Source organism: Arthrobacter sp. Soil764 (assembly GCF_001428075.1).
Taxonomy (GTDB): domain Bacteria; phylum Actinomycetota; class Actinomycetes; order Actinomycetales; family Micrococcaceae; genus Arthrobacter.
Genome location: NZ_LMSI01000003.1, coordinates 1 through 114,405 on the forward strand (window position 1 = coordinate 1; position 114,405 = coordinate 114,405).

A 114,405-nucleotide genomic window follows, 5' to 3' on the forward strand; every position below is an offset into this window, starting at 1 on the left:
GCCGATACTCCGGAGTGAATTTACGTCGTGTCGTGCTCACAAGAACACCTTCCCGCAGAATCCAAGGATCCCGCTACTTCAGGTGTCCACCAACAGAGGTTAACCCCACTATGGTCCCACAACAGGGGGGCTCGTTTGGGCGCAAGACAACAACACGGTCACCTGCGTTTAGGAAGACCCAGTCGTCCGTGCTCAGGCTGAGGCCAAGGTTTGGCATAACTCCTCCATCAGATTGGGTTGGTTATCGGCTGGATGGCAAGCCTTGGCCAAGGGGCGCCTTGGTCTTAGCTGAACAGCGGACGTCTAAGAGGGGCGACCGACGCTGGATACGAGCCGAGTTCCGAGTTAAAGGGCGTGTTCGTACTGGTTGACGATGCCTGAGCCGACCCCCGGATGGCTCAAGAAACCCGGCCAGAGGCTTGCTGACGACGTCTGCATTGGCTAGGGCGGTAAAAAATTGTCCGGGCCTTGCCTGCCGGCACGTTGCAGCGACAACAACAGAAGATCGCGGGCAAGAATCCTCTGGGCAGCCACACGATCTGCATATCCACTAGCCTTGAATTTTTCTCGTGATGCCGGACCTGAAGCCCCACTATCGATCCTGTAAGACAGAGGGTCGTAAAAAATCACGTCTTCGCGTTGTCTGTCGGCATCGAAGCAGGAAGAGGGAAGCGCAGGATCAAGCCCGGCGTCGTTTTCGCTGGGTTGAGGAAGGATACTGGGATACATCACGCCCAGGATCACCACAACACTTTCCGGCTGTGGGTACGTTATCGGGCCTGGAGAAAGGAAAGGTATGGATCCGCTACCCCAGGAGTGCTGCAGCCTTTCAGTAGCTGGCATATAGGTTTTGCTCCTCAACGAGGTTGTCTTCTGCTTTGGCCGTGGCGGTCACCGCTTTCTTCGGCCACACGTGCCCCGGTCGCTGGACGTCGGCTCAAAATCACAGCGGCGGTCTACAGGCTCAGGGTGATTGGTCCGGAGCGGGTTTGCAGGTGATCTTCGCTAACAGCCTTATAAGCGGATTCCTAACCCCGTGTAGGAGCTCGTAGGCAATCGCAGCAGAGGGTGCGGGAAGGGAACTAGACATTCATAGTTTCTAAAGCTGCTACATCAAGCGATTGATACAGGGGGTGGTGCGTTGTGAGTTCAGCCAATTTAGCAGCGCCGTCCAATGCGCTCCCAGATGGAGATACAAGGAGTGCGTTAGGCCAGGCCCTGCCCATCTGGTAGCGAAAAGGCATGCCTATAAGGGGATTAGAGAGAATACTCCCTGCCCAGCTGACATATGGCTGCGACCCAGGAAGCCAGCCTGTACGTCGAAGACTTACTCCAACAGAGTGCACCAATTCACCCGCAGCTTGATCGACAATGCGCGCGGCTACCGCATCCCGTTCAGAAAGTTCAATTATCTGCCTGGCGTAGGAAGCGACTAATGACACTCTTTCAATGTCAGACTGAATATCTATGTACGTTGTTTCTATGGTTGAGAAGTCCCGCTTGATCAGGTCGAGAATGGCTGTCTCCTCTCCTCTCCCATCGTAGGCTCTCATGGCGGCGTCGAGGCCTGCCCGGCCTATCCAGTAGCCACTCCCGGCATCCCCCATGATGTGCCCCCAACCATCCACCCTTGCACACGTGTTTGCGCCAGTGGCCAGAGTTACTACTCCAGTTCCAGCAGCAATTGCAGAGCCTTGCCGAGAGCCGAGGCAACCGAGGTAACCGGACACTGAATCATGCGCCAAATGAACTGAAACTACGCCAACGGCCTGGCAGCTGCGGAGGACAGCTTGCGCGTCCGAATTGCTCGCTGTTAGCCCCGACATCGCTGCGGAGATTCGAACATTCCGCAGATTCAGACCTGACAGCGTCTCGCAGACTGCCCGTTCCAGTTGCGGCATGAGCGGCATGTCGGTGAGAACTGGAGGGAGATGTCGCTCTAACTGCGTTCTACCATTGCATATCAGCCTGGCGCGAATCGATGATTGGCCTGCGTCGATGGCAATCGTTGGGTTTGAACTACCCATATGAGCTCCGTGTTTCAAATAAATATTTCTGAATGTGATCCAGCCGCCCTGCAGAGTCGGCTACGGTATTTTCGAGCTTTAAATTGATCTTTTTTGCAACCGCGGAGGAGCGGTCAAGCGTGATAGTAGAAATGAGTTATTGCGGCTTAAAAGACCTCCTCCTTAGCTTTTCGGGACCGCGGGCAGGCCGCGGCGGCGTGATTCCTCACCATTCTTTGAAGCGATGAAAAATAGGGTCTAGCGATATGCATAAATTTCCACGGATGAAAGTAGGGAGTTCGGGGTCAACCGGCGATCAGGGGAGGGGAATCACTGTGCGTTCCTGCGGAATGCCCGGGGGAGGCATGGACCGTCGTTCGAAGCGTCCGAGTGTGATGGGCTGCCGCCGAACCTGTGACTGCTTTTGGGAGTGTTTTCGCTGACGTCGGGGTTGAATGACCTCGGTGATGGTTCGCGGTTTGCTGAGCGGATGTATGCACACGGCAGGCAGTGGATAGGGTTTGAAGCCGGGAGTTAGGTGAGCTCGGTCGTGCCCACCAGACCGCCGGGAGGCACGGCCGAGGAACGTCCAATGCTGTGATCCCGTCGGTCCGTGCGGTTGCCGTCTGCTGCCGGGGCAGCGGGCGGGGCTGTGAGCGGGCTGCCGGTCAGCTCATGCCATCGTTCGCAGGTGAGGCCGTAGGGTACCTGGGCGCTTAGAGCTACGACGTATTGTCCTGGTGCGACACGGGTGACAGCTACGCCCACCTTCTTTTGTCTTGCGGCAGGTTGCAAGGTTCTGACCGCGGCGTTCAACGCGGAGTCAAGCTCGCTTCTTGTCCTGACGGTAACTTCTAACGATTCCGGCAGCACCTTGTTTCGTTCTTTCGGCATTGCTGGTCTTCTTTCTCTGGAAGCGTCCTGTTTGCACACCGGGTTTCAGTTCGCTGCCGTTTTCCCGCACAACGGCATCCGGCATGGGCGGGAAGGGGTAGATGCATGCTGGAGCAACAGGGTCAAGGTGGGAGAACTTTGTAAAATCTCCCTGATGCATGACTGTCACGGGGTAGTTGTGCGTGTTGTGGCGACGTGAACGGTGACGTGGTCCAGGGCGTTTTTCAGGTCGACCATGCCTCCACCTTCGTGCCCGTTGAAGGGCCAGAGCTGAAGTCGTTTATCGGTGGAGGCGTAGTTGTTGAAAGCGGCGTGGACGGTCGATGGTGGGCATGTGGTGTCCATGAGTGCGGCGGAGACGTAGAGCGGCGCCGCAGCGCGGCGCGCGAAAAATACGCAGTCAAAATTTGCCAGTGTTTCCATGGCATCTGTTACCTCGTCGCGCCGAACACGCAGATAGCTGCCGATCTCGCCATACGGTGGGCGATCAGTTATATTGACCGCCCGCGGAAAGTCGCACAGGAATGGCACCAAGGCAGCTGCGGCGGCGAGATCGGGAACCAGGCCGGCGGCAGCCAGGGCTAATCCGCCACCCTGGCTGATGCCGACGACGCTGATTCTCGTCGAATCCACCTGCGGCAATGTTCGTGCCGCATCGATGGCACGAACCGCATCGGTGATCAGCCGGCGGTAATAGTAATGCTCCCTATCGAGGATTCCCCTGGTCATGAATCCTGGATGGGAAGGGCCACTGGGCCCTTCGTCTCCCGTGTTACCCACAGACCATCCCGCGCCTTGTCCCCGGGTGTCCATTTGAAAGTGGACGAACCCGCTGGATGCCCAAAAAAGGGACTCTTCCGGGTAACCCCGCCCCCCTCCATATCCGACGTATTCCACGACGGTGGGGAGGGGGCCGTGGGCACCGCGTGGAACCCGAAGCCAGGCAGATATCCTCTGGCCCCCGAATCCGGGAAACCGTACGTCGTAGATGTCCATTGTCGTCAGCGGCGTCTCCACGGGCGTTGCTTCCGGCCGGGAATCAAACGCTCGGGCAGCGGCGAGGGTCCGCTGCCAGAATGCATCGAAATCAGCCGGTTCGTTCCCCGATCCTGTGTAGTCACGCATCAGGTCCGGGGACAGGTCAAATAGCGCCATGGCGTGCTCCTGGTCGACGATGAGAGTTGAGAGAGATCTCTTGCTGCTGACGGCTCCAGGTGGGAGCTGGTTTTGTCATCACAGGCTTCTAAGCTGTGCCTCAACTTTTCTGAGGTCTTTGACCGTGATGCGGTCACCACTTCGGTCTGAGATGTCGAGTGTCACTGCTCCTGTAGGACCGGTGACATCCGCTGTTTATCCCTTTAGGCCGGACTGGGCGAGCCCTTCTACGAACTGGCGTTGGGCGATGACAAAAACTATCAGCACAGGCACGGCCGTCATGCTGGCAGCGGCCAGTTGCACGTTCCACATAGGCCCGCTGTAGGCATCAGTGAATCGGGTCAGCGCCTGTGGCAGCGTGAAGAGATCGGGGGAGGAGAGATAAACCGTTGGTTCCAGATACAGGTTCCATACGTTCAAGAACGTGAAAATTGCAACAGCTGCCAAAGCAGGCCGTGCCAGTGGCATCGCGATCCGCCACCAGATTCCTGGCCGGCCGAGTCCGTCCAGCCGTGCTGCCTCCTCAAGTTCCGTCGGCAGGGCGATGAAAAATTGGCGCATGATGAATGTGGCAAGGACGCTTGGCGCGCCAAAGGATGTCACCAGTATGAGCGGCCAGTGTGTGTTGACCAGTCCAGCGGCATTGAACATCTGAAACAGCGGGACGATGGTAACTTCACTGGGCACAAGCAGACCCGCAAGCACGAGGAGAAACAGGATATTCTGCCCCCGGAAACGGATCCTTGCGAAGGCGTAGCCGGCCATAGAGGAAACGAGCATGGTCAGGACCGTGACTACTGCCGCGATGTACAGGCTATTGAAGTATTGTCTGGCGAACGGTTGGAAGGTGAAAGCCTGCAGGTACCCCCGGAGGGAAGGTTCCACCGGTAAGGGTGTGGGCGGAAAGGCAAGGATCTCATTGATTGATTTGAAGGATGAGGTGATCATCCACCAGGTCGGGAAGACGAAGGGAACGGCCATAACAGCCAATAGCAGGTATAGCGCTGCCCTGGTCCAGCGCTTTCCGAACCTCAGCCCGGTCCCGATGGAGGGTCCGGTTAACTCACTAGTTCTCATGGAACACCCACCTTTTGCGCATTTGCCATTGCAGGACAGTGAGCGCCAAGACCACGAGGAAGAGAACGATGGCCAGGGTCGATCCGTATCCAAAGTGGTGGAAATCGAAGGCTTGCTGGAAAAGGTAGTACACGAGGACCGTGGTCGAGAGGCCTGGGCCTCCCTGGGTGAGCACTGCGATCTGCGCGAATACCTGAAGGGATCCGACGATGGTGATAATGATCGTCAATAGAAGCGTGGGCGAAATCAGCGGGAGGGTTATCCGGCGAAATACGGTGCGGCTTGTTGCCCCATCAACCCGTGCTGCTTCATAGAGTTCCGTGGGTACACCCTGTAGGGCGGACAGGAACAGGACCATGTTCAACCCCACATTTTTGAATATCTGCACGACGATCACGGCGGCCATGGCGGTAGGCCCGCTCTGCAGCCAGTTAGGTCCTTGTATGCCTACAGCGTGCAGAATCCCGTTGATTCCCCCGTTGTCCTGGAGCAGGAACCCCCACACGAGGGTCCACGCGACCAGGGAGACGACGACGGGGGAAAAAAAGAGTGTTCGGAACACCGCTATTCCTCGGCCCTGGCGGTTGAGCATAACCGCCAGGAGCAGGGCCAGGGGGATGTTGATTGCTACGAGACCCACGGAGAATATGACAGTAGCGAGAATTACTTCACCAAATTGCGGGTCCGAGACGAGCTGCCGGTAGTTCGCTGCTCCGACGAATTTGAAGGTTCCTGCCAGCACGTTCCATTCGTTGAAGCTGTAGTAAAAAACGAGAGACAGCGGGACGATCACGAAGGTGAGGATCCCCAAAACCTGTGGTGCCACGAAAAGATAGCCGGTGACAGCGTCGCGGCGGCGGTTCAGCCGGGAGGGCCGGCGGGATTGACGGGTGGTGGACCGGCCCGGGGGAGCCCCCCGGACCGGCGTTACCTTGCTTAGAACAGACACGCGCGTTCCTAACCGGCCAGGAGGGGTTTGATCGCACTGCAGACATTGTTCAGCACGCTCGACACGTCAGCTGTGGGCTGCCACATCGGGTCCAGGGCGGCCTTCACTTTTTGGGAGATTTCAGCCGAGTTGGTGTGGCTGGCTTTGGTTTGACCTTCTGCGATGCCCTTGATGACTGCGTTCTGGATTTGCTCTTTGGAGAGGAGCTTATTCGTGGCGGCCAGGGTGTCGGCCGTCAGAAGCGAGGTCCGGGGCGGCGGGAAGAACTGAGCGAGCTGTTTGGCATTGGAGGGGTTGGTGAGGTAGGCGATAAAGTCCTCGGACTCCTGGACGTGGGAGCCCTTCGCCAGCGCTCCGACGCCGGCTTGGCCGACCACAGAGTAGGAGCCTTTGGTAGCGGTGGGCAGCGGCAGGACATTCCAGCCGAACTTGGCGTCTTTCAGGAGTGAAGCGCGCGAAATTTGGGTGACGGTAAATGCGGAATCGCCTGCGAAGAAGTCCGGGCTGGTACCAGGCCCGGGAAATGCGTGCTGTTTGAAGATGCCGTCGTGGATGTAGGTGAAGGCCGTATTCATTTCGGGGGAGTTGAAGGTGCAGGATTTCCCGTCACTGCTCCAGGGAGCGGCTCCCCAGGCGTTCCACACGGAGGCCAGGTTGGACCAGTCAGAGTAGTTGAAGTCACGGATGATGATGCCGTCCTTATCCGTTTTGGCCTTAACCATCGAGCCGAGGGCTGCCAGGTCCTGCCAGTTCCATTTCCCTTGTGACTGCAGCTCTGCCGATGTTGGAAGGCCGGCCTGTTTGAGCAGACTGTCATTTGCGAACATCACCAAGGGGGAGGTCGAAAAGGGATATGCGTAGAGCTGGTTGTCCTGGGTCCAGAGCTTGGTTGTTTCGCTGTTCAGGTCTGCGTAGTTGTAATCAGGGGCTGCTTTGAGGGTGTCGGTGAGAGGTGCGAGAGCTCCGGATTTGACGAAATCTGGCGCGTCTTTTTCGAGGACCCACGCCATGTCGGGGGCGTTGCCACCGGCGATCTGGGTGGTCAGCGTTGACGTGTAGTCCGCCACCGGCAGTGAATCAAACGTGATCTCTTTGATTTCAGGGTGCGATTTTTTGTAGCTGTCCGCAACGGATTTGAACAAGGCGAGTTGTGTCGCGTCCGATGTCCAGGTGGTCATGCGCAGGGTGACGCTTCCAGGGGCGGCGGAAGTATGAGTGCTGCTTGCTTCGGTCGCTCCTCCGCAGCCGGCAAGAGTCAGTGCCGTTGCTGCCAGCAGCGCCACTCCTGTCAGCTTCTTTGCTGGTTTCATTTAGTGCTCCTTGATTAGTAGCCGGTGATGTCGGGCCAGTGCAGTTCGACACCGGCCCCGGCGAGTAAGGTCTGAAATTCCTTCAGGATGGAAGGAGTGTTGCGTACGGCTCGGGGCTCAATCGCCCGCTCCAGGCAAAAGGCTGCTAGCCAACCTGCTGCCTCGCCGATATTCCACTCCACGGGGTGGAGCCGGAAGGCTCCATTGGTGAGGTGTGTTGTACCAACGTTTTTTCCCGCCGGGAGCAGGTTTTCCAGACGGACCGGAATCAGTGCTCCGAGGGGAATTTCAAAGGGCACCGATGGGACGTCAATATAGTTGTCGCCACAGGTGGAGGGGTGCAGGTCGATTCGGTACATGCCAACTCCGACGCTGTCGAAAAAAGTGGAGGGCTTGCCACTGCCTCGTACGGCGACGGACAAGTCGTTTTCCACCACTGTGTATTCCGCCTTGATGCGGCGGGACTCACGTATATAGGGTGCCTGGGCAAGACCGTCGGTGGTTCCCGTGACGTCCCCGCGAAGGCGAAGTCCGGGCCAACCCTTTCCGCCGTCGGGCCGCGGCGCTTCAGTTTGCAACCAGTAGAACATTGACAACGACAACTGCCGGGCACCTTCCAAGTGCTTTTCCGGGGCCGGGCTGTCAATGATAGAACCTTCAAGGTAGTCAATCATCGGCCAGTTGACCAGGACTATGTCACTGTCGAAGTGCCCGTCAGTGAAAAGCTTCCGCGCCAGGATCCGGCGGAAGGTCCATAGCTCCCGGTCCCCGGCGGCCTGGCTCTGGTCCGCGGTGAGGGCGAGCGGATCATCGTCGATTGTAGGCGTGAATTCACGTGTGACGATCTCGAGGGTGCGCGGATCAGGCCCCGTCAGCGAGAGCATCGGCGCTCCCCAGAACTCCGGTTCGTAGTTGCGCCAGTAGTCGTAATCCCGCGGTTTCTCAATGGTGTTATCTCCCGGGACGTGATCGATCGCGAAGCACCACGAAAAGGCCTGCATATTATCCGGGCTGGCAGTTTCGGGAGCGCTTGGCTCACCTGTTTGCTCCCGCGACTCACTGCCGGTGACATATTCCGCTCCGACGAGGGGGAGTAGTTCACCTGTTTCAGTCGCATCCAGGACAAACCCTGCGGTGATTTGGGTGAGTTCTGACGTGCGGGCATCCCTGACAGTGACACTCGTAATTCGGGTGCCCGACACTTCCGCTTCAACTGGAATCGCAGGCTGAAGAACTGTCAGGCGGCCCGTACCCAGATATGGTGCCAGCAGAGCGTCAATAACTGCAACAGCGACCTTGGGCTCCGCGCAAAGGCGGCTGACCAAGCCCGCACCGGGATTGAGATCGCTTTTTGCCCGAGCCTCCTCCGTCAGCGGATACCATGCACGGTAGTAGTCCCGGATGCCCTCCCGCAGCTTCCTGTACGAGGCCGTCACGCCGAACTGTTCCACCCATGCGTGTTCATCCATTGGAACTGCCTGGCTCGTGAGCTGCCCACCCAGCCATTGATATTGCTCTGTCAAGACGACGCGGCGGCCGGCCTTGAGTGCGGCCAGTGCAGCCGCGACGCCACCAAGGCCACCTCCGACGATAAGAATGTCGGTGTTGAGATAGTTCATTGGGCGGCTCTTTCGTTTTTGGGCGCAGCAAGAGTGGAGCCTGGCACGAAGCGGCAGTTCAGCAGAACGCGCAGCTCGGAATCAGGAATCCGCTCTTTGCTCGCAATGATTTTTGTCAGAAGCTTCACAGCTCCCGCCCCCAGGTCCTCCCTGGGAGCGCTGAGGCGTGTGAAATCGATATCGGTGGTACCTGACCGCGGGGGATCCCCGAGAACAATGATCGAGAGATCCCCGGGTACCGAATACCCTGCTTCGGCGGCCAGTTTCAGCAGCGCCGCGGAATGGTCCTCGGACTCGAGGAACAGGACCGTTGGGCCGAAGGCTATGATCGCTTTCCATGCCTCGCTCAGGCCCTTCCCCGAGACGGTGTAGAACGTGTGTTGTGCATTTCTAAAGCCTGCAACGCCCTCCCGGAAGCCGGCCCGGCGATCCAGCACGGACTCTCCCCGGCTGTCCCTCTCTAAATAGAAAAACCGCCGATGACCCAACTGCAGGGCTCGCCTAACGAGCTCCTTCGTGGAGGAAACATAATCAACGCCAACGTACGGTACCCCTGGGGTACTCCTTCGACCTATGGCGACAAAGGAGTAGCCACCCACGACTAGTCTCCGCAGATCCTCGGTGTCCATTTCCAGACCCAGGAGAATGCATCCGTCAGCAAACGCCAAGCGGTTGTTCTGATGAAAAATTTGTCGGCGCCCGTTGACGACAGGGGCGCTGGTGAACATCAGCAAGTCACAACCCATCGTCTCTGCCGCGGACTCAATCCCTGTCAAAAGCGGAGTGTAGAAGTCCACGGTTTCATGAGGGAAAGCAGCCTCGTAGGTGAACACACCTAGAATCTGGTTCTCGCCGCCGGCGAGACGGCGTGCAGCAGGATCGGCAACATAGGTTGTTGCCCGGATCACCTCCATCACACGATCCCGTGTTTCTTTCGCGATTCGCCCCGTCGCATTCACCCGGTTGTTCAGCACCAATGACACGGTGGTTTGGCTTACACCGGCGAGCTCAGCGATGCGGCGCTGCGTCATCCTTTCCGCACCTCTTTGCACGTTCATAGGACCCCTCGCTTACCGTCGCTAATGCGTATTATCGGATGGTGTACATCACGATAATGCGTATGATCCGATATTTCAATAGGGTGTCCCATGTTCCGTTCACGATGGGGGCGGTCGGAGCTACAGCTTGGTGGTGGATATGCAAACAGGCCTGTGGACACAGGCTCTAACCAGCTCAAAACGACTGCGAGTCATCGGACGACCGGCACTGAACGGCCAAGCCTCTCAGGCGGGCGTGATCGCCTTTTTAACCCTACGGAGCGGGAGAGTAAGTGAGATTACTCCCAGGCGAAGTGGATGAAATCCGCTACCTTAATCACGGGATGGAAGAGGGTGCATCCAGTTTCATCAGCTATCGCTGCACTATGTCGGTATGGGAGGAAACGGGATAGTGTGCTCGAGTCCCACCTTCAGGCTCACGCCTCCCTTCCCCAGCTGCAGCGGCAACTTTTCCGATAGCGTTAGAGGAGATCCGGAGCGTCGCGCGGAATGCGCCAAGCTTGATGCTTCGCTCCTGGCGGCCGCCAAGGTTGCGAATTCGTCCAGCTGCGTCCCGCCGGAGAGGATAAGGGCGCTGCTGACAACCGGCGTCAATCACCCATGCGGCGGGAGTCCACGAAAATCTCCTGGCCAGCAACATCGAATATCTGGCCCACCTCCCGTGGGGGCGGTGAGGCAGAGCCGGGCGGGATCATCTCAGCGCCGGCTCTTATCTGCATTCACCGGTAACTCCTCACCGATGGCACGCCGAGGGTTCTTCCCGGAAGCACAGTGCACTCCAGCAGCTGCCTGGTAGACAACGTCGGCCCCTGCACCCCTTTGAGTATTTGATCGAGAAGGGCTACAGCGCGCGCCCCAAGCTCGGTGCGCGGAGCGCTGAAACAGGTAAAATCAACCCCACACCCGCCTTTACGATCCCGCTCACCGAGGACCACAAATGACAGGTCATCAGGAACGGCGACGCCGTCGGCGGCAGCGAGGGCGTAGAGCTCTTCTGCGTCCTTGGGATCCTCAACAAAGAGGATGGTAGCCCCTCCTGCTCGCACGCGCCGCCACACCTCAGCCAAACCGACTGCCGTAGTCTCTGCCTGTGTCAGGGCAATGCCCGCAGCTGCCAGTTCGTCCGTCAGAGCGTCGTGCCTGTCACGGGAGGATTCGCCAGCGAGAGACAGCCTGGCGTAGAAAGCAGCCGAATGGCCGGCCTCAATGGCTTGACGAGCCAGTTCGCGAGTGGGCGTGCCATAGTCAACACCAACATAGGCTATGCCTTCAACATCGCGGCGGCCGATAGCAACGAACTTGTACCCGCTGTCCCGGAGCTTGGCAAGCTCGCCGTTGTCCATCTTCCGACCCAGCAGTATGCACCCGTCAGCCAGGCGGAGCCGGCTATTTTCATGGAATATCCGGCGGCGCCCATCAACCAGCGGAGCACTGGTGAACATCAACAAGTCCAGGCCCAAAGCCTCGGCTGCACTCTCTACGCCGGTCAGCAAGGGTGTATAGAAGTCTGAAGTTTCGTTGGGAAAGGCATGCTCGTAGGTGAACACACCGACAAGATTGTTCATCCCGCCCACCAAGCTGCGGGCAACAGGATCGGCAACATAAGTCGTCGCTTTAATGACGTCAAGGACACGTTTGCGCGTCTCTTCCGGTATGCGCACACCATTGTCGGTACGGCCGTTCAGCACAAGCGAAACAGTCGCCTGACTCACCCCTGCGAGTTCCGCAATCTTGCGCTGCGTAACTCTCCCCCCTTGGCTCGACGTCATCGACGTTCCTTTCCAAGCACCTGATAATACAAATCATCATAGAGGAGCCGCAGTCCTTCCCCCGTGATAATAGGTATTATCCTCTTGACGGTTCAAGCCGGGCACTGGAGCATCTAAGGATCGGGGGATAGGGAGCCGGTCACGTACTTGGGCGGATTGGCCATCACCTCATCACGTAAGGGGCCGCTATGTCGCCTACAGATTCCATGCCGTTCTCAGATGCCTTTTCGAGGGGCGCGTCTCTTAGTCCAGGGGTTTCCCGGCGTTCGCTGATACTTGCGGGTGCAGCCGCGGTCCCCATGCTGGCAGTCGGCGCGCTGTTTACGGCGCCAGCCCGGGCTGCGACGGCCACGGATTTTGACCAGGTCCGCACGCAGTGGCGCGCAACCCTGGTTTCGAACTACGACCTCTCCGACTCTACGGTCCAGCAATATGTCACGGCATCAGCAGCGGAAGCACAATCCTTATGGGACAGCTTATCGACTGCCTCCAACCGCACCTACCTGTGGGCCGACCTCAACAGCAGTAGCGTTTCAGCGATTCAACGGAACAACATGGGCCGGCTTCGGACGCTGGCTCTCGCGTTGAAGTCTCCTGGATCCTCCCTCTACGAAAACACGCAACTGAAGGCCGACATCGTCTCTGCCCTCGATTGGTTCCTGAACAACAAATACGGTGTCACCAATCAGTATGACAACTGGTGGGACTTCCAAATCGGCATTCCCCTGGCGCTCAACGACTTCTGCGTCTTGCTGTACGAGGACCTTTCAGCCACCCTGGTCGCTACAGCGATGGCTGCCATCAAACGGTATGCACCGACACCCACTATCACCGCAGGCAGCACCTCCACCGGAGCAAACCGCAACTGGGCCTGCTCGATAGCTATAGTCCGCGGTGCCCTCAGTCAGGACAGTGCCACGATTTCTGGTGCAATGACGGCTTACGCGGCAATCTTCCCTTACGTCTCGACCGGTGACGGCTTCTATACAGACGGCGGCTTCATTCAACACCAGTATTTCTCCTACAACGGGGGATACGCCGTCTCACTCCTGCAGTACCTCACATACTCCATGGTCGCCACCTTGGGCACTCCATGGGCTTTCAATGCTGCACAGATCGCTGAAGTCTACGACTGGGTGCAGCAGAATTATGTCCCCTGGATTTTCGGGGGTGCCTTTATGGACATGACTCGGGGCAGAGGAATATCGCGGTTCTACGAGACCGACCACCGGGTAGGGAGGCTAGCAATCGCCACGCTGCTACAGCTCGCGTCCGTATTTCCCGCCGCTCAAGCCCTTGTCGTTCGGGGGCAGTGCAAGGGTTGGATCAACGCCGACCAGTTCCTTCCGTTCTTTGTCTACGACAGTGTCCCGATCGAACAGGTACGGCTGCCCTCCATTGTGAATGGACGAGCTGTCGTGGCCGATACGAACATTCCGTCAGCGGCCGAATCAACACAGAGCGTCGTGGCAACATCCATGGCCAGAGCAGTCCACCGCCGGCCGACATTCGCCTACGCTGTGGCAATGGACAGCACGGTGATCAAGCCCTACGAGAGCGGCAGCGAGAATCGTCTCGGTTGGTACACCGGAGAGGGAGCGGTCTACCTGAACCTTTCCAGTCAGAACGCACACTGGGCCAACCAATATTGGTCCACGGCCAACAAGTACCGCATTCCCGGCACCACCGTCGGGACAACACCCTTGTCTCCAGCAGCAACACGCACGTCGCTCAATACGTGGGCGGGCGGCGCCTTACTCGATGGGAATATTGCACTTGGCATGGGACTTAAACCAGCCTCCCAGACACTGAGCGGGCGCAAATCCTGGTTCTGCATGGACGACGCGATCGTGTGCCTCGGCGGTGCCATCAGCAGCACAGATGGCGACACCGTAGAGACCATAATTGAGAACCGTAACATTGGCCCCAATGGCGCAATCGTTCCTATCCTCAATGGAACATCCGTGCTGACTACGCCAAGCCCAACCCCGAGCTCCTTCACTGCCAACTGGGTTTGGATTCCCAATGTTGGCGGCTACGTGTTCACCCCAGGAACATCGATTAAGGCGTTGCGGGAAGATCGCACAGGCAAGTGGACCGACATGGACAACCGCGGCGTCTACGATGACACGACCACTTACAGCCGACGATTCATCACGCTATGGATAGATCACGGAGTGAATCCAAGCAACAGCACCTACTCCTACATTCAGTTGCCCGCGGCAACCCAAGCGCAAACCTCGAGCATGGCATCCTCTAACGACATCACCGTGGTTGCCAACAACAACGATGTCCAAGCCGCCACCCGTACGAGCACCGGCGCCACCATGATTAATTTCTGGTCACCTACACCCCCGAAGACTGCGGGCATTCAGTCCAACAACAGGGCATCCATCGTCACCACACGCAAAAACGGGCAGCTCTCGATCGCCGTCACCGATCCCACACAAAAGGTCACCGGTCCCGTAACGGTAACCATCGACGGGCCGGCCACCAGCATCCTGCAAACCGACCCTGGAATCACTGTCCTGGCGCTAAGTCCCAATGTCCAGATCTCGTTTAACGCATCCGGACTAGCAGGTAAGTCCCTGGTCGCACGATTTGCTGTCTAACAGGACGAATCGTCAGAAGATGTCCGTGACAGAGAGCCTTCGATTGTGCGGCGCGGCTGAAAAAACGGCCAGCGGGGTGCTCTTCTGAGCCAGCATGCCGGCCGGCTCGCCTCCTCTGGTCCTCATAGCCATGACGATCAGAGGAGGCCGAGACGGTGAGGGCCTTTCGGCCTGAAATTCACTGGCTTGTCGCCCGGAGTGAAGTTATCGACCATTTTTCCCAGCCCGGTTTCCAGCCTGATCCGTTTGCACGCCGCGTTCACTTACCGCTTGCAAGCCAGCATCCCATTGCCGCTGCCGCTGAGTTCCCTTGTCATAGGACACAGCCACGGACTTAGAGGCAGAATCTGGGCGGCTTAGGTCATTCTTGCGGCAAGTAGGCCCTTCTACTTCCACCCCCACTGGTTCACCAGCACGGCGCGTCTTGCTCGTGCACGTTTGTGCAAGTCGCTTGACCCGATTTTCCGCCACTTCGAACAATGGTGGGGAACCCGCCGGCTGCCTTGCTGGCATCCCCAAAGCCAAGGAAGTCTTTTGAGTCCCGATAATTCATCTTTCAAATCGCGCCCGGTTGCACGAGTTGGTGCGGAACGAAATTCCATTCAAAGCCTGCGCCGCCGCCCCCACGCGAAGGTACTGGTGGTGGGTGGTGGCATCAACGGCGTGGGCACCTTCCGCGACCTGGCGCTGCAGGGCGTTGATGTGGCCCTGGTGGAGCGCGGCGACTACTGCCAGGGAGCCAGTGGCGCGTCCTCGCACATGATCCACGGCGGCATCCGCTACCTGGAGAACGGCGAGTTCCGCCTGGTCCGGGAGTCAGTGGTGGAACGCAACCGCCTGCTGAAGATTGCCCCGCACTACGTCAAGCCCTTGCAGACAACCATTCCGATCTTCAGCACGTTCTCCGGGATCCTGTCTGCACCGCTGCGCTTCCTGACCCACAAGCAGCAGGGCAAGCCGAAGGAGCGCGGTGCTTTCCTGATCAAGGTCGGCCTTAGCCTTTACGATTCGTTCTCCAGGGACGGCGGCACGGTGCCCCGGCACCAGTTCCGCGCGCACAAGGCAGCCCTCGAGGAGCTGCCGGCCCTGCGGCCCGACGTCAAATACACCGCCACGTATTTTGACGCCTCGGTCCATAACCCGGAGCGGCTGACCCTTGATGTCCTGCAGGACGGCGAGAAGGCCGGCCGGGCGAACAAGGCCCAGGCCACCGGGGCACAGGGTGACACAGCCCGCGCCAGCAACTACCTCTCGCTGCAGTCCGTGTCTCCGGCGCCCAACCCCGGACCGGGCCGTGGCAGCACTGTCCGGCTGCGCGACGAACTCACCGGGAAAGAGTTCGACTTCACGGCTGACATCATCGTCAACACCACCGGGGCGTGGGTGGACCTCACCAACGAGTCCATGGGCGCGGCATCGTCCTTCATGGGCGGTACCAAGGGCTCGCACATCGTGCTGGACCACCCCGGCCTCCTTGCCGCCTGCCGCGGACGCGAGATCTTCTTCGAGCACACCGATGGCCGGATCGTCCTCATCTACCCGATGGGCGACCGGGTGCTGGTGGGCACCACCGACGTCGATGCGGACATGTCGGAGGATGCCGTCTGCACGGACGAGGAGATCCAGTATTTCTTCGACCTGATCGGCCACGTCTTTCCCTCGATCGACGTGACGCCGGACGATATTGTCTACACGTTCTCCGGTGTGCGCCCTCTGCCAAGCCATGACGCCACCCAGCCCGGCTTCGTCTCCCGGGACTACCGCATCGAACGGCGCGCCTCGGGGCAGGACGGAAACGGCGCCCTCGTTTTGAGCCTGGTGGGTGGCAAGTGGACAACGTTCCGCGCCCTCGCCGAGCACCTGACCAATGAGGTCCTCTCCGAACTCGGTGTCCAGCGCAAGGTCTCGACGGCGCAGCTCCCCATCGGCGGCGGCGCCGGCTTCCCCGCAGATGAAGCGGGCGTGCAGAAGTGGATCAAGGCGCACATGGCGGAGGGCCGGGACGCAGACCGCACCGCCGGACTGCTCACCCGCTACGGCACCCGCGCCGAAGACGTGATCGCCTACCTCGACGCCGAGCCCGACCACGTCCTGCGGTCCACCCGGGAACTCAGTGTCCGTGAACTGGAGTTCATGGCGGCCAACGAGCAGGTCGGACACCTGGTGGATGTATTCATCCGGCGTACCTCCCTGGCCTTCCGCGGCCTGGTCACCGATGAGCTCCTCAACGAAGTGGCCGAGGTGCTCTCAACCCCCCTTGGTTGGCGTGCGGGAGACCGGAACGCAGAAATGCTGCATGCGAAGTACGTGCTGCAGCGTTTTCATCGCGTGGAAACGGATAACCAGAAGGTTGAACAGGCCTACCGGCGGGATCACAACGCCTCGCTACCCCAAGCTATCTCACTGAAAAAGGACCAATAACAAAGAAGGAGTCAAAGATGTCTCTAGGAATAGTCTTCCTCTCCGAAGTCTTTGGCACGGGCATGCTGACCCTGTTGGGTTGCGGCGTCGTTGCCAACGTGGCTTAAAGGCAACAACGGCGGTTTCCTCATGGTCACCTGGGGGTGGGGAATCGCCGTCTTCGCGGGTGTCTTCGTCGCCGCCAAGTCGGGCGCGCACCTGAACCCCGCCGTAACGCTCGGGTTGCTGCTCAACGGCAAGGCCGAGTACGCGCCGGGGGTCGCCATCGATTTCGCTTCCACCCTGACCTACTTCGCCGGTGAGATGGTGGGTGCATTCCTCGGTGCGGTGGTCTGCTGGCTCGCATACAAGCAGCATTTTGATGACGAGCCGGAACCCGCGGGCAAGCTCGGCGTCTTCTCCACCGGACCGGCCATCCGGTCCACGCCCTGGAATGTCATCACCGAAGTCATCGGCACTTTTGTGCTGGTCTTCGTCATTCTTACCCTCGGGGGCACCCCCTCCGGCCTCGGTCCGCTCGCAGTTGCGCTGCTCGTGGTCGGTATCGGTGTTTCCCTCGGTGGTCCTACCGGCTACGCCATCAACCCCGCCCGTGACCTCGGGCCCCGGATTGCCCACTTCGTGCTTCCCATCAAGGGCAAGGGCTCCAGCGACTGGGCCTACTCGTGGGTGCCGGTCGTAGGGCCACTGGTTGGCGGTGCGCTCGGCGGCTTGATGGCACGACTTGTTCCCATCATCGTCACGGCCGCATCCTGACCCGCACCACTCCAGCCATTAACAAGACAAGGACGTCATCATGAACCAGTACGTAATCGCCATCGACCAGGGCACCACCAGCACCCGCGCCATCATCTTTGACCACAGCGGGGCGATTGTCTCCTCCGGACAACTGGAGCACGAGCAGATCTTTCCGCAGGCTGGGTGGGTGGAGCACGATGCGACGGAGATCTGGACCAACACCCGTGAGGTCATTGGCTCAGCCCTCTCCAAGGCGAACCTGACACGGCACGATATTGCCGCCGTCGGGATCACCAACCAGCGCGAGACCGCGGTGGTGTGGGACAAGACCACGGGCAAGCCGGTGTACAACGCCATCGTCTGGCAGGACACCCGCACCCAGGACATCGTGGACGAACTGGGCAAGGACGGCGGCGCCGACCGCTTCAAGCAAAAGGTCGGCCTGCCACTGGCCACCTACTTCTCCGGTACCAAGATCAAATGGATCCTGGACAACGTTGACGGTGCCCGCGAAAAGGCAGAGGCCGGTGACCTGGTCTTTGGCAACACGGACGCCTGGGTCCTGTGGAACCTGACCGGCGGTGTGGACGGCGGTGTCCACGTCACGGACGTGACCAACGCTTCCCGGACCCTGTTCATGGACCTCGAAACACTGCAGTGGGACGACGAAATCCTCGGGATTTTCGGCGTGCCGCGCAGCATGATGCCGGAGATCAAGTCCTCCTCTGAGGTTTACGGTGAAGTCCACGGCTCGCAGCTGCTGCGCGAGACGCCGGTGTCGGGCATCCTGGGCGACCAGCAGGCTGCCACCTTTGGACAGGCTGCATTCGAAGCCGGTGAGGCCAAGAACACCTACGGCACGGGCTGCTTCCTGATCTTCAACACGGGGGAGGAAATCGTCCACTCCAAGAACGGGCTCCTCACCACGGTGGGCTACAAGCTGGGCGACGCCAAGCCGCACTATGCCCTCGAGGGCTCCATCGCCGTCACCGGTTCCCTTATCCAGTGGCTCCGCGACAACCTGGGCATGATCAGCAGCGCCCCTGAGGTGGAAACCCTTGCGGCCGCCGTGAAAGACAACGGCGGCGTTTACATTGTTCCTGCCTTCTCCGGCCTGTTTGCCCCGTACTGGCGCTCGGACGCCCGCGGTGCGATCGTGGGGCTGACACGGTTCGTCAACAAGAACCACATCGCCCGGGCGGCCCTGGAAGCCACCGCGTTCCAGACCCGCGAGGTGCTGGACGCGGTCAACGCGGACTCCGGCGTGCCGCTGAGCGAGCTGAAGGTCGACGGCGGCATGGTGGCCAACGACGCACTCATGCAGTTCCAGGCGGACATCCTGGGCGTCCCGGTCATCCGGCCAAAGGTCATCGAAACCACCGCGCTGGGAGCGGCCTACGCGGCAGGGCTGGCCGTTGGGTTCTGGAAGGACCTGGGCGAGTGCTCGGCCAACTGGGCCGAGGACAAGCGCTGGGAGCCCCAGATGGACCAGGCTGAACAGGACCGCCAGATGCGGCTCTGGAAGAAGGCCGTCACCAAGTCCATGGATTGGGTGGACGGGGACGTCCGGTAGCGCCGATCAACTCCACGAGCCGCCCTGCCGATTCAGGCAGGGCGGCCCACCATCTCCTAGCGCTCAAGAAGGAAACTTTTGCCCAACGCTTCCAAACCATCCCGCTATCTAACCCTCTCACCGTCCCTTGCTGTGGGCCACGACGAGCCGGACCGCAACCTTGCCCTGGAACTCGTCCGCGTCACCGAGGCAGCCGCCATCGCCGGCGGCCACTGGGTGGGTTTTGGCGACAAGAACACCGCCGACGGCGCAGCCGTCGACGCCATGCGCTCCTTCCTGCAGACTGTCCACTTCAACGGCGTCGTGGTCATCGGCGAAGGCGAAAAAGACGAAGCCCCCATGCTGTTCAACGGCGAACGCGTAGGAGACGGCACGGGGCCGGAATGCGACGTCGCCGTTGACCCCATCGACGGCACCCGGCTGACCGCCCTGGGCATCAACAACGCCCTGGCCGTCCTGGCCGTTGCCGAGCGCGGCTCCATGTTCGATCCCTCCGCCGTGTTCTACATGGAAAAGCTCGTTACCGGCCCCGAGGCCGCGGACATGGTGGACCTGCGCCTGCCGGTCAAGCAGAACCTGCACCTGATCGCCAAGGCCAAGGGCGTGAAGGTCAACCAGCTCAACGTAATGATCCTTGACCGCGACCGCCACAAGCCGCTGGTGGAGGAAATCCGCGAAGCCGGTGCCCGCACCAAGTTCATCATGGACGGTGACGTAGCCGGCGCCATCGCAACCGCCCGGTCCGGCACGGGCGTGGACGCCCTCATGGGCATCGGCGGAACGCCCGAAGGCATCGTGGCCGCCTGCGCCATCAAGTCCCTGGGCGGCGTCATCCAGGGCCGTCTCTGGCCCACCAGCGACGAGGAGAAGCAGAAGGCGATCGACGCCGGCCACGACCTCGACCGAGTGCTGTCCACCAACGACCTGGTCTCCAGCGACAACTGCTACTTCGCCGCCACCGGCATCACCGATGGCGACCTGCTCAAGGGCGTCCGCTACTCCAAGGACAAGGTCCTCACGCAGTCCATCGTCATGCGCTCCAAGTCCGGCACCATCCGCTTTGTGGACGGCGAGCACCAGGCCAGCAAGTGGGAGAACTACGCCCGCAGACGCCCAGGCAATCAACCCTCGCTGCCGTGGAATGGCAGGCTGAAATCGTCGTGATCTTCTCTGCTCGCAGAGGTCCGGCAGTGGATCTGAATCGTTTCCATTTTGAGTGGACATGACGTGCTAGCGGGGAACGGTGATCGTAGTGGCGCTCATGCTCTCCTTCGCCGCGGTGGTGGCGCCCTTCCTCATCCACTTACTGGAGCACGGTTCGTTGTGGGAGCCCTACGTCCCCGAAGTTGCAATGGGAGACGGAGAAAGACCCTCACGTCCGTTGACTCGATCCATGAGGGTCTTCCATTTAGCTGCTCCGCACGTGGGGAAACTTTCGTTATCGCTTCGGCAAAAGTAGTACCAAGGATGCCACTTTTCAAAGTCTGAACGTCTAGGGTACCCGCCGAATGAACAAAATAAGGCGGTAGGGCCGCATGCCGCCCCCTACCGGCGGGAAGCGCACCCGCAAATGCGGGTGCCAGCACCAATGCTAGCGACGACGTAACCGGCGGGATATAGCAGAAGACCCCGAGGCATGGGGGACGTCTCGGGGTCTTGTAGCTGGCGCCTCCAGACACGTGCAGTAGTCGCCTCAACAAAGTTACTGTCTAGTACGAGCGTAGACAACTTGCATTTTTGCAGGACGGGCCTGCATGCCTACAGATTCACACCCGGGAACTCCGATCAAGAGCGGTAGGCCCGGAGCCGCGCCCAAAAGGTAAACCCCGCTGTTGTAGTTCGCAGGGAGTGCTCATTCCAGCAGGCCAGAGGCCGAAAGCCGATAATAAAGATTTTGTAAAGCTAGTGACTTGTCTTACCAGTAGGGCAGCAAGTGGAAAGGATTCTCTCCAGCTTGGCGTGGCCCAGATATTGCCAGGCCGTCCCCTGCTGATCCCGTATTCGCGCGCAACGAGGACTTTCGGAACCCTGCTGCTGGCGACTTCGACCAGTCGGCCGACTGTGTTCGAGTTTTGTGAAGACGCCCATGACCCGAGCGCACCAGGTTCTCCAGGGGAGTCCTCCCGACCAGGACCAGGCACTCCTTGACAAAGTCCACCCACACACCTTTGCGGGTGAGGCATTGGACGAGAGCACGGATGCGTCGTAGCCACTGCGCAAGGGAGTCGATCGGAAACCGTGCCGTCCCGCGTCGTTCATGCAGGTCCAATTGAGTGCCGGCACGTGGGACAGGGGGTCGTACGGGCAACCCATGACAAGATGTGCTGAGCGCATCTGCGACATGGAAGTCTGCGCTTGGGGAAAGGGGGCTGCATGCGCGAAGCATGGAGATTACTTAGGGCGAACCATCAGCAGCTAGTTGAGGACATTGCCAACGGCAAGAGATTCGTTTGGCTCGGGTCTGGGATATCGCGGGACCAGGTACCAGACCTTGTAAAGCTGATTGCGCGTGTGCTGCTTTTCTTGCGAGACCGAGCGGCATCCGGAGAGCTGGACGCTGGCAGTCATCGCGAGGCTTTGTTGGAAATCCTCGATGAACATCTGTCGGGAGAGCGTGCGCGATATGAAGCCGACCCCGAACATTGGGAACCAACAGACCTGGAGGGGCTCCGCGACCAATATAGTCGTGTGCTTGGTGTTGGTGTCGCCGGAAAACCGAGCGATTATCTGCTCATAGACGGTGCGGGCCTGGCGAAGCTGTATGGAGACCCATGCCTCGAGCCTGGACCGACCCACAAGATACTCGCCATGCTAATTTCCGAGGGCGTCGTGACCTCTCTCGCTTCTGGAAACTGGGACGGACTAGTGGAGAGAGCCCTCGCAGATATCTCTGCGGCCGACACGCTCCTCGATGTCTATGTAGATGTCAATGACCCCAGAGATGCTCACGGTCACGCCGAGATTGCAAAGTTTCACGGATGTGCGGTTCGCACGCTGAAGAATTCAGAGCGATACCGCGACAAGATCATCGCCACCGCGGCTCAGATCACAAAGTTGCACGGCGACCCCTCCTATGCCCACATGAGAGATCACCTGCGCGATCGGACTACACGAAAACGCTCGCTCGTGCTTGGACTTTCGGTACAGGACAGCGATCTGCTCACCGTATTCCAAGCTGCTGCAAACCGGAGCCCTTGGCCGTGGGAGGCCACTCATCCGGCCTACCTGTTCGCTGAACCGGCTGTGTTGTCCAGCCAGAGAGACGTACTTGAGGTGGCATACGGCGAGGATTTCGGGCGTGAACGCCAGGCCATCCTCCGTCAGTCAGCTCTCGGAGCGTATGCCGGACCAGTTGCGGCAGCCATCCTCATCGAGGTACTCGCATCGAAGCTTGCGGCAGCCCTGCACCGGCATCAGGACCTACCGGTCGATGTCTTGCCAAATCTCGAAAAGGGGATTCGTCGCTTGGTGTTGCGAATCATATTGGCGTTTGGGCGGAACGAAGAGTCACTGGCAGCGTTCCTTCTGGAGGGATATTCGGACTTCTTAAAGACCTATCTGGGGCCGACTAATGTTGGTGCGGCGAGGTACGTTCCCTTTGCGAGAGGTACCAAAAGCGATCTTTCAACGGATATCGGGATCCTGGCCATGGGCATAGACCGCCTCGCAGTGGCAGTCGGAATGATTGGACTGGGCGAGAAGACCGGTCGTTGGCGGGTCTCACTTCATAGTGAGGACAAGGGAAGCCGGATATTCGTTTCGCCCAAGCACGCAGCGAACGGGGCAACTCTAATAGTTGTACGAGGAGCCAGCGAGGCAATTGCAGCCATGGCTAGCGATGACTGGATTAGTGGCTCTGATGACATGGTTCTGCTGCAAATGGAAGTTGGCTTTGGGGCCTCGGTGCGTTCTCCAGGAGGACGAATCGGGCGTGGCCGAAGGGTGCAAACGCGTCGTGAGGTGGCGTGGAGTGAAATCTCCGATTCGGTTCCAGATATGGAGGACCTCATGGTTCGATTCGAGACTGGGGCTGGGCTTTGACCAGACCAATTCCCGGTGAAGGGCTGCGAGCTGAAGTACTTCGCTTGCTTGTCGATAACGGATACGTTGAAATGCGTTCTGAGGTCAAGATCGGCGATAATCAACTGGATGTCGCTAATCTATGGGAGAGTCCGGCAGAAAACATGGATCTGTCCCTGGTTGTTGATAGACCCGATTCACGAGAGTCTAGTCTCCGGCTTTATTGGCTTGTGCAGCGCCTCACGAGGGCCCTCGACTCAGCGAGCTCCCGCCGCACCGTGACTGTCATTCTAATAAGCGAGCCATCGCCCTATACGGGTCTAAGTGAGCTACTCGAGTTCGCTAGGGTGCTAGTCGTAGATGGCTCCTTGCCAACCGAACGCATGATCGGGCCTCTCCTGAGGCTCCGCTTACCTGCCACCGCTACTTCTCAGCTCGATGGCATCGCGGAAGTGGCCGCCGCGATTGGCAACAATCAGTCTGCACCCGAACTATTGAGACTCATCCGCGCCGCAGGCTCGGGTGCAAATATGGTAAGCGACCGCTACCGGGCCTGGATTGACGAGTCGTTTCTAAGCAGGGGAAAATTCGATGTCTGAACTACGGATGGCAGAGCTCGTCGTCGAGAACTTTCGGAGCATTTCTGGTCGGTGCGTTATACCGCTAGACGGTTCGATCACACTCGTTCATGGTGCAAACGGTGCAGGAAAGACCAGCCTTCTGAGTGCCATCGAACTGGCCGCTACTGGGCGAGTTGGTTTTCTAGAAGACCAGGGCGGAGACGCGCGTGCACTTCTTCGCAATAACGATTTTCAGCTAGGAAGCGTCCGACTCTCTCTCTCCGACCATAGCAATGCCCCCCGTGTCGGTTCCTTCGAGCTGAACGGTGACCATGTTGTTGGGAATGCGGCGCTGACGCTGGCAGAGCAGACCTATTTCCTAGAGCGGAGTTTTCTTCCCCAAACCGCTTTAGGACGGTTGCTTGAGACGTACACGGAGACCGGGAAGCAAGTAGACACTGCATTGGTCCGTTTCGTGAAGTCCCTCGTAGGCCTCGATGAGCTCGACGCCCTGATTGACGGGTTGCATGCCTCGGGGGACAAGAGGCGAAGCAAGAGGATAATTCACGCTTGGAGCCGCGGAGCCGATGAACTCGAAGCTTCTCGGCGGCGCCATGCCGAGGCAGCCGGGCAGTTAAAAGCTGCAACGGAACAATTCAACGATCACGTCAACCTGCTTCGGGAACTCGTCGGCGACCCAGCCTCGACCAACGTTGGTGACCTATTGCGAAAGTCGAACGAGCGTAGTAGAGGATCTGAGACCAGCCGTTCTGAGCTGGCCCGGTTAGAGGAATTGCAGGCCAATGTAGACGCTGTTGCCAGAATGAGGCAGCAAGTCGATTCTCCGCTTTCGGGCGGAAGCGATCTTCTCGAATCTGCTCGAGCAGAGGAGGCTCAGTTCGCATTTGAGGCCTGGAAATCAGAAATCGGGGACGCAACTCTTGCCAAGCTCAACCGGATTCGTGAAACTTCACTAGGTCTGCCAGCAGCGACAATCGGGAACTTGACGGAGGCCTACCAAGAAGCCTTGGAACGTGCTGCATTCGCCGATCACCAGTACGCAGGCGCAGTGGCGGCGGACTTGGAACGTGCCGCGAAAATAGATGCATTGGATAGGCGTATTCAAGAACTCGACCGAGAGATCTCTGCCGTGGAGTCACGGGCTCAAGCATTCGACGTATCCGCGGATGCGCGCGTGCTGATTGAGATTCTCCAAATGACCATTCCAATTGTGGACTCGGAACATTGTCCCGTCTGCGATCAGCAATTTTCTGGATCCGGTTCGCTCGCTGAGCACTACACTGACAAACTCGACCGGCTGAGTGCGAATTCGAGCCAACTCGTGGAGGCAGAACGGGAGCTGACAAAGCTGCGCGAGGAACGGCTGTCAAAGGTGCGCCAGGCCGTTCTTCAAAAGAGTCTTCCACAGCTTGCCGCAGGCGAGCCCATGGACGAAACGATCCGGAGCCTCAACCGATTGAGTGACTCCGTCGACGAGGGCAGCCGGCTGCGGCGCGACATCCAGACAACACAGGCCAAAATCGCCGAGATGAGCGCTTACGCGGCCCGGCGCGCCATCATGACAGATCGAGTGGCCGAGGTTGCCCAATCCCTTGGCCTCTCAACCAGAGGCCTCCCTGTCCCGGAACTGGAAGTGCACCTTGGGCGAGAAATCGCAACGCGTATACAACTAATTCGTTCCGGCGAGATTCAGCGAAATCGCGAACGCGATGCCCGCGAAAACATCGAGGATGCGCAACGCGAAGTAGCGCGGTGGGAACGCGTGTCGAGAGAAGCCGAGCAAGAGGTATCAGCGTTGCAGGCGCAGCTGACGACGGCCGAATCAAGAATGGCAAGTTCTCGCCAAGTCTTGCAAATAGCTGAGCGAACTCGCTCCAAACTGATAAATGAAGTCTTTGATCAGTCCTTGAATTCGTTATGGGCTCAACTCTTCGGTCGCTTCGCCCCGTCAGAGCGATTCACCCCTCGCTTCGTAAAACAGACGGAGTCCAGCCGGTCAGTTGATGTACGTTTGGAGACTGAACTCCCCGGAGGACAAGTTTCGGGGAGTCCCGGGGCCATGCTCAGCTATGGCAACACCAACTCAGCAGCGCTGTCATTGTTTATGGCCTTGCACCTGTCCGCACCAAGTGAGCTGCGGTGGCTAATCTTCGATGACCCGGTGCAGTCAATGGACGACATACATGTGGCAAACTTTGCGGCCATAATTCGCCAACTCGCTTTCGTACACCAACGCCAAGTGGTGATTGCTATTCACCAACCAGAATTGTTCGACTACCTCTCTCTGGCACTCGCACCGAGCGATGGGACCCACTCTCTGGTACGTGTCACGCTCGACAGGGGAGCCGGGACAACTCTTGCACACATCGATCGCGTTGAGTACGTAGAAGAGCCGCTGCTTCATGGAGCGACGTAGCCCTCCGCCTTCCTGAATCGGCACAAACTGACAGGATCAACTTTCAACCCCGCCAGTGCCGTCCGCCGGGCTAAGCTCTTGTGCCTGCCGGACTGCGGGGAAACCGCAAAGGATAAGGGCCGGAATCAACCCTTTTCAGCCTCTCCCCGCCTCTTTCAAAGAGCCGATAACCGACGTTCTGTGAAGGCTGGGGGAGTGGGGAACGCTTGAGTTCATTTTGCGGCCGGGACGGTTTCACGGCGGCTCCGTACCGCCGTCGCAGGCTGACCTTCTCTAACATTGTGTAGGCGATTCCGGCGGCGGCCGAAGGCCGTGGAAGTGGCGAAACTCCGGCCAAATAGCGGTTGGCCGAAGTTCCACGGACAACTTTGAAGGGTGAACCTTGGGGTTATCTGGAAACGCGAGAGGGAGGGGGCTTACTTCAACGCCGCGTGGCGGAGGTACTGGTACACCGTTTCCCGGCTGATTCCGTAATCGCGAGCAAGGACGACCTTTGGGATGCCGCTGCCGGCGCGTTGGACCAGCTCTGCTGCCCGTTCCGGTGTCAGGGTCTTCTTCCGTCCTTTGTAAGCGCCGCGCTGTTTGGCCAGGGCGATGCCCTCGCGCTGGCGTTCCCTGATCAGGGAACGTTCGAATTCGGCGAAGGCACCCATGACGGAAAGCATGAGGTTGGCCATGGGAGAGTCCTCGCCGGTGAAGACGAGCTGCTCCTTGAGGAACTCCACCCGGACCCCTCGTCTGGTGAGCCCCTGGACGAGGGCTCGCAGGTCATCGAGGTTGCGGGCGAGCCGGTCCATGCTGTGCACGACCACAGTGTCCCCGTCGCGCACGAACCGCAGCAGCTCAGTCAGCTCCGGCCTTGCGGTGTCCCGGCCGGAGGCCTTGTCCGTGAAAGCCCGGTCCAGGATCTGACCCTCGAGCTGGCGCAGCTCATTTTGATCCATTGTGCTCACCCGTACGTAGCCAATGCGCTGACCGTTCACGGCGGCCTCCAATCCTCGCGGTGTGAGAACGAGTGTCAGCCCCGCCACTGCGGAGGTCAAGACACCCCCAAACAGAGGTCTGTCCGGAATTGCCGGACGACCGGGTCTGACGGGGTTACTCATGTCCGTCAGGGGGAACAACCCGACCCTGGTGTACGTTGCTGTCTGGTCGGGAAAGGCCCGGTCAAAGAGTGAAATGAGTACTGCCTACAGTGGCTACCGATTACGACGAAGTCCGTTCCGACGTTAAGGAATCCCAGGACCGCTCGCTGGAGGCGCTGAAGTCCGCCAGCGCTCCTGATGCCCGCAGCGTCGTCACCGAGCTGGACGAAGCCGACGCCCTCGACGAAGGGCTGACCCCCGGTGGTGAAATTGTCTCCGAGGAACTCATCGTCCAGGTCGTCCCGCAGGGCAAGGACGAGTTCACTTGTTCATCCTGTTTCCTGGTCCGGCACAGGTCCCAGCTCGCCCGCGAGACCAACGGCCAGTCCTACTGCATCGCGTGCGAAGGCTGACGACCAAGCGGCGCTTGCCGGCAGCTAAGAGTGACCCGGGAATGACGTCCTTGCAGCCGAGGCGGGGGAGCGGCTGCCAGCTACTCGGGTGGACGGAGCTAAAGCCGGGAGCGGATCTATCGCTTTCCGTATTTACGGTGTGCGGCCTGTTTGCTCACGCCCAGGCACAGGGCAATGGCTTCCCAAGAAAGACCGGCCTGCCGGGCCTTTCTGACCAGGGACGCTTCGGTGCGACCGACTTCCTTCTGCAGCTCAGCAACGGCCTGAAGGGCTTCAGCCGGTCCTTTGCCGTCCATGGATGCAATCAGTATTTTCATTCGTTCCACCTCCACGCCGTCAACATTAGTTGACGATGGGGGTGGTCAACATTCGTTGACAAGGATCGGACCCCCAGGGCCGGATCGCGACCGTGGCGAAGTGCGCGCGGCGGGACCGAGAGCTCGGCACCACTTCCGCTCAAGGCAAGCTAGACCCTTGCGCCGGCAAGCGCCCCTGCGGAAGACTCGGGGAACGCGTGCTGGATTTGATGAAAATTTGGAGCGGGAACACCACGGAAAGGCGCAGGCGACGATGCCTCGCGCCTGCTGGCGGCAATGACGCAGACAGCATGGTCCCGCAGACCGAAAGGATCGCAATGGCAGGAATGTTCGAACTGTTTATCGACGCAGAATCAGCCTTCAGGTTCCGGCTGACCGCCCCGGACGGCACCGTGATGGCCGTGTCCAGAGCCTTCACCACCAAGAGCGACGCCGTCGCAGGCATCGCCGCCGTCCGCGAGTACGCCGGCATGGGCCTGATCACCGACTCCTGTAGGACCCTGCACGATATCGAACATCGAGCCCACGATGACCCGCCTGCTCCAACCGACTCCCAGCGGGTTCCAAAGATCGACTTCCACGGGCGGGCCAGGGCTGTCCGCCGGGCCGTGTCCGGCCCGCGCTGGGCCGGGGCCATACACAACCTTTCGTAAGCTTGAGGGAGGGCCTTCCGCCCCCTTCTGACCAGCAGCTTGACATAAGGTAAACTATCGGCTCTTAAGCATTGATGAGAGTCAGCTTCGTCATTCGGCCTCGTGTCCCAAAATGCGAAGAAGATCAAGGGTGGTCATCCTCAGCTCCTCATACGCGTGCTGGTAAAAGAGTGGCGTCATGTGGACCAGGGGAGTGCTGTCGACCTCTCGGATCAGCTGCAGGGCCTCCTCAATAACCTCCCCATCGTTCCGGGAATCTGGTTCAGGTCTCGAATGCGATCCACCTGAACGAGCCGTCAAGGCACCTACCCCTACTTCTTCGTCATCCTGTACCGCTCGATCTGCCGCAGCCGCCGCAGGAGGCTGTCCCGCCGCGGATGGGGGACGGCGTCGGGCTCCTCCGCGGTGAGGTCGATGTGCTTGGTGCCGTACTGCCAGAGGAGGAGGTCGTCCAGGAGCCGGTCCGGGCCGGGGGAGTAGCGGTGGTCCAGGGCCTTGCGGACCTCGGTGATGCGGTTGGCGCTGAGCAAACCGGCCAGTTGCATGGTCTGGTTCATCCCGTGCGCGGCGAGGAGTTCGGCGGCCCAGCCCCAGTCGTCGTCCACCTTGCGGTCCACGTGCGGGAGGAGTGTGCGCCATACGTCCCGGATCCGGTTGGGCGTGAGCGGTGCGGCCCCCTCGCCGTCCACATCCCAGAAGCTCCGGACTTCCTCATACCGTTCGTGCAGGTCAGCGAAAGCCGTCTCCACGGTTTCCAGCATGGCCGCGGTAGCCGTGAACTGCCGGTCGAAGTGGGGGGTCCAGGCCCGCGGGTCTTCAGCCTTGAACCGGATGTCATGCTCGATCTCGCTCCACGCGTGGGCAAAGATAGTGCGGATCTGGCACTCGAAAAAGTAGCTGCCGTTGGGCTGCAGGTCCGGGTTGAAGACCTGCTGGTACTCCTTGACGGCCTCGTTCTGGATGGTGCGCAGGATCAGGTGCCGGCTCGAATACCCATACGTGCCGGACTCGATGGACCCGATGTCCTTCTCCCGGTCGCCTCGGCAGTCAAACAGCTGCCGCTGGCGCTTGATGATGTTGGCCACCGCGGCGTTCTCGGCCGGTAGCTTGGTAATCACCCGGATGCCCACCATGTCATTGAGGGTGCGGAACGGGTCCGGGAACTTCAGCAGCCGGCGGCCGCCTGGCTCCAGCGGCTCCTCGGTGCGGGAGATCTTTTCCTTGAACGACTCCACCGTCTTGGTGCGGCCGGTGACAAAGAGCGGCGTCACCTCGCTGTCCTTGAGCATGTCCCGCAGAACCAGCAGAACGTCCCGGGTAACCAGCTTCAGGGCAGGCCGGACGCGCTCATAGATCTCCACGTTGTGCTGCACCGACTCACGCAGCGGCTCGTCCAGGCTTTCCCAGTTACTCGGCATGGTCCCAGCTTACGGCGGGGGTCCGACAGCCAGCCGTTTTGTTGCCCCTACGTTGAGGCCGCAGATGTGGACCCGCGCACCACCAGGGAGCTCTCCAGGATGAGTTCCTCCTGCTCCAGCGGCTGCCCCTCCATCAGGCGCCGGAGCTGCTCCCCGGCCTTGAGTCCCAGCTGCGCCGCGGGCAGGTGCACGCTGGTCAGGCCCGGGCTGCTGGTGGCGGAGTAGGGCAAGTCGTCGAAGCCGGCAACGGCCAGTTCCGCCGGAATCCGGACCCCTTCCACGCGGGCTTCCTGCAGCACGCCGTAGGCGTGGGTGTCAGTGGCGCAGACGACGGCGGTCACCCCCTGCCGCTGCCAGTCCGGCCAGGCTGCGGCAAAGGCCGCCGCCGCTTCGCCGACGTCGATGGTGGTGGCGGGGACGTGCTCCGGGTCCACCGTCATGCCCCTGGCCGCAGCCTCGGCCAGGAACGCCTCGCGCCGGATGGCGAAGGTTTCGGTTCCGGTCACGCTGTCCAGGTAGGCCACGCGCCGGTGGCCCCCGTCGGCCAGGTGTGCGGCCAACGCCCGGGCGCCCTGTGCGACGTCAAGGTTCACGGCCGGAGCGGCCGATTCGAGGCCGGGGGCGTCCAGCAGGACCAGGGGGCCTGCAATGGAGAGATCGGCCAGGAAGCCGGCGTTCGGGGCGTCAACCAGAAGCCCCGCCGGGCGCAGGGACATCAGCTTCCGCACGTCGTCGGCCTTGGGGAACTCGCCCGAATCCGTGACGGACAGCAGCAGCTGGTAGCTGGGTCCCAGGGCCTCCCGCACCCCGCCGATCACCTTGGCGAAGAACGGGTTGGAGATGTCAGGAGCCACCAGGATCACAATGGAGCTGACGCCCTTGGCCAGCGAGCTGCCGATGCCGTCCACCACGTACCCCAGTTCGGCGATGGCCTCCTGCACCCGGGAAATATTGTCCTCGGACACGCGGCCCGCCGTCTTGCCGTTGGCCACCAGGGACACCGTGGCCACGGAGACTCCGGCCCGGGCCGCGACCATGGCTGCCGTCACCCGCCGGGGCCGCGCCCGCTGCTGCACCTGTTCCCCGGAATCCATACTTTGATCCTAGTCGCAGCGGCGAACGCACCAGCAGCCGCAGGACATCAAGCGTTTGACGTGCGACAACGCAAACGCAACGTTAAGCGTTTGACGTAACCCCCAAAACCCTGCCATGATCACTCCCGGAATACTGAATTCCTGCCCCGGCAGGCCCCAATGACGTGGAGAACCATCGTGGAACCAAATCCCCAAGCGAACCAGACAGGGCCCAGGAAGATCATCCTGGACTGCGACCCCGGCCACGATGACGCCGTGGCCCTGCTGCTGGCACACGGCAACCCGGACATCGAACTGCTGGCCGTCACCACCGTGGTGGGCAACCAGACACTCGAAAAAGTCACCCGCAACGCCCTGGCCGTCGGCACCATCGCCGGCATCACCGGCGTCCCCTTTGCCGCCGGCTGCCCGCGCCCCCTGGTCCGCAGCATCGAAACCGCACCGGACATCCACGGCGAGTCCGGCATGGACGGCCCCGCGCTCCCCGAGTCCACCATCGAACTGGACCCGCGCCACGCCGTCGACCTCATCATCGACACCGTCATGGCCCACGAACCCGGCACCGTCACCCTGGTGCCCACCGCCGGCCTGACCAACATCGCTCTGGCCGCCCGCAAGGAACCCCGGATCGTGGAACGCGTCAAGGAAGTGGTCCTCATGGGCGGCGGCTACCACGTGGGCAACTGGAGCGCCGTGGCGGAGTTCAATATCATCATCGACCCCGAGGCCGCGCACATCGTCTTCAATGAAAAGTGGCCAGTGGTCATGGTGGGCCTGGACCTCACCCACCAGGCGCTCGCCACCCCGGACGTCGTGGAAGAGATCGCGGCGATCGGCACCAAGCCCGCCAAGTTCGTTACCGAGCTGATGGATTTCTTCGCCCACACCTACAAGGACGCGCAGGGCTTCGACCACCCGCCGGTCCACGATCCCTGCGCCGTGGCCTACGTGATCGATCCCAGCATCGTCAGCACCCGCAAAGTGCCCGTCAACATTGAGCTGCAGGGCGCCCTCACCCTCGGCATGACGGTTGCGGACTTCCGCGCCCCCGCCCCGGCCGACTGCCACACCAGCGTGGCCGTGGACCTGGACCACGCACGGTTCTGGGACCTGGTCACCGACGCGCTGGAACGCATCGGCGAGCCAACCAGCAAAACCAACGCGGACGACGCCGGCACGCACCAAGGCGCGGCCCCCACCCCAGGCAACGCGTCCGACGTCGTACGCCCGGAAAGTGCCCACCTCACCGCCGGAGGGGTCAAGTAGATGACCACCGCAACCATGACCGAGGCCAAGACCGGCCGCGGCAACATCGCCGCCCTCATGACCGCCCTGCTGGCAGCCTGCGTGGCGTTCCAGCTCAACGCCTCCATGCTCAGCCCCGCCCTGGTGACCATGGGCCAGGAACTCAAGACCGACCAGGCCGTCATCGGCCTCTCCCAGACCTGGTTCTTCACCGCCGCCGCCCTCTTCTCACTCTTCCTGCCCCGCCTCAGCGACATCGTGGGCCGCAAGAAGGTCCTGGTGGGCATGATGCTGCTCATGGCCGTGGGGTCCGTGATCGCAGCCTTGGCCCCGGACGTCACCTGGCTTTTCGTGGGCCGCATCATCCAGGGCGTCAGCGGACCCACCGTGCCGCTCTGCCTGATCATGCTCCGCTCGGCCGTCAGCAACCCGCGCAAGTACGGAACGCTGATGGGCCTGATCACCGCGGTCAACGGCGGCGTGGCCGGCGTCGACTCCTTCGTGGGCGGCTACTTCGCGGAGCACTTCGGTTTCCGCAGCATCTTCTGGCTCATGGTGGTCCTGGCCGTTGCCGCCACCGCCCTCATCATGTTCCTCGCCTCCGAAAGCAAGCCCGCCGCCGGCACACGGATGGACTGGCTGGGCGTGTTCTTCATCGTGGTGGCCGTCGGCGCCCTGCTGACCGCGCTCAATGAAGCCGCCAAGCTGGTGGGCGGCTTCTCCGCCGCAACACTGATGCTGAGCCTGGCGCTGGTACTGGTTGCCGCCGTCGCGTTCTTTGCCTTCTGGCGGACCGAACAGCGGGCCGCGCAGCCCATGGTGGAAACCCTGCACCTGCGCCAACGCTCCACCTGGGCGCCGCTGCTGACCACCACACTGACCATGACCGGCATCTTCGCCGTCATCAACGGGATCGTCCCCGCCTACGTCCAGGCCGCCAGCCCCGGGTTCGGCGTGGGTCCCACCGAGATGTCGCTGATCATCCTCACCCCGTACGCGCTGCTGGGCTGGCTGGTGGGCCCCATCTCCGGGAGGCTGGCGCCGGTGCTCGGCTACACCAAGGTGCTGCGGATCGGCCTCCTGGGCAGCATCGCCGCGCTCGCGCTGATTGCGTTCCTGGGCCTGAACAGCCTGCCGCTGATGATCGCCGGAACGGTCTTGCTGGGCATCATGTACGCCGGTACGGTCAACATCATGCTCAACGGACTCGGCGTTGTCCTCTCGCCCGCCGGCAACCCCGGCTTCCTGCCCGGCATGAACGCCGGTGCGTTCAACCTGGGCGCGGGCCTCAGCTTCCTGATCCTGCCCGCCGTGCTGGTGGCGACGGCGGCACTTGGCGACGCGAAGGCCTCCTACCTGACCGTCGTGGTGGTCGGCCTGGCACTGACCGTGGCGGCGTTGGCCGCGTCGCTGCTCATCCCCAAACCGGTTGAGGCCGAGGTGGCCCCGGCTGAGGCGGCCCCAGCTGAGGTGGCCCGGTGAGTGCCGCGGCTGGGAACACCGGCCGGATCGTCGTCGTCGGATCCCTCAACGCCGACCTCACCATCTACTGCGAACGGCTCCCGCAGCCCGGCGAAACCGTCCAGGGCAACGGGTTCGCCGTGAACCCCGGCGGCAAGAGCGCCAACCAGGCCGTCGCTGCCGGCCGTTTGGGCGGGCACGTCAGCCTGGTGGGCGCCGTGGGGAAGGACGCCAACGGAGCCATGCTGGAGGCCTCGGTGGCCGGCGCCGGCGTGGATGTCGGGCACGTGCGGACCTCGGGTGAGCCCACCGGCGTGGCCGTCATCGCCGTGGACGCCCGCGGTGAGAACAACATCATCATCTCCGCCGGGGCCAACGGCACCCTGTCCCCGGACGACGTTGCGGACGCCGCGGACGTACTGGACGGAGCCGCCGTCGTGAGCCTCTGCCTTGAGGTCAGTATGGACACCGTGCTGGCCGCCGCCCAGGCAGGGCACGACGCCGGCGCCACAGTTTTGCTGAATCTCTCGCCGTACGCGGAGATCCCGTCAGCCCTGGCCGGGCTGGCAGACGTCCTGCTGGTCAACGCCCACGAGGCCGCGCTGTTCCTTGGAGTTGCCGTGCCGGAGGCCGGTGCGGCTGCCGACGAATGGGACGCGGTGCGTGAGCGGTTTGCTGCCCGCGGGATCCAGCAGGTCCTGGTGACGCTGGGATCGCAAGGGTCCGTGGTGCTGGACTCGCTGGCGTCTTCCGGCTCCCGCGTGACGATCGTTCAACCCACCCAGGTGCACGCGGTGGACACCACCGGCGCCGGGGACGCGTTCACGGGAGCGGTGGCCGTCCGGCTGGCGGCAGGCGATGCGCTCGCCGACGCTGCCGCCTTCGCCTCCGTTGCCGCGGCCCTGGCAACCACCCGCAAAGGCACGCAGGCAGCGTACCCGGACACGGCCGACGTCGAACGCCGCCTCCGGACCTCCTGACCCCCAATAACCGGCACCCGACTCAATAAACCCCCATCGATTGCTCCGTACTTGTCGTTTTCACGCCCGAAAACGGCAAGTACGCAGCAATGGATGGCCCTGAGCCGGGGGCCGTGGAGCGGCGGATGACCCTAGGCCCGCGCCTGGGCCCGGACCGAGGCCCGCTCCACCGGCGGGCAGTGGATTTTGGCGGCCCCCTCGGCGGCAGCATCGATTCCCAGCAGGGTCCGGACCCCGGCCGCCCCCAGCTCGTAGTGGGGCAGGGACACGGTGGACAGCGGTGGGCGGAGGTGGGCGGCGATGACTTCCTGGTTGTCGAAGCCCACCACTGCCATGTCGTCCGGGATGGACAGCCCGCGCTCGCGCAGGCCGTCGTACAGGCCCATGGCCATCCGGTCGTTGTAGCAGTACACCGCCGCCACATCCCGCTTAAGGAGTTCCGCGGTGGCTCCGTATCCGCCCTCCTGGTCCGGGTACGCCTCCATTACCAGTGCGGGATCGAACGCCACCCCGGCATCCTCGAGGGCTTGCCGGTAGCCGGCCAGCCGTCCGTCCTTGGCCGGAGCGGGGATGGTGGCGTTGATGAAGGCGATCCGGCGGTGGCCGTTCCGGAGCAGGATCTCAGTGGCCGACCGGCCGCCCTGGACCTCGTCCGGAACAACGGCCCGGGTGCCGGGCTCATCCGAGAAGCAGTTGACCAGGACGAACTCGGCTTCGCGCAGCTGTTCGGGGATGTCCGTCTGCCGGTGGAACCAGGTGGAGTACAGGATGCCGCGCACCTTGTACTCGAGCATCATCCTGATGGCGTCCTGTTCCAGCTCGCTGTTGGCCTCGGTGTTGGCAATGAGCAGGGCATAGCCGTGTTTCCAGGCCTCGTCCTGGGCGCCGTGGATGATCTGGCCGGCGAACGGGGTGGTGGCCACGCCGTCGGCCACGAGCCCGATGAACTTTGACGTCCCGCTGACCAGGGTTTTGGCCATGGCGTTGGGACGGTAACCCAGGGTGCGGATGGCGTCCTTGACGCGCTGCCTGGTCTCTTCGGCGATCCTGGCGCTCTTCTTCTTGTTGACCACCAGGGAGACTGTGGCCGTGGAGACCCCGGCCGCTTCGGCCACTTCGCGGAGGGTCACCGGATGGGCACGGTCGGGCATCCGAGGGGTGCGGGCGGCGGGCGCCGGCCCGCCTGGCGTGTTCTCCGTTGACATCTTCTGGCCTCCGTCAGGAGTATATCCGCCGGGGGTGGCCGTCATCCCTTGGTCGCCCCGCTTTCGAGGCCTTGGATCATGGCCTTGTTGAGCACCAGGAACACCAGCAGCAGCGGCGTGATGGTGACGCACACGGCGGCAAAGGTGGCGGTCCAGTCCACCTTGCCCATGGCGCCGATGTAGTTCTGCAGGCCCAGGGGAATGGTCTTGAGCTCCTCGGACAGGACGAAGGTGTTGGCGAAGATGAAGTCGTTCCAGATGAAGATGCTGTTGACCAGCACCACCGTGACCACGGTGTTCAGGGACAGCGGCAGCGTGATCAGCCCGAAGATCCGGTAGGGGCCGGCCCCATCCAGCGAGGCGGCTTCATACGTTTCCTTGGGGATGTACTCGTAGAACGAGCAGAAGAGGTACACGGACATGGGCAGCGAGAACCCGGCCAGCGGGATGATCATGGACTGGTAGGTGTCCAGCAGGTTCACCGCCGCGTAGTCGATGAAGAGCGGGACCAGGGCGATCTGGACAGGGACGATGATGCCGACCAGGAACAGCCCGCGGACCAGTTTGCTGAGCCGGAAGCCCAGGACCTGGATGGCGTAGGCGGCCATCATGCCCAGCAGCACAATGAGGATGTTGGCGCCCATGGTCACCACGAAGCTGTTCAGGATGTTCCGGCCCAGGTCGCCGGTTTCAAACGCCCTGGCGTAGTTCTCCCACGTCAGTGCGCCGGGCAGGGCGAAGGGGTCGCCGGTGGCAAAGTCGTGTTCGGTGCGCAGGCTGGTGAGGAACAGCCACGCCAGCGGGTAGACCTGCACAATCATGATCAGCATGATCAGCACGCGGGACAAGGTTCGGAACAGGTCCGGCCGGCGCCGGCGCTTTGCGGGCGGCTTGGGAGGTACGGCGGCGGCCGGCGGGGTGGGCGGGGCTGTTTGGGTGATCATGCGTCTGACTTCCGCTTGAGCAGGAACAGGATGAGGCCGACGGCCACGAGGCACTCCACCACGATGAACACCGAGATGGTGCTGGCGTAGCCGAAGTCCGTGCTGGTGAAGGCCGTCTTGTACATGTAGGTGGTGAGCAGTTCCGAGGACTGCCCGGGCCCGCCGTTGGTCATGAGGTAGGGGATATCGAAGCCGCGCAGGCCGTAGGTGGTGGCCATGATGGTGGTGGTGATCCAGACCGGGCGGATGTACGGGAAGCGGATTTTGGTGAACAGGGTCCACCGGGAGGCGCCGTCCAGGACCGCGGCCTCCTCCAGCTCCTTGGGGACCGCAAGCAGCGCAGCGTAGATGATGAGCATGTACAGCCCGGTGAAACGCCAACCTTCCGGTGCGGAGACCGCGGCCAGGACGGTGTTGACGTCCGAGAGCCATGGGCGTTCCAGGCTGCCCAAGCCGATCGACTGGAGCAACTGGTTGAGCAGGCCCACCGGTTCCAGGGAGTAGATCCGGACGAAGAGGAAGGCGATGGCCACCGTGGAGATCACGGCCGGCAGCAGGTAGAGCGTCTTGATCAGCTCCCGTCCCCGGCGAAGGGAGGTGAGCAGGCTGGCCACCACCAGGGCGCCGCCCAGTTGCAGGACCAGGCAGATGGCCAGGTAGAGGAGGGCGTTCAGGAATGCCCGCCAGAAGACATCGTCCTTTGTGAACATGCGGGCGTAGTTCGCCAGGCCCACGAATTCCATGTCGCTGATGCCGTTCCAGGAGAAGAAGCTCAGGAACAGCGACTGGAGGATCGGGAAGAGGACGGCCGCGCAGTAGAGCAGCAGCGGCGGGAGCAGGAAGACCAGGACTGAAGTCCGTGACCTATTGGGAAGCATCCTGGTGGGAAGCATGGCCGGCCTTTACTTGAAGAACTTGGGAGCGTTCTGGGCGATGGTGCTGTCCATCGTTTCCGCGAACTGCTGCGGTGTGATTTCGCCCTGCACCAGCAGGACGAGTTCCTGCTGCAGCCGGCCGTTGGTAGTGGGGTCCAGCTGCGTGTCCCACGGCATGGCCTGCTTGGAACCAAGGTCCTTGGCCTGGTCCAGTGCCTTCCGGTACAGCGGTGTGGCGTTCGCAGGGACAGTGGTTTCGACGTCGGTGGTGGGGGAGAGCACCCCGGTGGCGGCGTACTCAGCGGGGTACTTCTGCAGGGCGAACTTCAGGAAGTCGCTTACCAGGGGATCGTAGGTCTTGGCGTTGACGGCCATGCCGATGCCCGATGGGGAGACGAACTCGTTGGCTGCCGTCACCGAGCCGGCCGTGGTGGGCAGGGTGAAGAAGTCGATGTCGTCGCGGACGGCGGGGTTGAGCTTGTCCGTGGCCAGGCTGGGCAGTTCCCAGGTTCCGATGTTGTACATGGCGGCCTGTCCCGAGGTGAACTGGTTTTGCGCGTCCGAGTAGCCCTGGGCGGAGAACCCGTCCTGGAAGCATTTGGCCTTGCCCAGCTCCGCCAGCCAGTTGACGGTCTTCTGGCCGGCAGGGTCGGTGAACTTGGCTTCGCCCTTCTTCAGTTTCTGGACGAAGTCCGGTCCGGCTTCACGGAACGGCTGGTAGGCCACGTACCGTTCCAGCGGCCACTGGTCCTGGCCGTCCACGGCGATGGGCGTGATGCCGGCGCTGCGCAGGGCAGTGCACATGGCGGGGATGTCATCCAGGGATTTGGGTACGGCCACGCCGGCCTTCTGGAGCAGTGCCTTGTTGTACCAGATGAACTCGAGCTCGAACTGGAACGGGATCATATACAGGGATCCGTCGTCGAACCGCTGGTAGTCCAGGGCGCCGGGGCGGTACTTGTCGTAGATGCCCAGGGTCTTCAGCAGCTTCTCGCCGTCGAGCATCTTGCCCTGCTGTGCCAGCTGCCGGGCGAAGGGGGTGGCGTCGGTGTCGAACAGCTCGGGCAGCTTGTTGGCCGCTGCCAGGGTCTCAAGCTTCTGGATGTAGGACGGCCGGTCCGGGGTGGTGATCAGGTTCAGCTTGAAGCCGGGGTGGTCCTTGGCGTAGTCGTCGGCCAGTTTCTTCATGATGTTGATGACTGCGCCGTCGGCGGGCCGGGACAGCAGCCATGAGATTTCACGGGGTTTGATGTCGCCGGTGGGGGCGACGTTGGTGGAACTGGTGGGGCTTCCGCTCCCGCAGGCGGTGAGGGCCAGGGCGGTAACGGCTGCGACGGCGGCAGCGCGGAACAGGTTCTTCATTGCGGCAATCTCCCTTGATTGGAGTGGATCTTTTGAGTGGGTCAGGTGGAACGGAATTAGTATTCAGTTGTCGGTGCGCTTGCGGACTTCGAAATCGGTGACGGTGACGGATCCTTCGCCGGCAAACACGCCTATTCCGCCGGCGGGAAGGTCATAGATGCGGGTGCTGAGGGCCACCTGGCGGTCCACGACGGCGACGCACAGGTCCCCGTCCACAATGACTTCCAGCGTGTGGCGGCCGGGTGGAAGGTGGCAGGGGCGCTCGAGTTCGACGGCGAAGGGGACATCGCCGGACACGTGCCATTGGGCGTCGCCGGTGACGGTCCGGGGCCAGCGGTCGAAGACCAGGCGTCCGCGTTTTGGTTCCAGGCGGAGGACGTAGGAGCGGTCGCCGTCCGGGCTGGAACGCAGCAGCAGCCCGCATTCTGTGGTTCCGGCCTGGATATCGAACACGGCCCTGGCATGGAACTGGGTTGGCATGGCGTTGGCGGTGATGGCGGCCTTGTAGCCGTCCGGTGCGTCCAGCCGGAGGGGCAGCTCCCGGTGGATCAGTTGGCCGTCGAGCTCCAGCGGCACTTCATCCCAGAAGCTGTCCACCAGCTCGTCGGCGAACCCGAACGCCAGCGTCCCGTCGGGGTTCTGCCGTGCCTCCAAAACCGCCATGGTCCCTGCCCACTGCCAGGCGCCGTCGTCGGAATTTCCTTCCTTGCTGGCGATCCAGCCGAAGAAGAACCGCCGGCCGTCCCGCTCCGCCGTCTTGGAGGCGTAGAAGGCGCGGCCGTCCACGCTGTCCAGGGCGGGGACTGTCCACGGGCCCGTGGGGCTCTTGGCCATGCGGTACCTGGTGGTGAAGGTTTCGGAAAATTCCGAATAGACCATGTACCACCAGCCGTCCCATTCGAAGACGTCCGGGCATTCGTGGGTGATGTAGCGGCGCGGGTCCCAGAATGGGTCCGTGTGTGTCCAGGCCATCAGGTCGGTGGAGACGCACTGGGCAATGACTCCACGGCGGCGCTCCGGGCCCTCGGAGTGCCTGGCGGCGAGCAGCATCCGCCACAGGCCGGCGGCTTCGTCACGGAAGACGAACGGGTCCCGCCAGTCCGCCGACTCATACCCGCCGGGCGCCCCAAAGGTGAGCCCGGGGTGCTTGGTCCAGGTGGCCATGCCGTCGGTGCTGGTGGCGTGCATGACCAGTTGCAGGGGCAGCCCGTCCGGGCCGAGGTTGGCAGGGTTCTGGCCGGTGTAAAACAGGTGATGCACCCCGGAATCGTCGGCCACGATGCTGCCGGTGTAGCAGTTGAAGTCGGGGTCCTCCCTGGTGCCGTGGGGGAGGGCCACGCCGTGGTCCTGGAACTGTGTGAGGTCCTTGGTGGTGACCAGGTTCCAGGCAGTGCCGGGCTTGGGGTCGGTGCGGACTTCGTGAAGGTAGAACAGCCAGAACTCGCCGTCCTTCTGGAAGGGGATCAGGTCACCAACCCAGGCATCGGCGGGCTGGAAGAAGACGGGGTAGCTCATCGGCGGTGATGTCCATTTCTGCTAAAGCGTTTGATCACCATGAAGGTAGCGTGAATGGCAATGGTTGATCAAGCGTTTTAGCAAAAATTGTTTTCCTGCCGGTTCCTGCCGTGATTATGACGGAGGCTGGTCTGCTCAAACGCTTGACCAGCCGATCGGCCGGCGGCTATCCTCTCCTGCTAAAGCGCTTAAGCACGACGCTGATCCCACGGGCCCAATGAGGGCCGCGGAGGCCACGAGCGCTCCGGCGATGATGCCGCCTACCGAGAGGAAGTCAACGATGACCCCTGCCCTGTCCCGCCGTCACGTCCTGCAAGGTTCGGGCGCCGGCGCGCTCGCCCTGGTCCTGGGCAACGCGCCATCCACCCCTGCCCGTGCCTCCAAAACCTCGTTGAGGGCCGCCTACCATATGACTCCGCCCGCGGGCTGGCTCTGCGATCCCCAGCGCCCCGTCTACCTCGACGGGGCCTACCACCTCTACTACCTGCATTCCGCCCGGAACAACGCTGACGGTGGCTGGGACCACGCCACCACTACGGATGGTGTGGCCTTTACGCACCATGGCGTGGCATTGCCGCTGCAGCCGGACTTCCCCGTCTGGTCCGGCTCGGCAGTGGTGGATGCGGCCAACACCGCAGGCTTTGGCGCCGGTGCTGTTGTTGTCCTGGCCACCCAGCCCACGGGCGGCATCCGCAAGTACCAGGAGCAGTACCTCTACTGGTCCACGGACGGCGGATACACCTTCACCTCCTTGCCTGACCCTGTCATAGCCAATACCGACGGGCGCACGGCCACCAGCCAGGCGGAGATCGAGAATGCGGAGTGGTTCCGCGACCCGAAGATCCATTGGGACGCGGCCCGCGGGGAGTGGGTGTGCGTGATCGGCCGGGCCAGGTACGCGGCCTTCTACACGTCCGCCAACCTGCGGGAATGGCAGCTGAAGCGCAACTTCGACTATCCCAACCACGCGCTGGGCGGCATCGAGTGCCCCGACCTTTTTGAGATGACGGCCGACGACGGCACCCGGCATTGGGTGCTCGGCGCCAGCATGGATGCCTACAGCATCGGACTGCCCATGACCTACGCCTACTGGACCGGAACGTGGGACGGTGAACAGTTCCTGGCAGACGACGTTAACCACCCGCAATGGCTGGACTGGGGATGGGACTGGTATGCGGCGGTGACGTGGCCTTCAGTCGAAGCACCCGAGACGCGCCGGTATGCCATTGCCTGGATGAACAACTGGAAGTACGCCGCCCGGGATGTTCCCACCGACGCCACGGACGGGTACAACGGACAGAACTCGGTGGTGCGCCAACTCCGCCTGGAGCGCCAGGAAGGGGGCTGGTACAGCCTGCTGAGCAGCCCCGCCAATGCGCTTTCAGGCTACGTGACGGCCACCGTCGGGCTCCCTGCGCGCATCGTGGATGGAAGCGCCGTATTGCCCTGGAGTGGGCGGGCCTATGAGCTGGAACTGGACATCTCCTGGGACGCCGCCGCCAACGTAGGGGTATCCGTGGGCCGGTCTGCGGACGGGGCCCGCCACACGAACATCGGAAAATATGGCGCAGAGCTGTACGTCGACCGAGGCCCGTCGGACCTTGCCGGGTACTCGCTGGTGCCCTACACACGGGCCGCAGCACCTATCGACGCCAACGCCCGCTCCGTTCACTTGCGCATCCTGGTGGATACCCAGAGCGTGGAAGTGTTCGTCAATGCCGGGCACACCGTGGTCTCCCAGCAGGTGCACTTTGCGGACGGTGATACCGGCATCTCGCTGTATACCGACGGCGGGCCCGCCACCTTTTCCGGGATCACCATCCGGGAACTCGCGGCACCGGCCGGATCCCCGGGCTAGCTGTGGCGGCTAGCCCAGCGCGTCGAGCGTGACGCCCGTGTGCGCCGCGAGCCGGGCCAGGAGGGCGTCCTGGAACTGGGGGTCCTTCACGGCCGGATGCGGGGTTTTCCGGCGCTGGTGGTACCAGTAGCCGCCGCTGGCCAATGCGGCCGGATCATCGCTGGTGGCCAGCCACTCCTGGGTCCGGTGCCCCAGTTCGAGGCTGTCCGGTGCCGACCGGCCGCCCATCCGCGTGGGCACCCAGCCGGGGTCCACGGCGTTGCTGGCGACGCTCGGCACCAGCCGGGCCACCGCTGCCGACAGCGCAGTGACCTGCAGCTTGGTGGTGGAGTAGGAGGCCGTCGTCGTCCGTCCTGCCCAGTCCAGGCCTTCCAGGCCGGTGTCGCCACCGCGGTGCATGCCGCTGCTGAGGTAGATGAGCCGGCGCGGTCCGGGGATGAGGGCGGTCAGCAGGTATGGCGCCACCACGTTGACCGGCAGCAGCGCCGGTCCGTCCAGCACGCCGGCGTTGTGGATGACGGCATCAATGCCGCCGATCCCGCCGGCCTCAGCAGCGATCTGCCGGACTTCCTCTTCAATGCTGAGGTCGCCGGTCGCCAGCTGTGCCCCGCGGTCCAGGAGGTGCTGGACCGCGGGGACCCGGCGGGCGGACCGGGCGTGCACGATCACCTCGTGGCCGTCCCGCAACAGCGACGCCGCCGCTGCCCGGCCCAGCCCATCGGTGGATCCGGTGATAAAGACGCGTGCCATGCGGGGCCCTCCCTGGTTCTTTGCCTCGTCCTTACGCTACTGCTGCGAACCTCCCTTGCGCGCGGTGACGGAGGCCGCGCCGTCCAACGGGCCAGTCGCAGGATTGGCGCCCGTGGTGGCGGACAAGCGCGCCTTCCTGGTGGCTGGGCCGAAAATGGCCAGGGCAACTGCGCCGAACATCCAGGTGCCGGCGATGAAGAAGAAGACGCTCTGGTAGCCGCTGCCGTTGTAGAGCGCTGCGATTATCAGCGGACCGGCGGCGTTGGAAAGGCGCCCCAGGCCGTAGGAAACGCCGGTGCCCATGGAGCGTCCGGTGGTGTCGAACAGTTCGGGGGAGTAGGCGTAGGCCAGTGCGGTGTAGCCGCGTTCGAACAGGTTGACCAGGAAGCCGAACAGGACGATGAGAACGGGGTTGAAGGTGAGCCCGTACAGCAGGCCACACACAGCGATCACGCTGCCGAAGACCACCAGGCACCACTTCCGTTCAAACCGGTCGGTGACGAGGGAAGCCAGGTACGAGCCCAGCGGCGCGCCGACGGTGGTCAGTGCCACGTAGAAGATGGAGTTCTCGACGCTGAAGCCTTCCTTCGCAAGGAGGGTGGGTGCCCAGCTGGAGTAGCCGAAGAATCCGATGGTTTGGGTCACCCACAGGATGGTCAGCAGGGCGGTCGGCGCAAGGTACTTCTTCTGCAGCAGGAGCGTTAGGGGTGCCTTGGTGGTGCGGGGTGCTTCGACGGGTGCTGCAGGCTTGGGAAGCGCCCCCTTCTCGGCGCTGACGGCGGCTTCGATCTCGTTCAGGATGGCGTCGGCTTTCGCATAATCGCCCTTGTTCTCGTACCAGCGCGGGGACTCCTTAAGGCGGCGGGTGAACAGGACAAACAGAATGCCCAGTGCGCCCCACACGTACACAAGGCGCCAGGTCCAGTCCGCAAGGGGAACTACAAGGCTGGCGATGAGGTTGGTTGCAGGGGTACCGCAAATGCCGATGACAATTGCGTACGCCTGGTACTTTCCGCGCTTGGCTGCCGGGAACAGTTCGTTGACATAGATGACAGCCACTACGGTCATCGCGGACAGGCCTGCCGAGGTCAGGACCCGGAACACCCCCAGGGACACGATGTCCCAGGAGAAGGCTGCTACCAAGGAAAAGGACGCGTACCAAAGCGTGGTGATGACCAAGGCGTTCTTGCGCCCCCAGCGGTCAGCCATCCAGCTGGCGATGAGTGATCCGAAGAACATGCCGACGAAGGACGCGGACGTCACGTATGCCACCTGGTTAACGGTGACACCCCACAGCTTGATGAGTTTTGGAACGGTCGTGGCGAAGCTGTTGATGTCGGCGAACTCGAAGAAATAGGCGAATGAGACGGCCACGAGGGCGATCTTGTGAAATTTTGAGATGGGCAACCGGTCAAGGCGGTTGGCGGCGTTGGAATGCATCATTGGAATCCTTGGGGCAAAGGTACGGGAATCAGGGCGGGTGCCTAGGCGTTTTCGCCGGGCCAGTAGAGGTTCATGGGATTGGTGACCAGCAGTTTGTGCTGCAGTTCAGTAGTGGTGGCCACTTGGGGGATGTAGTCCACCAGCAGCCCGTCATCCGGCATGTGATCGGTCAGATTTGGGTGGGGCCAGTCGGTTCCCCAGAGCACCCGGTCAGGGAATTTTTCGACGACGGTGCGGCCGAACGCGACAACGTCACGGTACGGCGCCGTTTCCCCGTCCAACGCCGGCGGACCGGAGACGCTGAGCCGTTCGGGGCAGCTGACCTTGACCCATACGTCGTTGTTTTCCACGAATCGCAGGAAGCGGTTGAACTCGGGACCGTTCGCCGGCTTGGTCACATCCGGGCGGCCCATGTGGTCCACCACCAATGGGGTCGGCAGGGACCCGAAGAATCCCTCAAGGTCTTCCAGGTCCTCTCCTTCGAAGTAGATGACTACGTGCCAGCCCAGTGGGGCGATCCTGCGGGCTATTTTCGCCAGCTCCTCCTGCGGCGCAGCGTTGACCAGCCGTTTGAGGAAATTGAATCGTACGCCTCGGACTCCGGCAGTATCGAGGCGTTGGAGCTCCGCATCGCTAATGTCCGGGCGGACGGTGGCTACTCCCCGGGCCCGGCCTCCTGCTGCCTGCACCGCGTCCACCATCGCGCTGTTGTCGGCGCCGTGGCAGGTGGCCTGCACAATGACGTTGCGGCTGATCCCCAGATGGTCGCGAAGGGCGAAAAGTTGTTCCTTGCCGGCATCGCACGGGGTGTACTTCCGTTCAGGAGCGAAGGGAAATTCCGCCCCCGGGCCGAAGACATGGCAGTGTGAGTCCACCGCTCCTTCCGGAAGCTGAAAGCGGGGCTTGGACGGGTTGCTGTACCAGTCGAGCCAGCCCGGCGTCTTTGTGGATGCGGTGTCCATGGGGCTCCTTCGGTCGGCCGTGGCCTGGTCCGGTTCGTCGGTCTTCAAGGGTCCGTCAATCGACATAGCGCAGTCCGGCAGCTTCGAGGGGTCCACGCATGTTGTAGATGTCCAGGCCGAGCTCTCCGTTGGCGAAGCGCCGGCGTTTTGCTTCTTCGTTTTCCTCGCGTTTACGGGCTGCTTCCGCTACTTCTGCGGCGCGGGCGGCGGGGACCACCACCACGCCGTCGACGTCGGCAATCACCACATCGCCAGGGTTGACCAGGGCGTTGGCGCAGACCACGGGGATGTTGACGGAGCCCAGGGTGGCCTTGACGGTGCCCTTGGAGTTGATGGCGCGGCTGAACACGGGGAAGTCCATGTCCTGGAGGGCCGCAATGTCGCGGCAGCCACCGTCGATGATGAGGCCCTTCGCGCCACGTGCCTGAAGGGAGGTGGCCAGGAGGTCGCCGAAGAAGCCGTCTTCGCTTTCGGTGGTGCAGGCGGCGACCACGACGTCGCCGGGCTGGACCTGTTCGGCGGCGACGTGCATCATCCAGTTGTCGCCGGGCTGGAGTAGGACGGTGACGGCCGTGCCGCACATGCTGGCGCCGGGGTAGGCGGGCCTGATATACGGGCGCATAAGGCCCAGGCGGCCCATCGCTTCATGAATGGTGCTGACGCCGAACCCGGAAAGGGCTTTGACGTCTTGTTCAACTGCGCGGGTGATGGAGGTGTGGACCACGCCGAGTTCCTGCATGTTTCTGGCTCCTGGGTTGGCTAACGGCCCTGCTGCTTGAGCAGGCTGTGAAGGCGGGGGTAGACGGTGCGGGCGTTGTGTTCCTGGATGGCGGCCTGGTCTGCTTCGTTCAGTCCTGCCGCGTCAAGGTACCGGTGGGTGTCGTCGAAGTTGTGCCCTGTGCAGGGATCGATATCGCGGACGGCCCCGATCATTTCGGAGGCGAAGAGGATGTTCTTTGTGGGGATGACGTCCAGGAGCAGGTCGATGCCGGGCTGGTGGTAGACGCAGGTATCGAAAAAGACATTGCCCAGCAGGTGTTCGTCCAGGGTGGGTTTGCCGAGTGCCATGGCCAGGCCGCGGAAGCGCCCCCAGTGGTAAGGGACGGCCCCTCCGCCGTGCGGGATGACCAGTTTCAGGGTGGGAAAGTCTGCGAACAGGTCGCCCTGGATGAGCTGCATGACGGCGGTGGTGTCGGCGTTTAGGTAGTGGGCGCCCGTGGTGTGGAAGGCCGGGTTGATGCTGGTGCTGACGTGGACCATGGCGGGGATGTCGTACTCGATCATTTTTTCGTAGATCGGGTACCAGTACCGGTCCGTCAGCGGGGGAGCGGTCCAATGCCCGCCGGAGGGGTCCGGGTTCAGGTTCAGGGCCACGGCGCCGTAGTCCTCCACGCAGCGGGTGAGCTCGGGGAGGCAGGTGGCTGGGTCCACTCCGGGGGACTGTGGAAGCATCGCGGCTGGGACGAACCGCTCCGGGTAAAGCTGGCTGACGCGGTAGCAGAGCTCGTTGCAGATGGCCGCCCACTCCGATGAGGTCTCGAAGGAGCCAACGTGGTGGGCCATGAACGACGCCCGGGGCGAGAACACCGTAAGGTCGATGCCGCGTTCGTCCATGAGGCGCAGCTGGTTCGCTTCGATGCTCTCGCGGAGCTCGTCATCGGAAATTTTCAACTCGGCCGGGGACGGTGCTGCGGCTGGGTCCTTCAGGGCGGCCACCTGCCGGTCCCGCCATCGACCGAGTGTGGGCGGGGCTGTGGTGTAGTGGCCGTGGATGTCGATAATCACAGTTGATGCTCCTGGGAAGAAAGGGCTGGCGCCTCGGTGTTGGCGGCCTTCCTGAGGTAGGCGGGAACCATGACCTCACCGGACATGAGGAGCCGCGCGGTTCGGATCAGCGCGGACTTGACCACCCTGGTGGGGTCGGCAGGGTCAAGGCCAAGCTGGACAGTAAACTCGCCGCTGGGGTGTTCGACCGAGACGGTGAGATCGGTCCCCTCCGGGAGGACGGCCGCGTCGTGTGCCACGGTCCCCTTGAGGGTTGCGGCGGTTGCGGCGGTGACGGCGGCAAGCACTCCGATGGATTCGTGGCAGACATGCGGGATGAAGCTGCGGGTGCAGAGGGCGCCGCCCGCAGCGGGAGGGGAGACGAGCGTCATTTTCGGGTAGTTCTTATCCGTCACGTCCCCCAGGCCCATTAGGTTTCCGCACGCCAGCCGCAGTTCCTCAAGGCGGGCCTGGAGTTCAGCGTCCTTGTTAAGGTCGGCGGCGGACTCCCGCCCCGTGCGGCCCAGGTCGTCGGCGTTGATGATCACCAAGGGTTGTCCGTTGTCGATGCAGGTCACATCAACCGGCCCGACGCCGTCGAGATCCACACTGTCGCGGAGGTTCCCGGTGGGCAGCAGGGAGTCGCAGACCGAGCCTGCCGTATCCAGGAAGTTGATTGTGACCGGCGCGGCCGTGCCGGGGACGCCGTCGATTCGGGTGTCTCCGGCGTAGTCGACGTACCGGCCGCCATTACCCAAGGGAGTCCGGACGGTGATTTCGGCAATCATGTTCGTGTTCAAGGTGAGGACGCGCGCGGTGGTGGTGTCGCCGTCGGGTGTCAAAAGGCCAGCCTCGATCGCGAAAGGCAGCGCCGCGGCCAGCATGTTGCCGCAATTTGGCGTCGTGTCCACCACGTTGGTCGTGGGCTGGAGCTGCGCGAACAGGAACTCCAGGTCCACGCCCTCCTGGTCGCTGGCCGAGACGATCCCCGCTTTGCTGGTCAGCGGGTGGGCGCCGCCCAGCCCGTCGATCTGCCGGGGGTCTGGGGATCCCATGGCAGCCAACAGCACGGCGTCACGGGCGGCGATATCCCTGGGCAGGTCTGTGGCGCGGAAGAACGGGCCCTTAGATGTCCCGCCCCGCATGAACCAGCACGGGACCGCCAGTTGGCCCCCTGAAGGGTGGATTCCACCAGCAGGTTCAGGCGAGCTCTCCGGCAAGAGTAGATCCACTCCAGCCGTTTTGTTCAGGCTCTCATCCATGTCTGTCCTTTGGTAATCCGGGGAACGCCTTTGGAACGACGCCGTCGCCTTAAGTGAACCAAGTTACATTTAAGATTGTCAACAATTTCTTGTACATTTATGTTTACGGTTCTTCCGCGTCCAGATGCCGAAGGCGAAGGAGCCAAGTACTCTGATGAGAAGTTGTTGACAATATTGCTCGCTGCTTAGGTGCGCATGGAGGTGGAAAGGCATGGAAACCCTCGAAGGCCTGGAGGGGCGTTCGCTAACCGTGGCGGAACTCGTAAATGTGCTGCGCTCGGCCATTGTCGGCGGGGAACTCGTGCCCAACCAACGTCTCGTCGAGGCGGACCTGGCTGCTGAGTACAGGGCCAGCAGGGGAAACATACGTGCCGCCTTGGCGGAGTTGACCGTCGAAGGGTTGGTTGAGCGGGTCCAGAACCGGGGCGCCCGCGTACGGGCGGTGTCCGTGGAGGAAGCCGTTGAAATTACAGAAGTACGTGCTGCCCTTGAAGCGCTCTGCGCGCGTAAGGCCGCGGAGCGGATCACGGACGCCGAAGCCTCCGAACTCCAGGAACTCGCTAAACGCATGAAGGACGCGGTGGAGCGTGGCGACCGGGATTCCTATTCGGAAAGCAACCAGACCCTGCACGCGAGGGTCATCGAAATAAGTGCACAGCAAACGGCCGCTGCTACTATCCACCGCCTTCGTGGGCAGGCCGTGCGCTTCCAGTTTCGGCTGGCCCGGCAACCTGGCCGTCCTGCCGTTTCATTGCCCCAGCACCTCGCAATCATCGATGCGGTCTGCGCGCACGACCCCGATGCGGCCGCCGAAGCTATGCGAGTTCACCTGGAAAGCGTCGCGGACGTCATCCGCTCAACGCACGCCTAGTATCTTTTTCTCGTTCATAAGGGATTCCGTCCATCAGTAGCGGCCACGTCGAGGCTGATGAACGGACAGGTTGAAGTAGCCCGCGGCTCGGCTCAGCGCCACATGGGAATGAATGCGGGCAGCGCCCTCCCTGCTGCCTGACGGAGCGCGCCGGCGGAAGCAGCCAGGCAGCAGGCGCAGAGGTCAGCTGCGCTTCCTGCCGAGGATCAGTGCCAGCAGTCCTCCGAAGGCCAGGAGCAGCACGCCCACCACCAGGAGGCCGCCGTTGGCGCCCGCGGTGACGGCCAAGGGCTGGGCCGCAGTGATTTCCGCGTCCGGACGGGCAAACACAGGAGTTGCCGCGGAAGGCGGGTTTACAGCCGGCGGGGTGGCCGCCGGAGGAATGGCCCAGAGGCCGGTGGCGGTGTTGATGGTGGTTGCCGCTTGGGTCCCGGACGGCAGTCCTTGCGTGCCTGAGCTGGTATCCGCGGCGTGGGCGGCGACGCCACCAGAGGCCAAAAGGCTGAGTGCGATCACGGCGCCGAACAGGCAGCCACGGATAGTACGGTGCTTCATGAAGTTCTCCTGAAAAGTTGGACTGGGCCTGCTGCAGAGACCGGAATGGCTCGTTTCCGCCTGTGGATGCGGAAGGGCCTCAACTAGTCAGGAGATGAACCGGGGGCGAAGGACACCGGCGCGGGGACAGCTAACAACTTGGGCTGGACGGCAGCCCAGTTGGCCGGAGGGATCCGAAGATGGTTGGCGCCGAGCCATGCCGGCATGGTTGAGCCGTGGCCGCCGGACGGGCTGCTTCCTCCCGTAGTGACGGCCGGAATGGCCGGCTCTTGCGGTGCATCGACCGGCGCGTTGCCAGGTCCTGCCACGGGCATTACCGCGGGTGCGGATGCCGGCATCTGCTCTGCATCGCAGGCCGCCCCGGTACGGTGCAGGGTGTCGAAGCCGGTCCCGCGGGCGGCAGCGGACACAGCGCCCGCGGTCCCCGCTGCCGCTTCGGCCGGGCGGGGCGCCGCGTCCCCACTCGCCTGCGGCACTTTGGTAACCACGGCTGGATTGCCGCCGGGTGCACCTTCCGGGTTAGCCGTTGGCAGCGGCACGGCGCTGATGACTGGTTCAAGGACAGGGTCAAGGGGTTCAAGGACCTCGCCAGCCAGGGGAACAAGGATCCCCGCCGCCCCGCTGACAAGGCCGTCCGCAGTCCCGACGGCGGGATCCGCCATGGCCGCCACCGTGCCGTCCGGCACCATCCGGCCGACCACCGGAACGGTCTCCACAACCTGATCAACCACGCCGGTGGCTTCCTCCACTGCCGGGCGGATGGGTGGGGTTGTGACGGGCGTGGGGGTGGTGGAGGCGGGCGCTGATGCAAGGTTGCCGCCCAGCACTGCTTCTACTGGTTCCAGGATGTCTTTGGCCGGACGCGTATCGGTGGTGGGCGCCGGGACCGCGGCAGACGGGGCAGCGCCGGGGAGCGGGTAACTGGAAGCGGAAGAGTCAGCGGATGCACCCGCGGCGGACAAGGCGATCCACGATCCGGCTGCCACCAGGGCGAGCAGCAGGGGGCGGAGAAACGCCCAGGCATTGAGTCTTGACTTCACGTTGTACGCCTCCCCCAGGCTCACCGGCAAACAATGCTGCCCACCATAAGCACAGGCCAGGGGCAGAGTCCAACCACTGACCGGTACAACCGATATGAAGCTCTCAAGGAGTTTGGGCAGGTCAGGCGGCGTCGGTAGGGGCGGCACGGTGGTCAATCGCGGCCGTCAGTTCGTCAATGCGGTCCATGGCGCCGTTGAGCTTCTCGACGGCGGCCCATAGGTCCGGATGCTGCTCCCGGACCTGGTCCAGGGTGGCGCCGGCGGACCGCAGGGACCCGAGGTCAAAGCTCACGTTGGTGCGCGCTCCGGCAACAGCGGCCCGAAGGGCACCACATGCGACCACGACGTCCGCCACCAGTGACCGGTTGCCGTTGGTTGCCAGCCAGGCGAGGTCGTCAATGGCGGCAATGGCCCGCTCTCCGAGCACTGCAGAGGAGGCGGCGGCGTCCACGGAGGCGCGGCGAATCGCTTCGTCCCGGTCCGGTCCCGGCTCCAGCCGGAAGGCGGCGCCGAACGTCTTCGAAGCGGACGCGTCGTCATCCGCCAGGCGCAGGGCTTCCTGACGCAGTGCCCGTGCCCGCGTCCGTATCCCTGCCGGCTCCCCGCCGTCGTTCCCGCTGTAGCCGGCCACCATGGACGTGAGCGAGGCAGCGACGGCGAGCATCAGCCCCGTCCCAGCCCCTCCGCCGGGTGAGCCCGTGGATTCTGCCAAGGCACGCGTCCACTCTTCCACCGTTGACCCCTGGGTGGTCACAACAGGTTCATCCATGCCAGGAACCGTGCCCAGAAACGCCCCGGGCTAAACGGTGGAGGACGACGGCGTCAGGCAGCGTGCGCTTCTGGCCCACTTTTGGCGGGTCGAGCCCCGGAAACGTCCGGCACCTGCGGTGATTCGGGCAGCTAAAGTGGGCCAGTGTGACACAACGCCACCGCTACGACTACGGCCAGGACCCCAGCCAGTGGGGTGAGCTTTTCCTCCCTGACGTTCCGGCCGGAGCCAGGGACCAGGGCGTGGTGGTGGTGATCCACGGCGGGTACTGGCGCTCCACATACGGGGCCGAACTGGGTGAGCCGCTGGCGCAGGACCTGGCGGAGCACGGTTTGGCCGCCTGGAACCTTGAGTACCGGCGCGCCGGCAACGGCGGGGGCTGGCCGGCCACCTTCGAGGACATCCTGGCCGGCATCGACAAGCTGGCCGGCCTGGCGGAACAGCACGCGCTGGACCTGCGCAAAGTGGTGGCGCTGGGGCATTCCGCCGGCGGCCATTTGGCGGTGTGGGCGGCAGGCAGACACAAGCTGGATGGGCTTGTGCCGGGGGGAGGCGGCCTGGTGAACAACAGCAGCGACGGCGTCCGCCTCACTGGGGTGGTGAGCCAGTCGGGCGTCCTCAACCTGCGCGAGGCCGAGCGGCTTAGCCTTAGCGATGGTGCGGTGGCCAACCTGCTGGGAGGGCCGTCGTCGGAACTTCCCGGGCGCCATCGCATGGCCGACCCTATGGCCGCGCTGCCGCTGGACATTCCTGTATATGCCGTGCACGGCACAAACGACGACGACGTCCCCCTCAGCATGTCCACCACCTATGTGGAAGCGAGCCAGGCCGGACCCGTGCCGGCACAGCTGGTCATGGTGCCGGGGGACCACTTCGCCCTGATCGACGTTATGGCGGAGGCATATCTCACGTGCCGGGAGCTCGTGGGCCGGCTGCTCCGCTGACACGAACTGCTGGCGGCGCCCTGTTTCTGGCAGAGTATGACCATGCTCACAGTTATCGGCGAAGGCCTTGTTGACGTTGTCCAGCGCGCCTCAGGAATCGAGGCCCACGTGGGCGGCAGCCCGCTCAACGTTGCGGTGGGCCTGGCCCGGCTGGACCATCCGGTGCAGTTCATCGGCCGTTACGGCCGGGACGCCTACGGCGATTCGGTGGCCGCCCACCTGCGCGCCAGTTCGGTGATGCTGCCTCTGCCCCCGGACGGGTTGCCCACCAGCGTGGCCACGGCGTTGATTGACGACGACGGCGCCGCCACCTACACGTTCGACCTCACCTGGGAGCTCCCGGGCATCGCAGACCGGCTCGGCTTCATGCTGCAGGGCACCACGCTGCTGCACACCGGCTCCATCGCCACGATGCTGGCGCCCGGAGCCACCGAGGTGCTGGCCGCCGTCGAATATGCCCACCCCTCCGCCACGATCAGCTTCGATCCCAACTGCCGGCCCAGCATCATCACGGATGTGGACTTCGCGCGGCGGCAGGCTGAAAAGTTCGTGGCGCTCGCCGACGTGGTCAAGGCCTCCGACGAGGACCTGGCCTGGCTGTACCCCGGGCAGGACGTGCTGGATTCAGCCCGCAAATGGCTGGAGCTGGGCGGCGAGGAAGGCCCGGCGATGGTGGTGGTCACCCGCGGCGCGGACGGACCCTGGGGTGTGTGCCGGGCCGGCGAGGCATCCGTGCCCGCGCCAAAGGTGGACGTGGCGGACACCGTGGGGGCCGGGGACTCCTTCATGGCGGCGCTGTTGTCCGGCCTGGTGGACCGGGAGCTGGACGGCGCGCAGAACCGGCAGGAGCTGCGGGAACTGCCGGCCGAGGGGCTGGCGGAGCTCCTGGCCCACGCTGCCAAGGCCGCTGCCGTCACGGTCTCCCGCCCCGGCGCCAACCCGCCCACCCGGGCCGAGCTGAACGCGGTTGAAATGAACTCTTAAGGCAGCATCGATTGCTCCGTAAATGCCGTTCTGAGGGTTCAAAAGGACATTTACGGAGCAATCGATGGGGGGTGTTACTACTCCTTGCCGAGCCCCGCGGCCGACGTCTTCTCGCCCGAAACGCTGTTGAGCGCCCGCAGGTCAAAGATGCCGTTGATGTCCGCCTGCTTGGTGGTGCCTGCGGTGACGCCGTCGGCCAGGAGCTTCTGGTAGGTCCCGGCCAGCGGGTCCACCGTGAAGACAATGTTCTTGAGGGACCGGTCAATGACGTCGGCCTTCAATTCGGCACCGGCCGCTTCCTTGAGCGCGGCGTTGATGGCCGTGGCCTTTCCGCCGACGGGCGCGGCGTTCAGCCACTCAACCGACTTCACGTGGCCCTTCAGCAGGGCTTTGACGGTGTCAGGGTGGTCGGAAGCGAACTTCTGGTTCACGATCAGGATGGTGGTGGGAAACTCTCCCGGCTTGCCGGACAACGAGCCGTCCCATAGGTCCTTTTCATCCACCAGAACCTTCGCTCCAGCTGTCAGCACCAGGCGTGACGCCCACGGCTCCGGCAACCACGCGCCGTCGAGCTTTCCGTCCTGGAATAGCTTCAGGGTCTGCGCATTTTCGGTGGGGTTGATGGCGACATCCCCGCTGCCGTCCACGTTGGTCTTGTAGCCCTGTGAGCTGAGCCAGGCCCGGAGCGCCACGTCCTGAGTCCCGCCGAGCTGCGGCGATGCGAGCGTCTTGCCCCTCAGCTCGGCGGGGGAGTTGATCTCCGGCTTCACCACCAGCTGCGCGCCGCCGGCTGCGGCGCCGGCGATGATGTTCACCGATGCGCCCTGGCTCTTGACGAAGGAGTTGATGGCCGGGTTCGGCCCGATGTAGGTGGCGTCGATGGCACCCGCGTTCAGCGCCTCGATGGCTGCGGGACCGGCGTTGAACACCTGGGTGCTGAGCTTGGTGCTGCCCAGTTCATCGGCGATGAAACCCTTGCTGACCCCTACCAGGGCCGGGGCGTGCGTGACATTGCCGAAGTAGCCGAGCTTCAGTTCGGCGGCAGGGCTGCCGGCCGGGGCCGCGTCGGCTGCCGGTGCGGGAGTGCCGTTATTGACGGCGGAGGCGACGGCGGAGGCGACGGCGGCACCACCGCCCATGAGGGCGAGGGCGGCTGCCGCGACGCCGATCTTCAGGCCGAGCGGCCGTTTAGGTTTGGCGGACCCGGCCGCGACGATGCGGGTGGATGCCTGCTGGTTTTGTGGACTCGTCTCGTGTGGGTTTGCCATGGGGAAAATCCTTTGCTGGGGCGGATGCTGAGACGAGATTACGGAGCGCCCAGCGGCCCCACAATCATTCGTGTCGCACTGGTTCACGGGGCGACCCGAAGCCTCAACGCGGCGTCGCGGGACGTCAAAAATCGTCTTGGAGCGTCTTTATCCGGATCACCGGCAGGTTGTCCGGCCTTGATTTTCCCGCCCTGCTTGTGGGTACGTGCAGGTCATGGGGGCTTTGAAAAACTAGACAAGGAGACGTCATGTTGCTTTGGATCGCTATTGTCATCGCCGTTCTCTGGCTTCTCGGCCTGCTGACGAACATCGGCGGTGGCCTTATTCACATACTTTTGGTTGTTGCCGTGGTGGTCCTCATCTTCCACTTCATCCAGGGCAGGTCGCGGGTCTAGATACGCGATGGCGTCCCGCCGCCGGCTGTGATGCCTGCGGCGGGTTGCCAAGAGACTCAGGCGGCCTTGACCAGCGGCAGTTCGTCCCAGTGGGTGGTGTAGCGGGGCGAACGCATTTCCCGCTTCATGGTCCAGTCGAGGCCTGACCTGATCCCCGCATGCCCCAAACCGATGGACCCACGCCCAAACCGGAGGCTCACTTCCTCAAGCAGTGGCCCGATTCCGCGTTCCTCGTGCCGGTTCTCGAAGATCTCCAGTGGGGGCTGGTTCGCGGTGGGCCGCAGGTCGGTGAGCATCAGGCCCGCCTTGGCGTATTTCAGGCCGTCCCTGATGCTGGGCAGCAGCGCGTGGGCGGCTTTGGTGAGCAGGAGCGGATCCGCCGTGGGCATGGGCAATGAGACGCAGACCGAAGGATGGTGCTGTTCGTGGTCCCTGAAGGGGGACGTGGCAGCGAATACCGTCAGGACTTTCGCCTGCAGTCCGTGCTTGGAGAGCCTGGCGCTCGCCTGCTGCCCATAGATGCTGAGTACCTCCCGCAGACCGCCCGCGGTGGTCACCGGCGTGGCGAAGGAGCGGGAAAAGATCAGCTGGTCACGGCCGATGCGCTCCTCCTCCATGGGAATGCAGGGGGTGCCGCGCAGTTCGAGGACCGTCCGCATGAGCACCACCGAGAACTTGTCCCTGATGGCCACCGGATCCGCCCGGACCAGGTCCAGCACGGTGAAGATCCCCAAGGCGTTGAGCCGCTTCATCAGCCGTCCGGCGATGCCCCAGACCTCATCCGCCGGCAACCGGGCCATCAGTGCCTCGCGGACATCAGCGGGGACCAACTCCCACAGGCAGACCCCACCGAAGACGGGGTTGTTCTTGGCCCACTTGTTGCACAGCTTCGCCAGGGTCTTGGTGGGTGCAATGCCCACGCAAACAGGCACCCCGACATTCCGGCGCACCGCCTCCTTCATCCTGCGGCCCAAAGCCAGCAGTTCCCCCGGCCCGCCCTTCACGCCCAGGAACGCCTCGTCGATGCTGTACACCTCAAGCCAGGCCGAGTACCGGCCCAGCAGTTCCATCACCCGCGAGCTGATATCCCCGTAAAGTTCATAGTTGCTGGACTTCGCCACCAACCCCCACTCTCTGGCCCGGGGCGCGAGCTTGAACCAAGGATCTCCGGTGGCGATGCCCAACGCCTTGGCCTCCGGGGAGCGGGTCACCGCGCAGCCGTCATTGTTGGACAGCACCACCAGCGGGCGCCCCTCCAACGAAGGATCGAACGCGCGCTCCGCGGAGGCGTAGAAGCAGTTGACGTCGACGTGGGCAATCTGGGGCATCCGCCGCATAAGCGCGGGCTTAGGCATGGCGCACCTCAGGCCGGCGGACGTCATGTCGGTAGTACGCGTTTATCGATCGTGCGCTATTCCCCACTTTCAACGCGACCGCGTGAGGTTGATCGCCTATCACATGAAGGTTGGTCTCAGTAGGCATGACACACCTTTAGTCGAATATATGTTCGATACCTGAGTCTACGGTCATGCTCCGACAATTGCAGCTGATGCAGAATCTGCGGTCCTGGAAACTCGGGGTGGAACCTCTAGCAGGAGGGAGCGGTAGAGGGAACGCCCCCGGTCGACGAGCTCTGCGCCTTGTCATCGACCAACGCAATGCGTCCGGACCGTCTTAAAACTCAAGGGTTTCGACACAATCTGGAGCGTTGCGGTTAGGGCACCTTCACCGCGCATCTCATCGTGCGGGGTAAACGTGCATGTGCGGTCAGCAACGGTTGCGAAACGAGAATCCATGCCTGGCTGCGCGGCAAACGACCGGCTCGCGGGGGTTCATCCAAGCGCGGCCGCTCTCCATCTGGTCTACTCCATTCTTCTCCTCTAAGCCGGTTGTATTTTCAGTTTCCATTCCAGTATGGTGAGAAAGTGTCTTCCAATGAGGTTTACCCACGTTCGCCGCTTGCTCTCGCCTTGGTGGAGTTGAGGCATCCAGCCTCCGAGTCGCTCACAGTGCCGGCCCTGAGCACTATCAAAAAAGCGCTATCTTCCGTTACGCCGATCCAGCGGCGGGAAGACTCGATGACCTTGAACATAAAAACTGGAACTCAGGAAGTCGTATCTGTTCCTAAGTTTGTCTCGCGGGATCAGCAGACGGCTGTCACTTTTCGTCAGGATGCGGTGGTTGTCGAAACGACAAAGTACGAAAGTTATAAGAGCTTTCGCTCTCTGCTAGAGACTGCGGCAAAGGCTCGGCACGGCGTGGATTCTTTGGATGCCATCGAGAGGGTAGGTCTTCGATACGTCGACGAGATACGCGTACCCGAAGATGCCAGCATTTCCTGGGAAGACTGGGTATCACCCAAGCTCCTCGGCCCAGGAGTTCCTGCGTCTCTGCCGGGACTTTCAATAGTGCAGCAGCAGGGAATCACTGTATTCCAGTCTGAGACGCCGGGCGACTCGCTGACGCTACGTTATGGGCCGTTAGTAGGCCAAGCTGTGGGTAGTTTCCCGAACCTCGTACGTCCAGGAGTGTTCGAGGGACCCTTCTTCCTCATAGACATCGATGGTGCGTGGACTCCACCGTCCGGCGTGATCCCCGAGTTTGATGTTGAAGACATTTTGCAGGTGTGCGACAGGCTGCACAGCCCCATCAAGGACGTTTTTGAATCATTGATCTCAGAAAAACTAAGAAATGAGGTGCTTCGCAATGACGGCTAGCGTTGGTCCGGCGTTGTCATCCACAGGCGGAAAATCATTCCTCCCATCCATCGATGAAACATCCAGCACGAGCAAGAGCATTCGCGAACTGAATGGCGATGCCGCCGTGATTCGTGCCCAAGCGGGAGATCTCCATTCAACCTCTACGAGTCTCCACCATAGAACCCGCGATTATGCACTTTCTTTATCACGGAATGATTGGGGCCGGAAATCGCCGGCGGATCTCCTGGCACATCTGTCGGAACTGGGATTCGCATGGCGAGACATTGCTCGCATGATCGGGGTCAGCGTTCCCGCGATCCAGAAATGGCGCCGGGGCGAGCGTATTACAGGGGATAACCGGGCCCGACTTACTCAACTGCTGGCTGTCCTTGAAATGGTTACTGACGAGTACCTTATATCGGACCCCGCTTCCTGGTTCGAGATGCCAATCGTGGACGGGGTAGCCGTTACTCCGATTGATCTATATGTCGCTGGCAGCGTTGAATTGCTTCTGGATTGGGCCAGTCACCACGAAGTTGATCCAACTGTTGTCCTAGATAAATTCGACGCCGATTGGCGCCAAACGCACGTCGATGAAAACTTCGAGACATTTGTGGCGGAAGATGGCGCGCTGTCCATCCGCCCCCGACATTGAGTTGAGGAGATAATTAGCAGGTGAGTTCTCCCCAGCTTGAAACCCCCAGCAGCGTCAACGCTCTCTACTACGCCCAGGGCGATGACGTTGATGTTAACCGCCCCGTATTCACTGGGGACGTGTTTGCTCCCCATTGGAGCCACGGAGGGGACGAGACTGCGGAGACAGATGCCTTCATCGTGCTGCAGCATCCATGTGCTCTCAGGGTTGGCGGGGTTGATCTGGTCGATCCCATTCTTTGTGCGCGCGTTTCCCAGGTTCAGGGCCTCCGCACCGACTGGGCTAAGGCCCCGGTGCGCCAAATGCCTTTACCCAATCTTTTTGCGGATGAGAGGCCGTTTGCCGCGAGCTTCACTGAACTGCTGTTAGCTAAACGGGCAGACTTGGATATTAGCAAACGGGCGGCCGTGCTCTCCCAGCTGGGGGTAAATCTGCTACTTCAACGGTGGGTCCACCACAACAGCCGCGTTGTCGTCCCAACAATGACTTACAACACACAAACAACAGGCGAGTTCGAAGAAGCTGATTTAGCGGCAGAGTGGTGCGCCGAGCGTGGGGCCAATGCTGAAGCAGAGTTCCATGAGTGGATAAGAGATGTAAGCCCTGGAACGGCGCTGACAAGGCAGCAACAGCTGAGAGACCCTCAAACGCGGGCAGCGATAAGACGGGCCATGGCCGTTCACCTTCGGGGACTCAGAGGCTGAAGTTTGTCTGCGACACTATGCTGGCGGGCACGCGGCTTACTTTCACAAGGGATTTGAGCGCACGGTGAACGACCGGCTTGCGGGCACGGTCTGTCTTCCCCGTTACGCTGATTCAATGACAAGTGCTGACCAACCGGGCTCTTCGTGGTTGCTGGGGAAATGAGTTCGTGTCGTTGAAGACAAGGGGGCCCGTGGCCCTGCTGGGATGAGTGTGTCTAAGCATTCAACCTGGAACAGGACCACGAGCCTTGATCGAGCCTACCGGGGTCGCAGCTGACGCTGCCACCATTCTTTTCAACCTGCCCGACTACCGTGTCATTTCCACCGCTGTTATTGCCGGCCGGCGGCAGGTGATCATCGAAACCGACCAGCTTCCGGGCTGCCCGAGCTGCGGTGTCGTTGCGTCCCGTAGGAAGGAACGCCGTCTTCAACGACTCCGCGATATTCCCGTCGCCGGGCCGGTGGACGTGCTCTGGTCCAAGTACCGCTGGTACTGCGAAGAGTCAGCGTGCGACCGGCTCTCGTTCTTTGAATCCACGCCGCAGGTGCCGCGCCGTGCCCGCTCCACGGCCAGGCTGCGGGACCAGCTCGTGGACGCGGTCATCCGCTCCGGCCGGGCCGTGTCGGAGACCGCCGCCGGGTTCGCCGTGTCCTGGTGGATGGTCCGGGCGGCGGTGACCGAGGCCTGCCTGCTGCAGCTGCCTGACGTGGACAAGCTCAGCCCGCGGATGCTGGGCATTGATGAGCACCGGTTCCGGTCCGTGCGTTACTTCCAGGACCCGTCAACAAAGGCGTGGACACGGTTCGAGCCGTGGATGACAACCATCGTTGACCTGGACACCGGACAGGTCCTGGGCGTGGTCGACGGCCGGGACCACAAGGGCGTCGGGGACTGGCTGTTCGCCCGGCCGCTGGAGTGGCGGCTGGCCGTTCAGGTCGTGGCGATCGATCCTTCGGCGGCGTTCCGTAAAGCGTTACGGATGTGGCTTCCCCGCACCGCGGTCGCTGTCGATCACTTCCACCTGATCTCGCTGGCCAACCAGGCCATGACCGAGACGAGGCAGAACCTCTCCCAGCAGGTCAAGGGCCGCCGCGGCCGAGCCATCGACAAGGCCTGGGCGCACCGCATGCTCCTGTTGCGCGGCGGTGACACACTCAGCTGCCGGGCCGCCTTCCGACTCCAGGAAGTGTTCGCCCTCGATGATCCAACCGGCACCCTCCAGGCCGTCTGGAAAGTAAAGGAACAACTCCGGATCCTGCTCCGCACCGGCTCGCTGGAGGACGCGGCAGCGGCCAAGAAAGAACTCGAGGAACTGGTCAAGGCTGCCGCGCGGCCAGAAACCAACAGGCTCTACCGCACCGTCTGCAGATGGTGGAAAGAGATCGAGGTACTCATCATCACCGGCGCCACGACAGGCAAGGTCGAGGCCAACAACACCGCCATCAAGAACATCAAACGAACTGCCCGCGGATACCGCAACGCCGCCAACTACAAATCAGTTATTCTCTTGAGAAGTGCCGTCCGGACGGCGGCATGACGCTCATTCCAGGGATCCATTTCCCCACGAAACGTGAAGAGCCACCAACCGCCACCAAAAAATTCGAGCCCCTGGAATTGGCCCGCTGAGTGGGCGGTCGAGCGAACGTTTTGGCGTGAGGTCGGAACCCGCACTGTCGCGGGCGTTCTTACGATCGTCATCTTGGCTGTCCCTGGTCTGATCTACGCAGCCATCTTCGGACTGTTGAAGCTAGATCAGGTGTTCCAGATCCTCATCGGCATCGCGCTTTTCACCTTGGTGCTCGTCATATACATCGTCGTGCTCAGGATGATTCATTGGAGGGAGAGCGAGAAGATTGCGCGAGCGATGGAGAAGGACAAGTTGAGTTTGGTCGATCGTGCCAAAGCGGGACCAATTCCTACGCCAGAGCAACTACTGGGGTTCTCCGAGGAGCACAGAGCACGCATCATGTCCATGTTCTCGCGGATTACTCAAGACGACATTAGAGAAGCCGAGATGCGTTCGCGTCGCTGGAGTATTCTGGCATCGGTCGGGGCTCTGCTGGCGGGAGTTATGGCGGCCTTCATTCCGCTGTTGTTCCGGTGAGCATCACCCGGCGGTGTCTGATCAAATCAGGTTCATGTCAGCAAGCCAGCGATAGTTGGCAGCGATTCACTCAAGGATCCCCTTACGGGCATTGAACTACCTCCAGGGCCGGAGCCATATGTCTCATAACCTAGGTGCCTCGTATTCCTAGGGATGGGAGACGTCTCAACTATTGAACAGCTGCCTCACTGCGCTGTCACCGATTTTCGCCGAAATTCGGGGTCTGCAAGGTGAGGGCGATTCTCGTATTTTCGGGGACCAGTTCATTCTGAGGGCTCTGCCGGTGTGTTTTCTGCGGAGTCGGCGCCGGTGGTTGTGGCCAGGTCAGTCAGTGGAGCGTAGCGTGCATTGCTCGCAGCGACCGCCGTTGACCATCGGATGGCGTTGGTCATACTAAGTCCGGTGAGGCGGGCGAGGATGGCCGGGGGCAGGGTCTGTGCGAGAGTCCCCAATGCGGCGGTTCGGTACGGATTTGGTTCGATGCCGAGGCCCCGCAGCTGGCGGATCAGTGCGTTGCTGGTCAGTGGACGGCCGTGGCGGGTACCGGGCAGCAGCCATGTGCTGTCTGTTGTTGGCCGGAACAGCCGTGGCGCGGTTCGGTTGGCCCGGGCTTCGAGGGCGATCGCGGCGATTTCGTCGGGTAGGTGCAGCGGATCCGCGCCCAGCCGCAGGCGGGTCTTTCCGTGTTCGTGGTCGATGTCCCGAATCTGAAGCTTGACGATTTGGTGCGGTTGCAGGCCGAAAAGTATCACCAGGGCGGCTGCCAGTTTCGTGGCCGCGGGAAGAGAATTATCTGATCTGGTGACGCTTCCGAGCAGGGCGCGGCGTTCGTCTAGGTCGGGTCCGCTAAGGGCGAGGCCCGGATGCGGTGGTCGGCTGATGCTGAGGCGACCTGCGAGTTTGTTGCGGTGTGCCCAGACAAGGAATGCCTTCACACGGTGCGTTTCGCTGTGCGTGGTCGCCTGCCACCGTTGTAGATCGGTTTGGTTGAGGGTTGATAGGCACGTTCCGTGCTGCCGTGCCCAGTCGAGCAGTTCACGGACTATGCGCAGTTCCCGTCGTCGGGATGTTGTCAGCGTTGAGGTGGTTGGCTGGTGTCGGCGCCGGAGGGTGTTCAGATGGCGCCACCGGGCGAATCGAACGAAGGCCCGACGTTCTGCGGGGTCAACTATCAGTTCGGCAGTGGCGGTTACCCATCGTTCCAGGCGTGAGAGGTTCTCGTCTCGGGGTGGCAACAGGCCATGCTCGACTAGCAGGGACCGCACAGCCCCGGTGGCCTGGGCAGTCCCGGCGGCGTCCAGGAAATCGTGGGACAGGTTTCCCGGTGCGCTCAGGACGGTGCGGAGGAGTTGGACCGTGCGTTTCCGGCCGAAGGTGCTCAGGATTGCTGTTTCGTCCGCACCCAGACACCAATCCCGGAGCGCCAGGGCTTCTGGGACCTGTGCGGTCAAGCCTTCGGGGAACAGGCCGTGGATTTTGTCGTTTGCCGTGCAGCGGTCGCAGAGACCGTCCCGATGCACGTAGCGGTGCTGCCCGCAGCGCTGGCAGGTGCGGAAGGATGCCGGGTTTTTGGGCCAGCAGGCATCGCAAAGCGGTACGGTGCCGGACCGTCCCGCCACATGCCGGTCCCTTCCGCAGTCCGCACAAGCTTCACGGCGGCGGCCGCATGGCTTGCAGAGTGGCTGGCCGTCGGAGTCCCGGGTTCCGACGGTCCGTGTCCGATCGCAGCGGACGCACCGTTCCTTCGGCTTGGAGCACTCGTGGCAGCGTGATCGGGGTGTTCCGGCAAACAGGCAGGGTTTGACCCGGCGACAGGAATGGCAGGTATCGACGCGCTGGCGGGCACGACAGGATGGGCAAAGCGGCCCGTCGGGGCTGTTCAAGGCGATCTTCCTGAGCTTCCCGCAGACGGTACAGGCCGCGGACTGGTCGGGCAGCTTTTTCGCGCACCCCTGGCAAAGACCTTTCCCATCCAGTTCGCGCCGGACAATCGTGCGAGTGGTCCCGCATTCGTCGCACGGCTGTGCGCGGGAAGCGGTGTAGCAGCGGCGGCAGCAGAGCCTCTGATCGAGCACGTGATTGAGTGCAACGGCTTTCCCGCAGTGACCGCACCCGGGCGGCGGAAGAGGGACACCTTCAGCCCGCAGTGCTTCATACAGCCTTAGGAACAGCCTCGGCCCGGCGGAAGGGTCTGACATCCAACCGCTGCCGAAGGCCTGGTATTCAAGAGCAAGCCGCAGCAGCGCGCTGTCGCCGGGGACCTTGAGCATAGCAACTGCAGCGCGGGCCTGCTGATCCGTTGCCCGTGGAAGTTGGGCTCCGAGCGCGCTTAGGAGCGTGGTCCGGGCATCTTTGGCCAGCGTGTCCCAGCAGGTGCCGCAGTAGTGCTGCCCGGCTACGGTTGTCCGCCGCCGACGCAGCTGCCGACAGGAGGTGCATGTGGTCTGGCTGCGACGTCTTCTGGTGTCGCACGTATCGCAGATCCTGACGGCGCCGTCGCGGGCGTTGAGTGCACGCTCCTGTGAGCAGTGGCCGCAGGCCGGAAGCCTTAGCCGTGTGGCGCCCTCGGCGAGCAGTTTATGGATGAGGCGGTCCAGGGCTGGCGGCATGTCGTTCTCTGCCGAGACCAGGAGGCTTGGGCGTGCCTGTAGTGCTGCCAGGAGCCGGAGCGAGTGGGGGTGCCGTGGCACGACATCGCCGACGGTGGAGCGGACAAGAGTGCGGGGAAGCGCTGCCTCGATCGAGCAGACGATGTCGGTGACGGCTTCCAGGGCCTCATTACGGTGCATCGTCGGGCATGATCTTCGCTCGTTTCGGGCGAAGGTTCTGCTCCCTGAGGAATTCGGCAGTTCCGCCTTCTACCGGAGCGTCCGTGCCGGTCCTGGCCGCTGGTTTGCCCAGTTCCACGGATTGGACAAGGTCGTCGGCGGAGCAGTGGAAGATGTCCATCAAGGCTGCAAAGACGTGCAGGTTGAGTCGTTCGGGTTTCTCGGTGACGAGCCGGTAAACCTGGCTCTGGGAGAGATGAACGCCCCGCTCCCGCAGTTCGGGGATCAGTTTTGACGTGCTGAACATGCCGGCGGCAGCCATGACTTCCCTGAGCCGCCACTCGTAACCGATCATCTTCATTTGATGCCTCCTGCTTCGGGCTTGAGCAACTGGTTGAGTGTCTGACGCATCATCTTGTTGGCAAAATCCGTGCTCACCGCAGTGTAAAGGCCGGTCGTTGACTGGTAGGCATGGCCGACCTGTTGCAGGACGAACACCGGATCCACGCCGGATTCGACCAAATGCGTGACGTAACTATGTCGCAGGGCATGAGGCGACAGCGCCGGATCGAGGCCAAGCTCATCCCTGATTTCCGCGAAGCGGTCCTGGATTTCACGGACCCTGGACCTGCCCCCTCGCTCCGAGAGCCACAACGCATTGGAATCGGTGTCTCGCACCTTGGGCCATACGTTCTCCACGTAGTCCTGGACGGAATCCACCGCCCACGCATGCAAGGAGACAACCGAACGCCTCTTGGGCGCTCCTCCGGCGGACGCCTTCCCGTTCCGGACGTGCAGGATCCCGTACTGGCCGAACTCCGGGGCATGCGGGTTCCTGTAGAAGTCCGTCACATCCAGTTGCACCGCTTCATTGATCCGCAGGCCCCACCCGTACGTCACCTTCAAAAGCGTCGCGTCCCGATAAGCCGGTAGTGCCCCTTTCCGCCGTGACTGCAGGCACTCGTCCACCAGCGAGTCCACCCGGTCGAGCAGACGCTGCAGCTCATTCCGGGTCAGCGGCCGCCGGCCCGGCTGCCCCTCGTAGTTCTGAAGATGGGCCGTGGTGTTCCACTCATGACAGACCTGGATCGGGTGCGTGCCGAACCGCTGCATGCACTCATTCGCCCAGCCATAATGCTCAGAGCAAAGAAAGTCGCAGAAAGCCTTGATCGCGTACTGGTAAACCCGGATCGTCGATGGCCTCAGGTGCTTCACGGCGACCAGATGCGACGTCCACTCATCCATGCTCCCGGCCGTCCACTCCCACGGCCACTCACCACAGAACCTCTGGAAATCGCGAACCCTCAGGACGGCGCTGCGGATGCTCTTCTCGCGCAGATTCCTGCCGCCGCGCTGCTGCATTGACCAACCATCCAGCATCGCCTCAAACACGGAGTTCCCCTCGTCAAGAAACGCCACCCCCGCTGCAATGTGTAGCGACGACGCCCCTTGCGGAATCTCGCGTCGACTCACGATATCCTCCCGTCTGATGCACTAATAATGCATTAAACGGGAAATTGGCCTCCTGGGCAAAACGAAAACCAAGCTGGTCAAGGGTTCGAAACGGTACCCTGAGGGGCAATAACGCAAGTATGGGGGCGGGCGCGTTCCCGTTTACCGGAAAAACGCGCATTAGACATGGTGCAGGCACCTGGTGGCAACACCCCAGATGGTCAGCTCGGACAGGGCGGGGACGTGGATGTCCGGGTACTTCGGGTTCTCCGCCTGCAGCACAACACCGGTGCGGGTGATGCGGAGGCGTTTCACCGTCAGTTCCCCGTCCAGCACCGCAATCACCACGCACCCGTCCCTGGGCTCCAGCGCCCGGTTGACGATCAGTTCATCGCCGTCGCTGATGCCGGCGCCCTCCATGGAGTCCCCGGTGACCCGGACCACGAAGGTGCTGGTGATGTCCTTGATGAGATGCGCGTTCAGGTCGATCCGGCCGTCGAAGTAGTCCTGCGCCGGCGACGGAAAGCCTGCCGCCACCGCCACGGGGGAGATCAGCACCGAGAACAACGAGGCGCCCGCATCTATCACGCGGGGACCGATAATAACGCCCACAACACACCTTTATTCGAATATATGTTCGATAGTTTCAGTGTAGCCCTGAGCGCTGACAACCGGCACCCACCCACAGGCCGGGGTGCTTCGCAAGGGAGTACGACGGCGGCCGGCAGCCCACGTAGACTGGCAGGATGCGGCTGGTAGCAAGCGACATTGACGGAACCATCCTTGGGCACGACGGAAAAATCAGCCCCCGCACCATCCGCGCCTTCCACGCCTGCCGTGATGCCGGCGTCGAGCTTGTCTTCGTTACAGGGCGCCCGCCGCGGTGGCTGCACCCCCTCGAGGAGCAGTTGGGCCACACGGGACGGGTGATCTGCTCCAACGGTGCAGTGGTCTGGGACCTCGAGGCGGACCGCCTGGTTTCCGCCCGCACCCTGGCCATCGACACCGTCCTGGAAGCCCGCCGCATCATCAAGAAACTCCGCCCGGCCGCCCTGTTCGCCGCCGAAACGCTCACCGGATTCCATCTCGAACCGGGCTTCATCGAAAACGAATCCAGCGAACTGCTCGCCGAATTCACTCCCGCGCCGCTGAAGGAAACGCTCACCACAGACGACTCCGTGGTCAAATTCCTTGCCATCGTCCGCGACGGCACGCCCGACGATTTCCTGGCCGAGGTGGCGCCCGCCGTCGAACATCTGGCCGCCACCACGCACTCCTCGCCCGGTGTCCCCATGCTGGAACTCTCCCTGCCCGGGGTCAACAAAGCCGTCACCCTGGCTGAATACGCCTCGGCTCTGGGCATTGACGCCGCGGACGTGGTGGCCTTCGGTGACATGCCCAACGACATCGAGATGCTGCGGTGGGCAGGCCACGGCTATGCCATGGCCAGCGGCCATCCGGAGGCCATCCGGGCGGCGGGGCAACAGGCGCCGCATTTTGACGACGACGGCGTGGCCCAGGTTCTGGAGGCCAGGCTCGCCTCCCTGGGCGTCCAGTCTTCCTGACTCCCGCCAGCCCCCTATTCACAGCTGCCGCTCACCTGGCGTTTACCTTCCGGCCGTAGCGTAAAGCGTGGAAGGCAGGCACTTCGCCCGCCGGCTCACAGGGGGCAACATGGCAAGGAACGTCAGGCAGCACATGGCCGATGGGACGCTGCGCAAAGCAACGCCCGCTCCACACTGGAAGCAGCTGCGCCAGGGCGACCGCGTCCGGGTCCTCTTCTCACCCGGCTTCGAGGCGGGCGGCGTGGTGGACACCATCACTGCGGACCACACGGCCGTGTGGGTGCACCTCGACGGCGGCCGCGGCCGCACCCTGCTGCACTGCGGGGATGGCGTGGACATTGTTCCGTGCGGGGAGACCGGCTGCCGGGACTGAGCGGCAGGTCCGCGGTACGCTCGCAGAGTGACCCTGCCCTTTTTTGAGCACAAGGACGACGCCGGGCGGCAGCTTCCCATCGCCATGGCCCACCGCGGATTCTCGGCCGAGGGGCTGGAGAACTCCATGGCCGCGTTCCGCTCCGGCGTCGAACTCGGCTTCCGGTACCTGGAAACGGACGTGCACACCACGGCCGACGGCGTGCTGCTGCTCTTCCATGATGAAACCCTGGACCGGGTGACCGACGGCAGGGGGCGTGTGGCGGAGCTGCCGGCCGCGGACGTCGCGAAGGCGCGGATCAACGGCCGCGAGCCCATCCCCACCTTCGATGAGCTGGTGACCCAGCTGCCCCACGCCAGACTGAACCTGGACGTTAAAGACTGGAACTCAGTCCAGAGCACTGCCGCGGCCATCGAGCGGCATCAGGCGCACCAGCGGGTGCTGGTCACCAGTTTTTCGGACCGCCGACGGCGGGCGTTGCTGAGACTGCTCAGCCGGCCGGTCGCCTCATCGGCCGGCGTGGCCTCCAGTGCCCTCTTCACCCTGCTGGGCCCGGTGCTTCCACGCCCGTTGTTCCGACGGCTCATGCGCGGTGTGCTCCGGGACGTGCACGCGCTGCAGGTCCCCGTCCGCTATGGACGGGTCCCTGTTGTCAGCGCCGGCTTCATCCGCCGGGCCCATGCCTTGGACCTGGCCGTGCACGTCTGGACCATCAACGACGCCGCGGAGATGCACCGGCTCCTCCAGTTGGGCGTGGACGGCATCGTCACGGACCGGGCGGACCTGCTCCGCAACGTGCTGATGGAGCGCGGCGAGTGGCCAGGGGGCCACTCGCCTGGCGCAGCCTCCTAGCCGCGGCCCGTGCTGGTTGACGGGTCCTGGTCACCCTCGGAAGGATCTGCCCGCAGCTCATCCGGGTTACTCTCGGGAAGTCCACCGGACCCCCGAACGTTGCCGCCACCTGTCCCTGCCCCGCCCGCGGGCGCTGTGGCGTCTCCGGCCAGGCCGCCGTCGTCGGCTTCGTCAGTGTCATTTTCGTCGACATCCCCGCCGAACGGGCTCTCGGATACCGGCCCCGGAGCGGCCCCCGTCTTGAGGCCCGGCGCCTTCTGCTTCTCCGCCTCCATGGCGTTTGAGCCTTCGCTCAGGGACGAATGGACTTCCACGTCGTCATTGGGGTTTGTGGGGTCGGGTACATCCATCTTCTCCGTGGGCTTGGATGTCCCGGCCAGGTCCTCCATGGCGTTTTCTGCTGCCTTGCCGATGCTGTCGCCGATTCCCATGTGACTGCTCCTTCCGACATCGCGTACCGGTGCCCCAGCGGCACACCGGCCCTACTCCTCCAGAATTATCAGCATGCTTACAATTAGTCCAGTGCTGGGGAATCAGACCGCAGCCGGAGAGGAAGGAAGAGCAGCATGAGCACTTACCATCCGGAAAATGACCCCGCGAACCCTGACCGGCCGGGGAAGGAAGACGTTGGCGCCGCACAGTCCCACCTTGCGGAGCAGCGCAGCCGCGAGTCGGGCGGCTCGCCGAACCCGGATCCGGCGGAGGGCAATGTCACCGGTCTTGAACCGGGCGGGGGAGTGCCGCCGGGCGAGACGCCGCCGGCCGAAGACCAGATGAGTCGGGACCAGGGCCATTCCGAATAGCGCCTGAATGGTCGGCACGGCGGCGAAAAGATCCCGCCGCCGCGCTGACCCGCGTCAGGAAGGGTTTTTGCCGTGGCGGCCGTGGGATTCTGCCGGGCCTGCAGGCCCTGCCAAATGACGCTCCAGGCCGTCCATGTCCAGGCGCGTATTCCAGCTGGCCCAGTCCTGGGGCCGCACCGACGGGCGCCCCAGCAGGTACCCCTGGCCGGCGCTGATCCCAAGTTCGGTGAGGACCTTGAGTTCGCCCACCGTTTCGATGCCCTCGGCCACCAGGGTGGTGCCGATCTGGTCGGTGAAGTCCACCAGGCACGCAGCCAGGGTCCGCTGGAGGCCGTCCTTGTCGACGTCGCCGATCACGTTGCGGCCCACCTTCAGGAAATCGGGCCGCAGGTGAATCATGCGGCTCAGCGCGCCGGCACCGGTATGGGCATCATCGACGGCGATCCGCAGGCCTTGCTCCCGGAGCGGATTGATTGCGGAAATGAACTGCAGATATTCCTCTTCGGGAATGTCCTCGGTCATTTCGAGCACCACGCGGTGGATGGGGAGTTCAATGTGGTCGAACAATTCCGGCAGGCGCGGGTCCATGCAGGACGTGGGCGAAATATTGAGGGATATATAAAGATTTTCCGGCAGGTCGCGGGCCGCGGCCGCGGCCGAACCCAAAGCCGAAAATTCAAGGTTTGCGCCCAGGCCCACCGCCGCTGCCTCGGCGAACCACAACTCCGCAGCAGCACCGTCGTCGCTGACGAAGCGGGAGAGGGCTTCCGCGCCCACCACCGTTTTTCCTTCCAAGCCGTAGATGGGCTGGAAGGCGGTCATCAGCATCTGGTTTTCAAGCAGGGCGCTGATCCTCGAGATGCTGCGGATGGCGTCCAGCTGCTCGGCGAAGTGCGGCGGCAGCGTGGGCGGTGTGAGGCGCATTTCCCGGGCCGCTTCCAGTGTTTCCACGGTGTTGGCGTCGCTGCGCCGGGTTTCGAGGAGATACTCCAGCAAAGCCCGTTCGGGCACGCCGGGATTCTCATCGAGGCTGTTGCTCAGCCGTTGCCGGACGGCGGCTCCCGCAGGATCCGTATCCGCCAGCACGGCGGCGATAATTCCCCATGCCTGTACCCGAACCGACATTAGCGACGCCCCCAGTTGACGAAGTAATGACCCCATGGCCCATTAATGTTCAAATTTCCAAACGCCTTATAAAAGTACGGTGCTGCCAGACCTGAATTTCGCGGCGGCAAAAACCTGACACCGCACGCTGATCGTATAACGGCGGCCACAAAAGCGCAGTAGTTTTCCGCTACTGGTTAGCGCTTTCCTGCTGGTCAGCCAGCAGTTGGGGAATCCGGTCCGGCGGAACAGGGCGGCAAAAGTAGTAGCCCTGGGCGCTGCGGCAGCCCAGGCCGCGCAGGATCTCCGCCTGTTCTGCCGTTTCCACGCCTTCCCACACGGCCTCCAGCCCGCATGCCCGCACCAACTGCAGCACCGCGGCCACCAGGGCAGGTTGGCTTGGGTCGGTCTCCAGCCCGGCGATCAGCGATTTGTCCACCTTCACCCGGTCCACCGGAAGCCGGCGGAGGTAGCTGATGGAGGAATAGCCGGTACCAAAATCATCAATTTCGATGCCCACGCCCAAGCCGCGGAGTCCGCCCAGCGAATACCGGTCCAGCTCATTGCCTTTGACGATGGCCACTTCCGTCAATTCCAGGACCACCCGCTCAGGCCTGACCCCGGTCTCCTTGAGCACGTTCCTGACGTCCTCGATGAACTGCAGGCTCTGCAGGTCAGTGGCGGAGATGTTGATCCGAACGGAAAACGTCGTGTCCAGCAGGGATGCGTCAATCCAGGCGCGCAGCTGCCGTACCGCTGTCCTGAGCACCCACAGGCCCAGTTCCGAGATCAGCCCTGCGTCCTCGGCAAGGGGAATGAACTCGTCAGGCATGATGAAGCCACGGGTGGGGTGGTTCCAGCGGACCAATGCCTCCACGCCTTCGATCCGTCCCGTGGCGAGCTCCACCACCGGCTGGTAGTACAGGGTCAGTGCGTCGTCCCTGATGGCCGCCCGCAGATCGTCCACCAGCTGGCTGCGGAGCCGCCGCACCAGCAGCATTGCCGGCTCGAACCGGTGCAGCTTGTTCTGCCCCTCGGCCTTGGAGGCATACATGGCGACGTCGGCCTCCATCAGCATGTCCTCGGGGCTTTGGCCTTCGCTGCCCACGCTGAGCCCGATGCTGGCACCGCAGCGCACGCTGCGGCCGGGCAGCTCGATGGGCTCGGTGAGGTCAGCCAGGATGCGCTGCGCCACGATGGCAGCCTGGTCTGCCGACGCCGACGGCATGACGATCGCGAATTCGTCACCGCCCAGCCGGGCTACGACGTCGGACGTGCGGACAGCGGTCCGGAGCCGTTCGCCCACGGTCACCAGGACCTGATCGCCGGCGGTGTGCCCCAGGCTGTCATTGATGGACTTGAACGCGTCCAGGTCCAGCAGCAGAATGGCGGGGCCTTCCTCCGCAGGCTCGCCCTCAGCAGCATCGCGGGCCTGCAGGGAGCTGCGCAGCGCCTCGATCAGGGCCGAGCGGTTGGCCAGGCCGGTAAGCGGGTCCTGCATGGCCATCTTCTGCATCTCAAGGTGTGCCTCATGCAGCAGTTGGGTGCGGACCTGGACGCGCTGCTCAAGCTCTTCGTAAATGACCTGAAGATCCTCGGCCAGGAGATTGGTGCCCATGATGATCGCGTCCAGTTCATCGCGGGCGGGGGAGACCTCTATCCGGGAGCTGAGGTCGCCGGAAGCCAGCCGGACAATACCTTCCAGCAACTGGGAAAGCCGGGGGTCGTCGTCGGCAAACATGCGGGTCCTCCTCCGGCGCCTAGTTGGCCTGGGCGCTGTCTGTGCCGAGGGGGAGGCTGACGGTGACGGTGGTCCCGGTGCCCAGGGTGGAGGCGACGTCGATCCGGCCGCCGTGGCGGTCCACGATGTCCTTGGAGATGGCAAGGCCCAGGCCTGTTCCCGGGATTGCGCCGTTCATGGCGTTGGAGGCCCGGTAGAACCGGGTGAAGACGTGGTTGATCTCGTCGCTCGAAATGCCGATCCCGGTATCGGCGATGCGTACGGTGGCCCACTTGGAGCCGTCCGCGGCGGCGTGGGATTCGCTGCCCACCTCGATCCGTCCGCCGCTGGGCGTGAACTTGATGGCGTTGGACACGAGGTTGGTAAAGACCTGCTGCAGCTGTACTTCATCGGCGAGTATCTCCGGATCCTCCGGAACGGGGTCCACGTCGATGGTGACGTTCTGCAGTGTGGCCAGGGGGCGGAGCGCAGCAGCCACCAGGTCCAGGGTCTGCCCCAGCCGCACCGGTGCCAGCTGCATGGCCATGGTGTCCAGCCCGCCGCGGGAGACGCTGAGCATGTCCTCGATCAGCGTGCGGAGGCGTTCGGTGTTGCGGACCACGATGTCCAGCATCTGGTGGACTTCCCGGGAGACCGGATGCTCGGTACTTTCCTGGATCATGTCCAGGTAGGCCATGATCGAGGTCAGCGGGGTCCGCAGCTCGTGGTTCACCGTCGCCAGGAAGTCCGTCTTGGCCTTGTCGAGCTCCCGCAGCTGCTTCACCACCTGCTGCTGGCTGTTGATCAGGTGGCTTTGGATGAGGCCGTAGGCGGCGTTGCCGGCCACGTGCTGGATCAGCCCCAGTTCAGCGCTGGACCAGGTCCGGGACCGGTCCATCATGGCAATCCAGATGATGCCCAGGGAGGAATTTCCCTCGCCGATAGGGACCGCCAGTGTTGAGGCGGCTCCGGCGATGTCGGGGCCGGGACCGGGCTTCGCCTCGCTGCGGGCGGCCTGTTCGTTTCCGTCGCCGGAGAGCGTTTCCGTTCCTGCCCAGAGGGCGTCAGCCGTAGCGCGGGCCTTATCCTCGTGCGGAAGGGCCTCCACGGGCAGCTCCGCCAGGCCCCGCCGGTGCCAACTGGCCGTGATGAGGGGGACCCGGTGGTCCTCGAAGGTTGCCAGGACAACGTGGTCGGCCTTGAAGGTGCGGCCGAATCCCGCGACAACGTGGTCCGCAATTTCCTGCGGATCGTTGGTGGCGCGCACTGCGGCCGAGACGCCGCGCAGCTGCTCGCGGAGCCCTTCGGCTTCCTGCCGGGTGGCGCGGCGACGGGATACCTGGTCGATGAGGACGGACGTGCGGTGCACCAGCTCCTGCGGTGCAGGCGGCTTGGTGATGCAGTCGTGGATGCCGGGGGGATTGGCGGCTTCGATCTCAGCGGGGTTGTCCAGGTCCACCATCACCAGGACCGGTGCCGTGGACGCGGCAGCGGACAGGACACCGGACAGGAAGGCGTCGACGACGACGACCGACGGTTCAGCGGCGTTCAGCACCGCGGCGAGGCTGCGGGCGTCGGTTGCTTCGAGGACGGTGTACCCGGCGCCACGCAGTGCCTGCGCGTTAAGGGCCAGCCGGCCGGCGTCGGGATCGGCGACGACGGCGGTGCGGGGCAGGCGCACGTCACTCGGGACAGCCGTCACAGTGCTCCCTTCCCTCCCAGTTGAGTACATTCTAGGGGGATGGGGGCAGGGCGGGTCCACGAGGTGCGGACCCTTGCGTCCACTTTGTGCCGCTGCCGCCAGGGCTGTGGCACGCCGTAATGTTGCCGGAGGTCCGCCGCTGCGGCGGCAGGGACCATATATTTGAGCCGTGTCTCCAACAAAGCCGCCACGGTCCGCCTGGCAGAAGTACCTGATGATCCCCAAGCTTGTCAGGCTGTCGCGCAGCGCCCCGAAGGACCGGCACAAGGCGTGGGATCGGTATTGGGCCGGCATCACCGCCACCGGACCCGGCGGCGAGGTCCTGTGGGACTCTGGCAGCAACCACGAGTTCCAGGGCTATCAGGAGAGCCTCCTGCGCTATCTGGACCCCGCCCTTCCCGTGGTGGATACCGGCTGCGGGCACGGCAGCTTTACCCGTGCGCTCGCGGGAATCTTTCCCAGGGTCATCGGCGTGGATGTCTCGCCGCATGCTGTTGCCCGGGCGCGGGCGGAGTCGGCAGGAATCGGAAATGCGGCCTTCGAAGCCCGGGATATGACGGCGGTGGGGGCTGCGGGGGAGCTGGCGGAGTCCTTCAACCTGGACCCGGACGGCGCCAATGTCTTTATCCGCGGCGTACTGCATGTCCTCGACTCAGCGCACCAGACGGCGATGGTTGAAAACCTGCGGACCCTGGTGGGCCGCCGCGGCACGGTCTTCATGGCGGAAACCAACTTCCAGGGCAACCCGGTGGAGTACGTCACCCACCTTGGCGCAACCACCCGCGGCATTCCTGCACCGTTGGAGCTGGCCATCCGCGGACTTCCCATGCCGGGGCACTTCGGACCCGAAGAGCGCGAACGTGCGTTCCCGGCGTCGGCCTGGGAACTCCTTGAGGACGGCCACGTCGCCATCGAAACCAACCCGGTGACCGGCGTGCCGGGCCAGGACCGGGTACCCGGGTATTACGCGGTGGTCCGCCCACGCCGGTAGCCCTGGCCGCGAGAGGTTCCAGCCGTCCGCAGACTTCGCGCAGATCCCCGCACCGTGACCACACCGTGTCTTCCATCCCCTTGACAGGGGAAGGATCCGGAGGCTCCATAGTAAGTAGACTTACTAGTTAGCCGGAGGTGAAAGGAGGACCGCCATGGCACAGGACAAAGGCAACAAGACCGGCGGTGCTGACCGCAGCACGGACGACGGTGACTTGGGCGCAGGCCCCGAGGGTGGGAAGATCCGCCACGGACCGGACTCTTCAAAGTCCCTGAAGTACTCGCAGGAAGTCACCTCCACGGACGACGAGCCGGAACGCGAAGGCCGCAGCCTCGCCACCACCCACCATGAAGTCATCAGGCGGTGGGCAGAGGAGCGCGACGGCGTGCCCGCCACAGTGGAGGGCACGGAACACGGCGACCACCTTGGAGTACTGCGGATCGACTTCGGTGGCAAGGATGACAAACTCCGCCACATCAGCTGGGAGGAATGGTTTGACACCTTCGATTCCCGGAAACTGAATTTCATCTACCAGGAACAGCGCAGCGACGGCACCCAATCCAATTTCTTCCGCCTGGAAAATCCCAACCGCGAAGACGCCTAAGCCGCACCCGCGCCCCAGCGATCGGCCGGCACCGGACCACCCTCCGGAGCCCACCCACCGGCCGCCGGCGCAAGACCTACAGGAACCATCATGAGCAACCTCATCCCATCCGGCGCACTGCGCCGGATGCTCCTTCCCCCCACCTATGGGCGGCACGTTACCTCCGCCACTGAATTCACCATCCTGTCCGTGGAGGTATGGGCGTCCGGGCTGGTGGTCAACATCCACCTCCCCTCCGATGACGCGGCCGAACCCCGCCTCACTGTCCAGGACCACTTCGGAACGGAATACACCCTGAAGGAATCCGCCACGGTGGGCTCCCGCAACCTGCAGGTCTTCACCCCGTCGGTGCCGCCCGGCACCAGGAGCCTGACCATCAGGTCGGCGGACGACGGCGACGGCCGGCCCGTGGTGACCTTCGCGGTGCCGTTGATGGCCGTGCCGGAAGCCGAGCCGGATTTCGAGGCAGCCGGCCGCAGGGCCGCGGCCGCCCACGACGAGTCCTACGAGGACGACCTCCGCCGCCCCGCCTGACCAGGCCGCCGGAACTCCAACCGACCCGAACCCCCGTCTGACCAAGAAACGTCTGACCAGAAACCGCCTGACCCAAAGAAAGGCCCCGCCATGCTGGACACCAGCAGCTTCACGCCCACCACCGCCATCGTGACCGCTTCCGACTCAGGGATCGGCAAGGCCACCGCCGTGGCCCTGGCCCGCGCCGGAATGGACGTCGGCGTCACATGGCATTCGGACAAGGCGGGCGCCGAGGAGACTGCGGAAGAAATCCGCGGGCTGGGGCGCAAAGCCGTGGTCCGGCAGCTGGACACCACCGAACTCCGTGCCGCTGCGGGCGTCATCGATGAACTCGCCGAGGAGCTGGGCGGGCTGGACGTCTTCGTGAACAATGCCGGCACCGGTGCAAGCACGAAATTCCTGGACATGGGCATCGATGACTGGATGCAGATCCTGGACACCAACCTCAACGGCGCGTTTGTCTGCCTGCAGGCGGCAGCGCGGCGCATGGTCAAGGCCGGCAGGGGAGGCCGGCTGGTGGCGGTGTCCAGCGTCCATGAGTTCCAGCCGCGCGTGGGCTCGTCCGCCTATGACGCGTCGAAGCACGGGCTGGGCGGGCTCATGAAGACCCTCGCCCTGGAACTGGGCCAATACGGCATCACTGCCAACACCGTGGCACCCGGCGAGATCGCCACCCCGATGACGGGGCAGGAGGACCAGGATCCGAGGACGACGGAGCGGCCCGGGGTGCCGCTGGGCCGGCCCGGGGACGCGCGGGAGATCGCCGACGTCATTGCCTTCCTCGCCTCGCCCGCCTCAAGCTACGTGACCGGGGCGGCCTGGGTGGTTGACGGGGGGATGCTCCAGATGGGTCCGCAGGCGGGATCGCACATCACCGGCAACGACTGGCGCGAGGCGTAGTCCCAGGCCGCCCGCCTGGGACTCCAAGCGGGCGGTCACAGAACCGCGTGTAGTGTGCACGGCAAGCGCATTCCAATGACTTGCTGGCATGATGGAGCCCATGCGCATTCTTATCGCTCCGGACAAGTTCAAGGGGTCCCTGACCGCGGCCGAGGCTGCCGCCGCCATCGCCGAAGGCGCGCTGCGGGTGTACCCGGAGGCCGTCGCCACCCAGTTTCCCATTGCCGATGGCGGCGAGGGCACCCTCGAGGCGGCCGTCGCGGCGGGCTATGAAGAGCGGCTGAATGCCGTGGTGGGTCCCATCCTCACCCCGCTCGGCGCCGCCTGGGCAATCCACAAGGCCGGCGACGGCAAGGTGACGGCAGTCATCGAAACGGCGCAGGCCTCCGGCCTGGCCGACATGGAACCAACTCCTGCCAACGCCTTGCGTGCCCACAGCTACGGCTGCGGCCAGCTCATTGCAGCCGCCCTGGACGCGGGGGCCACCGAAATCGTCCTGGGCCTGGGCGGTTCGGCCATGACCGACGGCGGCAGCGGCGCACTGCGCGCCCTGGGCCTGAAGCCCCTGGACTCCGCCGGGAACGTGGTGCCCCTCGGTGGCGGTTCGCTGGCCGACGTGGTGGCCCTGGACACGGCCGGGCTGGATCCGCGGCTGTCAGCAACAACGTTCCGCATCGCCGTCGACGTCCGTAATCCGCTGTACGGACCCTCGGGCGCCGCGCATGTCTTCGGCCCCCAAAAGGGCGCGGACCAGGACGCTGTGGAAATGCTCGACGCCGGACTGCGCAACTGGGCGTCCGTGCTGCGGGAAACAACGGGCCGGGACGTCAACGTCCCCGGCGCCGGCGCCGCCGGCGGCTTCCCGGCGTCGTTCCTTGCCTTCACCGACGCCACGCTGGAAGGCGGCTTCGCGCTGGTAGCCGGGCTGACCGGCCTCGCCGCGCAGTTGGAGCAGGCAGATCTGGTGATCACCGGTGAGGGATCCATGGATTCGCAGTCGCTCACCGGCAAGGCGCCCATCGCGCTCGCGGACGCGGCCCGGGAACGCGGAATTCCCGTCATCGTGGTGGCCGGCAGGATCCTGGTGACCCTTGAGGACCTCGCCGGGCATGGCGTGGTTGCCGCGGCGCAGCTGCTGGACGTCGCGTCCAGCCCTGCAGACGCCGTGGCGAACGCCGCCAAGTACCTGACCTGGGCAACAAGCCAGGTACTTGAGGGCGCCTAGCCTTACTAGCCCACGATCGTGGTGTTGCGGCGGCGCCGGAAAATGAGCACCGCAATCACTACCAGGACCGCGATTCCAGCAATGACCCACGGGGCGTAGTTCAAGCGGGTGGACTCATTCTTTGCCGATTCACCCGTGCCCGGATTGGCGGGGCCGGTGGAGGCGGTGTCACCGGGGGAAGGTGTGGGGGACGTGCCCGCGGCCCACACCGTGCCTGTTGATCCTGACGCGACCTGTGCCGTCCCTGCCTGTGCCGGGCCCGCCTGGCTGATGGCGGATGCGGGCGCCGTCGCAACGGCGGCGCCGGCAGGAAGGGCCGGAGCGGCCAGGAGCAGCAGGGCCAGCAGGATGGTTCGCACGGACGTTCTCATACAGTCTCTCCTCTTGGATGGGGCTGGGTGATGGGACGGCTGACAGGACTGGATAACCAGACCGGGTGTTTGGACGCGCCCTCAGGCTCCGGTCTCGTAGTGGGGTTCAGCAACGGGCTTCGACTCCGGCGAGCCCTTCTCCCGCAGGTAGACGGAGGCGCCCACCAGTACCGCCACGGCCAGGAACTCGCTTTGCCAGTTCTGGAAAGACTCGAACCAGAAGCGGCTGGTGCCCAGGTACTGCAGGAACGTGATGCTGGGCTGGCCATGGCTTTGCTGGTCCTGGTTGTACTCGTCCACGCCGCCGGCGGCGTGAAGGAAGAACGATCCGAGGAACAGCGCAAACAGCAGGATCGACAGGGAATGCTCGTAGACCTTGAGCACCACTCCGCCGTGCCGTACGGGCCACGGCGTGGCTTTCTTGAGAGTCGCCTGGCGCGGGTCTTCATCCTGGGGCGCTTCCTTGCCCATGGGCTTGGATTCGGATGAGCCTTTTTGGAACAGGAATACGGTGAGGACCACGTACATGGCCATCTGCAGGAACTCCGACTCCCAGTTCTCGAACGTGGCCTCCACAAAGGCGCCCGTTCCCAGGAACTGCAGGACCGAGACGGCAGGCTCCCCGTGGGCCTGTTGATCCTCACTGTAGGAAGCGGCACCGGAGAGGATCATGCCTACGAAGAACGCCAGGAAGCAGCCCACGTTGGCCAGCAACAGGCCATGTTCTTTTGCCCATTTGCGCATGTCTTACTCCTTTTCCGATGCGGGCGGGATGATCCTTACCGTGGCCCGCTTGTTGAGTCGAAGCGGCACGAACACCAGCATGACCACCATGACGCCCAGCAGCGCGCCGCCGGCCGTGACGCCGGCGGAGCGCCCAACGGCAACATCGAACACCAGGGCGGCGGTTCCGGCGCTCAGCAGGGCAATGCCGCCAAGGGCGATCTTGGTGATGGTGTCGGCGCTGGAGACCAGTGTTTCCTTGAGCCGCTTCCGGAAAAGCCGCCGGTGCACGCTGACCGGGAGGAGGATAAAAGCGGTGGTCAACGCGGCGATCACAACGTTGGTCAGATAGAGGTTGACCTCCCAGTCGTCCAGCTTTTCGAACCGCTGCTGGAACGGCAGCGTCAGCAGGAAGCCGGCCAGGATCTGTACGCCGGTCTGGAGCACACGCAACTCCTGCAGGAGTTCCGCCCAGTTGCGGTCAAGCTGCTCCTCACGGGTCTCGTTGCGTCCCGTCCGGCCCGTGTAGTCCTCAACTTCGGACATCGGCCCTCCTTCCTCTCCGGCCCCGGCCCTCGCCTTCTTTCTACTCCTCCCATACCCAGAAACAAGGCGGCCCGTTGCGCGAGCTATAACATTTGATAAGTTTACTGATTATTACCCATGGTCGGTGGACTTGGTCCTCCAGCCGGGATAGCTTCGAAGGGCCGGAGCAGGGCGGTGCCCTTCCCACCGACACAGGTCAACCGACACAGGCAGGCGGACTATGAGCGAGACGGACAAGCAAACAGACCAGCCGAAGGATCCCCGCGGCGGCTACCACTCGGGCCCCTTTCCGGAACAGGAACAAAAGCAGCCCGGACTGACCGCGCCCATGGACCCCAAACCCGACCACGGGGAGCTCAGCTACGAGGGGCACGGCAAGCTCGAAGGCAAGGCCGCGCTCATCACCGGCGGGGACTCCGGCATCGGCAAGGCTGCCGCCATCGCCTTCGCCCGTGAAGGGGCCGACATTGCCATCTCCTACCTGCCGGAGGAGGAAGACGACGCGCAGGACACCGCTGAGTGGATCCGGAAAGCCGGACGCCGCGTGCTGCTGTTTCCCGGCGATGGACGCGATGAGGAGTTCAGCACCCGCATCGTGGAGGAAACGGTCTCCGAATTCGGCCGCCTCGATGTGCTGGTCCTGAACGCCGCGTACCAGAAGAACCGCGAGAGCCTTGAGACCCTTCCCACAGAGGAGTTTGACCGGGTCTTCCGGACCAACCTCTATTCGCTGCTGTGGTCGGCCCGGGCGGCCGTGCCGCACCTGAAGGCCGGGGCCTCGATCATCACCACCGCCTCCATCCAGGCCTTCAACCCGTCGCCGGGGCTGATCGACTACGCCATGACCAAAGCGGCGCAGGTTGCCTTCACCAAGGCCCTGGCCCAGGAACTGGGCCCCAAGGGGATCCGCGTCAACGCCGTGGCTCCCGGTCCCATCTGGACCCCATTGATCCCGGCCACCGAGTGGCCGGACAAGCTCCCCTCCTTCGGGCAGGACACCCCGCTGGAACGCGCGGGACAGCCGGCGGAGCTCGCCGCGGCGTATGTACTGCTCGCCTCGGAGGATGGTTCCTACATTTCCGGTGCAGTCCTGCCCGTCACGGGCGGCAAGGGACTTTAATCAGGAACACCAGACCAGCAATATCGGCAATGAACAACAGGAGGAAGCATGACGCAGGAAAACCAGCAGGCTGAACCCGAGACGGCTCCGGGCGGCTACGGCACCCCAACCGCCGAGCAGGAGGCTGCCGGGACCCAGGGCGGCCAGCAGTCCAGTGGTGGCGCCCAGCAGTCCGGTGGCGGTGCATCTTCAGGGGGCGCGGAGACCAACGAACCGCAGTCGGGCACTGGCCAGGAGCCCGTCCCGCACGACATGGATCTTCCGTCCAGCGCGGCGGAAATCGACGAGTCCAATGACGATTCACAGGGGTCGGCGCCGGTGTCCTCGGAGTCCGGTCAGGAAGCCACGGGCATTCCGGACGGCAGCGGAAACGACCTCCCCAAGGAGGAGTCGCCCAACGACAACGATGAAAGCTTCGACGCCGGATAAAGCCTGCTCATCCATTCAGGCCCCCGTTTCTGCTGCCCCTGGTGTCAGCGGAAACGGGGGTCTTCGGCGTCCAGCGGGCCCGGCCCCATCGATCCCTGGCGGTGGGGCAGCACCGGCGAATACATCCCGCCCGGCTGGGTACGGAACATGCGGAAAGCCAATCCGCTGGCGCCGCAATAAGCAGCGCGCAGAGACGCCGGCGGGAATCTCAACGCCGGGAAGGTGGACTGTGGCCAGGAGAACTTCGGAGCAGTGGGCGCGGCAGCAGGACCGGCCGGACAACGTGGCGGTGGACGTCCTGGTGCCCACCTGCAACCGGCCGGCCGAGCTCGCGGTCACCCTCGCAGGACTGGCCGGGCAGGCCGAGCCCGCGTTCGCCGTCGTCATCAGCGACCAGTCAGCCGGGCAACCGGCCTGGGACCATCCCGCCGCCGCGGCCATGGTGCGGGTACTGGAGGCCCAGGGCCGGCCCGTCACGCTGCTGCGGCACCTGCCCCGCCGCGGGCTGGCCGAACACCGCCAATTCCTGCTGGAACAGGCCACAGCGGAGCAGTGCCTCTTCCTGGACGACGACGTCTGGCTGGAGCCGGGTGCGTTGGAGCGGCTGAGCACGGCGCTGGATGAGCTTCAGTGCGGTTTCGTGGGAATGGCGCCGCAGGGCCTGTCCTTCCTGGACGACCGCAGGCCGGAACAGACCGCAGCCTTCCAGGCCTGGGAGGGCCCGGTGACTCCGGAACGGATCCGGCCGGGTGCCCCGGGCTTTGAGCGCTGGCCGCTGCACAGCGCTGCCAACCTCAGCCACCTCAGCGCGGAACTGTCGCTGCAGCCCGGCGAATGGGTGCCGTACCACGTGGCGTGGCTGGGCGGCTGCGTGCTCTACCGCAGGGAGGCGCTGAACGACGCCGGCGGCTTCCTTTTCTGGACCAGCCTGCCCGCTGAGCACGCCGGAGAGGATGTGGTGGCGCAATGGCAGGTGATGGAACGCTGCGGCGCAGCGGGCATCCTGCCGTCGGGAGCGGTCCACCTGGAGTCGCCTACCACCGTGACGGACCGGCGGGTGGAGGCGTACGACGTCGTCCTGAAGGAGGGTGCTGTCTGATCAGGCGCTAAGCGCCACGTCCGGCGTCCAGTGGGTAGGCCACGTATGCGAACAGCCTCGAATCCGGTGACCAGCTGCTGACGTTCAGGGTGCCCTGCCCACCGAACACCGGCCAGGTGTGCAGCGGCGTGGCCCAGTCGTTGGTGGACACCAGGACGACCTCCACCGGAAGGTCTGCAGGGTGCCCCCGGGTTCCAGCGGGAAAGCGGAGATAGCTGGCCAGGCGGCCGTCGGGGGAGAGGTGCGGGAACCAGTCGACGGTACCGCTATCCAGCAGACGCTCGAACTGGCTGCCGTCCGGGCGGACCCGGGCAAGCTGGGCGTGGCCGGGTGCCGTGGTGAAGGACTCCGTGTTCAGGTAAAGCCATATTCCGTCGGCGGAATATTCAGGTCCGTCGCAGTGCCCCTGGCCCACCTCCACGTTCTCCGGTGGGCCGCCCGCGGACGCGATGGTCCGCAACCGGCCGGGCCGTGCAAAGTCTCCCGCCGCGATGTCCACATAGGCCAGCCGGCCGCCGTCGGGACTGACGCCATGGAGGAAATGTAAGGATCCGTCGTCATCCGTGATCCTGGTGGCCTGTCCGCCGGCAAGTGGTGCGCGGTAGATATGGCCGTCATCGCCCGAGAGGAAGATACCGCTGCCGTCCGGGTCCAGGACGTGGTCATTATTGAGAGCGGGGACGCCGGTGAGCGGAACTTCGGTGAGGGCGCCGGCCGCCAGGTCGAGCCGCCACAGACTGCCGTCTCCGTTGAGGATCAGCGCCCGCCCGTCGAGGGTCCAGTTGGGTGCTTCGAGCAGCATGTCCTCAGTGCGGAAGACGAGCGAAGATTCCCCGGTGACCGACGCGGTCCACACCTCGCAGCACTGGCCTGGTTGAAGGGTGCGGACCACCCCTACTCCCCGCTGCTGAAGGCGGCGTCGAAGCTGGTCTGGGAGGCGGGGAAGTCGTACTTCTTCAGGGCCGCGAGTGCTTCGGGGGCGCCGTGGAGGCGGTCCATGCCTGCATCTTCCCACTCCACGGAGATGGGGCCGCTGTAGCCGATGGCGGACAGGGCGCGGAAGGAGGCTTCCCAGGGGACGTCGCCGCGGCCGGCGGAAACGAAGTCCCAGCCGCGGCGCGGATCGCCCCAGGCCAGGTGGGAGCCCATGACGGTGTTGCGGCCGGTCTGGCGGACCTTGGTGTCCTTGCAGTCCACGTGGTAGATCCGGTCCTTGAAGTCCCAGATGAAGGAGACGGGGTCGATGCCCTGCCACATCATGTGGGAGGGGTCCCAGTTCAGGCCGAACGCTTCCCGGTGGCCGATCGCTTCGAGGGTGCGGACGGTGGTCCAGTAGTCGTAGGCGATCTCGGAGGGGTGGACTTCGTGGGCGAAACGGATGCCGTTTTCGTCGAAGACGTCCAGGATGGGGTTCCAGCGGTCGGCGAAGTCCTGGTATCCGGCGTCGATGACCTTTTCGGGGACGGGCGGGAACATGGCCACGTACTGCCAGATGGAGGAGCCGGTGAAGCCGACGACGGTGTCCACACCCAGTGCCTTGGCGAGCCGGGCAGTGTGTTTCATTTCCTCGGCGGCGCGGGTGCGGACGCCTTCGGGGTCGCCGTCGCCCCAGACTTTGGCGCCGACGATGGCCTGGTGGCGGAAGTCGATGGGGTCATCGCACACGGCCTGGCCTTTAAGGTGGTTGGAGATGGCCCAGACCTTGAGTTTGTACTTGTCCAGGATCTCGAGCTTGGACTCGACGTACCCGGGTTCATCCCAGCGCCAGGCGTCCAGGTGGTCGCCGGAGACGGCGATTTCCAGTCCGTCGTAGCCCCAGCCGGAGGCCAGGCGTGCGACTTCTTCGAAGGGCAGGTCGGCCCACTGGCCGGTGAACAGGGTGAACGGGCGGGGCATGCAGGGCTCCTTGGAAGATAAGGGTGCTAGTGGCGGACGACGGTGAGGGTGCTCTTGTTGGCCGCGGATTCCTCCACCGCGTCCAGGACGTACTGGACGTTCAGGCCTTCTTCGAACGACGGCGAGGGCTGGCTTCCGTCCTTGATGGCCAGCAGGAAGTCGCGGACCTGGTGGGTGAACGTGTGCTCCCAGCCGATGATGTGGCCCTGCGGCCACCACGCGTCCAGGTAGGGGTGCTCGGGTTCGTTCACCAGGATCCTGCGGAAGCCCTGCTCACGGACCGGGGCCGTGGCGTCCAGGAAGCCAAGCTCATTGAGGTTTTCCAGGTCGAACAGCAGGCTGCCCTTGTCGCCGTAGACCTCGATCTGGAGGGAGTTCTTCCTGCCGGTGGCCACCCGGGAGACCTCCACTGAGGCCACCGCCCCGGAGGTGAGGGACAGCGTGGCCCAGGCGGCGTCGTCGACCGTTACATCCTCCATGTCGTCCGCCCCGGGGCGGCGGTTCACGAAGGTGTTGAGCCGGCCACTGACTTCGGTGACCTGGTCCCCCAGGAGGAACAGGACCTGATCGATGGCGTGGCTGGCGATGTCCCCGAGAGCGCCGGACCCGGCGGTTTCCTTCCGCAGCCGCCAGGTCATCGGGGCCTGGGCATCGGTGAGCCAGTCCTGCAGGTAGGCGGCGCGGACGTGCCGGACAATGCCCAGCCGGCCCTCGGCGATCAGTTCCCTGGCCAGTGCCAGGGCCGGGACGCGCCGGTAGTTGAAGCCGATCATCGACTGGGTGCCTTTGGCGCGGGCCTTGGCCGCGGCGGCGGTCATCAGCTCGGCTTCCGCGAGGGTGTTGGCCAGCGGCTTTTCCACCAGGACGTGCTTGCCCGCTTCCAGCGCGGCGATGGCGATTTCGGCGTGCATCCAGCCCGGGGCACAGATGTCCACGACGTCGATGTCATCGCGGGTGACCACCGTCCGCCAGTCCGTTGCGGACTCAGCCCAGCCGTACTTTGCCGCGGCCTCTGCCACGGCGCCGGCGTCCCGGCCCACGAGGACCTTCTGCTCGAAGGCCGGGACGTCGAAGAAGCTGGCCACGTTCCGCCACGCGTTGGAGTGGGCCTTGCCCATGAAGGCGTAACCGATGGCGGCGACACCGAGCGGGCGGGAGGCCGGAGGTTTGGACGGGTGTGCGGGTGTGGTCATGATGCGTTCCTGCGTGCTTCCTGCTGGCTGGACTACGTGCTGGATTACTTGCTGGATCAGAGGGTGGCGGTTTCCGGCGCCCAGTCCTCGGGGAGGGCGGGCGACGCCGGGGCAGAGCTTTCCACGTCCACGAACGTGCCGGAGCCCATGGACTCGGAGATGGAGACCATGGTGTCCAGGACGTGGTAGGCGAGCTCACCCGTGGCGCGGTGGGCTGTTCCCGCTCGGAGGGAGCGCGCCATGTCCAGTACGCCCATGCCGCGGCCGTTGGCGGGTCCGGTGGCCGGAACGGTGGTCCAGTCCTCGTCGCCGGCGCGCCAGAGCTTGATGTCGCCGGTGAAGTAGTTGGGATCCGGCAGCGAGATGGTGGCTTCGGTGCCGGTGATTTCCACGAATCCCATGCGCGTCCGGGGGGACTCGAAGGAGAAGACGCTGTGCGAGGAGGCGCCGGATTCGAACTGGGCCATCGCGGAGACGTGGGTGGGCACCTCGACGGTGAACTCCTCGCCGGCCTTGGGCCCGGAACCGATCACGCGCACATCCTTGGACTTTGACCCGACGGCGGCCACCTTGCGGATGGAGCCGAAGGCCTGGACCAGGGTGGTGAGGTAATAGGGGCCCATGTCGAACAGCGGGCCGGCACCGTGCTGGAACAGGAAGGCCGGATTGGGGTGCCAGGACTCCGGGCCAGGGGTTTGGAACGTGGTCATCGCGGTCAGCGGCGTCCCGATGTCGCCCCGCTGGATCAGGCGCAGGGCCGTTTGGATCCCGGCTCCAAGGAACGTGTCCGGGGCGCAGCCCAGGCGGATGCCGGCCGCGTCGGCGGTCTTGAGCAGGCCCAGCCCGGATTCGCGGTCCAGCGAGAACGGCTTCTCCGTCCAGACATGCTTGCCGGCGTTGACGGCGGCGGTGGCCACCTCCACGTGCGCGGCAGGAATGGTGAGGTTGACGATGATCTCAACGGCCGGGTGGTTCAGGGCCTTGTCCACCCCGCCCCATTCGGGGATGCCGTATTCCTTGGCGCGTGCCTCGGCGGCTTCCTCGAAGAGGTCGGCGATGACATGGACCTTGAGGTCCGGGAAAGCGGTGAGGTTGTCCAGGTACTGCTTGCTGATCACGCCGGCGCCGATGACGCCGACGCCCACCGGGCCCTGGCGGGAGGCTGTGGTGCTCATGCTTTTACTCCTTCGCCTGCAGCGTTGAGGAAGGACAGGCTCTCGCTGATGCCCTCGAAGATGTCGCCGGCGTAGTCGTCGAACTCCACTACGCCCACCTCCAGCGACTTTGCCGCGGCGATGACGTCCATGACCGGCACCTTGCCCTGGCCCGCCGGCTGCTGGGCCTTGTTGTCCTTGTTCAGGGGGCCGTCCTTGATGTGGATGAATTTCACCCGGTCGCCCAGCCTGGCCAGGAGTTCCACGGGATCCTGGCCGCCGACTGCCGCCCAGTAGGTGTCCACCTCCAGGACCAGTTCCGGGTCCAGCAGGTCCGCGAAGTACTCCAGGGCGGTGCGGCCCTCGATGCTGGACTCCAGTTCCCAGGCGTGGTTGTGGTAACCCACCCGGATGCCGTAGTCCGCGCCCTTCTTGGCGGCGGCGTTGAGCTTTTCGGCCGTTGCCTGGATGTCCTCGGCCTTCTGCCAGTGCTCGGCGGGCAGAAACGGATCGATGACGGTGGTGATGCCCAGTTCCTTGGCTGCCGCGAAAATCTCGTCCTGGTCCTGGCTCATGAGGGGTGCATGGCCGGACGGTGCGGTGAGGCCGTTCTCCTTCAGGGCCGCGCCGAGTTCCTTGGCCGTGGCCACGAAGTTGTACGGCTCAACCTGGGTGAAGCCGATCTCCGCCACTTTCCTGATGGTCCCCGGAAGATCCTCCGAGATGGCGTTGCGGAGGGTGTAAAGCTGCAGTGAGTAGGACATGGGTTTCCTTTAGCTGTTCTGTAGGTGTGGGCTGGGGTCAGCGGCCGGCGAGCGAGCCGCCGATGCCGCCGACGCTGAAGTACTTGTTCAGGGTGGCGAAGACGATGACGGGCGGGAGCATCATGACCACGGCCAGGGCCATGACGGAGGTCCAGTCCGTTGCGTTCTGCTGGAAGAAGGACTGTACGCCCATGGGCAGGGTGAAGATTTCATTCGAGCGCAGGAACACGATGGCCACCAGGTAGTCGTTCCAGGCGAGGAGGAAGGCGAAGATCGCTGTCGAAAGGACGCCGGGAAGGGAATTCCGGAGCACCACCTTGGTGAAGGAGCCGAAAACCGAGCACCCGTCGATCCAGGAAGCCTCCTCCAGGCTGATGGGGATGGAGTCGAAGTAGGCGGCCATCATCCAGGTGGCAACCGTCATGGTGGAACCGACGTAAATGATGGTCAGGCCCAGGAGGTTGTCCACCAGGCCCATCCCGGCGAACAGGATGAACAGCGGCACCACCGAGGTGATGATCGGCAGCGACTGCATCACGAACAGCAGCAGCGAATACCCGGAGACTGCCTTGCTGCGGCCCCGGGAGAGGACGTACCCCGCTGGTGCGGCCACGGCCACCGACACCACCACGGTGGAGAGGGTGGTGACCAGGCTGTTCTTGAGCCACGTGGCGGCGAAGGTCTTGGAAAACACATTGCTGAGGTTTTCGAACGTCAGACCGGTGGCGGTGCTGTTGGGCCCGGGGGTGAACGCCAGCAGCACGGTGACCATGATGGGAACCAGCACGATCCCGGTGATGATGAGGATCGCTGCGAAGCGCCACCAGCGGCCGCGCTCGCCCGCCTCGGAGAGGACCTTGCGGCGTTTGCCGGCGTCGATGCCGAGCGTGGGACCGGATTCGGGGTGGGCGTGGAGTACTGCGCTCATTATTCGACGCTCGACTTTCGGATCTGGCGGTACAGGATGACCGAGATGACCACCAGGGTCATGGTCATGAGGAAGGCGATGGCCACGCCCGGGCCGGTGGCAAAGTCCTGGAACACGGTCCGGTAGGCCAGGACCACCAGGGAGGTGGTGGCGTTGACAGGGCCGCCGCCGGTGAGCAGGTAGATGGTGGGGAAGTCGTTGACGCAGAAGATGGTCATCAGGATCCAGCTGATGTAGGTTGACCGGGCAATCAGCGGCAGGGTGATCTGGGTGAACTGCTGCCAGCGGCTGGCGCCGTCCATGCTGGCTGCCTCGTAGACGGTGGTGTCCACGGAGGCCAGGGCGGCCGAGATCATCATCATCATGAACGGGAAGCTGACCCAGACCTTGAACACCATCACCGTGATGGAGGCCAGGGAGGGGTCTGCCAGGAAGAGCGGGGTGCCCATGCCCAGGTTCCGGAACAGCGACGGGATGAGGCTGTCCGGGGTGGCCACCAGCCAGTTCCATGCGGTGGAGGACACCACGATGGGCACCACCCAGGGCAGGAGCAGCAGGACCTTGAAGGTGCCGCCGGCCGGGATCCTGGTGCGCAGGAGCAGGGCCAGGCCCAGGCCGACGAGCCAGGAACCGAAGACGCCCACGATGGTGAACCACAGCGTGAACTGGGCGGCCTTCCAGAACGCAGGCGAGGTCAGGACGGTGGCGAAATTCTGCCCGCCCACGAAGTTGCCGGTCTGGAGCAGGTCTCCATCGTGCGTCGCCTGGATGGCCGCGTAGATCAGCGGGTAGCCGTGGATCAGGACAAGGAGGACCACGGAGGGAAGCAGGAGCCAAAAGAAGGTCCTGGTGGCCTGGGCGGAGAGCTTGCTCTTGCGATTGCCGTGGGCGGTCCCGGATCCGCCGGGGGCAACCCCGCGGCGGGCCCGGGCAAAGCCGGACTCGGTGGTGGTGCTGGACATGGGCGGTCCGACCTACTTCTTCAGGACGGATTCGAGGCCGGACTGGAAGGTCTGCAGGGCAGTCTTGGCGTCGGCCTTTCCGGTGATGATGGTCTGGCTGAACTGGTTCAGTGCCTGCCCGCCGTCGAGGGCGGCGAGGTTGGCGTTGAGCCTGCTGCCCTGGGCGGCGAAGGTCTTGGCGATGGGCTGCCAGTCCTTGACGATCTTGACGTTGTTGGGGTCGTTGGCGAACTCGGGAATCTCGGTGATCGACTTGAAGACCGGCAGGGCGGACATCAGCTTCTTCTGCCACAGCTGCTTGAGCTGGCCCAGGTAGTACACCAGGAACTCTTCCGACGCCTCCTGGGACGGGGTGTTGGTGTACATCATGATGTTGTTCGGGAAGACGATCGTTGCCTTGTCCCCGTGCGGGCCCTTGATGGGGTCGGCCACCAGCAGGTCGCCCGAGGTATCGCCCACGCGCTGCGGGACGTTCACCTGGAACAGGCCGTAGCCGGCCTTGCCGTCCTTCCACTGCGCGGACATGTTGTCCGTGGTGTAGCTGACCGCTGCGGGGTCCACGATGCCGTTGGACACGAGTTCCAGGACGAACTCCATGGCCTCCACGTTGCGGTCGTTCATCAGGTCAAGCTCGCCGTCCTTGTTCCAGACACCGCCGCCGTTGTTGACCATCATCATGATCATGGAGTGGTTGGCGTAGTTGTTGCCCGCGCCGGCGCCGGTGGTGAAGCCGAACGCGCCCACCTTCTTCAGGGCCTTGCCGGCTTCCAGCAGCGACGGCCAGTCCGTGGGGAGGGCAACGTTCGCCTTCTCGAACAGCGACTTGCGGTACCAGAAGACGCGCATGTCCAGCTGCCACGGGACCGCCACGTAGCCCTTGTCCGACTTGAACGGGTCAAGCACCCCGGGCAGGAAGTCATCGAACTGGCCGTTGGCCTTCAGCTTCTCGATCACCTTGTCCGCGTAGGCGATCTGGCCCTGCTGCTCGAACTGGAACGCTTGGAAGCCGCCACCCGTGGAGACGGCCGGGCCCGTCTTTGAGGCGATCGCTGAGGAGAAGGTCTGGTAGAAGTTGTTCCACTGGATGATCTGGTAGCTCGCCTTGGCGCCGTTGGCGCCGGAGAAGCCTTCCGCGATGCCCTTGGCAGCGTCGTTGTAGGCAGGGGTGGCCCAGGGCATGTCCCAGAACTTAACGGTGCCGCCTGCTCCGCCTCCGCCTCCGCCCTGCGATGCCGATCCGCCCCCGCAGGCAGCGAGGAGGGGTGCTGCGGCAGCGGCAGCCGTCAGGCCCAGGAAGCCGCGCCGGTTGAAGGAACGGCGCTGTTCGGAAGATGCGTTCATGATGTGTCCTTTCGGGACCGGCAGGCGTGATGCGCCGTTGATGCGGTCCTGCTCATCGTTGAGAGTGGAGGTGGGACTGGACTGCTGTTCAGGTTGCGTATCGGTGGGTTTGGTTACGTGTCAGCGAGGGTTGCGTAGAGGTCGGTCAGCCGGGCGAACCCGGCCAGATCGTCCGGCCGGGTGCCGGCGCCAAGATGGTCCTTCAGGCGCCGCCACGCCGACCGGTGGGCGGATTCGTAAAGCGTGGGAAGCAGGAGTTCGCCGTGGGTTCCGGTGACCCGGACTTCGGCCGGCCAGGCCGCGTCGGGATCCGGAACCTGGACGGCCACCCCGCCGTCGGCGGTGTAAAGGCGGATATCGACGCCGGCCGGGCGGGCCGCGGTCAGCACGCCCTGGGCGGTGAACGGTGCGCCGTTGGCCAGCCTGCCGGCCACGGTGTACCCCGTGGCGTCGCAGCGGAGGAGGAGCATTTCGTGGAGGGGACCGCTGACGGCCAGCAGCGCGGCCAGATGCTCGCCAAGGAGCCGCCGCGGGTCCGTGCCCGGAGCCGTCGCGGCAACACTGTCCAGCAGTGACGCGGTGCCCAGGGCGCTGCGCACTGCGTCACGGGCGTCGGGACCGTCGCCTTCCGCCACCAACGCGGGATTGGAGGCCCAGCGGAGGTCCAGGACGACGGCGGTTCCTGCGGCGTTTGCCGCGGCGGCCAGTTCGCGGGTGTCCTCGGGGACCGGGTTGGCCACCACGATGCCGCGGGCACCAGCGGCCACGGCGCGGCGGGCTTCGTCCGTCCAGCCGGGTTCGCCCGCAACCACCAGCACGTCGGCCGTGCTTTGCAGGTTCTTCGCCGCAGGTGCGAAGGTCGCGGGCAGTGAAGCCACCGTCTGGGTTACCGCCCCGGCTTCCCGGGCGGTGGGGGATGCCAAGACCGTGTACGGACCGCTCATGCCGAAACTCCTGCTTTTTCCGCCGTGTCGGCCTGTCCTGGGGCACTGTCTACAGTTGCGTCCGCGATGGCGAGGGCAAAGGTGAGGTCGTCGATCAGTGCCTGGGCGGAGGGCGCCTGGCGGGTTCCTTTGGCCAGCTCCGCCAGTTCACGCCATTCGCCCTCGTAGCCGTTATGCCCATAGGGGCCGAACGTGCGCGTTTCGCTGCCGCCGCGGCTGGTCAGCCTGGCGACCGCCGAACCGGCCTGGACGTAGGACGGCGTAAAGTCGATGTGCAATGCTGCATCATCCGCGATTGCCTCAAAGGTCCATTCAGGCTTCCACGTGCTGTTCATGACGGCACGCAGTTCGATGACGCGGGTTGGGGTGCGGAGCGACACGGCGTAGCCGAACGGGCGGACGTGGAGCACCTGGAGGACCTCGATGTCCGCGAAGTCCGGGGTAAACCGGCGGACCAGGGGCAGGTCGTGGATGGCCAGGCCCATGATCCCGCCCCGAAGCGCGTTCTTGATGACGTTGATGTCCGAGTAGTTGGGCTCGCCGGCGGCGGGACGCGTGAGAATTTCGGTGGCGAAGTCCTCGAAGCGGGCATTGGGCGGCAGGACGATGGAGGAGCGGATGGTGTGGACCTGCTCCGGGAGGTCGCCCCAGTTCTGTTCCGCCGCGAGCCAGCCCGGATCAAAGGTGTGCATGGCGCCCACGACGATGGGTACGCCCGTTTCGCTGCTGACCGCCGAGATGCGCGCAGCTTCCCCGGCGTTCATTGCGAAGGGCTTTTCGCAGAGGACGGCTTGCTTCCCGGCCCTGCAGGCGGCGATGACCTGGTCAGCGTGGAACTGGTGGGGGCTGCAGATCGCTACGACGTCAACGGCCGGATCGTTCATCAGCGCATCCATGCTGGTGCCGGCGGTTGCTCCGACGCGGGCCGCCACCGATGAGGCAACGGCAGGGTCCACATCCATGATGTGCCGGACTTCCAGGATGTCCTGGAGGCGTGCCAGGGCCGGGAGGTGGATGGCTTGGGTGACGGGCCCGGCGCCGAGGATGCCGACGCCGAGGGGGCGGTCTGCGGGCGCTGTGTCATGGGACAAGTTCAGTTACCTCTTTGTAAGCGGACTCTGGGATCTGGACGGACTCTGGTGCGTAAACGGGCTGCCTGTGGCGGCGGCGGTGCCGGGATCACTGCGGCTGATGTCCACCATCAGGTCCGCGAATGTGCCTTGAATCACAACGTAGAACTACTTTTGACGCACGTCAAGCAAAAGTTGTTTGTTGCGCGTCATTCTTCTGCCGTGATGACAGCCGTAAGTAAGAGTGTTATGACTTAGACATGACTTCAGTGACGGGCAGGCAGGCCGGAAAAGACGCCGACGTCGGCAGCCTGTCGCGCGCCGGCGACCTCTTCCAGCTGTTGCGTGACGGCCAGGCCCGCACCCGCGCCGAGCTTGCCCTGAGTACGGGACTGGCCCGGTCAACGGTGGCCTCGCGGATCGACGCGCTGATGCTGTCCGGCCTGGTGGGCCCTGCGGGCGAGGCGCTCTCCAGCGGCGGCAGGCCGCCGTCGCGCTTTGCCTTCAACCCGGCCGCCCGCCTGGTGCTGGCCGTGGACGTGGGCGCCACCCATGTCATCGTGGCGGTCACGGACCTCGGCGGAAACATCCTGGCCGAACACCGGCTGGCGCAGCAGGTGGCCGACGGCCCGGAAGCGGTCCTGGACCAGGTGGTGGCGCAGGGCAAGGAGCTGCTGGCGTCCACCGGACGAAGCGTGGCCGAACTCGCCGGGATCGGCATTGGCCTGCCCGGGCCCGTGGAACATGACACGGGCAAGCCCGTCAAGCCGCCCATCATGCCCGGCTGGGACGGGTTCGACGTAGTCAGCTACGTCCAGCGGTCCCTGCCCGTGCACGTGCTGGTGGACAACGACGTGAACATCATGGCGTTGGGGGAGCAGTCCGCCCACTGGCCCGAACACAACAACTTCTTCTTCGTGAAGGTGGCTACCGGAATCGGCTCCGGCATCATCAGCAACGGGGAACTGCAGCGTGGCGCCAACGGCACGGCAGGCGACCTGGGGCACATACAGGTGGCGCGCGGCGCGGATGTCCTGTGTGCCTGTGGAAACTACGGGTGCCTGGAAGCGCTGGCGTCAGGTCCCGCCGTCGTGCGTTCCCTCCGGGACCAGGGGCTGGACGTGGCGAAGGGCGCGGACGTACTCCGGCTCGCCGCTGACGGCAACCTGCAGGCCATTCAGGCGCTGCGCCAGGCCGGCCGGGACATCGGCGAGGTGCTGGCCACAGTGGTAAACCTGCTCAACCCGTCCGTCATTGTGGTGGGCGGCAGCGTCGGCGAGACGGGGGAGCACCTGGTGGCGGGCATCCGCGAGGTGGTGTACCGGCGCTCTCCGCCTCTGGCCACCTCGCACCTGCGCATCAACGGCTCGCGCGCCGGCAGCCAGGCGGCAGTCCTTGGTGCCAGCAAACTGGTCACCCAGTATGTCCTCTCGCCGGCCGTCATCGAAGCAACGCTGGCAGGCGCCATCGCCGGGTAACGCAGGGGATCCCCGCGTTACCCCGCTGCCTGGCTTTAGGCCTCCGCCTCCGCTTCGGGTGCTTCGGTCAGGATCAGCGCAGTCCCGCCGTAGGCGGGCAGCTCCAGGAAGAAGCTGTGCAGGTCATCCACCTGCCCCACGGTTTCGCCGCTGAACAGGTCCTTGACGTTGGCACCTGAGGGCAGCTCGTTGGACTGGATGCTGCCGGCGATGTCCTGCCCGGAGAAGTTGAGCGCCGTGACCTGCAGGGTCCCGTCCGTCAGCCTGTTGACCAGCACCAGTGCGCTGCGGTTGGAGACGTCCGGGACATCGAGCAAGGTCCCGGTGGCGATGCCGTTCTCTTCCCGCACGGTGAGGATGCGCTGCAGCCGGCGCGCGAACGACTCGGGGTCCTTCAGCTGGTCCGGCAGCGGGCCATAGAGGCTGCGGGCCCGCGGCATCCCTGAGGAGGAGGTGATTGCGTCCGGGCTGGTGCCCATGAGGTCGTGGGCGCCGCGGTTGATCCAGCGGGTGTCACCCTGCGAGGTCAGTTCCCGTACGCTGCTCCGGTCCAGGGCCAGGATGCCTGTGAGGTCCCAGCCGGACAGGGCAAAGACGCCGGGCTGCAGGGCGTTGTACATGGCCAGGAGCAGGTGGACGTCCCGGATCTGGGCTTCCTGTTCCGGGGTGGTGGCGGACGGGTCCTTGATGCCCAGCGCAGCCATGATGAAGCTGACCGAGGTGCAGGCAATGCCGTTGGTGGTGAAGACGGCGTTGTAGGGCCCGTTCTCGCCGGTCAGCCGCTCACGCATGGTCTGCTGGATCTGTTCGGCCAGCTGGGCGCCGGTGAGTTCCTCGCCGTTGAGCTCGAACATCTCGTCCCGGTGCCCGGCGGCGAAGTGCAGGAGCTCGTAGGTGAGTTCGTCATGGTTCTGCAGTGCATGCACCAGCGAGGCCTGGTCCACACCGATCTCCAGGGAAAGGCGGAGGGTCAGCCGCAGGAACTCGGTATCGGCCGTGATCAGGGAGTAGTGGTACGCGGGCCGGGTGATGAAGTCGTAGGAGAGGTCCGGGCCGGCGTCCGACGTTGCCTTGATGTCGTCGATGGTCAGGTTCAGCTCCTGGAAGGAGAACCCGCCCACCTTCCGGATCATGGAGCCGATGAGCTGGTTGGCTGCCTCGGACAGCGGATGCCCCTCGGACCAGCCGGGCTGTTCTTCGGCGCTCTTCTCCACGCCCAGGAAGCCGTTGGCATCAAGGCGCAGTGCGCCGGTGCCAAGGTCCACGAGCGAATGCAGGGCGTCGCCCACCACCAGGCGCATTCCCGCGAAGGTGGGGTCCAGCCAGTTGATGGAGGGCTGCCCGGCCTTGAAGTAGTGCAGGTAGACCCAGCGGCGGGTCTTGCCGGTGGTGTCCACGATGGGCCGGGTGGCGCTCCAGTTGGTCTCCTTCACTCCGGGTTCGTAGAAGATGACCCGCTGGAGCCGGCCGATGATGTAGCCGGCCTTCTGCAGCGCCTGCTCCGAGTCGGGGCTGAGATTGACCGAGTCGGCCCCCTCCGGGACGTCCGGGAGGAGGTGCCAGTCCTCTTCGGGGATGTCCACCATGTGGTAGATGCCGGGGTAGTCCCGGAAGTTCATCTCGGCCAGGCGGAAGTCCGCACCCTTGCCGGTGTGGCCCGGGACGATGTCGTCGATGACGGTGCCGTCGTGCTCAGCAGCCACCTCGCACATGCGGCGGAACTCCTCCTCGGTGCCGAAGACCGGATCGATCGCCATGCTGATGCGGTCGAAGTGCCCGTCCACGCTGGGAGTGTGGGACCAGCCGCTGATGCCGCCGGCGAGCTTCACGGGGCCGGTGTGGATCCCGCGGATGCCGATCTCACGGAACGCCTTCCACATGGCCGGATCGCCCAGGGCGGAGAGGAACGACTGGCCGGTGGGGGTGATGAAGGACAGCGGGTAGGCGGTGAACCACACGGAGGCACGTTCGACGGCGGCCCGCGGGTTGGGATGGGCATACGAGTTTTGCCACATGCTGGCCTGGCCGGACAGCTGCCGCGCCAACGTATTGGCGTCCCCGAGCATGGCCTGGTTGCGGAGCCAGTCCACGTAGGCCGCGTTCCTGCCGTCGAACTCGAAAGACGGCCTGCTGCCTACGAACTGGCGCCGGCGTGCGATGGGCCGCAGCGCCTTTGGCCTGGCTGCAAAGAACTGCTCGTCGAAATTGACGTCCAGTTCCGCTGACGGCTCCGCAGCGCCCGCTTCCACTTCCCCGTTGCCTGCGGCTGCATCCGCTTCCGAAGTGTTCCCGCTGGTGCCCGGCTCCCGCATAAGCTCCTCTTTCCATTGCTCGTTTCCGTGCTGGCATGGATGCTCAAAAGACCCCTTGCCCAAGGAAAGGTACCCAGGGCATCAGGGAGTATTCGGCGTCCCCTCTCCCGATGCTACTGCGCGGCGGGGCTGGTGGAAGGGACAAACGTGCCCGGGCTGGAGGATGCTTTCTCCGATGTCCCGGCCAATCTGCTGGAGGATGGCGGCGGAGAGCCGGGGGTCCTTGGCGGAATTCCGGCTGGTGTAGTCAGCCAGGGCATACACCCGGCTCAGGGACAGGTCTGCCCACCGTTCACGGGGCAGCAGGGAGCGACCAGCCACCGCGATGATGGGGCGCCCCCCGGAACGGCGGGCCACGGCGGCCGGTAGTTTGCCGGCGAGGGTCTGCAGGTCGATGCTGCCTTCACCCGTGATGACCACATCGCAGGTGTCCCTGCGCGTATCGAAATCCAGCAGGTCCAGAAAGAAGTCCGCTCCAGAAACCTGCCGTGCGCCGAGCAGGAGGCAGGCGTAGCCTATTCCGCCGGCGCTGCCGGCTCCTTCATGGCGGGCCAGTTCGGGGCCGGAGGCAAATCCTGCGTCTGCCATCCTTGCCACGAAGTGCACCAGTCCGGCATCGAGGCCCGCCACGTCCGCCGGCACTGCCCCCTTTTGTGGTCCAAAGACGGCCGCGGCACCGTAAGGACCGGTCAGGGGATTGGAGACGTCGCTGGCCACGATCAGTTCAGCCGCCGCCAGGCCGGGAATGGGGAAGCCCTGGACTGAGTGGATCCGGGACAGGGCCTGCCCTGTCCCTTCCAGCTGGCTGCCATCAGCGTCGGTAAAGGTGTAGCCCAGGGCGGACAGCATCCCCATCCCGCCGTCGGTGCTGGCACTACCGCCCAGCGCCAGCACGATCCGCGCCGGCGCCAGGCTGAGCGCGAAGCGGATGGCCTCGCCGAATCCGCGGCTGGAGGAGTTGAGCGCGTCAAGGGCGCCGTGGGGCAGGAGCGAGATCCCGCAGGTGTTGGCAACTTCCACGACAGCGGTCACGCCATCGAAGGCAATGGACGCCTGCACTTGCTGCCCTGTTGGTCCGGTGACCTGGCAGGTGTGCCGGGCGAAGCCTGCCGAGACCGCGGCGTCCACGCTGCCGTCGCCGCCGTCGGCCAGTGGCAGAAGGTCGCACTGGACGGCCCGGCCGGCCCCGGCGGTGGACCGGAGCCCCGCCGCCAGGGCCTGGCCCACCTCACCTGCAGTCAGGCTGCCCTTGAACTTGTCCGGCGCGATGAGGGCACGGACGGGAGGTGTGAAGGTGGACATGTCAGACGGTCTCGGAGTAGGCGGGGCGGCGATCGGCAGGGAGGGGATGCCCGACGCCGGCCGGATCCTTCCCGGAGACAGGCACCTGGTGGAGGTCGTCATCGTTCGGGGCGGTTCCGTCGCCCGGCCCCGTGACCTGCGCGGGCAGGGGTTCCACTGCTTCGCCGGCAAAGACGCGGCGGACACGGTCGGCGTCAAGCGTGCGGTCCCACCAGGCGATGAAGAGGGTGGCCACAGCGTTGCCGGTGAAGTTGACCAGGGCGCGGCACTCGGACATGAACTTGTCGATGCCGAAGATCAGCATGATGCCGGCCGCCGGGATGGTGCCGATGGTGGCCAGCGTAGCCGTCAGGGCAATGAAGCCGCCGCCTGCCACGCCTGCGGCGCCCTTGGAGGTCAGCAGCATGACGGCGAGCAGGCCCAGCTGCTGGCCGATGGTCAGGTTGGTGTTGGTGGCCTGGGCGATGTACAGGGCAGCGAGGGACAGGTAGATGGCGGCGCCGTCCAGGTTGAAGCTGTAGCCGGTAGGGACCACAAGGCCCACGGTTTCCTTCTTGACACCGGCGTGTTCCAGCTTGCGCATCAGGCCAGGGAGGGCGGGTTCGGCCGTGGAGGTGCCCAGGATGAGCATGTACTCCTCTTTGAGGTGCCGGATCATGCTGAAGATATTCAGTTTCAGGAAGGCCATGATGGAGCCGAGGACAACCACCACGAACAGGATGGAGGTGGCATAGAAGAGCGCGATGAGCCCGCCCATGCTGGTTAGGGATGAGACGCCGTACTTGCCCACCGCGTAGGCCATGGCGCCGAACGCGCCAAGCGGTGCCGCTTTCATGATGAAGCTGAGGATCTTGAACATCACGGCGGTGAGGCGCTGGATGCCGTCGAGTACGGGAGCCCCTACCTTGCCGATGGCGTTCAGCGCGATGCCGAAGACGACGGCGATGAAGATGATCTGCAGGATGTCGCCCGCCACGAACGGCTGGACCACGCTGGTGGGGATGATGTGGGTGATGAACTCCCACCATTCCTGGTGCGCGCCGGCGTCGATCAGCTTGGCGGCCGAGTCCGAGGTCTTGATAGTGCTGGCGTCGGCGTTCACGCCGTCGCCCAGGCGGAAGATATTGATGGCCACCAGCCCGAAGGCCAGTGCGCAGATGGTGCCCACCTGGAAGTATGTCAGCGCCTTCAGCCCGGTCATGCCCACCTTTTTCAGGTCGGCGACGCTGGCGATGCCGCCCACGATCGTGAGGAAGACGATGGGTCCGATGAGCATCTTCATCGCGTTCACGAACGTGGTGCCGATTGGCTCCATGGCGATGCCGGTTGCCGGGGCGAGCCAGCCCACCAGGATGCCGATGACGATGGCTGTCAGTACCCAGAAATACAACTGCCGGTACCAACGTGTTCTAGGGGCCGCTGTTGCAGCTGCGGCCGTGCTGTTGTGGTCCATGATTCCTACCTCATTGTTGGAATGTCGCTGGAGGATTGCTGAAGAAGTCTGTTGAGGGGGTGACGTCCGACGGCGGCCACCAGCCGCCGTCGTACGTCACCGTTAGTGGGCCAATACTTTGGTGGGTGACCTAGACTGCGGCGGGTGTCAGCGTCAGGGCCTTGATGATTGCCTCGGTGACGTCCTCGGTGGTGGCGTTGCCGCCCACGTCGCGGGTCAGGTGCCCGGAGCCGGTGGCTGCCTCGATGGCTGCCTCCACCTGGCGGGCTTCGCCGCGCAGGCCGAAGTGGTCCAGCATGAGCGCGGCGGACGCGATGGCGCCGATGGGGTTGCTGATGCCCTGGCCGGCGATGTCCGGCGCCGAACCGTGAACGGGTTCGAACATGGACGGGAAGCGGCGCTCAGGGTTCAGGTTGGCGCTCGCTGCCAGCCCCAGGCTTCCCGCCAGTGCGGAGCCGAGGTCGGAGAGGATATCTGCGTTGAGGTTGGACGCCACCACTACTGACAGGTCCTCGGGCTTAAGGATGAACTTGGCGCTCATGGCATCCACCAGGACGCTCTCGGTCTGGACGTCCGGGTAGTCCAGGGCCACACGGTTGAAGACCTCGTCCCAGAGGACCATGCCGTACTGCTGGGCGTTGGACTTGGTCACCGAGGACACCTTCTTCACCGTGCGTGTGCGGGCCAGGTCGAAAGCGAAGCGCATGATGCGCTCGCAGCCCTTTTCGGTGAACAGCGCGGTCTGCAGTGCCACCTCGTTGCCCGGGCCGCGGCCGCTGAGGTTGCGACCGCCCAGACCGGCGTATTCACCCTCGCTGTTTTCGCGGACCACAATCCAGTCCAGTTCCGTGTTGTCGGCTTTGCGCAGCGGGGACTGCACGCCCGGGAGGAACTTCACGGGGCGGATGTTGGCCCACTGGTCGAAATTCTGGGTGATGTTCAGGCGCAGGCCCCACAGGCTGACGTGGTCCGGAACGTTTTCCCAGCCGACGGCCCCGAAGTAGATGGCGTCGAAGTCCTTGAGGGCTTCCAGCCCCTTGGGGTCCATCATCTGACCGGTCCTGGCGTAGTACTCCGAGCCCCAGGGGAACTCAGTCCAGTCGAACGCGAACTTGCCGTTGGAGTTTTCGGCCAGGGTGTCCAGGACGCGGCGGCCGGCAGCCACCACTTCCTTGCCCACGCCGTCCGCGGGGATTGAAGCGATGCTGAAAGTCTGGTTGGCGCCCATGCGGCTACCTCCTCATTGAATGCGGGCAGTGTGTCCTGTTGCCGGAGTCACACTGATTTCTTCCTCTTCAAGTAGACGGGGGGAGCGCAGCCGGCGTCCAAGACCAAGATTCGATCCGGCTGATAGGAAGGGCCTATCAACGTTTCCATCGATTGCTCCGATAACGCCCTTTTGAGCCCCCAAAACGGCGTTATCGGAGCAATCGATAAACCTGGGTTATTCCGCGTGCTGACCGGCGACCTCCAGGAAAGCGCAGGCCGCGGGAGTGAGATCGTCCTTGCGGCTCAGGATGGCTACCTCCAGGTGCAGGACCGGTTCGATCAGGAGCGTCCGCAGGCCGGCTTTGTGCGCGGTGGGCGCCCAGGAGGAGGGCATCACCGCGTGCCCCACCCCGGCCAACACGAGCGGGAGGATGGACGTACGGTGGGCGACCTCCACCACAATCTCCGCTTCGATCCCCTGGGCCAGTGCATCGTCCACCAGCCAGCGCATCAGGGAACCGCGCTGGCTTGCAATGATGCGGTGGCCGCCAAGGTCCTCCCGCACGATCGCGCCGCCGGCACGGAAGGTATCCGCCTGTGGGTTGACGATGAGGATCAGGGGTTGGCGCTCCAGTTCCAGGACTTCGACGCCGGGAACGCGGATGGCAGTGGGGGAACCGGCCAATCCAATTTCCGTGCTGCCGCTGCGCACGGATTCAATTACTTCCTCCGGCGTGAACGCGGCGCCCACATTCAACCGGACCGACGGGTAGGCCTGGGTGAAGGCGGCAATCATGGAGGTGAGGGGCTCAATTCCCGGTGAGGGCATGGTGATGATGTCCAGCTGTCCGCTCCGGATGCCCCGAAGCGCCTGCACCGCGGATTGTGCCGCGGCCAGGTCCCGCATCACCAGCCGTGCCGGCCCCACCAGCTCCTTGCCCGCGTCGCTGAGGACAGCCCGGCGGCCGATCCTGTGGAACAGGGGGACGCCCAGCTCTTTTTCCAGCCCGGCGATGGTTTGTGACAGCGAAGGCTGGGCGACCAGCAGCTGTTCGGCTGCGCGGTTGAAGCCGCCGTGGTCAACCACCGCCAGGAAATACTTCAGTTTCCGGGTGTCCAAAGCGGGCTCCTTCTGCGGCCGGCCGTTGCTGCGATGCGCCTGAAGCCTACCTACGCCGGCCCCGTACCGCGAATCCCCTTTCCCCCTTGTTTCGCCCACTTTGCCCACTAAGGCGGCCGCCGGTCGTATTCTTAGAACAAAGGTTTTGCAGTGGGCCGAAGTGCTGATAGCAGGGCTGGAGCATGGCCGCTGAACCCATGGGGCAGGTTGGCTGGGGACCGCTTCCAGTTGCCCCGGAGCCGGTTTTCGACAGCAAGGACGTTGAAGACTACCTCCGGGATGTGACCCGCGACTTCATGGCGGGCATCAAAGGTGAGCACCGCAGCATCAGCTGGGCGGCCACCCTCTTCCGCCTGGGCAAGGCGCACACCCTTGCGGCCAGCACTGAGCAGGCACTTGAGGCGGACCGCGAACAATGCTCGTTTGCCGATGGACCGGTCATGGAAGCCATGCGGACGGGGGAGTTCGTCCTGGTGTCGGACCTGAGCCGGGACCGCCGCTGGCCCGGGTATTCCAGCGCCGCCGCCGGCCACGGCGTGCAGTCCCTGCTCTCCGTCCCCATCCTCACCGAAGGCGGGACCAGCGCCGGCATCAACCTTTACGCGCCGTCCCCGCACACCTTCACCAGCGATGACCTGGTACTCAGCCAAAGCTATGCCCGTGAGGTGGCGCGTGCCCTTCGTGTTGTGGTCCGCGTAGCCGAGCGCGCGGAAGCGACGGCGGGCCTCGCCGTCGTCCAAAGCTCCCTGGTCCTGGTAGACCTCGCTGTGCGCAGCCTGATGGACGAATACGGACTCACCCGGGAGGGCGCGCTGCGGTTCCTGCAGACGCAGGCGCTGCACCATGAACTGGATCTCCGGGACGCGGCATTGAACGTTGTGGCCCCCACGGGGATGGGCCCGGGGGCCGGGCAGCCTTCGGGGCTGCGGCAGGAAACGTACGACGGCGTGGCGGAGCTGCCGCGGCCGTCGTCGGCGGGGCGGGACATTCCAACCGGAACGTCGCCCCGCAAGGACGCTGCGGCGGGGAAGGAACCCCCGCCCGCTGCGGAAGGGAGGACAGCATGACCATCGAGAAACATGAACTGCGCTCCATCGCGGACGGACCGGACCGGCACCCCTGGCACCGTTTCGTTGCCCTGGGGGACTCCTACACGGAAGGCATTGGCGACCCCGAACCGCACAGCCTGGGGGGTCTCCGGGGCTGGGCTGACCGGGTGGCGGAGGAACTGGCCGACAGCCAGGCGGACTTCGCCTATGCCAACCTGGCCATCCGCGGCCTGCTGCTGCGGCAGATCCTCGACGGGCAGCTGGAACAGGCACTGGAGCTGAAGCCCGACCTGATCGCCATGTCCGGCGGTGGCAACGACATCGTGTTCCGCCACGGCGACCCGGACAAGCTGGCGGAAAAGATTGATGAGGCCGTGGGCGTCCTGGCAGCTACCGGCGCCACAGTCCTGCTCTATGCCGGACCGGACTGGGGGAACACGCCGGTCTTCGGCAAGATCCGCGGCCGCGTGGCCATCTACAACGAACACCTCCACCGGATCGGGGCCAGGCACCACGCCATCATGGTTGACCTCTGGTGCCTGCCGGAACTGCAGCACACGCTGATGTGGGATCCGGACCGGCTGCACCTCTCCCCGCTGGGCCACCACTCGGTGGCCGTGGCCACCCTCAACGCCCTGGGCGTGCCGCACACGCTCAAGCCCTCCCAGCCCCGGCCGCTTCCGGCCCACGGCTGGACGCAGGCACGGGCCGAGGACCTGGTGTGGGCCAAGCAGTACTTCGTGCCGTGGGTGCTGAAGCGGATGCGGCCCCATCAGTTGAATGGATTGGCGGCGAAGCGGCCGCAGCCGGGCCCGGTGTTCGGCCTTGGCCGTCCCGGTCCCTTCCCGCCCGGCCATCCGGCCGTCGGTGCGTCCCTGCCCGGGGCCGCCTATGTGGTGCCGCGAACGGACCCGGAACTGGGAACCGGCAGCGCGGCTTAGCGCTTCCTGGGGGAACGCTTGGCCGCGGCCTTCATGGCGGCCTTGGCCGCGGGCGGCATTACGCCCTGCTCGGTTTCGGGTTCGGCCACCGTTCCGCGTGCCTTCGCGATGGCCTTCATGCCGTGGTAGATCACCAGCGCGGCAGCCGAACCCAGGGCGATGCCGGTGAACTTCAGGTCGCCGATGGTCCAGGTGTAGTCCGCGATGCCGATGATCAGGGCCACCGCGGCAGTGGTCAGGTTGACCGGGTTGGAGAAGTTCACCTTGTTCTGTACCCAGATCTTCACGCCCAGGATGCCGATCATGCCGTACAGCATGGTGGCCGCGCCGCCCAGCACTCCTGCCGGGACGGTGGCGATCAGCTCGCCGAACTTGGGCGAGAAGCTGAGCAGGATGGCGAACATGCCCGCCACCCAGTAGGCCGCCGTCGAATACACCTTGGTGGCCGCCATGACGCCGATGTTCTCCGCGTACGTGGTGGTGCCCGACCCGCCGCCCAGGCCGGCCAGCACCGTGGCTGCACCGTCGGCCATCAGCGCGCGCCCGGAGACGCCGTCGAGGTTCTGCCCGGTCATGGCGGCAACGGACTTCACGTGGCCGATGTTCTCTGCCACCAGCACCAGCACCACGGGGACGAACAGGCCCAGGACGCCGATGTGGAACTCGGGGGTCTGGAAGTGCGGCAGGCCTACCCAGGCTGCGGCGTCCATCTTGTCGTACTTCACCTCGCCGCGGAGCATGGCCACCAGGTAGCCCACCACCACGCCCACCAGGATGCTGAGCCGGCCCAGGATCCCGCGGAACAGGACGCTGACCAGGATGATGGTGACCAGTGTGATGAGGGCGGTGATCGGGGCGGCGTCGAAGTTCTGCTTGGCGGCGGGGGCCAGGTTCAGCCCGATCAGGGCCACGATGGCGCCAGTGACGATGGGCGGCATCAGCCGGTTGATCCAGCCGGCGCCGAACTTCTGCACCACGGCACCCACCAGGGCCAGGGTGGCGCCGGCCAGCACCACGCCGCCCAGGGCGCCGGGGATGCCGAACTGTGCCTGCGAAGCCGTGATGGGGGCGATGAACGCGAAGCTCGAGCCCAGGTAGCTGGGGACCCGGCCCTTAGTGATCACCAGGAACAGCAGCGTGCCGATTCCCGAGAAGAACAGCGTGGTGGCCGGCGGCATCCCGGTAATGATGGGAACCAGGAAGGTGGCGCCGAACATGGCCACCACGTGCTGCATACCCACGCCGATGGTCAGGGGCCACGCCAACCGCTCATCCGGGGCCACCACCTGGCCGGGCTTGATGGTTTTGCCGGTGCCGTGCAGCTTCCATTTGATTCCGAGCATGCTCATGGGAAGGAATGCCTTTCAGGGGGTGCCGCGAGGGGGCAAAGAATAACTCGGTCCAGAATACCGCCAAGTATTTCCTGCCGGTCTACTGTGCCCAACGTCACCTGCCGTCACGGGAAGAGGGGGAAAGCAGTTGAAGTTGCAACTATGGAAAGCATCAGAGGCCACCCCGGCAGGCGGGCGGCGCAGCGAAAGGTAAGCCAATGACCATTGCCCACGAAGAAGCGGTTATCGATTCGGCAGCCGTGGACGCCATCTTCGCCCAGGCCCGCACTGCCAACTCCTTCACCGGCGAGGTGACCGACGAGCAGGCCCAGGCCATCTACGAGCTCACCAAGTTCGGCCCCACCGCCTTCAACTCCCAGCCGCTGCGCGTCACCTACGTCCGCTCGCCGGAGGCCCGGGCCACCCTGGTGGACGCGCTGTCCCGCGGCAACCAGGCCAAGACCGCCTCGGCTCCGCTCGTGGCCATCCTCAGCTACGACACCGACTGGGCCGGCAAGTGGGACGACTTCCTCCCCGGCTACAACGCCCCCAAGGCGATGTACGACGCCGACCCGGAACTCGCCGCCGCCACGGGCAACAACAACGCCCACCTGCAGGCGGGCTACTTCATCCTGGCCGTCCGCTCGCTCGGGTTCGCCGCAGGCCCCATGACCGGCGCCGACTTCGCCGCGATCGACGCCGCCTTCTTCCCGGGCGGCGACCAGAAGAGCTTCCTGGTGGTCAATATCGGCCAGCCGGCCGCCGACGCCTGGGGCGAGGCAAAACCCAAGTTCTCCTACGACGAGGCTGTCCGCACCGTCTAGCACCCGACGCCCGCTCACTTTTGGCGGTCTTTCGGCAGACGCCCGCTCACACGGTGAGCGGGCGTCTGCTGTTTCTCTGCGTAATGTGAGCGGGGGTGTGACCATCACGTGTCAAAAGTGAGCGGGCGTCTGCTGGGGCGGGTGGGAGACTGGGCGTATGCCCGTGCGGAACCTGATCTTTGTGGCCTTCGTCGAACCGGTTGCTGCCAGCCAGGTTTTTCCACGGACGGAGTGGCCGCTGCACATCACGTTGGTGAGGTTCGACGCCGCCACCACAGATGGCGCCGACGTCGCCGACAGCATCGCCGGGCTGGCGGCGCCGCACGCCCAAGCAGCCCTTGGGGCCCCGCTGGCGGTGGGGGAGCATGCGGGGTTTGGGCGCAACGGCTCCGTCCTCGTCAACCTCATCAAGCCGCAACCGGACCTCCAAAGGCTGCATGAGGGTCTCGTCGAGGCAGTCGACGCCCTCGGCGGCAGGATCCTGACGCCGGCGCACACGCGCGCAGGCTACCGGCCCCACGTCTCGCACCACGGCAGCAAGCGCCTCCACCCGGGCGACGCCGTCGTGCTTGACCGCGTCGCCCTGGTGGACATGGCTCCCGGCGGGGACCACACCACCAGGTGCGTCCTCCGGCTGTGGAGCCAGGAGCCTTCCCGGCAGGGCTAGGCGATGACGCTGTCCACCAGTGCCTTGGCCTCCGCCTGCACCTGCTTCAGGTGCTCCTCGCCCTTGAAGGACTCGGCGTAGATCTTGTACACGTCCTCGGTGCCGGAGGGGCGGGCCGCGAACCAGGCGTTCTCGGTGACCACCTTCAGGCCGCCGATGGCCGCGCCGTTGCCCGGTGCCTCGGTGAGCTTGGCCGTGATCGTCTCGCCGGCCAGTTCCGTGGCGGTGACATCCGACGGCGACAGCTTGCCGAGTGCGGCCTTCTGCTCCCGGGTGGCTGCGGCGTCGATCCGCGCGTAGACGGGGGCGCCGAACTGGTCCGTCAGCCCCTTGTACAGCTGCGACGGGGAGCTGCCGGTGACCGCTGTGATCTCCGAGGCCAGCAGAGCCAGCAGGATGCCGTCCTTGTCAGTGGTCCAGACGCTGCCGTCCAGCTTGTTGAAGGAGGCGCCCGCGGACTCCTCGCCGCCAAACGCGCCTTCACCGGAGAGCAGGCCGGGGACGAACCACTTGAAGCCAACGGGAACCTCAACGAGCTTGCGGCCCAGGCTCTCGGCCACGCGGTCGATGATCGAGGAGGACACCAGGGTCTTGCCGATCACGGAGGCGGGGTTCCAGCCGCTGCGGTTGCGGTAGAGGTAGTCGATGGCGACGGCAAGGTAGTGGTTGGGGTTCATCAACCCGCCGTCCGGGGTGACGATGCCGTGGCGGTCGGCGTCGGCGTCGTTGCCCGTGGCTACATCGAACGCGGGCTGGCCGGAGGCTGCGGCGTCGGACATCCGCTGGATCAGCGAGGCCATGGCCGACGGCGACGAGCAGTCCATGCGGATCTTCTCGTCCCAGTCCAGGGTCATGAAGGCCCACTGCGGGTCAACCGTCGGGTTCACCACGGTGAGGTCCAGGTGGTGGCGCTCACCGATTTCGCCCCAGTAGTCCACGGACGCCCCGCCCATGGGGTCGGCGCCGATCCGGACGCCGGCATTGCGGATGGCGTCCAGGTTCAGGACGGACGGAAGGTCGTCCACGTAGCTGCTCAGGAAGTCGAATTTGCCCGTGGTGTCTGCGGCCTGGGCCTCAGCCAGCGGGATCCGCTTCACGCCGCGCAGCCCGTTTTCCAGCAGTTCGTTGGCCCGGTTGGCGATCCAGCCGGTGGCGTCCGAGTCCGCCGGGCCGCCATGCGGGGGGTTGTACTTGAAGCCGCCGTCGCCCGGTGGGTTGTGGCTGGGAGTCACCACGATGCCGTCGGCCTGCGGGGCCCCGGGCGCCGCCTTCCGGTTGTACGTCAGGATGGCGTGGCTCAAAGCCGGGGTGGGGGTGTAGCCATGCCTGGCGTCGACGAGGACCTGTACACCGTTGGCGGCGAGCACCTCCAGGGCGGAGTTCTGTGCGGGCTCGCTCAGTGCGTGGGTGTCCTTGGCCAGGAACAGCGGGCCGGTGACGCCCTGGGCGGCACGGTATTCCACGATTGCCTGGGTGATGGCCACGATGTGCTGTTCGTTAAATGACGCCTTGAGGCTGGAACCCCGGTGCCCCGAAGTGCCAAACACCACGCGCTGGCCGGGATCACCCAGGTCCGGCGCAATGTCGTAATACGCGTCAAGGAGCGCAGTGATGTCAACAAGGTCCTGGGGTTGGGCAACTGTGCCCGCGCGGCTAGCCATGGCTCCAGCATGCCAGAAGCTGGCAGGAGTCCAAACGACCCGCCCAAAATCCGGACCCTGTGACACGCCAATGACGCCATTAACCAAGTAGTCCACCTGAGTACACCGCCCGAAAGTACCTATATACCCGGCATTAAGCGCCCTGCTACCTTTCAAAAAATTCCACGAAAACAACCGAAAGAAACGGACGACGGCGGGCCGCCGCCGTCGTCCGTCCGGCAAGAAACGGGGACGTCCAATGGGGGCAGGAGACGGGGCAGCGGAGCAGTCCAGGCTGGCTGCCGAGCGCGTTGCGAGGCTGAAGCGCCAACTCGACCAGGCGGAGCGTTCCACGAGGGCGTGGGACGCCGGCGCGGTAGGCGAGCGGGTGGTGGCCGAGAAGCTCAGTGAACTGGTCCCGCGGGGTTGGTACGTGCTCCACGACGTCCACTGGCCGGGCCGGCCCAAGGCGAACCTCGACCACGTCCTGGTGGGCCCCGGCGGCGTGGTGGTGGTCGATTCAAAGAACTGGACCGGCGAGGTGCGGGTGGCGTCCGGGGTGCTGTGGCAGGGCAGGTTTGCGCGCACCCAGGCAGTGGAAGGAGCCCTGGCCCAGTGCGCAGCGGTGGCCTCGGTGCTGGCTCCGCCGCACCGCCGGCTGGTGCGTCCACTCATCTGCATGTCCGCGCAACCTGATCTTTTCGGGGTGACGGACTCCGATGTTGCCGTGGCGGGTTCGCAGCGGGTGGTCGGCGCCATCGATTCGCTGCCGGCAGTCCTCGACCAGCAAACCGTGGTGGGCCTGTACGCGCATCTGGGCCAGCAGCTCACCCATGAGCAGGAGCCAGGCATCACAGCCCTGCGCAGCGTGCGGCCGGGAACCGTGGTGCGTCCCGCAGGAGCATTGCCGCCTGCCGGCCCTGCGGCACGTCCGCGGGAGAAACCAGGATCCGGGGACGGGACGGGCCGCAGCCAAAGCGTGGCGCGGCACCCCGCGGGCCGTGCCCTTCCCCCGGGAGCTACGAAGTCAGGGCAGCCCAGACGGCAGGGGGCGGGAACGCGGGCAGGGTCGTCGGCAGGACCGGGGCACCGCGGAAAAAACGGCAAGGCCCAGCAGCACGGCGGTACCAGCGGAGGAAAGCTTGCCCTGCTGGCGGCCTTCGTCATTTTTGCCGTCTATATCCTGCCCTACTTGGGCCGTTAGCCTCCGGCGCATCTCCCGGCAGCAGCCGCTCTTTGGATGCGGCGCGGACTGCAGCGGTCATCCGGTTGAGCCTGTCTGAATCGAGGGTCCAGGCCTGCCAGTAAAGAGCTACATCCTGGTGTGCGCCGTCCTCAAGCCGGACCAGGGCGCCCGACTCCAGCTCATCCATCAGCTGGAGTTCCGGAATCATTCCCCAGCCCAGGCCGGCTTTAACCGCCGCGAGGAATCCCTGGGAGGACGGGACAGTGTGCGTGGGAGGGGGCTGCCGCAGGGGCTTCCCGGTGAGCAGCTGCTGCTGCAGGTTGTCCTTTGTGTTGAATTTCAGGACGGGCATTGCGGCCCAGTCCACGCCCCCGGAGGCGGAGAACCGGCGGTGCAGCGCCGGGGTGGCCACCGGGACGTACCGCATGGAGCCCAACAGTTCCACCCGGCACCCGCTGACCGGGACGGGATCCGACGTCACGGCGCCCATGACCTCGCCCTCGCGCAGCAGTTGGCTGCTGTAGCCCTGGTCCTCAACGTGGAGATCGAGGGCAGAGTCCTCCCATCCGGCGGCCTGCTGCAGGACGGGGACAAACCAGGTGGCCAGCGAATCCGCGTTGACGGCCACCGGCAGGTGCGCCCGGGCAGCGCTGCCTGAGCCCAGGGCTGCCGACGTCTCCGCCTCCAGCACCTGCACCTGGCGGGCCATCCGGAGCAGCAGCGCGCCGGCGTCGGTGGCCGTGCACGGCAACTTTCTTCGCACCAGGACCTGGCCTACCGAGGCTTCCAGGGCCTTGATCCGCTGGCTGACCGCGGAGGGCGTAATGCGGAGCAGATCCGCCGCTGCCTCAAACGTTCCTTCATCAATAACAGCCACCAAAGCCCTCAGATGCTCAAAGTTCATGAAGCTATTCTAATGAATGCGTAGTATCCTTTATTTGCCTACAGGAGGAGCTAAACCTACCGTCATAGCTATGTGGACTGCAGGAATAACGGGAATGCTCACCGGGATGGCGCTGATCGTGGCGATCGGGGCCCAAAATGCCTTCGTGCTCCGCCAGGGCATCCGGCGGGAGTACGTCGGGGCGGTGGTGGCTGTCTGCATGGCCGGCGACGCCGTGCTGATCGTGGGCGGCACCGCGGGCATCGGGGCCCTGGTCACCCGGTTCCCCGAGGCCCTGGAAGTGCTGCGCTGGGCCGGAGCGGCCTACCTTCTGTGGTTCGCGGTACGGTCCTTCATGGCGGCGGCGAAACCCTCGGCTTTGGCGGAACAGGGGCCCAGGTCGAAGAATTCGGTGATCGCCACAACGGCGGCCCTGACCTTCCTGAACCCGCATGTCTACCTGGACACCGTGGTGCTGGTGGGCAGCCTTGCCAACCAGCAGGGCCCCGACCTGCGGTGGATCTTCGCCTCGGGCGCGGTCACCGGTAGCGTGGTGTGGTTCTCCGCCCTGGGGTACGGGGCAAGGGCGCTCGCGGGAGTACTCAGCAGCACCCGCACCTGGCGCTGGATTGATGCGGCCATCGGCATACTGATGCTGATCTTGGCGGTCCGCCTGGTCCTGCACTGAAGTAGGCTGGAGCCAGATTCGCAGGGGAGAAACCATGAGTAACCAGCCATCCCAGAGACCTGACTACCAGCGTGACGGTTCGCCGTGGCCCAGCTACCAGCCCCCGCCCCAATATGGGCAGGCGTCCTCCAGTGGCCAACCCCAGTATGGCCGGGCGCCATACAGCCAGGCACAGTACGGCCAGCCCCAGTTCGGGCAGCAGCAGTACTTTGGCCAGGGGTCGTACTACGGCCGGCCGGTGGAAGCGAAGACCTTGAGCATTGCGAGCATGGTGTGCGGCATTGCGTCGGTCCTGATGGGCTGGCTGCTCCTGCCGCAGTTTGCCGCCATCATCACTGGCCACCTGGCCCTCCGACGCGAACCCTCAAGCAGGGGAATGTCCATCACCGGCCTGGTGCTGGGCTACCTGTGCCTCCTGGGCTACGGGGCCCTCTGGCTGCTGCTCATCGTCGGCCTGGCCGTCGCCGGCACCGCCGGTTCGAATACCGGCACTTTCTAGCCCTGCCTGCCCGGGCAGGCGATGGCGACGGCGGCCCGGGCACCTGTGCGACACGGGGCACCCGGGCGCGGACCGCCGTCGTGCCTTATCCGTTCACTGCAACGGCCGGCGTCTCGGCCGGATTCTCCGGGTAGATCGTTTGCGCCGGCGCGCGGTTGGTGGCCCTGGCCCACGGGTAGTAGATGGCAAGGGTGGCCACGATGCCCACGAGCCAGGAGATGTCCGCGCCGCCCAGCAGTTTGGTGACGGGCCCGGTGTACAGGGCCTGGGCCAGGAACGGGACCTGGATCACGACGCCGATTCCATAGGAAACCAGGGCGGCGACGTTCCAGCGGCCGTAACGGCCGTCCGGGTTGTATAGGGCGGGGATGTCGAGGCGGTCCCGCGAGATCTTGTAGTAGTCCACCAGGTTGATAACCGACCACGGCGTGAACACCATGAGCAGCAGGAGAACGAAGTTCTTGAACAGGTTCAGGAAATCCTTGCTGGCAAAGAGTGCGATGAGCACGCTGGCACCAATCACCGCAACGATGAAGGCAATCCGCACGGCCTTGGAGACAGTATCCCTGCGGTTGACGGCGGTGCTGATGGTCACGCCGCACATAAACGCGCCGTAGGCATTGAGGCAGTTCACCGTCAGCTTGCCGGTGACGATCATCAGATAGATGAAGACGGCGATCAGGCCGCCGCCGGCGAGGTCGCCCATGTAGCCCACCTGGTTCTTCAGGAAGTCCCCGCCCAGCTTTGCGGCGGAGAGGCCGCCGGCCAGGGCGCCCAGGGTCATGGCCCACTGCGCGCCACCCACAGAGCCGGCGAAGGTGTACCAGAAGGTCTTCCGTTCCGAGGTGTCCGCGGGCAGGTAACGGGAGTAGTCGGCAACATAGGGGCCGAAGGTAAGCTGCCAGCCGGCGCCCAGGGCAACGGCGGTGAGGAAGGTGGGCCACTCAAAGCCCTTGACCATCATTACCTGAGTGACGTCGAACTTGGTGGCAACGGCAACCGTCAGGTACAGGAAGCCCGTCAGCCCCAGCACGGTGGCGATCCGGCCCAGTGCGTGGATGTATTTGTAGCCCAGGATGGCCAGCAGTGCTGTTGCGGCACCGAAGATGAGGATTCCGACGGCGGGCGCGTCCACTCCCAGCATGAGGTTGATCGCCTGCCCCGACAGGACGGTGCCGGTGGAGGCGAATCCGACGTACATCAGGATGACCAGCACCAGCGGAATCACAGCCCCGTAGACGCCGAACTGGGCGCGGCTGGAGATCATTTGCGGCAAGCCCAGCTTTGGGCCCTGCGCTGAGTGGAGGGCCATGACGGCGCCGCCCAGCACGTTCCCTGCCAACAGGCCAACAATGGCCCAGAAGGCGTCCGCACCGAACACCACGGCCAGAGCGCCGTCCACGATGGCGGTGATTTGGGCATTAGCGCCAAACCACAGGGTGAACTGGCCGCGCGGGTGGCCGTGCCGCTCGCCGGGTGGAATCATGTCGATCGATCGTGCCTCTACGGCGGTGCTGCCTCCGGCCATGGCCTAACTCCTCAGTGATGGAAAGCGTAGTGTCCATCACACCGGGTTTGGTTCTTCGTCTACACCCGTAACGGATTCCTGCTGTCCGGGAAACCAGACACCCCGGCGTGTCGCGTAGAAAAGTCCCTCCGGATGGGCATTACAGGGCATTACAGGGGGACTGGTCCACAAGGCGGGGAGTTGCCTCCCGCGAGAGCGGCTTGCCGGCGCCTAGCGGAGCAGTTCCACGTCCGAGACAAGCTCGATGTGCGCCAGCATGGCGCTCGCGGCCGCTTCCGGGTCCTGGGCGCGGACGGCATCGGCGATCTTCCGGTGCGATGCCAGGGACTGCTCAGGCCGGCCGGGCTGGCCCAGGGACTCCATCCGGGTTTCCAGGATCATCTCGGCAATGAAGGCCATCAGCTGTGCCAGGACTGAGGAATGTGCCGCCGCGGTGATGGCCTGGTGGAACAGCTCATCGCCATGGGTGCCGCGGTCGCCGTCGTTGATTTCCTTTGCCATGACGTCCAGGGCGTTGTCGATTTCGGCGAGGTCCTGCTCGGTCCGGCGTTCCGCGGCGAGGGCGGCAAGCTTTACTTCCAGGGTGCTGCGCGCTTCCACGATCTCCGGCAGCCGGCTCTGGTGTTCACGCAGCCCTTTGATGACTGATGCCACGCTGGGCCGCCGGGCCAGGACCGCGCCGGTGCCGTGCTGGACGTCGATGACGCCAAGTACCTCCAGGGCCACCAGGGCCTGGGCCAGTGTTGCGCGGGAGACCCCCAACCGTTCGGCCAGGTCGCGTTCCGCCGGCAGGAGATCCCCGGGACGAAGCTGGGCAGACTCGATGTAGGCGAGGATCTGCTCCACCAGCTGCTCGTACAGCCGTGGCCGCGTGACGCGTTCCAGGCCCAGCCGTGCTGTCTTCTCCACAAAGCCCTCCCTTGGGTCGTACGGAACAGAATACCTCCTCGTTCTATTGACAGATAGACTCACTGTCTAAGAGGCTAGTCCAGTGAGCCAGTAACTCACATCACATTCTTCTTTCCCCAACGGAGGACCAACGATGTCCGCTCCTGTCTTATCGATCATCATCCTGGCGGCGATGTTCCTGCTCGCCACCGTCCTGCCCCTCAACATGGGCGCGCTCGCCTTCGTGGGCGCGTTCCTGCTCGGCGCCGTGGTACTGGGCATGTCCACCAACGAAATCCTGGCCAACTTTCCGGGCGGCCTTTTCCTCACGATCGTGGGCGTCACGTACCTGTTCGCCATCGCGCAGAACAACGGCACCATTGACCTGCTGGTCCGCGGCGCCGTCCGCCTGGTGGGCAGCCGCGTTGCCCTCATCCCGTGGGTCATGTTTGCCATCACCGCCGTCATCACGGCCGTGGGC

General features: G+C 64.2%; 103 protein-coding genes and 1 pseudogene (1 of these 104 only partly in view). 43 read left to right on the forward strand and 61 right to left on the reverse strand.

Translation table 11 applies throughout. The annotated features are described in order from the left end of the window. Positions 1-441 precede the first annotated feature (441 nt). The 10 genes from ASG86_RS20420 to ASG86_RS03540 all read right to left on the reverse strand — a co-directional run bounded on the left by ASG86_RS20420 (position 442) and on the right by ASG86_RS03540 (position 11,837). Positions 442-744 (reverse strand): hypothetical protein, encoded by a 303-nt coding sequence (locus ASG86_RS20420; RefSeq protein WP_156386113.1) that lies wholly within the window; start codon positions 742-744, stop codon positions 442-444. A 338-nt stretch (positions 745-1,082) separates the two neighbouring features. Next, positions 1,083-2,027 (reverse strand): N-acetylglucosamine kinase, encoded by a 945-nt coding sequence (locus tag ASG86_RS21175; RefSeq protein ID WP_082566653.1) that lies wholly within the window; start codon positions 2,025-2,027, stop codon positions 1,083-1,085. Between the two features lie 802 nt (positions 2,028-2,829). Then, a complete protein-coding gene (locus tag ASG86_RS20425) occupies positions 2,830-3,069 on the reverse strand; it encodes a hypothetical protein (protein WP_156386114.1) in 240 nt (79 codons plus the stop codon). Then, on the reverse strand, positions 3,066-4,055 hold the full coding sequence (locus ASG86_RS03510; RefSeq protein ID WP_056330340.1) for an acetylxylan esterase: 990 nt from the start codon (positions 4,053-4,055) through the stop codon (positions 3,066-3,068). Before ASG86_RS03510 ends, ASG86_RS20425 begins: the two co-directional genes overlap by 4 nt. 195 nt (positions 4,056-4,250) lie before the next feature. Next, on the reverse strand, positions 4,251-5,036 hold the full coding sequence (locus ASG86_RS03515) for a carbohydrate ABC transporter permease (RefSeq protein WP_056330342.1): 786 nt from the start codon (positions 5,034-5,036) through the stop codon (positions 4,251-4,253). 85 nt (positions 5,037-5,121) lie between these two features. Next, a complete protein-coding gene (locus ASG86_RS03520; RefSeq protein ID WP_056330345.1) occupies positions 5,122-6,081 on the reverse strand; it encodes a carbohydrate ABC transporter permease in 960 nt (319 codons plus the stop codon). An 8-nt stretch (positions 6,082-6,089) separates the two neighbouring features. After that, positions 6,090-7,391 (reverse strand): ABC transporter substrate-binding protein, encoded by a 1,302-nt coding sequence (locus ASG86_RS03525; RefSeq protein WP_056330348.1) that lies wholly within the window; start codon positions 7,389-7,391, stop codon positions 6,090-6,092. Positions 7,392-7,405: 14 nt separating this feature from the next. Then, positions 7,406-9,010: an FAD-dependent oxidoreductase gene (locus ASG86_RS03530; protein ID WP_056330351.1), complete on the reverse strand. Its 1,605-nt coding sequence runs from the start codon at positions 9,008-9,010 to the stop codon at positions 7,406-7,408. Next, positions 9,007-10,041 carry a LacI family DNA-binding transcriptional regulator gene (locus ASG86_RS03535; protein ID WP_200946128.1) on the reverse strand — a complete coding sequence of 345 codons (1,035 nt, stop codon included), beginning with the start codon at positions 10,039-10,041 and terminating at the stop codon, positions 9,007-9,009. Before ASG86_RS03535 ends, ASG86_RS03530 begins: the two co-directional genes overlap by 4 nt. A 746-nt stretch (positions 10,042-10,787) precedes the next feature. Then, positions 10,788-11,837, reverse strand: a complete 1,050-nt coding sequence (locus ASG86_RS03540; RefSeq protein WP_056330357.1) for a LacI family DNA-binding transcriptional regulator — start codon at positions 11,835-11,837, stop codon at positions 10,788-10,790. A gap of 299 nt (positions 11,838-12,136) precedes the next feature. Between ASG86_RS03540 and ASG86_RS03545 the strand changes: the two genes are divergently transcribed. From ASG86_RS03545 to ASG86_RS03585, 7 genes and pseudogenes are all read left to right on the forward strand, one after another. Beyond that, the gene (locus ASG86_RS03545; protein WP_056330359.1) at positions 12,137-14,449 is read left to right on the forward strand and encodes a polysaccharide lyase 8 family protein; all 2,313 of its coding nucleotides are present in this window, start codon (positions 12,137-12,139) and stop codon (positions 14,447-14,449) included. A gap of 636 nt (positions 14,450-15,085) precedes the next feature. Continuing rightward, positions 15,086-16,870, forward strand: a complete 1,785-nt coding sequence (locus tag ASG86_RS03550) for a glycerol-3-phosphate dehydrogenase/oxidase (protein WP_442854285.1) — start codon at positions 15,086-15,088, stop codon at positions 16,868-16,870. A 17-nt stretch (positions 16,871-16,887) separates the two neighbouring features. After that, positions 16,888-17,626, forward strand: a pseudogene (locus ASG86_RS03555) (MIP/aquaporin family protein). A 40-nt stretch (positions 17,627-17,666) separates the two neighbouring features. After that, positions 17,667-19,181, forward strand: a complete 1,515-nt coding sequence (gene glpK / locus ASG86_RS03560; RefSeq protein WP_056330362.1) for a glycerol kinase GlpK — start codon at positions 17,667-17,669, stop codon at positions 19,179-19,181. Between the two features lie 78 nt (positions 19,182-19,259). Then, on the forward strand, positions 19,260-20,345 hold the full coding sequence (gene glpX, locus ASG86_RS03565; RefSeq protein ID WP_056330363.1) for a class II fructose-bisphosphatase: 1,086 nt from the start codon (positions 19,260-19,262) through the stop codon (positions 20,343-20,345). A gap of 1,209 nt (positions 20,346-21,554) precedes the next feature. Beyond that, entirely contained in the window at positions 21,555-23,222 is a 1,668-nt protein-coding gene (locus ASG86_RS03575; protein ID WP_082566656.1) for an SIR2 family protein, read from the forward strand. A gap of 570 nt (positions 23,223-23,792) precedes the next feature. Further along, positions 23,793-26,198 (forward strand): AAA family ATPase, encoded by a 2,406-nt coding sequence (locus ASG86_RS03585; protein WP_082566657.1) that lies wholly within the window; start codon positions 23,793-23,795, stop codon positions 26,196-26,198. Between the two features lie 416 nt (positions 26,199-26,614). Here the strand turns inward: ASG86_RS03585 and ASG86_RS03590 are convergent, their stop codons facing one another. Continuing rightward, complete coding sequence (locus tag ASG86_RS03590; RefSeq protein ID WP_056330377.1) at positions 26,615-27,181, reverse strand: recombinase family protein; 567 nt, start codon at positions 27,179-27,181, stop codon at positions 26,615-26,617. Between the two features lie 212 nt (positions 27,182-27,393). Between ASG86_RS03590 and ASG86_RS03595 the strand changes: the two genes are divergently transcribed. Next, positions 27,394-27,696 carry a DUF4193 domain-containing protein gene (locus ASG86_RS03595; RefSeq protein ID WP_056330380.1) on the forward strand — a complete coding sequence of 101 codons (303 nt, stop codon included), beginning with the start codon at positions 27,394-27,396 and terminating at the stop codon, positions 27,694-27,696. Between the two features lie 116 nt (positions 27,697-27,812). Here the strand turns inward: ASG86_RS03595 and ASG86_RS03600 are convergent, their stop codons facing one another. Then, positions 27,813-28,013, reverse strand: coding sequence for a hypothetical protein (locus ASG86_RS03600; RefSeq protein ID WP_056330383.1), 201 nt, complete (start codon positions 28,011-28,013; stop codon positions 27,813-27,815). Between the two features lie 317 nt (positions 28,014-28,330). Here ASG86_RS03600 and ASG86_RS03605 point away from each other — a divergent pair, with 317 nt between their 5' ends. Then, complete coding sequence (locus ASG86_RS03605; protein WP_056330688.1) at positions 28,331-28,666, forward strand: YegP family protein; 336 nt, start codon at positions 28,331-28,333, stop codon at positions 28,664-28,666. 311 nt (positions 28,667-28,977) lie between these two features. On the opposite strand, the gene ASG86_RS03615 is transcribed toward ASG86_RS03605, so the two are convergent. Together ASG86_RS03615 and ASG86_RS03620 are read right to left on the reverse strand one after the other, a co-directional pair. Next, entirely contained in the window at positions 28,978-30,084 is a 1,107-nt protein-coding gene (locus ASG86_RS03615; protein WP_056330389.1) for a GTP pyrophosphokinase, read from the reverse strand. Between the two features lie 47 nt (positions 30,085-30,131). Then, complete coding sequence (locus ASG86_RS03620) at positions 30,132-31,121, reverse strand: LacI family DNA-binding transcriptional regulator (protein ID WP_442854286.1); 990 nt, start codon at positions 31,119-31,121, stop codon at positions 30,132-30,134. Between the two features lie 216 nt (positions 31,122-31,337). Here ASG86_RS03620 and uriH point away from each other — a divergent pair, with 216 nt between their 5' ends. The 3 genes from uriH to ASG86_RS03635 are packed head-to-tail and all read left to right on the forward strand — an operon-like array spanning position 31,338 to position 34,864. Continuing rightward, positions 31,338-32,444, forward strand: coding sequence for a uridine-preferring nucleoside hydrolase UriH (gene uriH, locus ASG86_RS03625; RefSeq protein ID WP_056330395.1), 1,107 nt, complete (start codon positions 31,338-31,340; stop codon positions 32,442-32,444). After that, positions 32,445-33,905 (forward strand): uridine transporter UriT, encoded by a 1,461-nt coding sequence (uriT, locus tag ASG86_RS03630; protein ID WP_056330396.1) that lies wholly within the window; start codon positions 32,445-32,447, stop codon positions 33,903-33,905. Beyond that, positions 33,902-34,864: a ribokinase gene (locus ASG86_RS03635; protein ID WP_056330399.1), complete on the forward strand. Its 963-nt coding sequence runs from the start codon at positions 33,902-33,904 to the stop codon at positions 34,862-34,864. The genes uriT and ASG86_RS03635 overlap by 4 nt, the downstream gene beginning before the upstream one ends. A 131-nt stretch (positions 34,865-34,995) precedes the next feature. Here ASG86_RS03635 and ASG86_RS03640 read toward each other — a convergent pair whose 3' ends face one another. From ASG86_RS03640 to ASG86_RS03660, 5 genes are all read right to left on the reverse strand, one after another. After that, positions 34,996-36,069, reverse strand: coding sequence for a LacI family DNA-binding transcriptional regulator (locus tag ASG86_RS03640; protein ID WP_200946130.1), 1,074 nt, complete (start codon positions 36,067-36,069; stop codon positions 34,996-34,998). 41 nt (positions 36,070-36,110) lie between these two features. Then, positions 36,111-37,013, reverse strand: coding sequence for a carbohydrate ABC transporter permease (locus tag ASG86_RS03645; protein WP_056330404.1), 903 nt, complete (start codon positions 37,011-37,013; stop codon positions 36,111-36,113). After that, a complete protein-coding gene (locus ASG86_RS03650; RefSeq protein WP_056330692.1) occupies positions 37,010-37,891 on the reverse strand; it encodes a carbohydrate ABC transporter permease in 882 nt (293 codons plus the stop codon). Before ASG86_RS03650 ends, ASG86_RS03645 begins: the two co-directional genes overlap by 4 nt. A gap of 24 nt (positions 37,892-37,915) precedes the next feature. Continuing rightward, positions 37,916-39,250 carry an ABC transporter substrate-binding protein gene (locus ASG86_RS03655; protein ID WP_056330406.1) on the reverse strand — a complete coding sequence of 445 codons (1,335 nt, stop codon included), beginning with the start codon at positions 39,248-39,250 and terminating at the stop codon, positions 37,916-37,918. A gap of 63 nt (positions 39,251-39,313) precedes the next feature. Beyond that, positions 39,314-40,765 (reverse strand): glycoside hydrolase family 32 protein, encoded by a 1,452-nt coding sequence (locus ASG86_RS03660; RefSeq protein WP_056330408.1) that lies wholly within the window; start codon positions 40,763-40,765, stop codon positions 39,314-39,316. A gap of 280 nt (positions 40,766-41,045) precedes the next feature. Between ASG86_RS03660 and ASG86_RS03665 the strand changes: the two genes are divergently transcribed. Next, positions 41,046-42,623: a glycoside hydrolase family 32 protein gene (locus tag ASG86_RS03665; RefSeq protein ID WP_056330412.1), complete on the forward strand. Its 1,578-nt coding sequence runs from the start codon at positions 41,046-41,048 to the stop codon at positions 42,621-42,623. 9 nt (positions 42,624-42,632) lie between these two features. Here the strand turns inward: ASG86_RS03665 and ASG86_RS03670 are convergent, their stop codons facing one another. Genes ASG86_RS03670 through ASG86_RS03695 form a run of 6 tightly spaced genes read right to left on the reverse strand, consistent with a single transcriptional unit; the run spans position 42,633 to position 48,774 of the window. Beyond that, positions 42,633-43,373 (reverse strand): SDR family NAD(P)-dependent oxidoreductase, encoded by a 741-nt coding sequence (locus ASG86_RS03670; RefSeq protein ID WP_056330414.1) that lies wholly within the window; start codon positions 43,371-43,373, stop codon positions 42,633-42,635. Positions 43,374-43,409: 36 nt separating this feature from the next. Continuing rightward, positions 43,410-44,816, reverse strand: coding sequence for an MFS transporter (locus tag ASG86_RS03675; RefSeq protein WP_056330416.1), 1,407 nt, complete (start codon positions 44,814-44,816; stop codon positions 43,410-43,412). Positions 44,817-44,857: 41 nt separating this feature from the next. Then, complete coding sequence (locus ASG86_RS03680) at positions 44,858-45,778, reverse strand: amidohydrolase family protein (protein ID WP_056330419.1); 921 nt, start codon at positions 45,776-45,778, stop codon at positions 44,858-44,860. Positions 45,779-45,833: 55 nt separating this feature from the next. Further along, positions 45,834-46,517 carry a 4-carboxy-4-hydroxy-2-oxoadipate aldolase/oxaloacetate decarboxylase gene (gene ligK, locus ASG86_RS03685; RefSeq protein ID WP_056330421.1) on the reverse strand — a complete coding sequence of 228 codons (684 nt, stop codon included), beginning with the start codon at positions 46,515-46,517 and terminating at the stop codon, positions 45,834-45,836. A 20-nt stretch (positions 46,518-46,537) separates the two neighbouring features. Continuing rightward, on the reverse strand, positions 46,538-47,563 hold the full coding sequence (locus ASG86_RS03690) for an amidohydrolase family protein (RefSeq protein ID WP_056330424.1): 1,026 nt from the start codon (positions 47,561-47,563) through the stop codon (positions 46,538-46,540). Then, positions 47,560-48,774 carry a 4-oxalomesaconate tautomerase gene (locus ASG86_RS03695; RefSeq protein WP_056330694.1) on the reverse strand — a complete coding sequence of 405 codons (1,215 nt, stop codon included), beginning with the start codon at positions 48,772-48,774 and terminating at the stop codon, positions 47,560-47,562. Before ASG86_RS03695 ends, ASG86_RS03690 begins: the two co-directional genes overlap by 4 nt. A 241-nt stretch (positions 48,775-49,015) precedes the next feature. Between ASG86_RS03695 and ASG86_RS03700 the strand changes: the two genes are divergently transcribed. Then, positions 49,016-49,675 carry a GntR family transcriptional regulator gene (locus tag ASG86_RS03700; protein WP_056330427.1) on the forward strand — a complete coding sequence of 220 codons (660 nt, stop codon included), beginning with the start codon at positions 49,016-49,018 and terminating at the stop codon, positions 49,673-49,675. Positions 49,676-49,858: 183 nt separating this feature from the next. Here ASG86_RS03700 and ASG86_RS03705 read toward each other — a convergent pair whose 3' ends face one another. The 3 genes from ASG86_RS03705 to ASG86_RS03715 all read right to left on the reverse strand — a co-directional run bounded on the left by ASG86_RS03705 (position 49,859) and on the right by ASG86_RS03715 (position 52,039). Beyond that, positions 49,859-50,230, reverse strand: coding sequence for a hypothetical protein (locus ASG86_RS03705; RefSeq protein ID WP_056330429.1), 372 nt, complete (start codon positions 50,228-50,230; stop codon positions 49,859-49,861). Between the two features lie 83 nt (positions 50,231-50,313). After that, positions 50,314-51,270 (reverse strand): hypothetical protein, encoded by a 957-nt coding sequence (locus tag ASG86_RS03710; protein ID WP_156386115.1) that lies wholly within the window; start codon positions 51,268-51,270, stop codon positions 50,314-50,316. Between the two features lie 121 nt (positions 51,271-51,391). Continuing rightward, entirely contained in the window at positions 51,392-52,039 is a 648-nt protein-coding gene (locus ASG86_RS03715; RefSeq protein WP_056330436.1) for a cyclodeaminase/cyclohydrolase family protein, read from the reverse strand. A gap of 146 nt (positions 52,040-52,185) precedes the next feature. Here ASG86_RS03715 and ASG86_RS03720 point away from each other — a divergent pair, with 146 nt between their 5' ends. Together ASG86_RS03720 and ASG86_RS03725 are read left to right on the forward strand one after the other, a co-directional pair. Beyond that, positions 52,186-52,983, forward strand: a complete 798-nt coding sequence (locus ASG86_RS03720) for an alpha/beta hydrolase (protein WP_056330438.1) — start codon at positions 52,186-52,188, stop codon at positions 52,981-52,983. A 42-nt stretch (positions 52,984-53,025) separates the two neighbouring features. Further along, positions 53,026-53,967, forward strand: coding sequence for a carbohydrate kinase family protein (locus ASG86_RS03725; protein WP_056330696.1), 942 nt, complete (start codon positions 53,026-53,028; stop codon positions 53,965-53,967). 77 nt (positions 53,968-54,044) lie between these two features. Here ASG86_RS03725 and ASG86_RS03730 read toward each other — a convergent pair whose 3' ends face one another. After that, a complete protein-coding gene (locus ASG86_RS03730; RefSeq protein ID WP_056330440.1) occupies positions 54,045-55,235 on the reverse strand; it encodes an ABC transporter substrate-binding protein in 1,191 nt (396 codons plus the stop codon). Between the two features lie 248 nt (positions 55,236-55,483). Between ASG86_RS03730 and ASG86_RS20430 the strand changes: the two genes are divergently transcribed. Continuing rightward, complete coding sequence (locus tag ASG86_RS20430; RefSeq protein WP_142118975.1) at positions 55,484-55,630, forward strand: lmo0937 family membrane protein; 147 nt, start codon at positions 55,484-55,486, stop codon at positions 55,628-55,630. Positions 55,631-55,686: 56 nt separating this feature from the next. Here ASG86_RS20430 and ASG86_RS03735 read toward each other — a convergent pair whose 3' ends face one another. Next, positions 55,687-56,985, reverse strand: coding sequence for a Y-family DNA polymerase (locus ASG86_RS03735; RefSeq protein ID WP_200946131.1), 1,299 nt, complete (start codon positions 56,983-56,985; stop codon positions 55,687-55,689). A gap of 570 nt (positions 56,986-57,555) precedes the next feature. Between ASG86_RS03735 and ASG86_RS03740 the strand changes: the two genes are divergently transcribed. The 5 genes from ASG86_RS03740 (at position 57,556) to ASG86_RS03760 (ending at position 61,793) form a co-directional block, all read left to right on the forward strand. Then, positions 57,556-58,347, forward strand: coding sequence for a TIGR04255 family protein (locus tag ASG86_RS03740; RefSeq protein ID WP_162253490.1), 792 nt, complete (start codon positions 57,556-57,558; stop codon positions 58,345-58,347). After that, positions 58,337-58,984: a transcriptional regulator gene (locus ASG86_RS20435; RefSeq protein WP_156386116.1), complete on the forward strand. Its 648-nt coding sequence runs from the start codon at positions 58,337-58,339 to the stop codon at positions 58,982-58,984. The genes ASG86_RS03740 and ASG86_RS20435 overlap by 11 nt, the downstream gene beginning before the upstream one ends. A 20-nt stretch (positions 58,985-59,004) precedes the next feature. Further along, the gene (locus ASG86_RS03750; RefSeq protein WP_056330447.1) at positions 59,005-59,688 is read left to right on the forward strand and encodes a hypothetical protein; all 684 of its coding nucleotides are present in this window, start codon (positions 59,005-59,007) and stop codon (positions 59,686-59,688) included. Between the two features lie 248 nt (positions 59,689-59,936). Further along, positions 59,937-61,226, forward strand: coding sequence for an ISL3 family transposase (locus ASG86_RS03755; protein WP_056330450.1), 1,290 nt, complete (start codon positions 59,937-59,939; stop codon positions 61,224-61,226). 162 nt (positions 61,227-61,388) lie between these two features. Then, positions 61,389-61,793 carry a hypothetical protein gene (locus ASG86_RS03760; protein ID WP_156386117.1) on the forward strand — a complete coding sequence of 135 codons (405 nt, stop codon included), beginning with the start codon at positions 61,389-61,391 and terminating at the stop codon, positions 61,791-61,793. 263 nt (positions 61,794-62,056) lie between these two features. Here the strand turns inward: ASG86_RS03760 and ASG86_RS03765 are convergent, their stop codons facing one another. From ASG86_RS03765 to ASG86_RS03785, 4 genes are all read right to left on the reverse strand, one after another. Beyond that, positions 62,057-62,728, reverse strand: a complete 672-nt coding sequence (locus ASG86_RS03765) for a hypothetical protein (protein WP_162253491.1) — start codon at positions 62,726-62,728, stop codon at positions 62,057-62,059. A gap of 1,843 nt (positions 62,729-64,571) precedes the next feature. Next, complete coding sequence (locus ASG86_RS03775; protein WP_056330460.1) at positions 64,572-64,922, reverse strand: helix-turn-helix domain-containing protein; 351 nt, start codon at positions 64,920-64,922, stop codon at positions 64,572-64,574. Next, positions 64,919-66,034: a tyrosine-type recombinase/integrase gene (locus ASG86_RS03780; RefSeq protein WP_056330462.1), complete on the reverse strand. Its 1,116-nt coding sequence runs from the start codon at positions 66,032-66,034 to the stop codon at positions 64,919-64,921. Before ASG86_RS03780 ends, ASG86_RS03775 begins: the two co-directional genes overlap by 4 nt. Before the next feature lie 159 nt (positions 66,035-66,193). Beyond that, positions 66,194-66,625, reverse strand: coding sequence for a LexA family protein (locus ASG86_RS03785; protein ID WP_056330465.1), 432 nt, complete (start codon positions 66,623-66,625; stop codon positions 66,194-66,196). Between the two features lie 134 nt (positions 66,626-66,759). Here ASG86_RS03785 and ASG86_RS03790 point away from each other — a divergent pair, with 134 nt between their 5' ends. The 3 genes from ASG86_RS03790 (at position 66,760) to ASG86_RS03800 (ending at position 68,803) form a co-directional block, all read left to right on the forward strand. Further along, positions 66,760-67,578 carry a Cof-type HAD-IIB family hydrolase gene (locus ASG86_RS03790; protein ID WP_056330468.1) on the forward strand — a complete coding sequence of 273 codons (819 nt, stop codon included), beginning with the start codon at positions 66,760-66,762 and terminating at the stop codon, positions 67,576-67,578. A 109-nt stretch (positions 67,579-67,687) separates the two neighbouring features. Then, complete coding sequence (locus ASG86_RS03795; protein ID WP_056330472.1) at positions 67,688-67,951, forward strand: hypothetical protein; 264 nt, start codon at positions 67,688-67,690, stop codon at positions 67,949-67,951. Between the two features lie 27 nt (positions 67,952-67,978). Continuing rightward, positions 67,979-68,803, forward strand: a complete 825-nt coding sequence (locus tag ASG86_RS03800; RefSeq protein WP_056330475.1) for a glycerophosphodiester phosphodiesterase family protein — start codon at positions 67,979-67,981, stop codon at positions 68,801-68,803. On the opposite strand, the gene ASG86_RS03805 is transcribed toward ASG86_RS03800, so the two are convergent. Then, a complete protein-coding gene (locus tag ASG86_RS03805; RefSeq protein WP_056330479.1) occupies positions 68,800-69,234 on the reverse strand; it encodes a hypothetical protein in 435 nt (144 codons plus the stop codon). The two genes, ASG86_RS03800 and ASG86_RS03805, sit on opposite strands and share 4 nt — an antisense overlap. A gap of 135 nt (positions 69,235-69,369) precedes the next feature. Between ASG86_RS03805 and ASG86_RS03810 the strand changes: the two genes are divergently transcribed. After that, entirely contained in the window at positions 69,370-69,606 is a 237-nt protein-coding gene (locus ASG86_RS03810; protein WP_056330482.1) for a DUF6480 family protein, read from the forward strand. A 54-nt stretch (positions 69,607-69,660) separates the two neighbouring features. Here ASG86_RS03810 and ASG86_RS03815 read toward each other — a convergent pair whose 3' ends face one another. The 3 genes from ASG86_RS03815 to ASG86_RS03825 all read right to left on the reverse strand — a co-directional run bounded on the left by ASG86_RS03815 (position 69,661) and on the right by ASG86_RS03825 (position 74,162). Beyond that, the gene (locus ASG86_RS03815; protein ID WP_235565087.1) at positions 69,661-70,731 is read right to left on the reverse strand and encodes an EAL domain-containing protein; all 1,071 of its coding nucleotides are present in this window, start codon (positions 70,729-70,731) and stop codon (positions 69,661-69,663) included. 169 nt (positions 70,732-70,900) lie between these two features. After that, the gene (locus ASG86_RS03820) at positions 70,901-72,451 is read right to left on the reverse strand and encodes a putative bifunctional diguanylate cyclase/phosphodiesterase (protein WP_056330484.1); all 1,551 of its coding nucleotides are present in this window, start codon (positions 72,449-72,451) and stop codon (positions 70,901-70,903) included. A 19-nt stretch (positions 72,452-72,470) separates the two neighbouring features. Beyond that, complete coding sequence (locus ASG86_RS03825) at positions 72,471-74,162, reverse strand: sensor histidine kinase (protein ID WP_056330487.1); 1,692 nt, start codon at positions 74,160-74,162, stop codon at positions 72,471-72,473. A gap of 184 nt (positions 74,163-74,346) precedes the next feature. Here ASG86_RS03825 and ASG86_RS03830 point away from each other — a divergent pair, with 184 nt between their 5' ends. The 5 genes from ASG86_RS03830 to ASG86_RS03850 all read left to right on the forward strand — a co-directional run bounded on the left by ASG86_RS03830 (position 74,347) and on the right by ASG86_RS03850 (position 78,386). Then, positions 74,347-75,123, forward strand: coding sequence for a class I SAM-dependent methyltransferase (locus ASG86_RS03830; protein ID WP_056330490.1), 777 nt, complete (start codon positions 74,347-74,349; stop codon positions 75,121-75,123). 154 nt (positions 75,124-75,277) lie between these two features. Further along, entirely contained in the window at positions 75,278-75,727 is a 450-nt protein-coding gene (locus ASG86_RS03835; RefSeq protein ID WP_200946132.1) for a hypothetical protein, read from the forward strand. Between the two features lie 90 nt (positions 75,728-75,817). Then, positions 75,818-76,261, forward strand: coding sequence for a hypothetical protein (locus ASG86_RS03840; RefSeq protein WP_056330493.1), 444 nt, complete (start codon positions 75,818-75,820; stop codon positions 76,259-76,261). 90 nt (positions 76,262-76,351) lie between these two features. Further along, complete coding sequence (locus ASG86_RS03845; RefSeq protein WP_056330497.1) at positions 76,352-77,161, forward strand: SDR family oxidoreductase; 810 nt, start codon at positions 76,352-76,354, stop codon at positions 77,159-77,161. A 100-nt stretch (positions 77,162-77,261) separates the two neighbouring features. After that, positions 77,262-78,386: a glycerate kinase gene (locus ASG86_RS03850; protein ID WP_056330704.1), complete on the forward strand. Its 1,125-nt coding sequence runs from the start codon at positions 77,262-77,264 to the stop codon at positions 78,384-78,386. A 5-nt stretch (positions 78,387-78,391) separates the two neighbouring features. Here ASG86_RS03850 and ASG86_RS03855 read toward each other — a convergent pair whose 3' ends face one another. From ASG86_RS03855 to ASG86_RS03865, 3 genes are all read right to left on the reverse strand, one after another. Beyond that, positions 78,392-78,757: a hypothetical protein gene (locus ASG86_RS03855; protein WP_056330500.1), complete on the reverse strand. Its 366-nt coding sequence runs from the start codon at positions 78,755-78,757 to the stop codon at positions 78,392-78,394. 81 nt (positions 78,758-78,838) lie between these two features. Then, complete coding sequence (locus ASG86_RS03860) at positions 78,839-79,501, reverse strand: DUF6766 family protein (RefSeq protein ID WP_056330502.1); 663 nt, start codon at positions 79,499-79,501, stop codon at positions 78,839-78,841. A gap of 3 nt (positions 79,502-79,504) precedes the next feature. Beyond that, positions 79,505-80,026, reverse strand: coding sequence for a DUF6328 family protein (locus ASG86_RS03865; protein ID WP_056330505.1), 522 nt, complete (start codon positions 80,024-80,026; stop codon positions 79,505-79,507). A 220-nt stretch (positions 80,027-80,246) separates the two neighbouring features. On the opposite strand from ASG86_RS03865, the gene ASG86_RS03870 reads away from it, so the two are divergent. From ASG86_RS03870 to ASG86_RS03880, 3 genes are all read left to right on the forward strand, one after another. After that, positions 80,247-81,146: an SDR family oxidoreductase gene (locus tag ASG86_RS03870; RefSeq protein WP_056330508.1), complete on the forward strand. Its 900-nt coding sequence runs from the start codon at positions 80,247-80,249 to the stop codon at positions 81,144-81,146. 48 nt (positions 81,147-81,194) lie between these two features. Beyond that, positions 81,195-81,575, forward strand: a complete 381-nt coding sequence (locus tag ASG86_RS03875) for a hypothetical protein (RefSeq protein ID WP_056330511.1) — start codon at positions 81,195-81,197, stop codon at positions 81,573-81,575. Positions 81,576-81,804: 229 nt separating this feature from the next. Then, positions 81,805-82,674 (forward strand): glycosyltransferase, encoded by an 870-nt coding sequence (locus ASG86_RS03880; RefSeq protein WP_082566661.1) that lies wholly within the window; start codon positions 81,805-81,807, stop codon positions 82,672-82,674. A 7-nt stretch (positions 82,675-82,681) separates the two neighbouring features. Here ASG86_RS03880 and ASG86_RS03885 read toward each other — a convergent pair whose 3' ends face one another. The 10 genes from ASG86_RS03885 to ASG86_RS03930 all read right to left on the reverse strand — a co-directional run bounded on the left by ASG86_RS03885 (position 82,682) and on the right by ASG86_RS03930 (position 92,947). Beyond that, positions 82,682-83,566 carry a TolB family protein gene (locus tag ASG86_RS03885; protein ID WP_056330512.1) on the reverse strand — a complete coding sequence of 295 codons (885 nt, stop codon included), beginning with the start codon at positions 83,564-83,566 and terminating at the stop codon, positions 82,682-82,684. Between the two features lie 2 nt (positions 83,567-83,568). Further along, positions 83,569-84,570, reverse strand: a complete 1,002-nt coding sequence (locus ASG86_RS03890; RefSeq protein ID WP_056330515.1) for a sugar phosphate isomerase/epimerase family protein — start codon at positions 84,568-84,570, stop codon at positions 83,569-83,571. Positions 84,571-84,596: 26 nt separating this feature from the next. Next, positions 84,597-85,763, reverse strand: a complete 1,167-nt coding sequence (locus ASG86_RS03895) for a Gfo/Idh/MocA family protein (RefSeq protein ID WP_056330518.1) — start codon at positions 85,761-85,763, stop codon at positions 84,597-84,599. A gap of 56 nt (positions 85,764-85,819) precedes the next feature. Beyond that, complete coding sequence (locus tag ASG86_RS03900) at positions 85,820-86,938, reverse strand: Gfo/Idh/MocA family protein (protein ID WP_056330521.1); 1,119 nt, start codon at positions 86,936-86,938, stop codon at positions 85,820-85,822. Further along, complete coding sequence (locus ASG86_RS03905) at positions 86,935-87,681, reverse strand: sugar phosphate isomerase/epimerase family protein (protein WP_056330524.1); 747 nt, start codon at positions 87,679-87,681, stop codon at positions 86,935-86,937. The genes ASG86_RS03900 and ASG86_RS03905 overlap by 4 nt, the downstream gene beginning before the upstream one ends. Before the next feature lie 37 nt (positions 87,682-87,718). Beyond that, entirely contained in the window at positions 87,719-88,609 is an 891-nt protein-coding gene (locus tag ASG86_RS03910) for a carbohydrate ABC transporter permease (RefSeq protein WP_056330526.1), read from the reverse strand. Beyond that, entirely contained in the window at positions 88,609-89,571 is a 963-nt protein-coding gene (locus ASG86_RS03915; RefSeq protein WP_056330530.1) for a carbohydrate ABC transporter permease, read from the reverse strand. Before ASG86_RS03915 ends, ASG86_RS03910 begins: the two co-directional genes overlap by 1 nt. 12 nt (positions 89,572-89,583) lie before the next feature. After that, entirely contained in the window at positions 89,584-90,912 is a 1,329-nt protein-coding gene (locus ASG86_RS03920) for an ABC transporter substrate-binding protein (protein ID WP_056330533.1), read from the reverse strand. 113 nt (positions 90,913-91,025) lie between these two features. Next, positions 91,026-91,856 (reverse strand): hypothetical protein, encoded by an 831-nt coding sequence (locus ASG86_RS03925; RefSeq protein WP_056330537.1) that lies wholly within the window; start codon positions 91,854-91,856, stop codon positions 91,026-91,028. After that, positions 91,853-92,947, reverse strand: a complete 1,095-nt coding sequence (locus tag ASG86_RS03930; protein WP_056330540.1) for a Gfo/Idh/MocA family protein — start codon at positions 92,945-92,947, stop codon at positions 91,853-91,855. The genes ASG86_RS03925 and ASG86_RS03930 overlap by 4 nt, the downstream gene beginning before the upstream one ends. Before the next feature lie 239 nt (positions 92,948-93,186). Between ASG86_RS03930 and ASG86_RS03935 the strand changes: the two genes are divergently transcribed. After that, a complete protein-coding gene (locus tag ASG86_RS03935; RefSeq protein ID WP_056330542.1) occupies positions 93,187-94,404 on the forward strand; it encodes an ROK family transcriptional regulator in 1,218 nt (405 codons plus the stop codon). A 35-nt stretch (positions 94,405-94,439) separates the two neighbouring features. On the opposite strand, the gene treS is transcribed toward ASG86_RS03935, so the two are convergent. The 5 genes from treS to ASG86_RS03960 form a co-directional block, all read right to left on the reverse strand. After that, positions 94,440-96,716, reverse strand: a complete 2,277-nt coding sequence (gene treS, locus ASG86_RS03940; RefSeq protein ID WP_056330545.1) for a maltose alpha-D-glucosyltransferase — start codon at positions 96,714-96,716, stop codon at positions 94,440-94,442. 81 nt (positions 96,717-96,797) lie between these two features. Further along, positions 96,798-98,018: a glycerate kinase gene (locus ASG86_RS03945; protein ID WP_082566662.1), complete on the reverse strand. Its 1,221-nt coding sequence runs from the start codon at positions 98,016-98,018 to the stop codon at positions 96,798-96,800. 1 nt (position 98,019) lies between these two features. Further along, positions 98,020-99,471, reverse strand: coding sequence for a C4-dicarboxylate transporter DctA (dctA, locus tag ASG86_RS03950; RefSeq protein WP_056330548.1), 1,452 nt, complete (start codon positions 99,469-99,471; stop codon positions 98,020-98,022). A gap of 130 nt (positions 99,472-99,601) precedes the next feature. Continuing rightward, complete coding sequence (locus ASG86_RS03955; RefSeq protein WP_056330551.1) at positions 99,602-100,699, reverse strand: tartrate dehydrogenase; 1,098 nt, start codon at positions 100,697-100,699, stop codon at positions 99,602-99,604. A 216-nt stretch (positions 100,700-100,915) separates the two neighbouring features. Beyond that, positions 100,916-101,800, reverse strand: a complete 885-nt coding sequence (locus tag ASG86_RS03960; protein ID WP_056330556.1) for a LysR family transcriptional regulator — start codon at positions 101,798-101,800, stop codon at positions 100,916-100,918. A 182-nt stretch (positions 101,801-101,982) separates the two neighbouring features. On the opposite strand from ASG86_RS03960, the gene ASG86_RS03965 reads away from it, so the two are divergent. After that, positions 101,983-102,867, forward strand: a complete 885-nt coding sequence (locus tag ASG86_RS03965) for a GAF and ANTAR domain-containing protein (protein WP_056330558.1) — start codon at positions 101,983-101,985, stop codon at positions 102,865-102,867. Next, the gene (locus tag ASG86_RS03970; RefSeq protein WP_056330561.1) at positions 102,864-103,790 is read left to right on the forward strand and encodes an SGNH/GDSL hydrolase family protein; all 927 of its coding nucleotides are present in this window, start codon (positions 102,864-102,866) and stop codon (positions 103,788-103,790) included. Before ASG86_RS03965 ends, ASG86_RS03970 begins: the two co-directional genes overlap by 4 nt. Here ASG86_RS03970 and ASG86_RS03975 read toward each other — a convergent pair. After that, complete coding sequence (locus tag ASG86_RS03975; protein ID WP_056330564.1) at positions 103,787-105,139, reverse strand: uracil-xanthine permease family protein; 1,353 nt, start codon at positions 105,137-105,139, stop codon at positions 103,787-103,789. The genes ASG86_RS03970 and ASG86_RS03975 overlap by 4 nt on opposite strands. A 200-nt stretch (positions 105,140-105,339) precedes the next feature. Between ASG86_RS03975 and ASG86_RS03980 the strand changes: the two genes are divergently transcribed. Both ASG86_RS03980 and ASG86_RS03985 read left to right on the forward strand, forming a co-directional pair. After that, complete coding sequence (locus ASG86_RS03980) at positions 105,340-105,945, forward strand: malonic semialdehyde reductase (protein WP_056330566.1); 606 nt, start codon at positions 105,340-105,342, stop codon at positions 105,943-105,945. 157 nt (positions 105,946-106,102) lie between these two features. Continuing rightward, the gene (locus ASG86_RS03985) at positions 106,103-106,612 is read left to right on the forward strand and encodes a 2'-5' RNA ligase family protein (protein ID WP_056330569.1); all 510 of its coding nucleotides are present in this window, start codon (positions 106,103-106,105) and stop codon (positions 106,610-106,612) included. Here the strand turns inward: ASG86_RS03985 and pgm are convergent. Continuing rightward, positions 106,609-108,273: a phosphoglucomutase (alpha-D-glucose-1,6-bisphosphate-dependent) gene (gene pgm, locus ASG86_RS03990; RefSeq protein ID WP_056330572.1), complete on the reverse strand. Its 1,665-nt coding sequence runs from the start codon at positions 108,271-108,273 to the stop codon at positions 106,609-106,611. The genes ASG86_RS03985 and pgm overlap by 4 nt on opposite strands. A gap of 238 nt (positions 108,274-108,511) precedes the next feature. Between pgm and ASG86_RS03995 the strand changes: the two genes are divergently transcribed. Next, positions 108,512-109,456, forward strand: coding sequence for an NERD domain-containing protein (locus ASG86_RS03995; protein WP_056330575.1), 945 nt, complete (start codon positions 108,512-108,514; stop codon positions 109,454-109,456). On the opposite strand, the gene ASG86_RS04000 is transcribed toward ASG86_RS03995, so the two are convergent. Then, positions 109,416-110,342, reverse strand: a complete 927-nt coding sequence (locus ASG86_RS04000) for a LysR family transcriptional regulator ArgP (protein ID WP_056330578.1) — start codon at positions 110,340-110,342, stop codon at positions 109,416-109,418. The genes ASG86_RS03995 and ASG86_RS04000 overlap by 41 nt on opposite strands. Before the next feature lie 70 nt (positions 110,343-110,412). Here ASG86_RS04000 and ASG86_RS04005 point away from each other — a divergent pair, with 70 nt between their 5' ends. Together ASG86_RS04005 and ASG86_RS04010 are read left to right on the forward strand one after the other, a co-directional pair. After that, on the forward strand, positions 110,413-111,009 hold the full coding sequence (locus ASG86_RS04005; RefSeq protein WP_235565089.1) for a LysE/ArgO family amino acid transporter: 597 nt from the start codon (positions 110,413-110,415) through the stop codon (positions 111,007-111,009). Positions 111,010-111,043: 34 nt separating this feature from the next. After that, entirely contained in the window at positions 111,044-111,508 is a 465-nt protein-coding gene (locus tag ASG86_RS04010) for a DUF4190 domain-containing protein (protein ID WP_056330585.1), read from the forward strand. A gap of 85 nt (positions 111,509-111,593) precedes the next feature. On the opposite strand, the gene ASG86_RS04015 is transcribed toward ASG86_RS04010, so the two are convergent. Continuing rightward, positions 111,594-113,036: a purine-cytosine permease family protein gene (locus tag ASG86_RS04015; protein WP_056330588.1), complete on the reverse strand. Its 1,443-nt coding sequence runs from the start codon at positions 113,034-113,036 to the stop codon at positions 111,594-111,596. A 210-nt stretch (positions 113,037-113,246) separates the two neighbouring features. Next, complete coding sequence (locus ASG86_RS04020; RefSeq protein ID WP_056330592.1) at positions 113,247-113,945, reverse strand: FadR/GntR family transcriptional regulator; 699 nt, start codon at positions 113,943-113,945, stop codon at positions 113,247-113,249. Positions 113,946-114,078: 133 nt separating this feature from the next. Here ASG86_RS04020 and ASG86_RS04025 point away from each other — a divergent pair, with 133 nt between their 5' ends. Then, on the forward strand, positions 114,079-114,405 hold the 5' end (the start) of the coding sequence (locus ASG86_RS04025) for an SLC13 family permease (RefSeq protein ID WP_056330594.1). The gene runs 1,041 nt beyond the window's last position; the window shows 327 of its 1,368 coding nt (coding positions 1-327); it begins with the start codon at positions 114,079-114,081; its stop codon lies beyond the right edge, outside the window.

Excerpts from the sequence above, each read along its gene's own strand:
- ASG86_RS03935 (WP_056330542.1), top strand. The coding sequence starts at position 93,187 with ATGACTTCAGTGACGGGCAGGCAGGCCGGAAAAGACGCCGACGTCGGC.
- ASG86_RS03730 (WP_056330440.1), bottom strand. The coding sequence starts at position 55,235 with ATGGCAAACCCACACGAGACGAGTCCACAAAACCAGCAGGCATCCACC.
- ASG86_RS03865 (WP_056330505.1), bottom strand. The coding sequence starts at position 80,026 with ATGTCCGAAGTTGAGGACTACACGGGCCGGACGGGACGCAACGAGACC.
- treS (WP_056330545.1), bottom strand. The coding sequence starts at position 96,716 with ATGCGGGAGCCGGGCACCAGCGGGAACACTTCGGAAGCGGATGCAGCC.
- ASG86_RS03600 (WP_056330383.1), bottom strand. The coding sequence starts at position 28,013 with ATGAAAATACTGATTGCATCCATGGACGGCAAAGGACCGGCTGAAGCC.
- ASG86_RS03895 (WP_056330518.1), bottom strand. The coding sequence starts at position 85,763 with ATGACCACACCCGCACACCCGTCCAAACCTCCGGCCTCCCGCCCGCTC.
- ASG86_RS03915 (WP_056330530.1), bottom strand. The coding sequence starts at position 89,571 with ATGTCCAGCACCACCACCGAGTCCGGCTTTGCCCGGGCCCGCCGCGGG.
- ASG86_RS21175 (WP_082566653.1), bottom strand. The coding sequence starts at position 2,027 with ATGGGTAGTTCAAACCCAACGATTGCCATCGACGCAGGCCAATCATCG.
- ASG86_RS03660 (WP_056330408.1), bottom strand. The coding sequence starts at position 40,765 with ATGAGCTACCCCGTCTTCTTCCAGCCCGCCGATGCCTGGGTTGGTGAC.
- ASG86_RS04010 (WP_056330585.1), top strand. The coding sequence starts at position 111,044 with ATGAGTAACCAGCCATCCCAGAGACCTGACTACCAGCGTGACGGTTCG.
- ASG86_RS03575 (WP_082566656.1), top strand. The coding sequence starts at position 21,555 with ATGCGCGAAGCATGGAGATTACTTAGGGCGAACCATCAGCAGCTAGTT.
- ASG86_RS20435 (WP_156386116.1), top strand. The coding sequence starts at position 58,337 with ATGACGGCTAGCGTTGGTCCGGCGTTGTCATCCACAGGCGGAAAATCA.
- ASG86_RS03905 (WP_056330524.1), bottom strand. The coding sequence starts at position 87,681 with ATGTCCTACTCACTGCAGCTTTACACCCTCCGCAACGCCATCTCGGAG.
- ASG86_RS03640 (WP_200946130.1), bottom strand. The coding sequence starts at position 36,069 with ATGTCAACGGAGAACACGCCAGGCGGGCCGGCGCCCGCCGCCCGCACC.
- ASG86_RS03910 (WP_056330526.1), bottom strand. The coding sequence starts at position 88,609 with ATGAGCGCAGTACTCCACGCCCACCCCGAATCCGGTCCCACGCTCGGC.
- ASG86_RS20430 (WP_142118975.1), top strand. The coding sequence starts at position 55,484 with ATGTTGCTTTGGATCGCTATTGTCATCGCCGTTCTCTGGCTTCTCGGC.
- uriH (WP_056330395.1), top strand. The coding sequence starts at position 31,338 with ATGACGTGGAGAACCATCGTGGAACCAAATCCCCAAGCGAACCAGACA.
- ASG86_RS03645 (WP_056330404.1), bottom strand. The coding sequence starts at position 37,013 with ATGATCACCCAAACAGCCCCGCCCACCCCGCCGGCCGCCGCCGTACCT.
- ASG86_RS03995 (WP_056330575.1), top strand. The coding sequence starts at position 108,512 with ATGGGGGCAGGAGACGGGGCAGCGGAGCAGTCCAGGCTGGCTGCCGAG.
- ASG86_RS03980 (WP_056330566.1), top strand. The coding sequence starts at position 105,340 with ATGACCATTGCCCACGAAGAAGCGGTTATCGATTCGGCAGCCGTGGAC.
- ASG86_RS03665 (WP_056330412.1), top strand. The coding sequence starts at position 41,046 with ATGACCCCTGCCCTGTCCCGCCGTCACGTCCTGCAAGGTTCGGGCGCC.
- ASG86_RS03875 (WP_056330511.1), top strand. The coding sequence starts at position 81,195 with ATGACGCAGGAAAACCAGCAGGCTGAACCCGAGACGGCTCCGGGCGGC.
- ASG86_RS03725 (WP_056330696.1), top strand. The coding sequence starts at position 53,026 with ATGCTCACAGTTATCGGCGAAGGCCTTGTTGACGTTGTCCAGCGCGCC.
- ASG86_RS03715 (WP_056330436.1), bottom strand. The coding sequence starts at position 52,039 with ATGGATGAACCTGTTGTGACCACCCAGGGGTCAACGGTGGAAGAGTGG.
- ASG86_RS03920 (WP_056330533.1), bottom strand. The coding sequence starts at position 90,912 with ATGAACGCATCTTCCGAACAGCGCCGTTCCTTCAACCGGCGCGGCTTC.
- ASG86_RS04005 (WP_235565089.1), top strand. The coding sequence starts at position 110,413 with ATGTGGACTGCAGGAATAACGGGAATGCTCACCGGGATGGCGCTGATC.
- ASG86_RS03545 (WP_056330359.1), top strand. The coding sequence starts at position 12,137 with ATGCTGGCAGTCGGCGCGCTGTTTACGGCGCCAGCCCGGGCTGCGACG.
- ASG86_RS03900 (WP_056330521.1), bottom strand. The coding sequence starts at position 86,938 with ATGAGCACCACAGCCTCCCGCCAGGGCCCGGTGGGCGTCGGCGTCATC.
- ASG86_RS04015 (WP_056330588.1), bottom strand. The coding sequence starts at position 113,036 with ATGGCCGGAGGCAGCACCGCCGTAGAGGCACGATCGATCGACATGATT.
- dctA (WP_056330548.1), bottom strand. The coding sequence starts at position 99,471 with ATGGACCACAACAGCACGGCCGCAGCTGCAACAGCGGCCCCTAGAACA.
- pgm (WP_056330572.1), bottom strand. The coding sequence starts at position 108,273 with ATGGCTAGCCGCGCGGGCACAGTTGCCCAACCCCAGGACCTTGTTGAC.
- ASG86_RS03530 (WP_056330351.1), bottom strand. The coding sequence starts at position 9,010 with ATGAACTATCTCAACACCGACATTCTTATCGTCGGAGGTGGCCTTGGT.
- ASG86_RS03790 (WP_056330468.1), top strand. The coding sequence starts at position 66,760 with ATGCGGCTGGTAGCAAGCGACATTGACGGAACCATCCTTGGGCACGAC.
- ASG86_RS03825 (WP_056330487.1), bottom strand. The coding sequence starts at position 74,162 with ATGTACTCAACTGGGAGGGAAGGGAGCACTGTGACGGCTGTCCCGAGT.
- ASG86_RS03845 (WP_056330497.1), top strand. The coding sequence starts at position 76,352 with ATGCTGGACACCAGCAGCTTCACGCCCACCACCGCCATCGTGACCGCT.
- ASG86_RS03795 (WP_056330472.1), top strand. The coding sequence starts at position 67,688 with ATGGCAAGGAACGTCAGGCAGCACATGGCCGATGGGACGCTGCGCAAA.
- uriT (WP_056330396.1), top strand. The coding sequence starts at position 32,445 with ATGACCACCGCAACCATGACCGAGGCCAAGACCGGCCGCGGCAACATC.
- ligK (WP_056330421.1), bottom strand. The coding sequence starts at position 46,517 with ATGCAGGAACTCGGCGTGGTCCACACCTCCATCACCCGCGCAGTTGAA.
- ASG86_RS03975 (WP_056330564.1), bottom strand. The coding sequence starts at position 105,139 with ATGAGCATGCTCGGAATCAAATGGAAGCTGCACGGCACCGGCAAAACC.
- ASG86_RS03735 (WP_200946131.1), bottom strand. The coding sequence starts at position 56,985 with ATGCCTAAGCCCGCGCTTATGCGGCGGATGCCCCAGATTGCCCACGTC.
- ASG86_RS03945 (WP_082566662.1), bottom strand. The coding sequence starts at position 98,018 with ATGTCCACCTTCACACCTCCCGTCCGTGCCCTCATCGCGCCGGACAAG.
- ASG86_RS04000 (WP_056330578.1), bottom strand. The coding sequence starts at position 110,342 with ATGAACTTTGAGCATCTGAGGGCTTTGGTGGCTGTTATTGATGAAGGA.
- ASG86_RS03835 (WP_200946132.1), top strand. The coding sequence starts at position 75,278 with ATGGCACAGGACAAAGGCAACAAGACCGGCGGTGCTGACCGCAGCACG.
- ASG86_RS03925 (WP_056330537.1), bottom strand. The coding sequence starts at position 91,856 with ATGAGCGGTCCGTACACGGTCTTGGCATCCCCCACCGCCCGGGAAGCC.
- ASG86_RS03515 (WP_056330342.1), bottom strand. The coding sequence starts at position 5,036 with ATGGCCGTTCCCTTCGTCTTCCCGACCTGGTGGATGATCACCTCATCC.
- ASG86_RS03615 (WP_056330389.1), bottom strand. The coding sequence starts at position 30,084 with ATGCCGAGTAACTGGGAAAGCCTGGACGAGCCGCTGCGTGAGTCGGTG.
- ASG86_RS03820 (WP_056330484.1), bottom strand. The coding sequence starts at position 72,451 with ATGTTTGCCGACGACGACCCCCGGCTTTCCCAGTTGCTGGAAGGTATT.
- ASG86_RS03510 (WP_056330340.1), bottom strand. The coding sequence starts at position 4,055 with ATGGCGCTATTTGACCTGTCCCCGGACCTGATGCGTGACTACACAGGA.
- ASG86_RS03965 (WP_056330558.1), top strand. The coding sequence starts at position 101,983 with ATGGCCGCTGAACCCATGGGGCAGGTTGGCTGGGGACCGCTTCCAGTT.
- ASG86_RS03840 (WP_056330493.1), top strand. The coding sequence starts at position 75,818 with ATGAGCAACCTCATCCCATCCGGCGCACTGCGCCGGATGCTCCTTCCC.
- ASG86_RS03985 (WP_056330569.1), top strand. The coding sequence starts at position 106,103 with ATGCCCGTGCGGAACCTGATCTTTGTGGCCTTCGTCGAACCGGTTGCT.
- ASG86_RS03585 (WP_082566657.1), top strand. The coding sequence starts at position 23,793 with ATGTCTGAACTACGGATGGCAGAGCTCGTCGTCGAGAACTTTCGGAGC.
- ASG86_RS03525 (WP_056330348.1), bottom strand. The coding sequence starts at position 7,391 with ATGAAACCAGCAAAGAAGCTGACAGGAGTGGCGCTGCTGGCAGCAACG.
- ASG86_RS03860 (WP_056330502.1), bottom strand. The coding sequence starts at position 79,501 with ATGCGCAAATGGGCAAAAGAACATGGCCTGTTGCTGGCCAACGTGGGC.
- ASG86_RS03955 (WP_056330551.1), bottom strand. The coding sequence starts at position 100,699 with ATGGGCGCCAACCAGACTTTCAGCATCGCTTCAATCCCCGCGGACGGC.
- ASG86_RS03650 (WP_056330692.1), bottom strand. The coding sequence starts at position 37,891 with ATGCTTCCCAATAGGTCACGGACTTCAGTCCTGGTCTTCCTGCTCCCG.
- ASG86_RS03540 (WP_056330357.1), bottom strand. The coding sequence starts at position 11,837 with ATGACGTCGAGCCAAGGGGGGAGAGTTACGCAGCGCAAGATTGCGGAA.
- ASG86_RS03815 (WP_235565087.1), bottom strand. The coding sequence starts at position 70,731 with ATGTCGGTTCGGGTACAGGCATGGGGAATTATCGCCGCCGTGCTGGCG.
- ASG86_RS03680 (WP_056330419.1), bottom strand. The coding sequence starts at position 45,778 with ATGGACACCGCATCCACAAAGACGCCGGGCTGGCTCGACTGGTACAGC.
- ASG86_RS03705 (WP_056330429.1), bottom strand. The coding sequence starts at position 50,230 with ATGAAGCACCGTACTATCCGTGGCTGCCTGTTCGGCGCCGTGATCGCA.
- ASG86_RS03670 (WP_056330414.1), bottom strand. The coding sequence starts at position 43,373 with ATGGCACGCGTCTTTATCACCGGATCCACCGATGGGCTGGGCCGGGCA.
- ASG86_RS03850 (WP_056330704.1), top strand. The coding sequence starts at position 77,262 with ATGCGCATTCTTATCGCTCCGGACAAGTTCAAGGGGTCCCTGACCGCG.
- ASG86_RS03805 (WP_056330479.1), bottom strand. The coding sequence starts at position 69,234 with ATGGGAATCGGCGACAGCATCGGCAAGGCAGCAGAAAACGCCATGGAG.
- ASG86_RS03605 (WP_056330688.1), top strand. The coding sequence starts at position 28,331 with ATGGCAGGAATGTTCGAACTGTTTATCGACGCAGAATCAGCCTTCAGG.
- glpK (WP_056330362.1), top strand. The coding sequence starts at position 17,667 with ATGAACCAGTACGTAATCGCCATCGACCAGGGCACCACCAGCACCCGC.
- ASG86_RS03855 (WP_056330500.1), bottom strand. The coding sequence starts at position 78,757 with ATGAGAACGTCCGTGCGAACCATCCTGCTGGCCCTGCTGCTCCTGGCC.
- ASG86_RS03535 (WP_200946128.1), bottom strand. The coding sequence starts at position 10,041 with ATGACGCAGCGCCGCATCGCTGAGCTCGCCGGTGTAAGCCAAACCACC.
- ASG86_RS03890 (WP_056330515.1), bottom strand. The coding sequence starts at position 84,570 with ATGCCCCGCCCGTTCACCCTGTTCACCGGCCAGTGGGCCGACCTGCCC.
- ASG86_RS03675 (WP_056330416.1), bottom strand. The coding sequence starts at position 44,816 with ATGATGCATTCCAACGCCGCCAACCGCCTTGACCGGTTGCCCATCTCA.
- ASG86_RS03870 (WP_056330508.1), top strand. The coding sequence starts at position 80,247 with ATGAGCGAGACGGACAAGCAAACAGACCAGCCGAAGGATCCCCGCGGC.
- ASG86_RS03830 (WP_056330490.1), top strand. The coding sequence starts at position 74,347 with ATGATCCCCAAGCTTGTCAGGCTGTCGCGCAGCGCCCCGAAGGACCGG.
- ASG86_RS03620 (WP_442854286.1), bottom strand. The coding sequence starts at position 31,121 with ATGGTCGCGGCCCGGGCCGGAGTCTCCGTGGCCACGGTGTCCCTGGTG.
- ASG86_RS03970 (WP_056330561.1), top strand. The coding sequence starts at position 102,864 with ATGACCATCGAGAAACATGAACTGCGCTCCATCGCGGACGGACCGGAC.
- ASG86_RS03775 (WP_056330460.1), bottom strand. The coding sequence starts at position 64,922 with ATGAAGATGATCGGTTACGAGTGGCGGCTCAGGGAAGTCATGGCTGCC.
- ASG86_RS03655 (WP_056330406.1), bottom strand. The coding sequence starts at position 39,250 with ATGAAGAACCTGTTCCGCGCTGCCGCCGTCGCAGCCGTTACCGCCCTG.
- ASG86_RS03700 (WP_056330427.1), top strand. The coding sequence starts at position 49,016 with ATGGAAACCCTCGAAGGCCTGGAGGGGCGTTCGCTAACCGTGGCGGAA.
- ASG86_RS03810 (WP_056330482.1), top strand. The coding sequence starts at position 69,370 with ATGAGCACTTACCATCCGGAAAATGACCCCGCGAACCCTGACCGGCCG.